The organism is Rhizobium aouanii (genome assembly GCF_037002925.1).
Classification (GTDB): domain Bacteria; phylum Pseudomonadota; class Alphaproteobacteria; order Rhizobiales; family Rhizobiaceae; genus Rhizobium; species Rhizobium aouanii.
In genome coordinates this window covers 170,926-284,099 of record NZ_JBAMYD010000002.1, presented here as the reverse complement: position 1 = coordinate 284,099, position 113,174 = coordinate 170,926, and the positions used below count along the sequence as shown (strand labels likewise).

Genomic DNA, 113,174 nt, shown 5'->3' with positions numbered 1-113,174 from the left:
TTCAGCGAGATCCGCGCATTGCCGGCCAGCGCTTCCAGAATGGCCTGATCGATTTCGTCGAGCGATTGCACATCATTAGCCATGGCGATCTGTTTTCCTCTCACGATTAGGCAATTTCGATCAATTTCCTTTTTATCAGTATATAAAATCGTCGCCCGCCGCAATATTCTTATGCCATCGAAATGGAGGCAATCATGGGCAGCGACATCAAAAGAGGCACCGCGGAAATGACGGCGGCGATGCTGATCTCGGGGACGATCGGCTGGTTCGTCGTCATGTCGGGTCAGCCGGTCAGCGGCGTGGTCTTCTGGCGCTGCCTGTTCGGCGCGCTCACCTTGCTGGTCATCTGCGGCGCTCTCGGGCTGTTGCGGCCCGGCATCATCACGCTGCGCGCCTTCGGCATCGCCATATCAGGCGGCATCGCCATCGTCTTGAACTGGCTGCTGCTCTTTGCTTCCTATTCGCATGCGACGATCTCGATCGCGACGACCGTCTATAACACCCAGCCTTTCATGCTGCTGATGCTCGGCGCGCTCTTTCTCGGCGAGAAGATCACCGCGACCAAGCTGTTCTGGCTGGCGCTCGCCTTCACCGGCATGGTGGCGATCATCCAGGCGAAACCCGGTGCGGGCGGCGCTGCGTTCGACGGCTACGGCCTCGGTATCCTGATGGCGCTCGGTGCTGCCTTCTTCTATGCGCTTGCAGCCCTTGCCGCGAAATGGCTGAAAGGCACGCCGCCGCATCTGATCGCGCTCATCCAGGTCGCAACCGGCATGCTGATGCTGACGCCGATGACCGATTTTTCGCATCCGCCCGGCGATGTCGGGTCCTGGGCGATCTTGGTGACCGTCGGCGTCGTCCATACCGGGCTGATGTATGTGCTGCTCTACGGCGCGATCCAGAGGCTGCCGACGCATCTGACAGGCGCCCTGTCCTTCATCTATCCGATCGCTGCGATCCTCGTCGACCGGCTGGCCTTCGGCCATGCGCTGCAGCCGATGCAGATATTAGGCGCGGCGATCATCCTGCTTGCGGCCGCCGGCATGAATCTCGGCTGGACGCCGCGGTGGCTGCGGCCGCGGGCGCTCGAGAGCTGAGAACCGGGCGGGCGTTGCAAGCATGCCTGGGCATGGCAAGCACGCCTGGGCATGGCAAGCATGCCCGGGGATATGCCGATATTATTTCTGCCCGCGCGTCGTTTCGAACAGGAACCAGGTGCGGCGCTCGGCCTCGTCGATCCAGTTCTCGATCAGGCTGGCGCTTGCGACATCATTATGCTCGTCGCAGAGGTCATGCACCTCGCGCAGCAGCGAAACGAGCTGAGCGTTGTCCTCGCGCAGTTCCGACAACATGTCCTCGGGCGTGACGAAATCCGCGTCATTGTCCGAAATGCGCTGCTGGCGAGCGATCTGGCCGACGGAGCGCAATGTCGTGCCGCCGATCTTACGGGCACGTTCGGCAATGTCGTCGGTCATGTTGAAGATCTGCTCTGCCTGTTCGTCAAGCAGCAGATGATAATCGCGGAAATGCGGGCCGGACATGTGCCAGTGGAAATTCTTGGTCTTGAGATAGAGCGCGAAGACATCGGCGAGCAGCGCCGTCAGTGCTGCCGAAATATCGGTGATGGCATTGGTCGGCAGATCCGAAGGCGTCTTGAGTGGCGAAAGCCTGCGGGTTTCGGCTGGCGTATGGGACATTTAATCTCTCCTTGGTGATGAAAATCTCTAGCGCCACCGGCCGGGAAAACGCGGCGGGCCGCGCTGAACGCGCATTTGCAGAGAGAGAAATAGCAAGGCCGGGTCGCTTTCCAAGTGGATCATGGTCCAGCAGACCTATTCCTTATGGTTATGGACCGATCAGCGCCAAAGCATTGATGAGGAAGCGACGCTTGCCTATAGATGGGCGGTGGAAGCCCTGAGGGTTAAGAAGATGAGCCTTGCCGCCTTGCTGACCTATGCCGGAGCGCTTTTTATCGCCGCAGCCATTCCGGGACCGGGGATCACCGCGATCGTCGCACGCGCGCTCGGCTCGAATTTCCGCGAGACCTTCTTCATGGGCCTCGGCCTGGTGCTCAGCGACATGGCCTATCTGACAGCGGTCATTCTCGGCCTTGCCTTCGTGGCGCAAACCTTCACCGAGGTGTTCATAACAATCAAGATCGCCGGCGTCCTCTATCTCGGCTACATCGCCTGGAAACTCTGGACGGCGGGATTGTTGCCGCAGGATATCGCGGCGCGGAAATCCACCAATATCGGCCTGTCCTTCCTCTCCGGCCTGCTGGTGACGCTTGGTAATCCGAAGACCATGCTCTTCTATGTCGCCCTGGTGCCGACGCTGATCGATATCGGCAATATCGGCCTGCGAGACTATGCGCTCCTGCTGACCACCACCTTCGTGGTGCTGATCGTCGTGCTCGTGCCCTATATGCTGCTTGCCTCGCGGGCCCGCACAATGCTGAAGCAGCCGCGGGCCTTGCAGGCGCTGAACCGGGTTGCGGCCGGCATCTTCGCGGGCACGGCCGCCTTCATCGCCACGCGGGCCGCCTGAAATAAACATTCGGCAAGGACCGGTTTTCAAAGGTTATTTTCTCCGAGGACCGCCTCCCCGGGATGAACACGGGCTGGCCTAGACCAGCCTTTGACCCTATTCTCCTCCTCGATTTCAGAGACAGGATTTCAAAGGGAGGCACCCATGTCGCACAAGCCCGGCCGCGGCCGCATCTATTCCTCGATCACCGAGACCATCGGCGACACGCCGCTCGTGCGCTTCGACAAGCTGGCGCGGGAAAAGGGCGTCGTGGCGAACCTGATCGGCAAGCTCGAATTCTTCAACCCGATCGCCTCGGTGAAGGACCGCATCGGCGTCGCGATGATCGAGGGCCTCGAAGCGCAAGGCAAGATCACTCCCGGCAAGACGGTGCTGATCGAACCGACCTCCGGCAACACAGGCATCGCGCTCGCCTTTGCCGCCGCCGCCAAGGGTTATCGGCTGATCCTCACCATGCCGGAAACAATGTCGGTCGAGCGCCGCAAGATGCTGGCGCTGCTCGGCGCCGAGCTGGTGCTGACGGAGGGACCGAAGGGCATGAAGGGCGCCATCGCCAAGGCAGAGGAACTGGCCTCGTCGCTTGAGGATGCCGTCATTCCGCAGCAGTTCGAAAACCCTGATAATCCCGAGATCCATCGCAAGACGACGGCCGAGGAAATTTGGAACGACACCGACGGCACGGTCGATATCGTCGTCTCCGGCATCGGCACCGGCGGCACGATCACCGGCGTCGGCCAGGTGCTGAAGAGCCGCAAGCCCGAGATCAAGATCATCGCCGTCGAACCGGCCGATTCGCCGATCCTCTCCGGCGGTAATCCCGGCCCGCACAAAATCCAGGGCATCGGCGCCGGCTTCGCGCCGAAGATCCTCGATACCGGCATCTATGACGAGGTCGTCACCGTGACCAATGACGAGGCCTTCGAACAGGCGCGCCTGGTCGCAAGGCTCGAAGGTGTGCCGGTCGGCATCTCCTCGGGTGCGGCACTGACAGCCGCCATCAAGGTCGGCATCCGTCCCGAGAACGCCGGCAAGAACATCGTCATCATCATCCCCTCCTTCGCCGAGCGTTATCTCTCGACGGCGCTGTTTGAAGGGCTGGGGAGCTGAGGCAGGGCATTGGCCGAGGCTTCCCGGTCATTTAATTCCGCAGAGTATCGGGGCGCTTCGGCGCCCCATTCTTTACGTCGCAATGTCAGCAACGGCGGCAACGCGGCAGCGCCAACGACTGGAAGTTCTTTGAGCAATGGGTCCCGTATCTGCTTGAGTAGGGACTTAACTGACTACCAAATGGCTGCCTGCATCGACTTTCGTGAGGTGGGGCCACGAGGGGAAAGCCAGGTCCCTTATATCTGATCCGGCCTTACGAATTTTTCTGCAGATATTTGGGACAAGCGAACTTCCGGCTCGACGGGAAGGTCGCCCACAAACGATATATATGCCTCGACGAAGTCTTCACTCGCAATTTTCGCCAGTTCGGCAATAAGGAGATCACCGAACTCTCCATCAGCACGGTTGGGATCGCGCTCGGTGATGAATGCATACATGCCGATACCATCGCACAGGCTCTTCTCTATCGAGTCCTTTTGACGGTCGAACGCAAAAAGCACCTGCGCGGCGACTGCTCTCACGAACCAAGGGTGGTGTTCTTTGGCCTCTAAGTGCCACCTATCAATTGTAGCTGGACTTGCGCCGCACTGCTTGCTGACACTCTCTTTCGTGTCACCAAGGCGGTAACAGAGAAGATTGATAAGTTTGCTTGAATCGGGCCAGCGGTGTTTGAAGTGCATCGAGAAGTTCGAGTTACATTCCCTACAACGATACCTTTGGGTAGCGCGAACGATGCCGTTCTTTACGCAATCCTGGCTGCCGCATTTGGGGCAAGGGAGGCGTTCGTCGTGTTCAAGCAGTTCCAAATTAGTCATCAACTGACCTCGAACCACCAGCCTCGGGAGCCTTGGAGCGCCACTTCCGCAGTTCTCGTAGAAGGGCGGTAGTCGCAGCTAAAAACCCCGATATCGCCACAAGAATTGTTGTGAAAGAGCCAATATCCAATCATCACTCCATCGATAGGTTGATGGGAATAAAATAAACTGTTCGGATCCATTCAACCAGCAGCAGATCAGGCAGTATTTTTTAGATAGATACTCTGGCGGGTACCTGTACGTGCCTTTTCGTCAAGCCGCAATTTAGGTTGGCGTCACCTTTTTTGTCACTTCGGTTGCTCGAAAGAAACCATACGCAGATGTTCAACGCGACGTTGATGGAATACCGAAGGGGTCGCGTCCGTAGAATGTGCCACGATCACGGTTGGATCGAGTTCCGCTTCCGGTTAACCCGATCTTGCCGGACGGGCATGGCAATGAGGGATCATCCTCCCAAAGCGGAGTTGAGACCGGCTGCAACCATGCACGTCAGCCTAGCAGCGCGGCGATCATCCGTTGTGACCCAGACGGATCCTCGAGCACAGGGGTTAGATCGCTCACCTGGTCCAGGGCGCCGACGACTGGAAGGTCTTTGACCAAGAGGTCCCGTATCCCCTTGACGGTTGCCTCGATCAGGTCGTCGGCATTGATCGTCGTGAAGGGGCGTTCGAAATAGGGACCAATGACCGGCTCGACCTTGCCGCCGATGCCGTCCGCCAGTTGACGACGTGCCAGTGCAAGGTAGGCCGAAGCGAGTGCCTCTCCGCGCTGCTGCCATCTTTCGGCCAGCAAGACCCGCTGCAACAGCGGTGACAGGGTTTCGGCAAGCGGCAGTTTTCCGAACGCACTGCCAAACCACTTCGCGTATGGCGCATAGCGGCGGTCGAGGAGGAAACCCATCCGCATGATGTCACGCACGAGCCGGCTCGCAACCACGCGGGACCCCAGATCGTCGCCAACCTGTCCTGCTCGGCCGACAAAGGCCTGCTCCTCGGCAATACGCCGCCACTGACAGGCGATTTTGTAAAGCCACACGTGGTCAGGGAAATAGGCCAGTGCCGTTCGGGCGCGTGTCAGCCGTTTGTCGTCATCGTGGAAAACGGCCCCTCCCGTGAAGGCGAGGAGCCGTTGTTCGGCGAAGCCCAGCCACTGCAAGGGAGAAAGGTTATCGGCGGACCGAACGGCCAGAAGCCGTTCCAGCGTAGACTCAAGGGTGTGGAATTCGAGGCCGTGCTCAATCGCGCCTGCCGCCTCCGGGCCATTTGCAGGAGGATGCGGGCGGCTCCGCCACCCAATAGGTTCACCAAGATAGCTGGTGGGTGCCACCTGCGTGAACTCAACGACCAACCGTCGGGCATAGTCGCTGAATCTATCTGTGCTCAAGAAGATGTGGACCCGAGGCCCCCAGTTGTGATCCCTGGAAACCTCGTCGTCTAAACCAAGCAGCTCCGATCCAAATCCAATCAACGCCGCTGAATGTGGGAGTTCCGGCGCGACACTGGTCATCCAGGGCCTGACAATGTCCGCGTAGAAGCGACGCGACAACTCAATCCCTTGCATGACCTCTCCTCCGTTCAGGCCGCACATGATCCTTTGCGGACACTGCGAAGTCCAGCATCAAGATCGACGGGCACAAGGATGACTCGTTGTCCATCTTCGCAGGATATCGGGCCGCTTCAGCGCCCCTTTTCTTACGCCGCCGCCGTCAACCTCTCACCCGCGATCCTGTAGGAGATCGCTTCGGCGAGATGGATGCGGCCGACCGTGGGCTTGCCGTCGAGATCGGCCAGCGTGCGGGCGACCTTCAGGACGCGGTGGTAACCGCGGGCGGAGAATTTCATCTTCTCGGCGGCGTCGCGCAGCAGCTGCAGGCCGCTGGCATCGGGCTCGGCCAGTTTCTCGATCATCGCGGTGGAGCAGCGGGCATTGGTGCCGATGCCCCTTGCGCCGGCGCTTTCGAAGCGCTCCTGCTGGATCTCGCGGGCGCGGGCGACACGGCGGGCGACGTCGGCGCTGGTTTCAGCCGCCGTGGGCCGGATGAGATCGGCGGCGGAGACGGCAGGGACGTCGATGCGGATGTCGATGCGGTCCATCAGCGGACCGGAGATGCGGGCCTGGTAATCGCTCATGCAGCGCGGGCCGCGGGCGCAGGTATGGCCCGGCTCGCCGGCCATGCCGCAGCGGCAAGGGTTCATCGCCGCGATCAGCTGGAATTTTGCCGGATAGGAGACGCGGTGATTGGCGCGCGCAATGACGCATTCGCCGCCTTCGAGCGGCTGGCGCAGCGCATCGAGCGCCTGCGGCGTGAACTCGGGAAACTCGTCGAGGAAGAGCACGCCGTGATGGGCAAGCGAGGCTTCGCCGGGACGAGCGCGCAGGCCGCCGCCGACGAGGGCCGCCATGGTGGCGGAATGATGCGGGGTGCGGAAGGGCCGGCGATCGGAAAGCTTACCGCCGGAGAGTTGGCCGGCGATGGAATGGACCATCGACACCTCCAGCAGCTCGGCGGCCGAAAGCGGCGGCAGGATCGACGGCAGCCTGGCCGCCAGCATCGACTTGCCGGAACCCGGAGGACCGACCATCAAGAGGTTATGGCCGCCGGCGGCCGCCACTTCGAGCGCGCGCTTGGCGCTTTCCTGGCCCTTGATCTCGGCAAGGTCCGGCAGGTTTGCGGCATTGGCGCGGATCGACGCTTCCGGCCGGGATAGGACCTGCGTGCCGCGGAAGTGATTGGCAAGGGCAATCAGGCTGCGGGGTGCGAGAATGTCGACCTCGGCGCCCGCCCAGGCGGCTTCGGCGCCGCTTTCGGCCGGGCAGATCAGCCCCTTGCCGAGCGCATTGGCGCCGATCGCAGCCGGCAGCGCGCCTGATATGGCGGCGATCGTTCCGTCGAGATTGAGTTCGCCGACGACGACAAAATCCGACAGTGCATCGGCGGGAATGGCGCCGAGGGCGGCCATCAGGGCAAGCGCGATCGGCAGATCGAAATGCGAGCCTTCCTTCGGCAGATCGGCCGGCGCCAGATTGACCGTCACGCGCTTGGCCGGCAGCGCCAGGCCGGAGGCGTGGAGGGCCGCCTGCACGCGCTCGCGGCTTTCGGCAACCGCCTTGTCGGGCAGACCGACGATCTGCATGCCGACCTTTCCGGGAGCGACCATGACCTGGACCTCGACCGGCACACCTTCGATACCCTGAAATGCCACCGTACTGACACGCGCGACCATATGCCCATCCTTGTCCCGCAAACTCTTATACCGCCCCCGGCCGTTCAGGGCCAGCGGTTGCAATCTGGCATGGAAGCCTGAATAAAACAAGAACAATCACAGAACATAGTCAGGCATCCGCTGTGACCCTGGTTGTGCTCGGTCGCGGGACCAGAACGGTCATTGGCGGCAGGTTCAGCCGCGCTTGCGCTCGATCGCATCCCAGAGCAGGCTGGCGATATCGGCGCCGCCGAATTTCTTCACCTCGCGGATGCCGGTGGGCGATGTGACGTTGATCTCGGTCATGTAATCGCCGATCACATCGATGCCGACGAGCAGGAAGCCGCGCTCCCTCAGCGCCGGGCCGATGCGGGCGCAGATTTCCTGTTCGCGCGACGTCAGTTCGGTCGCCTCGGCGCGGCCGCCGACATGCATGTTGGAGCGGCTGTCGTGTTCAGCCGGAACCCGGTTGATGGCGCCGGCGAATTCGCCGTCGACGAGGATGATGCGTTTATCGCCCTTGCGCACGTCGGGCAGATATTGCTGGGCGATGAAGGGCTCGCGGAAAAGCTGGCCGAACATTTCCAGCAGCGAGGAGAGGTTGCGGTCGTCGCGGGTCGAATGGAAGACGCCGGCGCCGCCATTGCCGTAGAGCGGCTTCAGGATGATGTCGCCCATCTCGTCGCGGAAGCGGCGGATCTCGGCGGCATCCTTGGTGATCAGCGTCTTCGGCATCAGGTCGGAGAATTCGGTGACGAAGATTTTTTCCGGCGAGTTGCGCACCCAGGCCGGATCGTTGACGACGAGCGTCTTCGGGTGGATGCGCTCGAGCAGATGCGTCGAGGTGATATAGGCCATGTCGAAGGGCGGATCCTGGCGCAGCAGCACGACATCCATGGTCGAGAGATCGACGCGCTCGGGCGCGCCAAGTTCAAAGTGATCGCCCTTTACGTCGCGCAGCACCATCGGCTCGACGCTGGCATAAAGCTTGCCGTCGCGAAAGCTCAAGCGGTCGGGGGTATAATGGAAGAGCTTGTAGCCGCGCACTTGGGCTTCCAGGCTCATGGCGAAGGTGGAATCGCCTGCGATATTGATGCCGGCGACATGGTCCATCTGGACCGCTACATTGGTGATCTTGGCCATTTCCATCCCTCGCTGAATGCCGGACAGATGTAGGTCGGCCAGATATCAAACGCAACGGTCAATCAGGGGCTTCCAGCGGGTGCCTGCGGCGAAAATCAGGCGGCGATGCCCTGGTTGCCGTTGTTGCGCAGCATGTTGCGGAGACGGTAGGCGATCGCCAAGGGCTTCGGGAAGGGCTTGCGCAGGAAGGCGACCTTGCGGACGTAATTGTCGACCCGCCAGCTTGCCCAGGTTCCACCGGCGAAAAAGGCGACGTCGCCGGCGCAGAGCGTTCGTTCGGTGCCGTCCTCGGCGGTGATATGGACCTCGCCTTCGAGGATCATCACCGTCTCGTCCCAGCCGAAATACCAGCGGAATTCGCCCGCCGTGCAATCCCAGATCGCCGTCAGCGAGGCCTCGTCATGGCCGCGCGAATGTTCGGCGGTGCGGGCCTGCGGATTGCCGCTGACGATCCAGTCCGGATTGATCGGCGTGGATTTCAGCGGCAGCAGATCGCTCGCATGCGCGACGAAGGACTTTCCGGACGGCTTCGCCACCGCATACGGCACCGAGCGCGCGGCCATGGCGACCGCACTTGCAAACATCAGCTTCCAGGCCATGAAACAACCCCCAATTGTTATCCCTACCGAGTCGATAGCAGAGAGTCGTAAGGACCTGGTTCAAGCGGGGACTAAAAGTTTAACGATCCGGAAATCCGATGGGTCGAAAGGAGGTCAGAAGGCATCAATAAAGTGCCGCGGCAGCCGGCCCGGCATGATCGCCACGATATCATAGCGCTGGGAAAGGCGGGCCTGATCCGCCTGGCGGGCGAGCCAGAGATCGCTTGCTGCCCGTATGCGCTTCTGCGCGGCGACAGAGACGGCATCGACAGCCGCGGCCTCGCCATGGCGGGCCTTGACCTCGACGAAGACGGCGAGATCGCCCTTGCGGGCGATGATGTCGATCTCGCCGAGCCGGGTGCGGTGGCGCAGCGCCAGGATGCGGTAACCCTTCAGCATCAGGAAGGCGGCCGCGACATATTCCGACATGCGGCCCCGGCGCAGCGCCTTCCTTCTGATCGCGGTGAGATCGCTATCGCCCATCGGCGTTCTTGATCTCCAGCAGCCGCTGGTAGAGCACCTTGCGCGGCAGGCCGGTGAGGCGGGCGGCCTCGGTCGCAGCACCGGCCGTCGGCATGGTCTTCGACAGGTCGGCCAGCATGGCTTCGACATCGGCCTCATCGGTCTCGACCGGCTCCGGCGGACCGATGACGAGGACGATCTCGCCCTTGACGTTTTCCACCTGCTGATAATGCGCGGCAAGGTCGGCAAGCGTGCCGCGGCGGAACTCCTCATAGGTCTTGGTCAGCTCGCGGCAGACGGAGGCGGGCCGAGTGGGCCCGAGCACGTCGGCGGCGGCCAGAAGCGTTGCGCCGATGCGATGCGGCGATTCAAAGAAGATCAGCGTCGCGGGTGCTGCGACAAGTTCACCCAATCGGTCGCGACGGGCCTTGTCCTTGGCCGGCAGGAAACCGGCGAAAAGAAAAGCATCGTTCGGCAGGCCGGAGCCGACAAGGGCTGCGAGCGGCGCCGACGCCCCGGGAATGGGAATGACACGGTAACCTGCCGCTATCGCCTGCTGCGCCAGCCGATAACCGGGATCGGAGACCAGCGGCGTGCCGGCATCGGAAACCAGCGCCACCGAGCGCCCGGCTTCAAGCGCCTGCAGCAGCCGTGGGCCAGCCTCGTCGGCATTGTGCTCGTGATAGGCGAAGGGGCGGTTCTGGATGCCGTAGCGGTCGAGCAGCACGCGGGTGACGCGCGTATCCTCGCAGGCGAGCACATCGGCGCCGGCCAGCGTTTCGAGTGCCCGCAGGGTGATGTCGCCGAGATTGCCGATCGGGGTGGCGACGAGATAGAGCGCCGGCTCCAGCGGCCGCGCCGGCACCGCCATATTGTGCAGGCGGAAGCTTCGCCGGCCGGCGGCGTCCGCTGTGGTTTCCTCATTCATGCCATTTGCTTTCGTCCCGCCGGCTCGTCGCCGGCATCGAACCCTTATGGGCGAGCCGCACCGCTTCGGCAAGGGTTCGGATTTCTGTGAGCATTGCTCTGGAAAACCGCAAATGCAGGGGTGCCGGCGTCCATGCCTCTTGCAAAGCGATGCTGAAGTCTGCCATTTTGCCCGTCCACTCCCCCGGCCTCAAGCCGGGACAGCATTCTTCGGGTGCTCGACGCGCCCGGACAGTCACGGTCGAAAGCGGTAGCATCCCATGCGTATTACTATTGAGCGGTCAAACCTGTTGAAATCGCTGAACCACGTCCACCGCGTGGTCGAACGTCGCAACACGATCCCGATCCTGTCCAACGTATTGCTCAAGGCCGACGGCCAGAAGCTCGACATGAAGGCGACCGACCTCGACCTCGAAATCACCGAGGCAACCCCTGCTAGCGTCGAGCAGCCCGGCGCCACCACCGTTCCCGCCCATCTTCTCTACGATATCGTGCGCAAGCTTTCCGACGGCTCGGAAGTGCTGCTTGCCACCAGCACCGATGGCGGCTCAATGACCGTGCAATCCGGCCGCTCGAAATTCTCGCTGCAGTGCCTGCCGGAATCGGACTTTCCGGATCTCACGGCCGGCACCTTCACGCATTCCTTCAAGCTGAAGGCGACCGATCTGAAGATGCTGATCGACCGCACGCAGTTTGCGATCTCGACGGAAGAGACGCGTTATTATCTGAACGGCATTTTCTTCCACACTATCGAGAGCAACGGCCAGCTGAAACTCAGGGCGGTTGCGACCGACGGCCACCGGCTGGCGCGCGCCGATGTCGATGCGCCCTCCGGCTCCGAGGGCATGCCCGGCATCATCATTCCGCGCAAGACGGTCGGCGAGCTGCAGAAGCTGGTCGACAATCCCGAGGTGATGGTGACCGTCGAGGTCTCCGACGCCAAGATCCGCATGACGATCGGCTCGATCGTCATGACCTCGAAACTGATCGACGGCACCTTCCCGGATTATCAGCGCGTCATTCCGACAGGCAACGACAAGGAAATGCGCGTCGACTGCACGAGTTTCGCACAGGCCGTCGACCGCGTCTCGACAATCTCCTCCGAGCGCGGACGCGCCGTAAAGCTGGCACTTTCCGAGGGTCAGCTGATGCTGACCGTCAACAATCCCGACTCCGGCAGTGCGACCGAAGAAGTCGCCGTGGGCTACGACACGGATGCGATGGAAATCGGCTTCAACGCCAAATACTTGCTGGACATCACCGCCCAGCTTTCCGGCGAGGAAGCGGTCTTCCTGCTTGCCGATGCCGGCTCGCCGACGCTGATCCGCGACACGGCGGGCGACGATGCGCTCTACGTGCTGATGCCGATGCGCGTCTGACGGGAACGAAGGCGCCTGCTTTTTGTTTTTCCTCCTGTCAAAACGGAGTATCCCATGACCAAAAAGACGGGAGCGGTGCGCATCGGCATATCCGGCTGGACCTATGCGCCCTGGCGCGGCCAATTCTACCCGAAGGACCTGCCGCAGAAGCAGGAACTTTCCTATGCCGCCCGGCACTTCCGGTCGATCGAGATCAACGGCACCTTCTACGGATTGCAGCGGCCCGAAAGCTTCGGCCGCTGGCGCGACGAGACGCCGGAGGATTTCGTCTTCGCGGTCAAGGGACCGCGCTTCATCACCCATATGCTGCGGCTGCAGGATATCCAGACGGCGCTCGCCAATTTTCTCGCCTCCGGCGTTTTGCGGCTCGGCCCCAAGTTCGGGCCGATCCTCTGGCAATTCCCGCCGAACATGGTCTTCGACCCATCCCTTTTCGAAAGTTTTTTGTCGCTGCTGCCGCACGACCGCGACGCAGCGATAGCGCTTGCCAAGCGGCACGACTGGCACATCAAAGGACTGGCTTGGCTTAAATGCGACGGGCATCAGCCGATCCGGCATGCGCTGGAGATCCGCCACGAGAGCTTCCGCTCACCCGCCTTCATTGAGATGCTGAGGCGCCACAAGGTCGCTCTGGTCTGCGCCGATACGGTGAAATGGCCGCTGCTGATGGATATCACCGCCGATTTCATCTATTGCCGCCTGCATGGCTCCGAAAAGCTCTATGTCAGCGGCTACGAGGACGAAGCGCTCGACATATGGGCGCAACGAATCCGCAGTTGGGCAACGGGCGGAGAACCTGCCGATGCGACACGGGTGCTTGCCCCTGTCCCGGCGCGCGCCAAGGGCCGCGACGTCTATCTCTATTTCGACAATACCGACGTGAAGCTGCGCGCCCCTGTCGACGCCGATCATTTGAGCGAAAGGCTTGCCGATCTCATGCCCCATCCGGCGCCGCAAGCCGCATGAGCTGTTGATGCCGATGTCCTTGTTGCGAAAAACCTTGTCCCTTAAGCGACAAACGGCATATTAAGGCATTCGATCAACATGCGGATGGGTGGAGAATGCGCTTAAGGGTCAAGGTGAAGGAGCGGCTGGGCAAGAGGTTCGACGACGAGATCCGCTTCTTCCGGGGCATGATGCAGGGGCCGAAGACGGTGGGCTCGATCGTGCCGACCTCCTCGATCACCGCCAAGCGCATGGCAAGCGTCGTCGATATCCATTCCGGGCTGCCGGTGCTCGAACTCGGGCCGGGCACGGGCGCCATCACCAAGGCCATCCTCGGCCGCGGCGTCCGCCCGGAAAATCTGGTTGCGATCGAATATTCGACGGATTTCCACGAACATCTCAAGCGGACCTACCCGGGCGTGCACTTCATCAACGGCGATGCTTTCGATCTGCAGAAGACGCTCGGCGATTTCAGCGATCAGATGTTCGATTCCGTCGTCTCGGGCATTCCGCTTTTGAACTTCCCGATGGCGAAGCGCATCTCGCTGCTCGAAAGCCTGCTCGACCGGATGCCGGCCGGCCGGCCGATGGTGCAGATTTCCTATGGCGCGATCTCGCCGATCGCCGCCAATCCCGACCGTTACCATATCCAGCATTTCGACTTCGTCATGCGCAACATTCCGCCGGCGCAGCTCTGGATCTACAAGCGAGGCTGAGATGTTCGGGATCTATATCACCCATCCGCAGGTCAGGATCGATGCGAACGTGCCGGTGCCGAAATGGGGGCTTTCCGATGTCGGGGCGGCGCGCGCCCGCAAAGCGGTCGAGAGCGGCTGGGCGAGGCAATTGCAGCGCATCGTCTCCAGCGACGAGACCAAGGCGATCGAAACGGCCGAAATCCTGGCGGAAGCTTCCGGCGTGACCGTCGAGATCGTGCACGGCATGCATGAGAACGACCGCTCGGCCACCGGCTTCCTGCCGCCGCCGCAATTTGAAGAAGCCGCCAACTGGTTCTTTGCCCATCCGGAGCAGAGCTTCAAGGGTTGGGAGCGCGCCGTCGATGCGCAGGCCCGCATCGTCGAGGCTGTGAACGCCGTTCTTGCCACTCACGATCCGTCGGCACCGATCGCCTTCGTCGGCCATGGCGGCGTCGGCACGCTGCTCAAATGCCATCTGGCGGGCAGCCCGATCGCGCGCGACCGCGACCAGCCGGGCGGTGGCGGCAATCTCTATGCTTTCGGCCTTGCGGATCGCCGCTTATCATGCGACTGGACGCCCATCGAAGACTGGCAGGGGTGACTTCAGATGGACGCACGCGAGCGGTTGATCGTCGGCCTGGATGTTCCAACGATCGGCGAGGCGGAAAGACTGGTTTTCTCGCTCGGCGACGACATTCTCTTCTACAAGATAGGCTATCAGCTGGTCTTTGCCGGCGGTCTGGAATTCGCCCGCGACCTTGCCGCCAGCGGCAAGAAGATCTTTCTCGACATGAAGCTGCTCGACATCGACAACACCGTGGCCTCCGGCGTCGAGAACATCGCCAAGATGGGCATGTCGATGCTGACGCTGCATGCCTATCCGAAAGCGATGAAGGCAGCGGTCGAGGCCGCGGCCGGCTCCGGCCTCTGCCTGCTCGGCGTGACCGTGCTGACCTCGATGGATGCCGACGACCTTGCGGAGGCCGGCTACAGCCAGGATCCGCACAGCCTGGTGCTGCGCCGTGCCGAACAGGCGCGCGCAACCGGCATGGGCGGTATCGTCTGCTCGGCGGAGGAAGCGGCTGCGGTGCGCGAGATCGTCGGACCCGACATGGCGATCGTCACCCCCGGCATTCGCCCTGCTGGTAGCGACAAGGGCGACCAGAAGCGGGTGATGACGCCTTTCGACGCACTGAAGGCGGGAGCGACGCATCTCGTCGTCGGCCGGCCCGTCGTCAAGGCGCCGGATCCCCGAGATGCCGCCCGCGCGATCCTCAGCGAAATGGTGAGCGCACTCTGGCCGGCAAACCGCTAACCAGATTCAACGACAAAAGGGAGAAGACCATGGCCAAGGGATACTGGATCGCCCGCGTCGACGTTCGCGATGCCGAGCGCTACAAGGATTATGTGACAGCGGCCAAGCCGGCCTTCGAAAAATATGGCGCGAATTTCCTGGCGCGCGGCGGCGCCTTTACCGAACTCGAGGGCAAGGCGCGCGTCCGCAATGTGGTGATCGAATTCCCCTCGATGCAACATGCGGTCGACTGCTATAATTCGCCGGAATACCAAATCGCCGCGAAAATCCGCCAGGAAGTGGCGGATGCGGAAATGGTCGTAGTCGAGGGCGTCTAGAGCGCGGTCGCATCCTAAAAAACTGACGGCGTGATGGGCCTTCCCGTCGCGTCGGGATTCGGCTAAGACGAAGCCAATCAAGCATTCCGCAAAGCCTTTCGAGGAGCCTGCCATGACCCTTGCCAACCTGCCGCCGCTCGTCACCGTGTTCGGAGGGTCCGGCTTCGTGGGCAGGCACGTGGTTCGGGCGCTGGCAAAGCGCGGCTATAACATCCGCGTCGCCGTGCGCCGTCCCGATCTCGCCGGCTTCCTGCAGCCGCTCGGCAATGTCGGGCAGATTTCCTTCGTGCAGGCGAACCTGCGCTATCGCAGCTCGATCGATCGCGCCGTCGACGGTGCGAGCCACGTCGTCAACTGCGTCGGCATTCTGCATGAGACCGGACGCAACACTTTCGACGCCGTGCAGGAATTCGGCGGCCGTGCGATTGCCGAGGCGGCGCGCGGCGCGGGTGCGACGCTGACGCATATTTCGGCGATCGGCGCCGACGCGAAATCCGATTCCGACTATGGCCGCACCAAGGGTCGCGCCGAAACGGCCATCCTCTCGGTCAAATCCGATGCGGTGATCTTCCGTCCGTCGATCGTCTTCGGACCGGAGGACAGCTTCTTCAACAAGTTTGCCGAGATGGCGCGCATGTCGCCGATCCTGCCGCTCATCGGCGGCGGCAAAACGAAATTCCAGCCTGTCTATGTCGAAGATATCGCCGAAGCCGTCGCCCGCGCCGTTGACGGCAAGGTTGTCGGCGGCAAAGTCTATGAGCTTGGCGGGCCTGAGGTTTTGAGCTTCCGCGAATGTCTCGAGACGATGCTGAAGGTGACGTGCCGCAAGAACCCGCTGGTATCCCTGCCCTTCGGCATCGCTTCGATGATCGGCAGCATCGCCTCGCTGATCCCCTTTATCACGCCGCCGATCACGCCGGACCAGGTGCGCATGCTGAAGCGCGACAATGTCGTCTCCCCGGAAGCCGAGGCGGAAGGCCGCACGCTGAAGGGCCTCGGCATTGCGCCCACCATGGTGGCATCGGTGCTCGGCTCCTATCTCGTGCACTATCGTCCGCACGGCCAATACACCGGCACCGGCAAGGCCGCCTGAACAATTTTGCGCAATCGCATAACGCCGTTCGCAGATAATGCGGACGGCGTTTTGCCGTCGTCACGTCAAGCAAAGCCGGCGCAAGTTTGAAATGTTTGTTTGCGGGTCACCGTGAGTTGCGTTGCATAAAAGACGCATCGGAAATTTTGTGGAATTAACGCCAAATTTAGCTGGAACGTTTATTGCTATTTATCATTCCACTGACTACCAAACCCGCGCGTCCTCGTACGGACTCAACGCCTGCGAAAAGCGTGCGGCAATCACTGTGAAAGGCATTTCTCGATGGGCAAGTCAATCGCGCTCCTGTTTGCGTGTGCGGCGCTGGTTATCCTTGCAGGCTCTTTCGTTGCGCCCGGTTCGGTCGCTGCGGTAAAGGGCGATTGCTCGCCGGCCTACGGCGTCGATCCTTGCTCTACGGCTTCGATCATCCATTGACGAAAGGCCGGTCCTGCGCCGGCATCCTGCTCCAAGCAAGCAGCCGATCGGAACGCCTGAAACAGCGCGCTCCCATTGAATGCTCAGCCCTGCCTGCTTCAAGCGGCGGCGGGCGTTTATCCTCTCAATTGCCTATCTGAAAGATTGGCGGCTTCTGCCGGCAACAGAGTGTCTGTTCGCGGAGTCCGACGGGGCATTTGCATTCGCGCCGGGAGTTGCGCGAATGCAATGCGGGACGGATGTCTCAGGCAATCAAGCCGGTCGCGGCCATGCCGAGCAGCAAAACACCGAGAATGATGCGGTAGATGGCAAACAGCGTAAACCGGTTGCTTCTGATATAGGCCAGCAGCCACTTGACGGCGATGAAGGCGACGACCGTGGACACGACGAAGGCAATGCCGAGCGCCGTCCAGTCTTCGCCCGCCGCTCCGCCATCCCTGAACGTCTTCAGCAATTCATAGCCGCTTGCGGCGTACATTGTGGGAATGCCGACGAGAAAGGCGAATTCGGTCGCCGCAGCGCGGTTGCCCGTGCCTGCCAGCATGGCGACGAAAATGGTGGCGCCGGAGCGCGAGGTTCCCGGGAAGACGCCGGCAACGATCTGGGCGATGCCCACCAGGATGGCGACAAGCCAGGTGATCTCTTTATGGGGCGGTCTGCGGGCGGCGGCCCACTCGGCAAAGATCATCCAGATACCGCCGATGATGAGCGCCCAGGCGATCGGTGTTGCGGTCTCCGGCAGTTCAAAGCCGAGCCGCTTGACGACCAGCCCGAGAATGGCAGTGATGAGAAAGGCGACGATCAGCTTGGCGGCATAATCGCGATTGACCGGGTCGCGCCAGCCGAGCACCAGATCCACCAAACGACGCCAGTAGATGATGGTGACGGCGAGGATGGCACCCGCCTGGATGACGATGTTGAACATGTCCGACCGGTGGCCGAGCCATTGCTCCGCAATGATGAGATGGCCGGTGCTCGAAATCGGCAGAAACTCGGTGATCCCCTCTATGATACCGAGAATGATAGCACTTATATAATCCATACATTGTCTCCGGTTTAAAGTTCGGCCGGGCCTGAACGCTTGGGTCGATCAGGCCGCCGTTTCCAATCATTCGTTAGACCGTGTTTCGCCATCGTCAGACGGCGTAAAATCCGATTCGCTTGTATTGGCGGGGCCAAGCACCTATAGCTTCAACCAATGAGTCATGACTAGGGCGCTATAATCGAGCTGCCACACAGTCCTGTAACAGCAATCACAACGCCCGAGTATCGATGCCCACGCTTTATCATCATCCCATGTCATCCGCATCTCGCTTCGTCCGGCTGATCCTGGCGGAATACGGCTATCAGGCGGATCTGATCGAAGAGCAGACATGGGAGAAACGCCGGGATTTCCTGGCGCTCAATCCGGCCGGCACGCTGCCTGTTTATGTCGACGACAGCATGCGCGCGCTCTGCGGCGCGAGCGTCATTTCCGAATATCTGGACGAGACGCACGGCGTCTTGAAACGCGACCGGCGGCTGCTCGCCGAAGACCCTTTCCAGCGGGCGGAAATACGCCGGCTGACCGAATGGTTCATGCAGAAGATGGAAAACGACGTCACCAAGCCGCTCGCCCGCGAGCGTGTCTATAAGTTGCAGATGAGCGCCGATCAGGGCGGCGGAGCGCCGGATTCGAAGGTTCTGCGCACGGCCCGCGCGAATATCCGTCAGCATATGCGCTATCTGACCTGGCTTGCCGGCTCGCGTCAGTGGCTGGCCGGCGAGCGGATGAGCTATGCCGACCTTGCCGCTGCGGCCTCGATCTCGATCCTCGATTATCTCGGCGAGATCGAATGGGCGGATTCGCCCGTCGTCAAGGACTGGTACCAGCGGCTGAAGTCGCGCCCGTCCTTCCGGCCGATGCTGACCGAGCGCGTGCGCGGCCTGACACCGGTTTCACACTATGCCGATCTGGATTTCTGACGAGGGCTCTTCATGCCCGAACCTGACAATGACGACAAAGAGCGCCGCCGCGACAATTTGACCGAGTTCGTCCGGGCGGAATCTGCCGCCAAGGGCTTCGATCTCTGCCGCATCACGCGCCCGGATGCGATCCCCGAAGCCAAGGAGCGCCTCGGCCAGTTCATCGATGCCGGGCGCCACGGGACGATGGACTGGATGGCCGAGACGCGCGACCGGCGCGGCGATCCCCGCACGCTCTGGAGCGAGGTGCGCTCCGTCGTCGTCTTCGGCCTCAATTACGCGCCGGATGAAGATCCCCGCGCTATCCTCGACAAGCCGGACAAGGCAGCGATTTCCGTCTATGCCCGCAACCGCGATTATCACGACGTCATCAAGGGCCGGCTGAAGGAGATCGCCACGCGCTTTGCGGCGCGGGCGGGCGCCGATGTGAAGGTCTTCGTCGATACGGCGCCGGTCATGGAGAAACCGCTGGCGGAGGCAGCCGGACTCGGCTGGCAGGGCAAACACACCAATCTCGTCAGCCGCGTTCATGGCTCCTGGCTGTTCCTCGGCACGATGTTCACCACCGCCGATCTTGCCGTCGACGCGCCGGAAGCCGATCATTGCGGCTCCTGCCGTGCCTGTCTCGACATCTGTCCGACGGCTGCCTTCCCGGCGCCTTACCAGATCGACGCGCGGCGCTGCATCTCCTATCTCACCATCGAGCACAAGGGGCCGATCGACGCCGATTTGCGCGTGCTGATCGGCAACCGCATCTATGGCTGCGACGACTGTCTTGCCGCCTGTCCCTGGAACAAGTTCGCAAGCTCCGCCTCCGAGATGAAACTCAAGGCGCGGGAAGATCTGAAGGAGCCGTCGATCGCCTTTCTGCTGACGCTCGACGATGCCGCCTTCCGCACCTTCTTCAGCGGCTCGCCGGTGAAGCGGATCGGCCGCGACCGCTTTATCCGCAATGTGCTGATCGCCGCCGGCAATTCCGGCGACAAGGTGCTCATCGGGCCATGTCGCCGGCTTTCGGAGGATCCCTCGCCCGTGGTGCGCGGCATGGCGGTCTGGGCGCTTTCGCGGCTGATGGAGGCTGGCGAATTTGCGGCCTTTGCCGCACAAAGGGCGGACGAGAGAGATGACGACGTATTGAACGAATGGCGATTGGCGGGAGTGGGCTGATGCATGTGATGATCTTTGGCTGCGGTTATTCCGGCACGGCGATCGCCAAGGCCTTTGCCGGCGACGGCGTGCGGGTTTCCGGCACCACGCGCTCGCCTGAGAAGATGGATGCGCTCCGCGAAAACGGCATCGAAGCATTCCTTTTCGACGGAGAGAGCATGGAAGAGAGGCTCCGCCAGGCTTTGGAAGGCGCCACCTATCTGGTCCAATCGATCGCCCCTGGAAAGGCCGACCCTCTGCTGCGGTTGCTTGAAAAAGACGGCGCACGCCTGCTGCCGAAGCTCGAATGGATTGGCTATCTCTCCACCGTCGGCGTCTATGGCGATCACCAGGGCGCCTGGGTGAGTGAGGAAACGCCGTGCCTGCCGGTTTCCGGGCGCTCGACCGAGCGGCTCGAGGCGGAAGAGGGCTGGCTGGCGATGGGCCGGGAGCGCGGCGTGCCGGCGGCGGTGCTTCGCCTTTCCGGCATCTATGGGCCGGGCCGCAACGCCTTCTGTAATCTGGACAAGGGTACGGCGCGACGGCTGATCAAGAAGGACCAGGTGTTCAACCGCATCCGCGTCGAGGATATTGGTGCTGCGGCACGCTTCCTGTCGGAGCGCGGCCTCGGCGGCATCTATAATGTCACCGACGACCGGCCCGGGCCGCCGCAGGATGTGATCGTCGAGGCAGCCCGCCTGATGGGCGTCGAACCGCCGCCGGAGCAGGCGTTCGAGACCGCCGAACTGACGCCGATGGCGCGCACTTTCTACGGCGAGAACAAGCGGGTTTCGAATGCGAAACTCAAGGCCGCCGGCTTCGAATTCTCCTTCCCGAACTATCCCATGTCGCTTGCGCAATTGTGGCAGGATGGGCGCTGGCGTGGGTAGAGCCTTTCCTGGTCAGATTGCAGCATTCTGCCGGAGCAGGTTTTCGTCAGGGCAGAGGCGATTGGCGAAGGGCATACCCCTTGGTACGTCCGAGCCGATCGCCTTTGATCCTGGCGGAAAGATGCCCGGCCCTTCGGGTTGGCTGAAACGGGCCCCCTGATCGACCGGCCGGCTTGGCCGTAGAATTGGGCTACGACGCGCGCCGGCCGGTCGACCATCCGACTCCGTTTGAGCCAACAGAATGCTGCAATCTGACCAGGAAAGGCTCTCTAGAACTCAGTCCTGTTTGCGACGGATACGCTCACCCAAAATGAGTAGGAAATTCCTACTTTCCCGCTTTGGCCGGACAATTTTCGCCGCATCTTATGATTAACGGCCTTTGAATTTGCCCAAATGTGGCAGCAAATATGGCGAAATCGGAAAAATATTTTCGCGATTTTCGTGAACGCCGTGGCGTTTACTATCCCTTCGGAAAATTCGTTCGGATTTTGGCTGATTTTATTAGCTTTTTTCCACGTTTGGCGACGGCGCGCATTCCTGAAATCTCGTCATCACACTCACGAATGTTGCAGATTGTAATATTCCGTGAATTGCTGCGGCACTTTTTCGCCACTTTTTCACAGATTTAAGCCCCGTCACCCTGCGAGGGCGTGAGTTCAATAGTTGAGGGATACTCTGTTGTGAAGAAAATACGTCGTTCTATTATCGCCGCTGTAACTATTGCAGCCTGTTCTTCCATGCTTCCGGCGGAAGGTTTTGCTGGCAATGGTTGTGGCGGTGCTTCATGGTACGCACTTCGCTCCAAAACTGCTTCCGGGGAACGTATGAATCCTGCCATCTTGACTGCCGCACATCGTTCACTTGCTTTCGGCACCAAGGTGAAGGTCACCAACCGCAACAATGGCCGCACCGTCGTCGTTCGTATCAACGATCGTGGTCCGTTCATCCGTGGTCGTGTGATCGACCTGTCGCGCGCCGCCGCCCAGAATATCGGCATGGTGAGCTCCGGCACTGCGAAGGTCTGCTACCAGGTCGTCAGCTGAGGTCAGCACTGACTGCGCCGGAAGCGGCGCTTGCTCTTGCCGTCAATCGCGGTTACCACCCGGTTGAGACTTGTGAACAATCCGCTGCGTGACACTCGCGTTTGCGCTGGTCGTTCACACGCTACGGCAACAGGAGACATGTGAATGCGTCTGGGCGGCCGCCTCGAAGGGGCGATTTCTGTGCTCGCGGACATCGATGCCCGCAAGCGGCCCGTCGCCGACGCGCTGAAGGACTGGGGCCTCGCGCACCGCTTCGCCGGCTCCGGCGATCGTGCAGCGATCGGCAATATCGTCTATGACGCACTGCGCATGCGGCTTTCCCACGCCTGGCTGATGGATGACGACAGTGCCGCGGCCATTGCCCATGCCGTCATGTTCCGCCAATGGGGTTTTACACCTGACAGTCTTGCCACTGAGCTGGCGGATGACAAGTTTGCGCCGGCGCCGCTTTCGGCCGACGCCGTTGCGGCCTTTCAAAGCCGCTCGCTCGACGATGCGCCGCCGCATATTCGCGGCGATATTCCCGAGTGGATCCAACCCTCCTTCGAACAGGCCTTCGGCGCCGGCTGGCTCGCCGAGGCACAGGCACTCGCCGCCCGCCCGACGCTCGATCTGCGCGCCAACCTGCTCAAAGCCTCCCGCGACAAGGTCGTCAAGGCGCTCGAGAGAGCGAACGCGCATGCTGCGAAGATCGCCCGCTACGGCATCCGGATTGCCGCCGGCGAAGGCGCCTCGCGTCTTCCCAACGTGACAGCCGAGCTTTCGTTCCAGAAAGGCTGGTTCGAAGTTCAGGACGAGGGATCGCAGATCGTCGCCGACCTGGTGCTCGCCCATGATGGCGAACAGGTTCTCGACTATTGCGCCGGCGGCGGCGGCAAGACGCTCGCCATGGCGGCGGCCATGCAGAACAAGGGACAGGTTCACGCCTATGACGCCGACCGCAAACGACTGGCGCCGATCATCGAGCGGCTGAAGCGGGCGGGCACACGCAATGTCCAGGTGCATGACGACGCCAGGGCGCTCTCCGCCCTTGCCGGACGCTGCGACAAGGTGCTGGTCGACGCGCCCTGCACCGGCACCGGCACGTGGCGCCGCCGCCCCGATACGAAGTGGCGGCTGACGGCGAAGAACCTCGACGAGCGCACCGCCCAGCAGCAGGACGCGCTGGCGCAGGCGAGCGGCTTCGTCAAATCAGGCGGTGATCTGATCTATGTGACCTGCTCGGTCCTGCCCCAGGAAAACGAGGAGCAGGCGCGCCGCTTTACGGCCGACAATCCAGATTTTCAGATCGTCAGCGCCCTGCCCGCCTGGGAAGCCCTGTTCGGCAAGGATGCCCCGCGTCCGCATTCGTCCGACGGCCTGACGGTGACGCTGACGCCCGCCTCCACCGATACCGACGGCTTCTTCTTCTGCCGCATACAGCGCAAGGGCTGACGCGGCTTACAGGGGCCTGCGCAGCTGCCGGTTTTTCAAGCAAATGCCGTTCAAAAATGTCCGGTTAGCCGCGCCTGTCTATTCTTAAAATCATTCCAAACTAGAGAATTTGACACCAGTTTGCTTTTGCGCGAAGAGACGAAGGCCGATTACAGCGCCGCGCGTCTTATCAGACGCGCAAAGGACGCTGTAACACTTTGAATCGACGCATCGTGCTTTCCGAAAATCGATTCCGATTTTCGGGCCGATGCGGTAGACGGAAAATCCGTCACAGGAGAGGATCATGAAGCTCAACCGCAAATTCCGCGCAGCCGTGCTGGCGATCGCCCCCGCCGCCCTGCTCGCCCTTCCCGCGCATGCCGAGACCGATGCTGCTAGCGTGGTGAAACACTATGCCGACGTGGCGCATGCGAAATACGAGGACTCGCTGACGACGGCCAAGGCGCTCGACGCCGCGATCGACGCCTTCCTGAAGGCGCCGACCGACGCGACGCTCAAGGCCGCCAGGGACGCCTGGATCAAGGCACGCGTCCCCTACCAGCAGACGGAAGTCTATCGCTTCGGCAATCCGATCGTCGACGACTGGGAAGGCAGGGTCAACGCCTGGCCGCTCGATGAAGGCCTGATCGACTATGTCGATGCCTCCTACGGCACCGAGAGCGATGAAAATTCTCTCTATGTGGCAAATGTCATCGCCAACAAGACGATAAAAATCGACGGCAAGGATGTCGACGCCTCCAAGCTGACGCCGGAATTCCTCTCCGGCACGCTCGCCGAGGCCGGCGGCATCGAAGCCAATGTCGCGACCGGCTATCACGCCATCGAATTCCTGCTGTGGGGTCAGGATCTGAACGGCACGGGGCCTGGCGCCGGCGACCGCCCGGCAACCGATTACGACCTCAAGAACTGCACGCACGGCAATTGCGACCGCCGCGCCGAATATCTGAAGTCCGCCTCGACCCTGCTCGTTTCCGACCTGCAGGAAATGACCGACAACTGGAAGCCGGATGGTGCAGCGACGAAGAACGTCGAAGCCAATCCGAAGGCCGGCCTCGTCGCGATCCTGACGGGCATGGGTTCGCTCTCCTACGGCGAGCTTGCCGGCGAGCGCATGAAGCTCGGCCTGCTGCTGCACGATCCGGAAGAAGAGCATGATTGCTTCTCGGACAATACCTACAACTCGCATCTCAATGACGCGATCGGCATTGCTGCCGCCTATACCGGCAACTATACCCGCGTCGACGGCACCAAACTCAGCGGCCCGTCGCTGCACGATCTGGTGGCCGCCAAGGACAAGGCGCTCGATGCCGAAGTGGAAGGCAAGCTCAACAAGACGCTCGATGCCATGAATGCCATGGCAAAGCGCGGCGAGACGGTCGAAAAGTACGACCAGATGATCGGCGAAGGCAACAAGGACGGCAACGCCGTCGTCCAGGCCGCCATCGACGGGCTGATCGACCAGACGAAATCGGTGCAGCGCGTTATTGCCGCACTTGATCTCGGCACGGTTCAGCTTGAAGGTTCCGACAGCTTGGATAATCCTAACGCCGTCTTCCAATAAGCAAAAAGGCGGGCCGCTTCGAAAGCCGGAGCGGCCCGGACCCTGAAATGTCGCATGCCCCGGCCCGTCGATTTTTTGCCAGCGCAGCGCTCTGCGCCACGCTTGCCGGTTTTTCCGTCAGCATCGCCGCCGGTTTCGACCTGCCGAGGAAACGCACCGACCTCTCCGAAACCGATCTGAAACGTGTCGCCGATGTGACGCGGCCGACGGCGGATTTTTCCAAGGCCGAACAATACGAAGCCATGCAGGCCGGTGCGACGACCTCGATCGATCCCGTCACCGAGGACAGCTTCTCGCATATTTCGGCCAATATTCCCTTCGAGGAAGAGCAGAATTTCAAGCTCGGCAACGCGCTTTTCCGCAAGCTCTGGGTGTCCTCTCCCTCCTCGACGCAGGCTTCCGATGGTCTCGGGCCGCTGTTCAACGCCCGCTCCTGCATGAGCTGCCATGTCAATGACGGCCGCGGCAAACCGCCGGAAGGGGGGCCAAGTGCCACCTCGATGTTCCTGCGGCTTTCGCGCGCCGCCACGACACCGGAGGAAGAAAAGGCGGTTGCGCGTGCCGATGTCGTCAATTTTCCCGATCCGGTCTACGGCCATCAGCTGCAGGACCTCGCCGTTCCCGGGCTTGCTGCCGAGGGGAAGATGGCGATCAGCTACCGCGAAGAGAGGGTGACGCTCGGCGACGGCGAGATCGTGTCGCTGCGCCGGCCGAGTTATGCGGTGACAAACCTTGGTTATGGACCGCTAGATCCCGCGACGACGATTTCGCCGCGTGTCGCCTCGGCGATGATCGGCCTCGGACTGATCGAGGCCATTCCCGAGGCCGATATCCTTGCCCATGCCGATCCTGACGATGCCAACGGCGACGGCATCTCCGGCAAGGCGGCGGTCGTGCGCGACCACCGCAGCGGCAAGATCACGCTCGGTCGCTTCGGCTGGAAGGCGCAGAATGCCACGGTGCGCGACCAGAGTGCGGATGCCTTTGCCAATGATATCGGCATCTCGACGCCCGATCACCCGGATGCGCAGGGCGATTGCACCAAGGCGGAAGAGAAATGCCTTGATATGCCGACCGGGGTGCAGAAACGGCTGGGCGCAGAAGAAGCGCCGGGTCCCATTCTCGACCTCGTCACCTTCTATTCCGGAAATCTTGCCGTTCCGGCACGGCGCAAGGCGAGTTTCCCTGAGACGCTGCAGGGCAAGCGGATCTTCTACGAAAGCGGCTGCATTTCCTGCCACGTACCGAAATTCGTCACCCGGCGGGATACGCAAGAAAAAGCGCAGTCCTTCCAGCTGATTTGGCCCTATTCCGACTTTCTTCTGCACGACATGGGCGACGGGCTTGCCGATGGGCAGCAGGTCGGCCTTGCAAGCGGACGTGAATGGCGCACGCCGCCGCTATGGGGTATAGGACTGACCCGGACTGTCAGCGGACACAGCTTTTTCCTGCATGACGGCCGTGCGCGGAGCCTCACCGAAGCGATCCTCTGGCATGGCGGCGAAGCTGAAACGGCCCGCAACGCTTTCTCCTCCCTGCCGAAAGACGACAGGGCGGCCCTGATTACATTCCTGGAGTCACTTTGATGCGCCTTTGGCACCCCCTGCTCAGCCTTACTCTGATCGGCCTCGCCACATCCGCGGCCGCCCAGACGGCCACTCCCCCGGCAGGGCTGAACGAGGATGCCGTTCCCGCCGTCATGCAGCGCGCCGTCGACGAGGTGATCCGCCCCGGCTATCGCAACATGCAGCAATCGGCCGCCCGGCTGACGACGGCGATGAAGGATCTTTGCGCCGACGGCACGCAGCAGACGCTCGACAAGGCGAAATCCGCCTTCGACGATACGATCCGCTACTGGTCGATCATCGAGATCGTCCAGACCGGACCCGTCATCCAGGACAATCTCTTCGAGCACATCCTGTTTTATCCCGACCGCAAGGGCGTCGGCCTCAAGCAGGTGCAGGCGCTGATCGCCAAGGCCGATCCGAAGGATGCGACGGTCGATGCGATCGCCGGCAAGAGCGTTGCGCTGCAAGGCCTGACGGCGCTGGAATACGTGCTCTACGGCAATGGCTCCAACGATCTCATCGGCCAGAAAGGCAGTTTCCGCTGCCTTTACGGCGAGGCGGTCGCCGGCAATATCCAGCGGGAAGCCGGCGAAGTCGTCGCCGCCTGGGAAAAGCCCGACGGCGTGCAGGCGAGCTGGAAACATCCAGGCCCGCAGAGCAATGATTTCATGGACAACAAGGAAGCGGTGACCGCGCTGCTCGGCATTCTCGTCCATGGCGCCGAGAATGTCCGCGACCAGCGGCTGGAGCAATTCTACAAGGGCAAGGACACCGCGCCACGGCCGCGCATGGCGATCTACTGGCGCTCCAAGAACACCTGGAAATCGATGGCCGCCAATCTGGAGGGCCTGCGCACGCTCTGGCAGAAGGCCGGCATGGCCGAGCTTCTGCCACCGGATAAACAGCCGATCGCCGCCTCGATCGACGAGGATTTCAAATCGCTGCTCGACAGCGTGCCGAAGCTCAATCCCGACATCGACGTCGCCACAAGCGATGCGGAGAAGGCCAAGCTCGATACGCTGCTTGCTGAAAGCCGCGACCTGATCACCCGGATCAGCGACGAATATGGCGCAGCCATCGGCCTTTCGGCCGGCTTTTCCTTTTCGGACGGAGATTGAGACGATGATGCAAAGTGCCGCGATCAACCGACGCAGCTTTGTCAAGGCGGCGGGGCTAGGCTTCCTTGCCACCTTGACGCCAAGGTCGCTGATGGCGCTGGAGCGGACTGATGCGGTCTACGCCTCGGGCATTCGGGCAGCCGACGGCTCCTTTGCCATTGCGACCGTGACCGAGCGCGGCGAGATCATCGATCAGGTGGCGCTTCCCGCCCGCGCCCACGGCATGGCCTTCAGCGCAACCACCGGCAAGTCTGTCGCCTTCGCGCGCCGGCCCGGCACCTATGCGATGATCTTTGATCCCTGGAACAAAAGCGAGCCGACCGTCATCAGCTCCAGGGAGGACCGGCATTTCTACGGCCACGGCGCCTTCTCTCCTGACGGCCGTTTGCTCTACGCCAGCGAGAACGACTTCGACGGCAATCGGGGGATGATCGGCCTCTACGACGCCACGAACCGCTTCACCCGCATCGGCGAATTCGAAACCTACGGCATCGGTCCGCACGACATCACGGTTTCCGAAGACGGACGCCTGCTGATCGTCGCCAATGGCGGCATCGAGACGCATCCGGATTTCGGCCGCACCAAGCTCAATCTCGGAGAGATGCAGCCGTCGCTGGCGCTGATCGATGCAGCAACCGGTGCGCTGGTCGAAAAACATGTGCTGCCGGCGGAATGGGCAGAACTCTCCACCCGCCACGTCGATCTCGACGGCGCCGGCCGCATCTGGTTCGCCTGCCAGTATGAAGGCCACCGCAAGGACTTGCCGCCGCTCGTCGGCCATTTCGCCAAGGGCGAGAATCTCTCCTTCATCGACCTGCCGGAGGCGACGACGCGCAGGCTTGCCAATTACGTCGGGGCGATCGCCGTCAATCGCAGCGAAGGTCTCGTCGGCATCACCTCGCCGAAGGGCGGCGCCTCGGTGACCATCGACGCTAGGACGGGCAAGATGCTGGCCGAGATTTCCGTTCCGGATGCGGCGGGCATCGCGCCGGCAAGAAACGGCTTTGCCGTCTCCTCCTATGATGGCGATTTCCTGTCGACCCGCAGCGACGTCGCCTGGGATCAGCACATCGTGCGGATCTAAATCAGGGAAGGCAGAGTTTTAGCCGGAACGCGCATAGGCTTTCTGCTCAGCGCCGACGCTCGATGCCGCGGCCTTTGCCGCCTCGTGCAGCCAGTCGTTTCCCCGCGCCGCCAAATCCTTCAGGATCGCCGCAACCGCCGCCGCATCGTCGGAATGGCAATTGGCGATCTCAAAGCCCATCAGTTCCAGCATCGTCAGCGAAAGCAGGATCTCGGGATGCCGGTCGATTTCGATCTTGCAGCTGTTCGGTGAGAGCCGGCGCACGAGGATGCGGCCGGAGACCCGATAGTGAGGATCGGCCGAGCGCGCCCGCCCATTGGCGATCTCGCTTGCATGGATCGCCACATCCCGCGGCCTGTGGCGAAGCGACCAGGCGGACGGCACCAGCGCCTTTGCCTCGCGCAGCACCGGCCCACCCTGCCATTCGGCATAGGCGACGAAACGCGGCCGGCCGAGGCTGCCGGTGCCGCCGCTGCGTGGCTTCGCCACGAAGGGTCCTGACCCCAACGGCAGCGCGTCTGCGAGCGCCTTGACATAGGCTGGTGGTGCCGGCTTCTTGCCGGGCTGCAACATTTCATATTTCTCCCAGAATTCCCGGCGTTCGGAATTCGGCAGCAGCAGCGCTTTGCGCAGCCATTTGTGGTCGCGCTCGAGGATGACGGGCAGTGGATTTTCAAGGCCTCTGCGATAGCCGCTCAGGATCAATTCGCCGATCATGCGAACCGAGGGACCGTCGCCGCCGCGGGCCAGCACGGCGCTTGCCGCAAGGCGAACGAGATCAAATGCATAGGGCATCACCGCTGCGTCGTCGAAATCATTGACGCCCCAGACGAGCCGGCCCTCGGTATCGCGCCATGTGCCGAAATTCTCCAGATGCGTGTCGCCGATCGCCAGTACCTGAGGCGCGCCTGTCAGTTGCGGGCAGATATCGAGGATGATCTCGCACCAGCGCCAATAGGTGGCGCGCAGGAAGACGAAATCGTCGCTCCGCATCTTCTCGTGCTTCTCCCGGAGATCGTCCTTGACGAGATCGTCGCCGAGTTCGCCGGCCAGCCAGCTCTCGAAATTCCGCACCGATTGCGATATCGTCGTCATGCCGCCGGCGCTCCATCATTTCGCGACCCGGTGCGGAGAATACGCGCGCCGCGCGAAGCTGCAATCGTCTTCGCATCGGAACGCCACAATCCACCGGTACTGGCCAGCGGTACCGGCCAGCTGTGCCGGCTCGCACGGCGACCGAAAGGTGAAGGGTTGCCGCGGCGACACGGTCCAGGCTTTCCATCGCCGCCCGGACCGATTTCAGCAATGTCCAGCTTGTCGAATGCGGCGCGCCATGCCACTTTCGCGGCTGCAAGAGGGGCAGACATGAGCGAGAGTGACAGGGGCGATTTCCGCGCGCGAATCCGCCGTAATTTTGCGCGGCAGGCGGCGATGGAGACGATCGGCGCGGAGCTGACGCGCGTCGAGCACGGCGTCGTCGAGATCGAGCTTCCCTTCGACGTCAAACTGACACAGCAGCACGGCATCCTGCACGCAGGCATCATTTCCGCAGCGCTCGATTCGGCCTGCGGCTTTGCCGCCTACAGCGTCATCGACCCGGAAGCCTCGATCCTGACGATCGAGTTCAAGGTCAATCTCATGTCGCCGGGGCGTGGCGATCGTTTCCTGTTTCGCGGGGAAATCACCAAACCCGGCTCCACCATTATCGTCGCCGACGGACGAGGCTACGCGATCAGCGACGGGCCGGCGAAACTCATCGCCTCCATGACCGGGACGATGATGGTGATCCGCGGTAGAGAGGGCATTACGGGATGAAGTTCGAACTGAAATCGGTCGCGGGGAAATCCATTCTTTTCGTCATGGCGGCGGAGGCCGAATACGGTCCCTTCCTGCGTTCTCGCATCGAACCTTTGATGACCGGCGTCGGCCCGGTCGAGGCGGCCATTGCGCTGAGCAAGACGTTGGCACGGCTGGATGCCGTCGACGACCTGCCCGATCTCGTCGTCTCCCTCGGCTCGGCCGGCTCGGCGAAACTGGAGCAGACCGAAATCTATCAGGTGACCTCGGTTTCCTACCGCGACATGGACGCCTCGCCGCTCGGCTTCGAAAAGGGCAAGACACCCTTTCTCGACCTGCCGGCAACGCTCGAACTGCCGCTGCGCATTCCAGGCATTGCCGAAGCAAGCCTTTCCACCGGCGGCAACATCATTTCGGGCACCGCTTATGCAGGCATCGACGCCGACATGGTCGATATGGAGACCTATGCGGTGCTGCGCGCCTGCCAGGGCTACAAGCTGCCGCTGATCGGCCTTCGCGGCATTTCCGACGGCGCCGTCGAACTGCAGCACATTTCGGGCTGGACCGAATATCTGCACATCGTCGACCGCAAGCTCTCTTACGGCGTCGACAGCCTGTTCACGGCGCTGGAGGATGGGGTTTTCTGGTTCTGAGCCCCTGAAGCGCCGCGCGCCTTGTCAGACGCGCGGGGACAATCGGAACAATAAAAACCTGATGCCGCCGATTTCCCGGATTGCAAGGCGAGACGCTTTTCATTAAAGCCTCGCCATGACCCAGACAGCACATCCCGACTCCGTTCTCATCGTCGATTTCGGCAGCCAGGTGACCCAGCTCATCGCACGACGCGTGCGCGAGGCCGGCGTCTATTGCGAGATCGTCCCCTTCCAATCGGCCGAAGAAGGCTTCCACCGCCTGCAGCCGAAGGCCGTGATCCTGTCCGGCAGCCCGGCTTCCACGGTGGACGAGGGATCGCCGCGAGCGCCTCAGATCATCTTCGACAGCGGCCTGCCGGTGTTCGGCATCTGCTACGGCCAGCAGACGATGTGCATGCAGCTCGGCGGCAAGGTCGAGAGCGGCCATCATCGCGAATTCGGCCGCGCCTTCCTCGATGTCGACAGGGACTGCCAGCTGTTCGAGGGCCTCTGGTCCTCCGGCTCGCGCCATCAGGTCTGGATGAGCCATGGCGACCGCGTCACCGCGCTGCCGGATGGTTTCGAGGTGGTCGCCACCTCCTCCAACGCGCCCTATGCCTTCATCGCTGACGAGAAGCGCAAATATTACGGCGTGCAGTTCCACCCGGAAGTCGTGCATACGCCTGACGGCGCCAAGCTGATCGGCAATTTCATTCACAACATTGCCGGCATCAAGGGCGACTGGTCGATGTCGGCCTATCGCCAGAAGGCGGTCGAGCAGATCCGTGCGCAGGTGGGCGACAAACGCGTCATCTGCGCGCTTTCGGGCGGCGTCGACAGCTCCGTCGCAGCCCTCCTGATCCACGAAGCCGTCGGCGACCAGCTGACCTGCATCCTCGTCGACCACGGGTTGATGCGCAAGGACGAGGCGGCCGGCGTCGTCGCCATGTTCCGCGAGCACTACAATCTGCATCTGCTGCACGTCGATGCCGCCGATCGTTTCATCGGCGAACTCGAGGGCGTCAGCGACCCGGAAACCAAGCGCAAGATCATCGGCAGGCTGTTCATCGAGACCTTCGAGGAAGAGGCAAAGAAGCTCGGCGGCGCCGACTTCCTCGGCCAGGGCACGCTCTATCCCGACGTGATCGAAAGCGTTTCCTTCACCGGCGGCCCGTCGGTGACGATCAAATCGCACCATAATGTCGGCGGTCTGCCGGAGCGCATGAAGATGCAGCTCGTGGAACCCTTGCGCGAGCTCTTCAAGGACGAAGTGCGCGCGCTTGGCCGCGAGCTCGGCCTGCCCGACAGCTTCATCGGCCGCCACCCCTTCCCCGGCCCGGGCCTTGCGATCCGCTGCCCCGGCGGCATCACCCGCGAAAAGCTGGAGATCCTGCGCGAGGCCGATGCGATCTATCTCGATGAAATCCGCAAGGCCGGCCTCTACGACGCCATCTGGCAGGCCTTCGCCGTGCTGCTGCCCGTCCAGACCGTCGGCGTCATGGGCGACGGGCGCACCTATGAATTCGTCTGCGCACTACGCGCCGTCACCTCCGTAGACGGCATGACGGCCGATTTCTACCACTACGACATGGAATTCCTCGGCCGCGCCGCCACCCGCATCATCAACGAGGTGCGCGGCATCAACCGCGTGGTCTACGATGTTACGTCGAAACCGCCCGGTACGATCGAGTGGGAGTGAAGGGGAGCTAGCAGTCGATAGATTCTAGGCGACCGGCAGATCTGCCGGTCTGTCGGGTGTCTCCCGCCCTCTTCGAACGGCGCCCATACGCCGTCAGCCGCACCCCAACCTTTGCGACTTTGTGGCCTTCAAATATTCGGTCGCGCGCTGCTCGAAGACGTTAGCGCGCGCGACCAGTTCTCGGCGTCGATCACACCGTCGTCGATCGATTACTGTTCCTTCTTGAACAAATCCTGGAAGATGAGCTGGCCCCAAGTGCGGCCGCGTGCGTGCACCAGCGCTCCACCCTCGTTGAGTTTTCCCAGCTTGACGGGTGCGAAGCCGAGTTGTTTGGCCAAGTCCGCCACGGGAGCGATCGCGTCCTCGTCGTCGCTCGACAGAAAGACGACCCGGTGTCCGCCCTCAACGACCGGATCGGCAGCCAGGGTGGCCGCAATCAGGTGATTGAAACCTTTAACGAGCTTGGCGCCGGTGAACGCCTTGGCGACGAAGGCGGAGGACGGGAGGCCGTCCAGCTCTTCAGGGACGGGAAATGCGTTCGTCGCGTCGATGACTGTCTTGCCTTCCCAGCTCGGCAGGGCCTTCGCAACCTCGCCATGCTCTCCGAACGGGACTGCCAGGATGATTGTGTCGGCCTCGAGTGCATCCCGCAGCGACTTGGTGACGACCGTGGGTCCAATCGCCCGAGCCTGCGGCGCCAACGCCTCAGGCGGCCGGCGGCTCGCGACGGTCACCTCGATGTTTTTACGGGCGAAGGCGTGGGCGAGGGCCTGGCCTATCTTGCCGAATCCTACAATTGCGTAGCTCATAATGCTTCTCCGATATTGTGTTGATATTGATTTCCCGGCCCTCAACGGCGCTGGGTTATCTGCCGAGCCCTATGGCGCTCCGAATAATCGAACGGAGCGCCTGGCCGGGTGCAGCGCATCAGAGTTGCGCAAGGCCGCCGTCAACCGCGACCTCGCTGGCGGTCATGAAGCTGCTGTCCGCCGACGCGAGAAAGGCAGCTGCCGCCCCAATCTCTGAAGGGTCGGCCATGCGCTGGAGCGGCGTCATCGCCCCGTAGGCCTTCTGGCCTTCCTCGCCCAGCGCCTCCTTCGCAAGTTCGGTCGCCGTCGCCCCTGGGGACAGCACGTTTACCCGGATGCCGGTGCCCTTCAGGTCCTCAGCCCAACTCCGCGCGAGGTTGCGTACCGCCGCCTTGCTTGCGCTGTAGGCCGTAAATCCCGGTGCGCCGGTGGTGCCGGCGCTCGATCCGGTCAGGATGATCGAACCGCCGTGGCCCATCAGCGGCAGCGCCTTCTGGACCGTGAAGATCGTACCCTTCACATTGGTGTCGAAGGTTTCGTCAATGTGTTCGGCGGTGATCTTGCCGAGCGCAAGCTGGCTTCCCGCCCCGGCATTGGCGAAGACGATGTCGAGGGTTCCGCGCTCGGCCTTCACCGCCGCGTAAAGCCGGTCGAGGTCGTCCAGATCGGAGACCGAGCCCTTCACCGCGCGGGCATTGGGCCCGAGGTCGGCCACAGCGGCGTCGAGCGCTTCCTGGCGGCGGCCGAAGATGAAGACGAAAGCGCCCTCCTCGATGAAGCGCTTGGCTGCGGCGCGGCCGATGCCGGTAGCGCCACCGGTGATCACGGCGGTCTTTCCATTGAGTCTGTTCATGTCACGCATCCTTTGATCGTTCGGGGACGCCCCGAGACCCTCGAAATGGCTCCGCCGGCATCAGTTGTTGAGTGCGGAAATGCGCACATCGGTGGTGCAAAATCGATCCGGTTGGACGACTGACACCAGCCGCGAGGATCCGTGTCCGCCGTTCAGAATTGGGCCGCGCTCGTCGATGTAAGCTATGATGACCGCCCGTACTGCTGTACGATACGTTCGATACGAGCTTTGGAAGGCGCACGGGGCGGTGCCGAATTGCACCATGATCGACTGGGATGACATTCGCTACTTTCTTGCCGTGGCGCGCGGAGGCTCTGTGCGGGCTGCCGCCGAGGGTCTCGGGGTGTATCACTCGACCGTGCTGCGACGCATCGCACAGCTCGAGGAACGCCTCGGGGCGCAGATGTTCGAAAAGCTGCCGTCGGGCTATCGCCTGACGGCAGCGGGCGAGGAGGTCCTCGAGCTCGCGAACCAGATGGAAGCGTCGTCGCACCAGCTGGAGACGCGCGTCTTCGGGCGCGACCAGAGCGTGCGCGGGCTGCTGCGGGTGACGTTGGCTCCGCCCCTCGCTGCACACCTGCTCATGCCGGACTTCGCCGATTTCGCGCGTCTGCATCCTGATATCGAGATGGAAATCGTGTCGTCCGGCGAGCTGGCAAATCTGACCAACCGAGAGGCCGATGTCGCGATCCGCGTCGTCTACGACCGCAAAACCCTGCCGCTCAACCTTCACGGCCTGAAGGGACCGGAGGTGTTCGGCGGCGTCTACATGGCTCGCGATCGACTGGCCGCATGGCGTGCGGGCGCGCCTGATCCGATCCGGTGGATCGTCATAAGCATGCATGGCATTCCGGATTGGGCCAGCGAGGGCGAGGTTCGCACGACAGGGGTTCCGTTCAGGACCACGGACGGCGAGGCGCAGATCGTTGCGGTACGGCAAGGGCTCGGGATGACGACGCTGCCGTGCTTCGTCGGAGATGCCGACCCCCTATTGGTGAGGGTGCCGGGCAGCGACCTGCACATGCATGGAACGCTATGGCTTCTCACACAGGGGGAGACACGCAAGACGAAGCGCGTGCGGCTCTTCACGGAGTTCGTATCCCGCAGGCTCGCCGCATACGCTCCGCTTCTCGCCGGGCTGCCCATATCGCGCGACTGACGCCCGGCAGGTCGCCGGCGACGCTTGCCGTCATCCGGTCGGAAGCCGAGCTGCGATTGCTTGAAGCGACGTCGTTCAATCCGCGAATGTTGCGCCGTTTGCGCTTTAGATCAGGATGATTTAGGCCCGATCGGCCTAAATCATCCTGATCTAAATCAAAGAAGTAGAGCATGATGTCGCCCGAAAACCGCTCACACTTTTCGGCATCATGCTCTAGCGACCGACACCTGCAAAGGGCGGAGCCGGTTCGCAATACTCAATCAGCAATTCGGTGAGGACCCGTATCTTCCGTGCGGGATGCTGACCCGGCGGACGGATGACATATGCACCTGCCGGGGGTGGTGGATAATGCGTCATGACCGGCACAAGCGCGCCGGAGGCTATAAATTCATGGGTAAGGCAATCGGGCAGGTAAGCGATCCCTAATCCTGCTGCCGCGGCGGCGACCAGAGCAGTGCCGTTGTCGGCTTTAAAGCGCCCCTGCGGACGAACCGTGATGATCTTGTCGCCATCCATGAGTTGCCAGGCTTCGGTGCCCTGCATGAGGGCCTCATGAGCGACGAGTTCCTCCGGCGTCTCGGGAGACCCATGCGCCTTGATGTAGTCCGGGCTTGCGACGAACTTCCCATAGATCGGTCCGACGCGTCTTGCGATCAAGTTGGAGTCCTGAAGATAGCCAACCCGGATCGCACAATCATAACCTTCTGTGATGAGATCGACGAAGCGATCACTGTAGCAGGTGTGGATGTGGAGCTGGGGGTGGCGGCGCGCCATTTCCGCGAGGATGGGAGCGAAGTGAGTCTGGCCGAAGGAAAGCGGCACGGCAACTCGCAAGCGGCCGCGAAGGTCACCGGCGGGTAGGATCGTTTCCCTGGCCACGTCGATCTCGGCGCAGACTCTCGCTGCATAATCTCGGAACGTGGTCCCTGCTTCCGTGAGAGCGGCGCCCCGGGTGGTCCGTGCAAGAAGCTGGACGCCAAGTTCCGCTTCAAGTCGGAAAAGCCGCCGACTGACGATTGACTTGGAGACGCCGAGCCGGAGCGCAGCCGACGAAACTCCCCCGGCATCAGCCACTTCCACGAAGGTCTGCAGTTCTTCGATGTCCATTAGCGTTCCCCTTTTCGCGACACAGCTTGCCATAAATGGGTGCTACCGCATCTCGAGTAGGAACGGCAATACTGCTTCCAGGCAACGTCGCCCCTGGCGCATGTCTCCCGCAAAACCAATGCCGCTCATGGGCGGCAGCAAAGGACGTAATAATGACCTTTCGTAATGGCCTTGCTTCGCTTCTTCGTCCCCAAGATTCGGTACTCGTTCTGATCGACCACCAGCCCTACCAGCTCGCGAACCTGAACAGCCACGATCCGCATGCAGTGGTCAACAACTCGACGGCCTTGGCAAAGGCCGCCAAGGCATTCGGTGTTCCGACCATCCTGACGAGCGTGATCGCCGATCGGGGCGGTCTGATTTTCCCGCAAATCACCGACGTATTTCCCGGCCAGGAGGTCATCGACCGGACCTTCATCAATACCTGGGAGGATCGGAAGGTCGTGGACGCGGTCAAGTCGACGGGCCGCAAGCAGCTGATCATCGCCGGCCTGTGGACCGAGGTATGCGTCGCGATGCCGGTGATCCAGGCGCTCGGCGAAGGCTGGGATGTGACTGTTATCACCGACGCGTCGGGCGGCACGTCGGTCGAGGCCCACGAGGTCGCCATCCAGCGCATGATCGCGGCTGGCGCGAACATGATGACCTGGCTGGCGCTGGCGTCCGAATGGCAGCGCGACTGGGCGCGCACCGAGCACGCCGGTGAGCTGACGGAGGTTCTCAAGCAGCATGCCGCTGGCAGCGGCATCGCGTACCTGTGGGAGCAGCAGCTGCTCAACACGCCGGTGCCTAGAGCATGATGCCGAAAAGTGTCAGCGGTTTTCGGACGACATCATGCTCTAACTATCTAATTTAGAACAGGATGATCTGAGCGGGGGTGCAGAGGCTTTCGAGTGACGCGTTGCGAAAAGGCTGATTGCTTATCGAGACTCTTCACCCCCTCTTGATAGGAAGACCGTCCATGCCTGGATGCGCGCGGCCGTCATGATCGACGACCACGAGCCGCACTGCTTTCGTCACGCGCGGAGGTCCGCGGCCAGGCGCGCCAGGCCAACCTACTGACCGACCACACGATGAGGGTGATTGAGTGGGCAAAGGCTGGCCGCTTACGGGCCTCGATACCGGAGAATGTCCAGAAGCAGGCTCAAAACGGGGGAAGGCTGGCGCCGGCTCGGATAGTACAGGTGATATCCGGGAAACGTTGGACACCAGTCCTCGAGCACCCGGATCAGGCGCCCGTCCACTATCGCAGGCATCACCTTGTCTTCTGGCATGTAACCCAGTCCCAGGCCGTCGAGGGCAGACTGATATCTGAGTGCGAGGCTGTTGAACACGAGTTGCCCCTCGGCGCGCACCCTCACTTCACGTCCGTCTTTTTCCAGTCCCCACGTGAATAGACCTCCATAGGTCGGTAGCCGCGCGTTGATGCAGCTGTGGGCCGCCAGATCGTGGGGGGTTTCGGGACGCGGGTTGCGCTCAAAGTAAGCGGGAGATCCAACCAGAGCCATGCGCATATCAGGCCCGATGCGGACTGCAATCATGTCCTTAGCGACCTGTTCGCCCATCCGGACGCCGGCGTCAAAGCCTTCGGCAACAATATCCCTCAAGCCGGCATCAATGATGATCTCAACCCGAATGTCCGGATAGTCCAGCAGGAACCTGTTGAGGGCCGGCTGGAGGATGCTTACGGCCGGGTGTTCACCGGATGTGATCCGGAACGTCCCTGCGGGCTTGTCCCGAAGCTCGCTCAGGGCTGCCAGTTCCGCCTCGATCTCCTCAAAGCGTGGTCCAACGGTACGCAGCAGGCGTTCCCCGGCGTCGGTGGATGATACGCTGCGCGTGGTGCGGGTCAGCAGACGAAGTCCCAGCCTCTCCTCAAGATTGCGGATTGTCTGGCTGAGCGCCGATGGCGACACGCCCAACTGCGCTGCAGCCTTGGTGAAGCTCCGTGCCCGCGCCACCGCGGCGAATGCAGCAAGGTCGTTGAACTCCATGGATTTGTTAGCTCTCCTAAATACCGCATGCGGATTATAGCACATTATCATCCAGTGCTCAGCCGCCTATCTTGACGAGGCCGCTCCTGCTTTACGCGCCGGCACAGGCGGCGGTGACGCATTGCGTCTCCAGGCAATGATGCACAGCGCACTCACTCACGAAGGATCTTTCATGCGGAATGTTGAACGTCCCGGCCCGGAAATCGGGCGTCGATCGCTGCTCGGAGCGGCAGGATTGGTTGCGGCCGCCACCATCGGCGCCGCCGCGATCGGTCCCGCCGCCGCACAACAGGCAACGCCTGTGACGACCACGCTCTCCTCCGGCGCCCGGCGCAAGCTCGGCACTCTGGAGGTCTCCAGCGTCGGCATCGGCATCCAGAACATGCACCGCAACTTTCAGACGACCATCCCGACCCGGTCTGAAATGTACAACATCATCCGGACGGCTTTCGATCGTGGCGTTACCTTCTTCGATTGCGCCGAGGCTTATGGTCCGCATGAGGGTGAGCGCATTCTCGGGGAAGGCATTGCCGCATTCCGTGACCAGGTCGTGATCACCTCCAAGTTTGGCTGGGACGTTGACCTGGTGACCGGCGAACGTCGCCCGGGCCGCATCAGCCGCCCCGATCACATCAAGCTCGCGGTCGACGGTATGCTCAAGCGTCTTCGCACCGACCGCATCGATCTTCTCTACCAGCACCGTGTCGACCCGGAAGTGCCGATCGAGGATGTCGCCGGCGCCATCAAGGATCTGATCGCAGAGGGAAAGGTCTTGCACTGGGGCCTCTCCGAGATGGGTCTGAAAACGCTTCGCCGCGCCCATGCAGAACTAGCTCTCACCGCCGTCCAGAACGAATATTCCATGGTATGGCGCGGGGCCGAGGAAGAAGTCATCCCCACCTGTGAGGAGCTCGGCATTGGCTTCGTGCCGTGGAGCCCTCTGGGTGTCGGGTTCCTCACCGGCGCCATCGACGCGCGGACGCGCTTTGCAGAGGGCGACATCCGCCACGATGAATCCCGCTACTCGCCGGAGAACCTGCCGCACAACCTGACCCTTGTGAACGTGGTCAAGACGTGGGCGGAGCGGAAACAGGCAGCGCCTTCGCAGATCGCGCTGGCGTGGCTCCTGCACCAGAAGCCGTGGATTGTACCGATCCCCGGCGCCACGCAAATGCCGCACATGCTCGAAAACATCGGCGCGCCCGCAATCCAGTTCACCCCGGCCGAACTCGATGAGCTGAATACCTCGGTGCGCGCAATCGAGATCAAGGGACAGCGCCTGCCCGATCGCGTGCTGCAGTTCTCGGGCGTGGAAGCGCGCGAAAAAGCTTAGTCAACCGACGCCTCGGAAACGGAAAGGGTCGTCTATGACCAGGAAACTCGGAAGCCTTGAAGGCCCGGCCCTCGGCCTTGGCTGCATGGGAATGGGCGGCATGTATGGCACTCCCACCGACCGACCTGCGATGCTCGAACTGTTCCGGGGCGCTTACGGTCGTGGTGTCATTGAGGGCTCGATCGGGAGGAGTCGGCCCGGTGATTGCTAAGCCCGTATTCATGGCGCTGTCCTTGGTTCTGGGAACATCCGGGGCTGAGACCGCGCAGCCAAACTGATCGAAGCGGCAGTTGAAGAAGAGATCCCTGGGGATTGGCAAGGCCTATACCGCGAATTCCGGGACCTGATCGAAGGCCTGCCGCGATCGCCGACGACAGCGCAGCTTGAACTGTTGCTGGATGAATTGACGGCCCTGCGCACAAATATTCTTAACCGGCTGGAAATTCGGGTTAAATCGACAAAACAGCGCGGCAATGCCGATTATATCGAGCGTCACATACAGAATTCAAATCCCGAATCCGCCTCTGAACTTGAACCAAGCTTCGAAACGAAGCAGGGCGCGATAGCTGAGCAAGACAACGACCGAGGGGCCGTGGCGCCAGAGAAGGGTAGGGGTGAGGCAGCCTATCCGCACGGGCAGAAGAAGGAGGAAGAGCAAAGTCGACGGCCGGACGTCCTCAATGATGGTGGCGGACTGAAGTCCTTCCCACTCGGCCTGGTTCTGCAGGCCTGCCCGGAAATCCTTGCCTATGGGCCGAATGGCGCAATCCGCAACTGGCGCGATTTGATGGCCGCAGCCGTCATAGTTCGATCGATGCTGGGCGTCAGTCCGTCGGCCTACGAAGAGGCCGCCAATGTGATGGGTCCGGAAAACGCTGCGACCGTGATGGCATGCATCCTGGAGCGCGGCGGCCACATTAATTCGGCCGGTGGCTATCTTCGAGGCCTGACGCGGAGAAGCGAAAAGGGAGAATTCGCGATCGGCCCGATGCTGATGGCGCTTCTGCGGGCAAACGCGCCGGCCGGCCGGAAGGTTGGATAGTGTCCAGCCTCCGTGTGGGCGTGTGGCTAAGCGCGGATAAGCCTTCGCTCCAGAAAACCCTGCATGTCGCGACGTCCGTCTACGACACAGTAGACGACGACATCCGTGCCCAGGATCCGATAGATCATGCGCCACGGCTTATGGTGCAGTTCCCGATATTCGGAAATTCCGATCCCCGCCAACTCCTTCGGAATATTTCCGCGGGCGGGGAATTCTTCAAGCTCGACGCAGGCACTCTCGATGTCCGTCAGGATGCGCTCTGCCGTCTCGGCGCCGTCGCGGCTAGCGATGAAGCGACAGAGATCCTCGATGTCGCGTTCCGCATCCTCAGCGAAAAGAACACGATATGGCATCAGGATCGGCTGTCCGCCAGACGTTTGCGGATGCGCGCGAAGGATTCCGCAGCGGGGCGCAGTTTACCCTCCTCGACCTGCCGGTTGGTGAGCGCCAGCACTTTCAGGAGCGCCAATGTCTCCTGGGTTTCTTCATATTGGCCGACGTCCTGAAGGATGGCTTTCGCCTCGCCGTGAAGCGTAATGACGACCGGCTGCGGGTTATCCTTCAATGTCCGGATGATCTCAGGAGCGTGCGCCTTGAGATAGCTGATCGGCTTGACCTGTTCTGACAGCTTCATGGCAGATAATCCCTTTCGACCAGAATATAGATCATCAAGTGGTCGATTGAAAGAGGCCTTCGATGGGAATCGCCGGATCCGCACTGTGCTTGTTGAATTGCCGGCCGCCGCCAGTTACAGTATCTGGTACGCCATAATACGATTCTTGCATTCGGCTGTCGCGCGTGCAAAGTCAAACACTGAGGTAGACAATGAGCGGTGCTCTGAAGGACGCAATTCGAGTCGAGCGTCCGGCAAAGACCTTGCGGGAACTGGCGCTCGACAAGGTCCGCGAAGCCATCGTCAATGGATATTTCCGTCCCGGAGATCGCCTTGTCGAGCGTGACCTCTGCGCACAGCTCGGCGTCAGCCGAACAGTCGTGCGCGAGGTTCTGAGGCATTTGGAATCGGAAGGGCTTGTCGCCAATCTGCCGAACAAGGGGCCGATCGTCGCGCAACTCGACATCGACGAAGCCAAACAGATCTATGAGATCCGCGGCGCGCTGGAAGGCATGGCGGCACGGCTGTGTGCGGAGCGCCGCAGCCCCGAGATCGTCGCTGCGCTGGAGGAATCTCTGGCCGGGATCCGCAACAGTTACCGCGACAACGACATGGCGGCTGTGCTGACGAACACCTCTTCCTTCTATCACACGTTGTTCACGATGGTTGACAGAAACGTTGCCTGGGGTGTCGTCAATCTCCTCACCGTGCGCATAAACCACCTGCGCTCGATGACGATCAAGACGGAGAGGCGCGGCATCGAAGGGCCGCTGCAGATGTCGAAGATCGTCGACGCCATCCGCCGCGGCGACGGCGAGGGGGCTTACCGGGCGGCGATGGATCACGTCGCCGCCGCGAGCGCTATCGCTGAAGCGGTGCTGTCCGCCAAGAAGCCTGCCGACTAGGCACGAGCGAAGCCCTGACGCTTCCCCGCACGCCCTGGCAAAGCGCTCATCTCAGCTGTCGATATATCACTCCCGCTATTCGCGATGATGTTCCGCGCAATTCAGCGGAAATCCATACTCCCCGCTTGACACCCAACTTTGTCCAATGTGATGGTATGCCATATTAAATAATATATAAGGCGGTACCATGAACTGGGATGACCGTGACTTCTGGACTCCGCCTGCCTCCACGGGGCGCCGCCATGTCGTTTGTCAGCTGACAACGCGCTGAAGGGAAGAAAACGCTGCCCGGAGTCGAGAGTGCGCGCGCGCCAAATTGAAAAACTCCGCCTCGGCCTGAACTGCGTCCTCTCAGGAACTAACTTGACACTCACATATTATGGTATACCATAATACGATATTGAGAAATGAGGTGCTCGATGGCCATTCAAATTCGCAAGACGGGACTGCAGATCGAAACGACGCTGATCGAAGGCGGCAAGGCCGCGGCGGTTCCGCTGAAGCTGTTTACCGCCTTCGCGGTCGTGAAGAACCCATGGGCAGGTCGCGGCTTCGTCGACGATCTTAAGCCCGAGATTCACGCAGGCGCTCCGGTGCTCGGCGAGTTGCTGACCAAGATGATCATCGATGCGGTCGGGTCCGGCGAGGCTATCGAGGGCTATGGAAAGTCCGCCGTCGTCGGCCTGGACGGCGAGATCGAACACGGGTCCGCGCTCATCCACACGCTGCGCTTCGGCAATTTTTATCGCCAGGCCGTCGGCGCGAAGTCCTATCTTGCCTTCTGCAACACACGCGGTCCTGCTAATGCGCCGATTATGATCCCGCTGATGGACAAGAACGATGAAGGCCGCCGTTCACACTACCTGACCATCCAAACCTCGATCCCCGACGCACCCGCTGCCGACGAGATCGTCGTGGCCCTCGGCGCTTCGATAGGCGGGCGCCCACATCACCGCATCGGCGACCGCTACCAGGATCTGAAAGATCTGGGGCAGGACGTTGCCAATCCTGCGGGCGTTTGAGGGAGCGGCTCTGAGATGCTGACAGCCGGATCGACCACACGCACCGCTGCAGCAACAAACGCCGCCGGTGCCTTGCCCCGAAAGACGACGTTAAGCGGAACGGCCTATCACGAGGCCGGCAGCGGTGAGCCGTTGGTTCTCATTCATGGCGTCGGCATGCGGCTCGAGGCCTGGGCTCCGCAGATCGCATTCCTGTCTGCGGGCCACCGCGTCATCGCCGTCGATATGCCGGGACATGGGGAGAGCGCAAAGCTGCCGGTGGGCAGTCGGCTCGAGGAGTTCGTCGCCTGGTTCGGACGCTTTCTCGACGATATGGCAATCGACACGGCAAATGTTGCCGGGCACTCGATGGGCGCACTGGTTTCAGGAGGGGCGGCCGCGACCTTTGGCGAGCGTATCAGCCGTGTCGCTTACCTCAACGGTGTCTACAGGCGTGACCCTGAAGCAAAGGCCGCCGTGCTTTCGCGCGCCGCGGCCATCCCGGTATCGGGCGTCGACAAGGAAGGCCCTCTGGCCCGTTGGTTCGGCGATGATGTGCACAGCGTCACTGCGCGTGAATTGACGCGAAAATGGCTGAACCTCGTCGATCCCCAGGGATATGCCGTCGCTTACGCCGCTTTCGCGGGCGGAGACGAGACCTATGCTGACGGCTGGAAAGACGTGGCTGGCCCGGCCCTGTTTCTGACGGGGTCCGATGATCCGAACTCGACCCCCTTGATGGCGACGCAAATGGCAGAGCTTGCGCCGCGGGGCTACGCCCGCATCGTCGAAGGTCATCGTCATATGGTGAACCTGACCGCGCCTGATATCGTCAATTCGCTACTCGCTGAGTGGCTGTCGTTCGGGGAGGATGAACGATGACAATCCAGACTGTCGACCCAAGAGCACTGCGAGATGCATTCGGGGCTTTTCCGACCGGGGTGACTGTCGTCACCGCCTGCGACGGGGAAGGACATCCGATCGGCTTCACGGCGAACTCCTTCACCTCGGTCTCGCTCAATCCACCACTTCTCCTCGTCTGCCTTGCCAAGACGTCGCGCAATTTCGCCATCATGACCGGAGCGCAGCATTTTGCGATCAACGTGCTTTCGGAAACGCAGAAGGACGTGTCGAACACTTTTGCGCGTCCGGTCGAAGACAGGTTTGCGGCGGTCGAATGGGCAAGAGGATCGGCAGGCTGCCCGATATTCTCGAACGTGGCGGCCTGGTTCGAATGTGCCATGGAGCAGGTTATCGAGGCTGGCGACCACGTCATCTTGATGGGACGCATCGAAGCTTTCGACAATAGTGGCCGCAACGGCCTCGGTTATGCGCGTGGCGGTTACTTCACGCCGACGCTGGCAAGCAAGGCGGTGTCCGCGGCAAGCGAAGGCAATATGGAACTTGCGGCCGTTGTCGAGCGCCGCGGGGAGGTTCTGCTGCTCGGCGAGGATGTGCTTTCCCTGCCAAGTGTCGACGCCCATGACGGCAGCCCGACCGAGGCACTGCAAAAATACCTGGAGACATCGACCGGGCTGAAGGTCAGCATCGGCTTTCTCTATTCGGTTTATCAGGGCAAGAGCGACGGCAAGCAGCACATCGTCTATCACGCCGTTGCCGGAGAGGGCGAGCCTGCCGGCGGCCGGTTCCTGAAGCCTGATGCATTGGTTGCGGCAAAGTTCAAGACCAGTTCGACCGCCGATATTATCAGCCGTTTCGCGATGGAAAGCTCGATCGGCAATTTCGGCGTCTATTTCGGCGACGAGACCGGCGGCACCGTTCACCCAATTCCAGCCAAGGACGCAAAAGCATGAAGTTTTCCCTCTTCGTCCATATGGAACGGCTCGACGCCAGCCAAAGCCATAAGAGCCTCTACGAGGAATTCGTCGCGCTCTGCGAGATCGCCGACAAGGGCGGTATGCACGCGATCTGGACGGGCGAGCATCATGGCATGGATTTCACCATTGCGCCCAATCCGTTTGTGACCATTGCCGATCTGGCGCGCCGCACATCGCGGGCGCGGCTCGGGACGGGGACGGTGATCGCCCCCTTCTGGCATCCGATCAAACTCGCCGGCGAGGCCGCCATGGCCGACATCATCTGCGACGGAAGGCTGGATATCGGTATCGCGCGCGGGGCCTATTCCTTCGAATACGAGCGTCTGCTGCCCGGTCTCGATGCCTGGGGCGCTGGTCAGCGCATGCGCGAGCTCATCCCGGCGGTCAAGGGCGTATGGGCCGGCGACTACGCCCATGACGGGGAATTCTTCAAGTTTCCGTCGACCACCTCGGCGCCGAAACCGCTGCAGCAGCCGAACCCGCCCATCTGGGTTGCCGCGCGCGATCCGAACTCGCATGAATTTGCGGTCGCCAACGGCTGCAACGTTCAGGTCACGCCCCTCTGGCAAGGCGATGACGAGGTTCAGTCGTTGATGGAGCGCTTCAACGACGCCTGCACCAAGAATCCCGAGATCGAGCGGCCCAAGATCATGTTGTTGCGCCATACCTATGTCGGCTCGTCGGAGGACGATGTCGCCCAGGCCGCCCATGAACTGAGCACCTACTATAATTATTTCTTCGCCTGGTTCAAAAATGAGAAGCCGGTTACCCAGGGTCTGATCGAACGGATCCCGGACGAACAGATCAGAGCAAACGCGATGCTGTCGGACCAGGTCATGCGCAGCAACAATGTCGTTGGCGACGCTGAGACCGTCATCGCCCGGCTCAAGGGGTATGAAGCGCTCGGTTATGACGAATATTCCTTCTGGATCGACACCGGCATGAGCTTCGAGCGCAAGAAGGCGTCGCTCGAGCGCTTCATCACCGAGGTCATGCCAGCCTTTCAGGAGTGAGACCATGCGGCGTTTCCAGCACTACATCGACGGCGAATTCTCAGATGGCGAGGCCAGCTATCCGAGCATCGATCCAGCCTCCGGCGCGGTCTGGGCGGAGATGCCGGAAGCGCGCGAGGGCGATGTCGATCGGGCTGTCAACGCGGCCGACAGGGCGCTTTACGAAGGCCCATGGCCGAAAATGATGGCCACGCAACGCGGCAAGCTGCTTTACAAACTGGCCGACCTGGTTGCCGCCAACGCGCAGGTGCTCGCTGAACTGGAGACGCGCGACACCGGCAAGATCATCCGTGAGACATCGGCGCAGATCGCTTATGTCGCCGAATACTATCGCTACTATGCCGGCATCGCCGACAAGATCGAAGGCGCCTACCTGCCGATCGACAAGCCCGACATGGATGTCTGGCTTCGCCGCGAGCCGATCGGCGTCGTTGCGATGGTCGTGCCGTGGAACAGCCAGCTCTTCCTGTCCGCAGTGAAGATCGGCCCGGCGCTGGCGGCCGGCTGCACGATGGTGGTCAAGGCCTCGGAAGACGGGCCGGCGCCGCTTCTCGAATTTGCACGGCTCGTGCACGAGGCCGGCTTTCCCGCAGGCGTCGTCAACATCATCACGGGTTTCGGCGCCTCCTGCGGCGCTGCCCTCGGCCGGCACCCGAAGGTCGCGCATGTCGCTTTTACCGGCGGCCCTGAAACCGCCCGGCACGTCGTTCGCAACTCGGCCGAAAACCTCGCCTCCACCTCGCTTGAACTTGGCGGCAAGTCGCCATTCATCGTCTTTGCCGATGCAGATCTCGAGAGCGCTGCCAATGCCCAGGTAGCGGGCATCTTCGCTGCGACAGGACAGAGCTGCGTTGCCGGATCGCGCCTCATCGTCGAACGCAGTATCAAGGACAAATTCGTCGCCCTGCTGCGGGATAAGGCGGAGGCGATCCGGATCGGTGCTCCGCTCGATATGGCGACCGAAGTCGGCCCGCTTGCCACCAAGCGCCAACAGGACAATATCGGCGCCCTCGTCGCCAAGTCGATCGAAAGCGGTGCCCGCCTCGTCACGGGAGGGCGCAAGATCGACGGCGACGGCTATTATTTCCCGCCGACGATTCTCGACTGCGACGATGTCGCCTCGCCGTCGCTGATCGAGGAGTTCTTCGGGCCGGTCCTGTCCGTCGTGTCGTTCGAGACGGAGGCCGAGGCGCTGCGGCTTGCCAACGATACCCGCTATGGCCTGGCTTCCGGCGTCTTCACCCAGAACCTGACCCGGGCGCACCGGCTGATGAAGGGGCTCCGTGCCGGGATCGTCTGGGTCAACACCTACCGCGTGGTCTCACCGATCGCGCCGTTCGGCGGTTTCGGCCTGTCGGGCCATGGCAGGGAAGGCGGCATGGCCGCAGCTCTCGACTATACCCGCACCAAGACGATCTGGCTCAGGACATCGGACGATCCGATCCCCGACCCCTTCGTGATGAGGTAGCGCCGATGTTTTACGAAATCCGCACCTACCGGCTGAAGAACGGCACCATCCCGCAATATCTCAAGGTCGTCGAGGAAGAGGGGATCGAGATCCAGAAGAGCCATCTCGGCACGCTCGTCGGTTACTTCTTTTCGGAGATCGGAACGATCAACGAGATCGTCCACATCTGGGCCTTTGCGAGCCTGGACGACCGGGAGGCGAGGCGCCAGAGGCTTTTGGCCGATCCCCGGTGGCAGGCCTTTCTGCCCAAGATCCGCGATCTCATCGAAGTAGCGGAAAACAAGATTATGAAGCCAGCTAACTTTTCTCCCAGGAGCGAGGCGCACTGACGGCATAAGGCATACAGGACAAACCAGAACAAGGATAAGGGAACATGAAAACAAGATTTGCTGTCGCGGCGGTTGCCGCATTCGTGGCTGTGTCCGTACCGGCGCACGCCGACAACATGGTCTTTTCGAGCTGGGGAGGAACGACCCAGGACGCGCAGAAGGCTGCATGGGCCAGCCCGTTCACGGAGAAGACCGGTATCACCGTCGTACAGGACGGACCGACGGATTACGGCAAGCTCAAGGCGATGGTCGAGGCTGGCCAGGTCACCTGGGACGTGGTCGACGTCGAAGGCGACTATGCCGCCCAGGCCGGCAAGAATGGCCAGCTGGAGAAACTCGATTTCTCCGTTATCGACAAGTCCAAACTCGATCCGCGCTTCGTGACCGACTATTCGGTCGGCAGTTTCTATTATTCCTTCGTGATCGGCTGCAATGCCGATGCCGTCAGCGCCTGCCCGAAGACCTGGGCGGACCTGTTCGACACGACAAAGTTTCCGGGAAAGCGCACATTCTACAAGTGGTCGGCTCCCGGCGTGATCGAGGCGGCGCTGCTTGCCGACGGCGTGGCCGCCGACAAGCTCTATCCGCTTGATCTTGACCGCGCCTTCAAGAAGCTCGATACGATCAAATCGGATATCGTCTGGTGGTCGGGCGGCGCACAGTCGCAGCAGCTTCTGGCATCCGCCGAGGCTCCCTTCGGCAGCATTTGGAACGGCCGCATGACCGCGCTTGCTGCGAGCGGTATTAAGACCGAGACCTCATGGGAACAGAACATCACCGCTGCGGATTCGCTCGTCGTGCCGAAGGGTTCGCCGAACGTGGAAGCCGCGATGAAGTTCATTGCGATGGCGACCTCGGCCGAACCGCAGGCCGCCCTTGCAAAAGCCACCGGATATGCACCAATCAACGTTGACTCGGCCAAGCTGATGGATCCGGAGACGGCCAAGACCCTGCCGGATCAGCAGACGGCCAGCCAGGTGAATGCCGACATGAACTACTGGGCGGACAATCGCGATGCCATCGGCGAGAAGTGGTACGCCTGGCAGGCGAAATAGCCTGAAACTTGAGATGAAAGGCACGGCGAATGTTCGCCGTGCCTCCCGCAGCGGCGAAGCTCCTTTGTCGGACTTCGGCGCCTGCGGAAATTGACGGGTGGGAAGGACTGTCATGTCGACATATAGCGATGCCTCCGGCGCAATTGCGCCCCTGCCAAAGGTGCGCAGGGCAACAGGGTTCGGCGGGGTCCTTCCGGCTCTCGCTTTCGTGACGATCTTTTTCATCGCGCCGGTAGCGGTGCTCTTGTTGCGAAGCGTTCTGGAACCAGTGCTGGGCTTTGGAAACTATGCGCAGCTGATCGGGTCCGCGACCTATCTCAAGATTTTCGCCAACACCTTCATCGTCTCTGGTCTTGTCACGGTGATTTCGCTGCTGATCGGATTTCCCGTTGCCTGGGCGCTGGCAATCATGCCCGGGCGGCTGACCTCGGTGATCTTTGCAATCCTGCTCCTGTCGATGTGGACCAACCTGCTGGCCCGCACCTATGCCTGGATGGTGCTGCTGCAGCGGACGGGGCTGATCAACAAGATGCTGATCGGAATGGGGCTGATCGACAAACCCTTGGCACTCGTCAACAATCTGACGGGGGTCACGATCGGCATGACCTATATCATGCTGCCCTTCATCATCCTGCCGCTCTATGGCGTGATCAGGAAGATCGACCCGTCGACCCTGCAGGCGGCAGCACTTTGCGGCGCCAACCGGTGGCAGTGCCTGACCCGTGTCCTGCTGCCCTTGGCCATGCCCGGCATGGCGGCTGGTGCCCTCATGGTCTTCGTCATGTCGCTTGGTTATTTCGTCACGCCGTCGCTGCTCGGCGGCACCGCGAACATGATGCTCGCAGAGCTGATTGCGCAATTCGTGCAGTCGCTGGTCAACTGGGGCATGGGAGGTGCTGCGGCGCTAGTTCTCCTCGTGGTGACCCTGTCGCTTTATGCCGTGCAGCTGCGCTTCCTCGGCAACCAGAACCCGGGAGGGCGTTGACATGTTGCTCAATTTCGACCGCCTCGGCTGGTGGAAATATATCCTGCTGGCGATCACGCTTCTGACTGCGGCCTTTCTGCTGCTGCCGATCGTCTTTATCGCGGCGCTGTCGTTCGGCTCCTCGCAGTGGCTGATCTTTCCGCCGCCGGGCTGGACGTTTCAATGGTACAGCGAGCTCTTTGCCGATCCGCGCTGGCTGGAATCGGCCTGGACGAGCTTCAAGATCGCGGTCATCGTGACGATCCTGTCGGTGCTGCTCGGGCTCGTGACGTCCTTCGGGCTGGTGCGCGGTTCGTTCTTGTTCCGCGATGCGCTGAAAGCACTGTTCCTGACGCCGATGATCCTTCCCGTCGTGGTTCTTGCGGTCGCCCTCTATGCCTTTTTTCTGAGGATCGGCTTGGGCGGCACGTTGGCGGGTTTCGTCATTTCGCACCTCGTTCTCGCGCTGCCCTTCTCGATCCTGTCCATATCCAGTGCGCTGGAGGGCTTCGACAAGTCGATCGAGGATGCGGCGGTTCTGTGCGGGGCCTCGCCTCTGGAAGCAAAGATCAGGGTCACCCTGCCGGCGATCAGCCATGGGCTGTTTTCGGCGGCCGTCTTCTCGTTCCTGACATCCTGGGACGAGGTGGTGGTGGCGATCTTCATGTCCAGCCCGACCCTGCAGACGCTGCCCGTCAAGGTGTGGGCGACGCTGCGGCAGGACCTGACGCCGGTTGTCGCCGCGGCGTCGACCCTTCTCATCCTTTTGACGATCCTCTTGATGGCGCTTGTTGCCGTCGTGCGTAAGGTATTGAAACAATGAAAGAACCATTCCTTCAGATCCGCGCAATACGCAAGGAATACGGCCCTGTCGTCGCCGTCCACGACGTCAATCTCGACGTTCGGCGCGGGGAGTTCCTGACCTTTCTTGGACCGTCGGGATCGGGCAAGAGCACGACGCTCTACATCCTGGCCGGCTTTGAAACGCCGACGAAAGGCGACATCACGCTGGAGGGCAAGACCCTGCTCGACACGCCGTCGCACAAGCGCAACATCGGCATGGTGTTCCAGCGCTACACCCTGTTTCCGCACCTGACTGTGGGCGAAAACATCGCATTCCCGCTGAAGGTCAGGCGCAAGTCCAAGGCCGAGGTCGACAGCAAGGTGAAGGAGATGCTGCGCCTCGTCAGGCTCGAAGGCTTCGAGGATCGCAAGCCCGCACAAATGTCCGGCGGCCAGCAGCAGCGTGTCGCCCTTGCCAGAGCCCTTGCCTATGATCCGCCGGTGCTTCTGATGGACGAGCCGCTGTCGGCGCTCGACAAGAAGCTGCGCGAGGAAATCCAGCATGAGATACGCCGGATCCACCAGCAGACCGAAGTGACGATCCTCTATGTCACGCATGACCAGGAGGAGGCGCTGCGGCTCTCCGACCGCATCGCCGTCTTTTCCAAGGGTGTCATCGATCAGATCGGGACAGGCCCGGAACTCTACGCCAATCCGCGGACCCGCTTCGTTGCGGAATTCATCGGCGACAGCGACTTCATTTCATGCGACCTGCTGTCATCTTCCGACGGGCAGGCCACCATTTCGCTTGGCGGCGGGAGCGTCTTCAATCATATTCCGGTGCATGGAAAAGGAACCTCCGGGACGAGGGCAGCCCTGATGCTGAGGCCTGAGCGCATTCGGTTGTCGCGAAACCAGGCAGCAGGAGCGGGTCTTGCCGCAACGGTCAGCGACATTACCTTCCTCGGCAACAATATTCACGTCTCGACCGAGACGGCGACGGGCGAGGCGCTGGCGGTTCGCCTGCCGTTCGGTCACGAGGCTATCGCGGGGCTCAGCCGTGGCGATATAGTCCATCTGAATTTCGATCCCGGTGCTGCTCACGTATTCTGTTGAAAGTTGTCATATGAAGCTCAATGATCCCTCGCTGTTCCGTCAGGCATGCCCCATCGCCGATCGCTGGATCGAAGCGGAAGGCCGCAAGGCGGCGACGGTCCGCAATCCGGCGACGGGCGAGCCGCTGGGGGTGGTCCCTGACCTCGGTGCGGCGGAAACGGAAGATGCCATCCGCGCCGCGGTCATCGCCCAGAAGCTTTGGGCGAAGAAGACCGCCGGGGAGCGCGCCGCCGTTTTGAAGACTTGGCACCGGCTGATGATCGAAAACCGCGACGATCTGGCGATGATCCTGACGCTGGAGCAGGGAAAACCCCTGGCCGAAGCCAAAGGGGAGATCACCTATGGCGCGAGCTTCATCGAATGGTTCGCCGAAGAGGCGAGACGCATCAACGGCGAGGTCGTACCGGGACATCAGCCTGACAAGCGGATCCTCGTCCTGCGACAGCCCGCAGGCGTAGTGGCGGCGGTCACGCCCTGGAACTTTCCGAACGCGATGATCACCCGCAAGATCGGCCCCGCGCTTGCCGCCGGCTGTGCCGTGGTTCTCAAGCCGGCGCTTCAGACGCCATTCTCCGCCATTGCGATCGCCGTTCTCGGTGAGCGTGCCGGCCTGCCGCCGGGGCTTCTCAACATCGTCACGGGTGACGCAGCGGCAATTGGCGGGGTGCTGACGGCAAGCCGTGACGTTCGGGTCCTGACCTTCACCGGCTCCACGCGGACGGGCGAGCTGCTTTACCGGCAATGCGCGCCGACGATCAAAAAGCTCGGCCTCGAGCTTGGCGGCAATGCACCCTTCATCGTCTTCGACGACGCCGATCTCGACGCTGCGGTCGAAGGCGCGCTCATCGCCAAGTTCCGCAACAACGGCCAGACCTGCGTCTGCGCCAATCGGCTTTATGTTCAGGACGGCGTCTACGAAGCGTTTGCCGCCAAGCTCGCCGCGGCCGTTTCGGGCTTGAAGGTCGGCAACGGTCTCGACCATGACGTCGTGCTTGGCCCGCTGATCGACGACAACGCCATCGCCAAGGTCGAAAGCCATATCGGCGATGCCGTTTCAAAGGGTGCCGGGATCGTCTTAGGCGGCAAACGCCACGCGCTCGGCGGCCATTTCTTCGAGCCGACGATCCTGCGTGACGTCGCTGCCGGCATGCAGGTGGCTCGCGAGGAAACCTTCGGGCCGCTTGCACCGCTTTTTCGTTTCCGCGACGAAGAGGACGTCATCGAACAGGCAAATGACACCGAGTTCGGGCTTGCTTCGTATTTTTACGCTCGCGATCTGTCGCGGGTATTTCGTGTGGCCGAAGCGCTCGAATATGGGATGGTCGGCGTCAATACCGGTCTCGTCTCGACGGCTGAGGCTCCGTTCGGTGGTGTGAAAATGTCGGGTCTCGGCCGTGAAGGGTCGCGGCACGGATTGGACGAATATACCGAGCTTAAATATGTCTGCCTGGGCGGTATTGCCTGAGCCGAGAATGTGTCTCGCCAAACGACTTTTGCCGATGCGTTCCGTTCATCGCGAAACGCACCGGCAGCGAAATTCAAACGCTAAACTGCCGAATTTTCTTCCGTTTCGGCGAGACGATGGGCGATGCGATCGGCATTGGCCATGATCGTCATCGTGACATATTTGGAGGACAGATCCGGAAGGGTCGAGCCGTCGACGATATGAAGACCGGGATGGCTATTCAATTCGCCCTCCGAAGAGGTGCCGAACGGACCGGATGCGCCCATAGGCAAGGTGCCGGCAAAATGCGCGTCGATGCCGGGCTCCGCCAGCGACGCGCCCGGGAGCTGAATGAGACCCAACCGTTTCCATTCCCGGCGGAGCGCTTTTTTCAAGGCCTCGGCGCGGATGTCGAAACCTTCCGCGAAGCCGCCGTGGATAGTGAGACCTTTTTTCGCCGTTGCGTCTCGACGGATGTAGCTCCGGCTTTGATTGCCGGGATAATAGATCGTTGCGACGAGGAGACTGCCGCCGATTAGCTCGAACGCTGCGCGCCCGGCCTTTCGACCGAGCGGCATCCTGTTGATGAAGCTCTGCGCCGGCAGGGTACCGACTTCATAGATCGCTCCCGTCACGTAATCGGATGCGCCGTCGCCGTAGCGCAGAGATAAGCCAAGCTGCGCAAGGCTGTGCGTCGCCGTCGGTGAACGCAACAACCTTGCGGGAGAGAGCAGGGGAATGGCCAGCGTGGGACTGTTCAAAAGACGCAGTCCCTGCTCGTCAATCGGCAGGAGGTCCGCCAGCAGGGCGGCCGTTCCAAGGACTCCTGCGGCCAGAATTATCCTCGGTGCGGAAAATGACGATCCGTCTGCCGTTCCGACTGTCCAGCCCGAGCTGCGTGTCAGCGACACGGCTCGCATGTTATCGAGCAAACGAAAATGCGGAGACTTTCGCAACAGAAGCACATCCTGCCTGCTGTTATAGATAGCACCGCTCGGGCAGCCATAGAGACAGTCGCCGCGCAGATCGCATGCCGCCCGCCCGGACCTCGCCTGCGAAAGTATGGCATTGACGGCGGGAAAAAGCCGGAACGATCCATCAGCCGGCCTTGCGGCCTGGTGCCGATGAAGAACATGGGCCGCTGTTGCTCCAAGTGGCAGCACGGGCTCGCCGTTAGCGTCTGTCGTAACATCCGCATTCCTGCTGATGCCGATGCGCTTGGCGACATGCTCGTAGGATCTCTGCAAGGAGCCGATGTCTATCGGCCAATCCGCAATGTCCTCGGCATCGAGATAGCTGATTTGCGCTCCCCAGATGTTGGAGAGGCCGCCGCGGGCGAGACTGCCGATCGGTATGAAGCCGTCGCCGGCGATACCGGATTGGTGTCGAAAAGGTTGGAGAATTTCCCGTGCCGTAGGGGTCTGCAGCTTCGGCGAACCACCGTCGTCCGTTCGCAGCGATTCCAGATTGCTTCCCAGGATGCGGACGCTGCGGCTTTCCTCCTGCGATCCGGCATCATCCCCGCCATCCAGCATCAGAACGCGGCGTCCGGCCGCTATTAGGGGAAACGCAGCGGAGACACCTGCAGGTCCACTGCCGATGATGATGAAGTCGGCGTCCGGACCATTCATCGATATCTCCCGGCTAAAAGCGCGCGGAGCGGAAAGAGCAGGACATCGCTGGAAATCGCCAGCATCGCGCCAAGAAATCCGGCCTTCTTGCCCGGGCGCCTTTCCGGTTCGCTCGCGAGGTCGGCCAAATAAAGGGCCTGCGCGAGGCGATGCCGTGTTCGATTGGCCGGCGGTTCAAAGAGGGCCAGCAAACCAGGATGCCGGATCATTGCCGGGGAGAGGCCGAGCGGCGACAACCCCTCACGCCACAGCCCTTCGCAAAGCCGCTGCAGCTGTATTTCGGTGGGCGCGGTGCCTAGATAACGCAGCAGAGCCTCTGCCTCACTTCGCGATTGCTCTTCGTGTGTCTGGCCGAATTCCCCGGCAAGCGCGGTCGCCGGGTCAGACAGGTTCAACTTCAGGAGCCTGAGGCTCTCGCTGCTCTCCATCGGTGCGGCGCCTGCAAGCCCCAGCACGCGTTCCGGATCGACCGTCGGAATCAACGGAAGAATCTTCGTCATGCGGCAGGCGAGGAGTGCGGCGGTCAGGGGCACCGGTATGAAATGGAGGTTGCCCTTACCCTGGGCACGGCGGAGAATTCTGAGCCAGGCCGCAAAGCTTATGGGCTTTTCCTGCGCCAGCACAAATGTCTGAAGCGGCTGGTTTTCTCCGGTCGCCAGCGCCAGCAGGCCTGCGACAACTTCGTCGAGATGAATGGGCTGAACTTTTCGGCTGAGCCCTATCATCGGCAGGATTGGGCTGAGTGCCGCCAATTTCGCCATCAGGCCGTACATCGCTGTGCGGGGGCCGCCATAAACCAGCCCTATTCGCGCAATTCTGACGATCGGTGCTGCCTTGCTGGCAGCCAAATGCTCTTCGATCCTGAACTTGGTCCGGCCGTAGACATTGAGCGCTTCTTTTCTGGACGAGGTGGAGGAGGCAAAAACGAAGCGCGGCACGCCGGCTGCCTCTGCCGCTTCCGCCAGCTTCAAAGTGCCTGATATATTGACGTTTTCTTCTTCGGTCGCCTCCGGCGGAGTAGCCCAGGAATGCGCGAGATGGACGAGCCCAGCCGCTCCCTCCAGATCGGACGCGGCAGGCTCATCGCCAATGCGCCACTTCGCGCCGGGCCGCCGGCCGAGTTCAACCACGTCGAAGCCGCGCTCACGCGCCATCGCGACAAGTCTTGCACCGATATAGCCGGTCGATCCCGTGATGAGGAGGCGTGGTGCCATTTCCACTCTCTACTGCGCAAAGGCGATGCGCGCGCCGCTCCAGTCAAAACGAAACTCGATTTCCTTGAGCTGCGACAGCGCTTGCCGCACCTTTTCCTGACGATCTCTAGGGCAATAGAGAACGAGGAAGCCCCCTCCGCCTGCACCCGCAAGCTTGCCGCCGATAGCGCCGGCAGCACGGGCTGCCTCGTAAAACTCGTCGATCGCGCTGTTGGTAATCTTCGAGGTCAGCGATCTTTTCATCATCCATCCGCGGTGCAGCGCTTCGCCGAACGCACTGAGATCTCCAGCCATCAGGATGTCGCGCATTTCGTAGCTCAACTGCACCATGCGCTCGACGGTCCGGAATTTTTCTTCGTCCGCCTCCATGGCTTGCACCTGCGTCGACAGCACTGAGCGCGTGTCGCGCTGGCTTCCTGTGAAAAACAACAGGATGTTGCTCTCAAGTTCCGCCATCTTTTCGGAACCGAGCACGACAGGCTGAACGTTGACGCCGCCGTTGGGATTGAATTCGATGAAGTTCAGGCCGCCATGCGCGGCCGCATATTGATCCTGTTTGCCGATCGGCTCTTTGAGGATATCGATTTCGAGCCTGCAGGCTTCTTCCGCCAACTGATCCTTGGAGGCAAAGCGCGACCTGTGGGCATAGAGCGCATTGATCAGCGCCACGGAAAAGGAGCTGGATGACCCGAGACCGGTTCCGGAGGGGATGTCGGCGACGGAAGCAACTTCGATGCCGGGCTCGATCCGATGCATCCGCAGGGCCTCGCGCAGCAGCGGATGGGCGATCTCTTCAAGCGTCTCGGCGAGCTCGGTGCGCGTATATTTGAGATGGTATTTGTTTTCGTTGAAGTAGTTGTGCACGATGACGAAGCTGTACTTGGCGATCGCACAGGACAAGACCGCGCCGGCCTGACGGCGGTAATAGGAGGCTATGTCCGAGCCGCCGCCGGCGAAGCTGACCCGAAAAGGTGCGGATGAAACGATCAAAGGATTGCCTCCTCGAGATTGATGACGATATCGGCCGATGTCCGTTGTAGATCGATCCTCGGCCACTCCTCCTGAATTCGCGACGCCCAGAGCCCTTCGGCGTCCGCCGGCGTCAGGCCTTTCCAGGCGTAAAAATTGTGAAAGCGGTTCAACAGCGTCTGCTGCGACGCTTCGACGAAGGCAGCCATGTCGACATCTTCACGGATCGACGCATGTCCGGCAAAAATGCCGTCCAGGAGAATGACCTCGGCATCACGCGCATCATAGATGGTCGTACCCTTCTGCTGGCCACGGCTTGCCGCGTCGTAGCAGGGCGCCTCGACCTGTCCGGATTGACGCAGCATTCTGACGATCTCAGGATAGAGCTCGACCCTGTTGCGTTCTTCCGCGTTCATAGCAGGCCGGCGATGTTCGAGCGGCAGAATCCAACGGTCGAGCTCCAGCCTCAGCACCCTGCGCCCTGCTTCCGAGAGCAGGCGCTGAACGGCATGCGCAAACGTACTTTTGCCGGAGCGGGAACGACCGCATATGCTGACGAGCAAAGGACCTGCCGCATTTGAAAGACGTGCATCGATCGCGCTGAAGAGAGCTTGCCCGATATCCTGGTAGCTGCACTGAAAGCGAACGGCGTCATAGACCGTGTCGAAGACAAGATCGGCACGCGGGATCTCTGTTTGCGCGGCAGGATAGCTCTTTTCATCCCGCAGGCCATAACCGGTCCGGACGCCATAGGCCCAGATGCCCGCCTTGCGGCCGGCACCTATGTCGCGCAGACTGTCTCCGATGATGATGGATTTGGTTTTTTCGATCGGCAATTCCGCCATGGCCTGGCGGATCATCAGATCTCCTGGTTTGCGGCAAGCGCAATCGATCTTCAGTGCCGGAACCTCGTTGGCGAAGCCTTTGTTCGGATGATGCGGACAGAAATAGATACGGTCCAGGACGCCGCCATCTTCGGCAAGCTCGGCCTCCAGGCGACCAAGAACATGATCCAGGCCGGATTCATCGAGCAGGCCTTTGGCGAGCTGCGGCCGGTTGGTGACGGCAACCGCCAGGAAGCCGGCTTCGCGGGCGAGCCGTACCGCTTCGCCGGCTCGGCTGATCAGCTTCACCTGGTCAGGATGAACGACGCCATGGCCGCCGACGTCTTCGTTGAGGACGCCATCGCAATCGAAAAACACCGCCGGTCTTCTGACTGACAGATGGACCGCATGAACCCGGTCCTGCCGGAGGTCCTTCTCCGCGGCAGCATGGCGGTTCGGCGAGCCGGCATCCTTGATGTATTCTGGAGTGTCGTAAATCGCGATCGGAATCGAACGCTCGAGGAGATCGGGAATAACGTCGTGAATCATGTCGGCCGTATGGCCCGGCACGAGTGCCTCAAAAAATCGGTCTGAGGCCACGTACAAACCGGCCGGCACCAGATTGCGCCAATCCGCATCGCGCGGCGTTTTGCGAGGCAACAGGCGCTGCAGATAACCGCTCTTCTGGACGACGAGATCGGATGTGCGGGGATGATCGTTGGGGTGAGCGATGATGGTCAGAGCGGCTGGAAATTGCTGACGATGACGTGCCAGCGCCGCCAGATCGATGTCAAAAAGCATGTCGCCGTAGACGATCAGGACATCGCCGGCGATCGTGTCCAAAGTCGTCAGGCAGCCTGCCGTGCCGAGCGGGGACGTCTCGACGAAGACGTCGATCGTAATGCCGAGTTTTTCAGCTTCCGGGCCAAGAGCAGGCTCGAGCTGGCCGCCGAGGTGGCCGCCGAGCACGCGCACGTGCTGAACGCCTTCGCGGGCGAGAACATGAATCTGCCTGAGAATGATCGGCACGCCGTCGAGAGGCAGAAGAGCCTTTGGAATGGCATCGCCCGTCATGCTGCGCGCGCGCGTCCCGAGGCCTCCGGCAATAATAATCGCCTCGCGGATAGCGTTTTCAGAACCCATTCGCCAGGATCCGCTCGACGGCAAGTTCAACGGCCTCGGTCGACTTTCGCTTCGGCGACCAGCCCAGCGCTACGAGCCGGCTGATATCGTAGCTGAAGCGCGGCACATCGCCCAGCCAGCCGCGGTCCTCGCTGCCGTATTCGATGGCGGCTCCGGCTGCCACCTTCGAGACCACGATCTCGGCGATATCCCGGACGGACGTTTCGCCGATGCCGCTGGCATGAAATACTTCATAGGCGCCGGGTGCCTTGTCCCAGGCAAGGAGGATCGCATCCACCAGGTCGCCGACATAGAGATAAGGCTTCGTCTGCATCCCGTTGCCGAGCACCTGGAGCCTCGTCGGATCAGCCTTCAACCTGTTGATGAAATCGTAGATCGCTCCATGCGTGGAGCGCTCCCCAACGACATTCGGAAAGCGCAGCACCAGTGTCTTGATGCCGAATGACAGCGCATAGACGGACAGGTAGGCTTCGGCGGCAAGCTTGCTGGCGCCATAGAGCGAGATCGGCCGCAAGGGCCCGTGATTTTCATGAATATTGCCTTCGGCTTCGCCGAACACAGCAGACGTGCTGGCGAAGAAAAGCCTGTCGATCCCATGTTTGCGCATGATGGCAAGCAGCGTCGTCGTCGTCAGCTGATTGAGCTGCAGGTCCAGTTCCGAATTGGCATTGCCTGCGGCAATATCGGAATTGGCGGCGAGATGAAAAACAGCGTCGGGACGGTCCGCCGCAACGAGCTGATCCATGCCTTCCCGATCGAGCATATCCAGCTCACGGAAGCGAAAATTCGATCGCTCCAGCAGATGATCTATGTTCCGCATGCGGCCAAGATGAAGATTGTCGATCGCGGTTACCCGATAGCCCTTTTCCAAAAGGCGATCGCAGAGATGGCTGCCGATAAATCCGGCCCCTCCTGTTACCAAGGCATGCATGTCGGCAGCTCCATATGATCTGCTAAGGCTCATCAGAGCGCTTTGATCTTTCCCGAATGAGGACGCGAAAGGACGAATACACCACCGGCTAACCCGACCACAAGCTGCAGCAGGCCGAAAACCACGGAGAGCGTTGCCGCATCCGTCGTGCCGATGCCGAACACGGCAAGTGAAATAATCATGCCGCCTTCCCGGAGGCCCCATCCTCCAACGGAAATGGGAACCATCGCGATCAAGAGCACCGGCGGGAAAGCGGCTGCGGCCTGGCCCCAATCGAGCGGGAGACCAAGGCCGAGAACGAGGATCTCGAGGCAGACGACGCTCAATCCGTGAATGGCGAGGGTCAATAGAAATACGCCGACCATTCTTTGGTGGGTGATCAAAGCCCGCAACGCGTCGGTCAACGCGTGCAGCTTTGCCGGAAAGAACCGGACGAATAAGTGGCGGCGCCAACTGAACACCAGGGCTGATGCGATAGTTCCCACAACGCCCAGCGCGGTGAGCTCTGTCAGATAGGGGATGGGAAAGTCGTGCCCGTAAACAGCGCGCAGGATGATCAGTCCGATCAGCGCAACGACCGCCAGTCCGAAAAGAGTGAGGATGCGGTCCATGACGACGCCCAGCGTGGCTTCTCCGATCGTCAGGCCATATTTGACCGCGCCAAATATGCGAGCGGCATCGCCTGGAATGGGACTCGGAAGAGCTTGATTGTAAAACAGGCTTTGCATGAAGAGTTTCATGGCGACTGATATCTTGAGCCTTTGCCCGATCATGTCCGATAGGAGGCACCACCGCCACGCCGAAAGCAGGGCCTGCAGGAGCAGAAGGAAGATGCTGACCGAAATGGTCGTTGCCGACAGGGTCTGGACCGCAGCCCACCCTTCCGAAAAATCTACCTTGCGCGCGATCCATATGACCAAGCCGAGCGCGACAGCCACTTTCAAAACCGGTATGCCGATGCGAAGCAACGCTGGGGAGGACGCAGTAGTCACGGTGTCCGACCCGCGTCAAAACGGTAAAGCTTCCAGCCGAACCGATCCGTCAATATCACCGAGGAGCGAGGCATCATGTGCGCTACGACGCTGTTGGCCATCACCATTTTGTCTTCTCCAAGGCGTTCGGCGAGGAACGCACTACCGGCATCGGCGGGGACGATGAAGTAGCCTATATGATTGTCCCTGATGAAAGCATCGATATCCGAACCCGGTGCAGGCAGCACGTAGCGCGGCAATTGCCAGCCGCCATCGCGGCCGCCATTGTAAGCCGCGGACAATAACGTGTTGGCGGTGTCGAAAGGTTGAAAAACGGTTCGCAGGTCGTGATCTGCGATATAGCGGTACATGAAATAAGCTTCGCGGTGGCTCGCCATATATTCGTCGACGCTTATCATCCCAAGCACGACGTCGAGTTGTTTCGCCTTGACGGGATCTATGTCGCCGCCGCCCGCTCGATACCAGTAGGAAATCCAGAGGCCCCCGGCCAGCAAGCTGACGACAACCGGACTGGCGACCATGCATGCTGGCGAAGAGACGATTTTCGCAAGTGGGGCTATCTGCGGCAGGACTCGCCGGTCGAGCCATTTATCCAGCCGTTCGCGAACCAGGGAGGCGCCGATGAACCCGGTCGAAAAGAAAAGCAGATAGGCTGGCGTTGCCCACCGTATGTGATTGAACATGACGGTGTACCAAATCACAAACATGGCAGCGACAATCGCTGCCAGAAATGCGATGCGCCGGAAAGCCACTGCCAGACCGGCCAGTATCAAAGCAAGAGCGACGAACGTGTTCGGCTTGCGAGCGAGGAACCAGTCGTAAAGAATATAAAGGAAGTCGTGCCAACCTTGCAGAGTTGCGAGGTTCGTCACGAAGTGTCGGTTGGCGGGATCGAAAGCCCGGCCCAATTCGAGCGTGTAATCCGCCATCCAAGCATCGGTGAGGCCCGGATGCCCGAATAGGAAGGGATAGATCGGATTGCCGAGAATGATGAAATTTTTCGCGTACCAGTAGCCCGCGACGGCGAGAAATGCGCAGAGGCATGACAGAAAGAGCGGCAGCGATACTCTTCCCTTGAGAAGCGTCGGCATCAATGCCAGCCCTATAAGGCCAACCATTTGCAGTTCCGTATATTTTCCTCCGACCGCTCCCCCTAAGACGAGCGCACAATGAAAAAGCTCCGCCGGACGCCGGGTTTCCAAATAGCGCCATAGAAAAAGCACGGCTGCGACTGAGAAACACGACCGGGCGAGATCCGTCATCGGTTCGCCGACACTCCCCCTGAAGAAGGGGATGCTGAGGATTAGAGCCGCCACCAGGAAAAAACCGCATGCCCGCCAACGACTGGCGCAGCTTGAAAGCAGGAGCAGAAATCCGAAGAAAATTGCGATATTCATGGTCGCCGCGCCGGTCCAATGACCGGTGACCATCATGACGAGCGCAAACAGCAGATTGAAGAAGAGTGGAATATTGCCATAGAAGGGATGGTCGATCTGCGGCGACACAAAGCCGGCGTGCTCGATGATGCTGTTCGCGAGCGGGACGTGGAACACCCACACGTCGGCAATGCCCGGCGGAAATAGAGCCAGAACGCTCCACACATAGCAAAGCACGACGCATGTGAGTGCAGCAAGCACCGGAAACGGGTTTCCGATTTTCGTTTCAACGGCGATTTTACGAAACAGCGAACCCAGGTCACAAAGAACGGCAACGAGATCGCGCCGTCGCCAGATCATCGAAACAGCCACGATAGGAAGAACGATTTCCCATCGCAGCCCATGAAATGCGCCAAGGACGGTAGCCGCGCCGCCTGATATCGCCAGAGCCGGCAAAATACCGCTGAACAGAAAATCGATGCCATCTCGAAATGGCTGATCGCAACGTCGGTTGAGCCAAGCAACGAGGCCCCTGTCGATCACGAGGCCCCATAATATTATGGAGAGAACCGTGCACCAGCCTAGGATCATTATCGCCCTTTCGTGGCTCTTATCCCGCGAGAGGCGGAGCAGGCTTCTTGATTGGCAACATGACCCCAAGCGCTCGGATCATGAGGCCTGAAATAAAGATCTGAAATGCTGTTGTGATAAGCCAGAGCCCAAAGACCGCCCAGTTCGTTTCGACGCCGATCTCAGGCAGCACGTATCCACTCTCGACATAGGAATCGAAGAGCGGAAACGCCAACAAAACGCCTGCAAGGACGGCCACGACCGTTCCCCAAATCGTTGCGTTATAAGGCAGGAGCCGCTCGAAACGAGGCTGCACGCGTCCTGAATAGTCGAAAATAACCCGACCGATCGCGGCCGAAACCAGCATTGATTGACCAAGCACGGCCAGGGCCATGGCAAAAAGCATGGCATTGGACGAGAACCGCACACCGGCAATGGACATAGGTCCAGCAAGCAGCGGCAGCATGATGATCAAGCCGAGGGCCAGAAGCAGGAAGCCCGGCCAGATGAGAAAGAAATCGAACCCGTAGACAAACATCGCCTGAAGATTACGCCAGCCTGCGCGCCACGGCTCCATCCAACCCCGCCGCTTCATGTGGCTGAGCCGTCCATCCGGGTCTTTCAGGAAGTGGATCGGTACTTCGGTGGTCGGAAGCTCCATATGCACGGACTTCAACACCATTTCCGACGCATATTCCCAACCTTGCGACCGAAGATCCATGCGCAGCAATGCATCGACGCTGATGCCTCGCATGCCGCAATGGATGTCGGAAAAGCGGCTGGCGAACATCCGATTGAGAATCCACGTCGTCAGTGGCGTTCCGAAATAGCGATGCAGGGGCGGCATCGCATTGTCTTCGATCGAGCCCTTGAACCGCGAGCCCATCACGAAGTCGGCCCCCTCCCGGAAGGCCTCAATAAACGGCGCTATCTGGCGAAAATCATAGGTGCAGTCCGCATCGCCCATGATGATGAACTTGCCGCGGACGAATGGAATGGCATCGATGTAAGCCCTGCCCAAACCGCGCTTCGGCGTCCGCAACACGCGGGCCCCCCTATCGCGCGCGATTTCGGGTGTGCGATCGGTTGAACTGTCGACGATCAGGATCTCCACCGCCGCACCGCTTGCCGCAATACCCTCGCGGCACCAGTCGACGAAGGTTCCGATCGTCAACTCCTCGTTAAGAGACGGAACGAGGATCGTCACTTCGGGGTCGGCGACGTCGTCGTCGGGTGTAAGGAGCGTCAATTCCGGATCGTGGATGCTAGGAAAATTCATGCGCGTGAAACGGCTCGTTAGGAAAGAGTGGGCGGGACAAGTCCGCAGGAAAAATCCAATACCGCATGGCAAATCGCCAGATGGGCGATCTCCACATAGCCATATTGGTCGGAAGCCACATAAAAGTTCAGGTCACCCAGATCACGCAGCGGATTGCCCGGCGCAAATCCACTCAAAGTCATGACGGCGCAGCCTTTGTCCCGGGCCGTGCGGACGGCCTTGGTAATGCTTTCGGATCTCCCCGAACTGCTGATTGCCACCAACAGGTCACCTTCGTTCGCGTGCATGGCGATTTGCGTCGAAAACACATTCTCATATCCGAGATCGTTCGAGAGGCAGGTCAGCGTCGCGCCGTCGTTCATCGCCATGGCGCGCAGCCCGCCGTTTTTCGAGTAGTCCGTTGCCATATGGCTGGCGATTGCCGCGCTGCCGCCGTTGCCGATGAACATGATCTTCCGTCCGGCATCATGCGTGGCACGGGCCAGCTGCATGGACTCCGTCACCGCTGCTGAATAATCCAGGCTCTCTCCGGCTGACCGCGTAGCGGTTGTATTCACGAGAACATGGCGGAGAAATGTGAAGTAGCGATCCAGGTCGCCGGCTGTTACGCCAAGCCCTGAAGATCTGTTCTCGTTCTGTGACATGCGCGTTCAGTCCCTACGCCTTGGAAATTGGGGCGTCCTTAAAGATTAAATGGGGCGAAGGCAAGTTGCTCGCCCGCTCTTTTGAGGGTTGTCGGCGGGTGTCGCGGCTTTGCAACTAAAGGTCTTCCGTGCCGTAAGGCTCGGCGGGCACGCCGCTCGCTTGAGCATCGGCGCTCATTCTTCGGCTGGAAGTGAGCCACGCGCGAGCAAGGCAGGTGTGAAGGCAAAGTCCGTTTCACGCAAGCCTTGAATGTAAGGAAAAATTCCATTACTTTTGTATTGACCTGAGATAGGAGATTTCCATGGCTTCCCTTGCCGTCACAATGAAAGGGCAAATCACGCTGAGACGGGATTTGCTGACGCACCTTGGGGTCAAGCCGGGGGAGCGGATCGAATTCGACAAGCTGCCTGGGGGCGAGCTGCGGGTAAAGGCTGCTCGTCCAACGGGGACGATCGACGATTTTATCGGTCGGCATGCCGGCAAGATGAAAAAGCCGTTGACCATCGAAGAGATGAACGAAATCGCGGCTTCGGGCTGGGCCGGCGAGGAATGAAAGTTTCGGTCGATACCAACATTCTTGCTCGAGCCGTCCTGCAGGATGATGCCGAGCAGGGGAAGGCAGCGGCAAAGCTCCTGAAGGAGGCATCGCTGATCGCGGTTTCCCTGCCGAGCTTATGTGAACTGGTCTGGATACTGCGTCGAGGAGCCGGGCTATCGAAGGAAGAAGTTTCACAGACGATTCACGACCTGCTCAACGCCGGCAATGTGGCGATGAACCGTCCTGCGGTCGAAGCAGGACTGGCGATGCTGGAGGCGGGTGGCGACTTCGCAGACGGCGTGATTGCCCATGAAGGAGCGTGGCTTGGCGGCGAGAGCTTCGTATCTTTCGACAAGCAGGCGGTCGAACTGGTCATCCGCCAAGGCCAACCCGCGCATCTTCTCGCCTGAAATTCCGCAGGGCGGGCGTTGACTTCAGAACCGATGTTCCGCTCCCTCGACCGGATTGGCCCAGACCGTCATGCCAGGCGCAAACGGCGTCTCGCCTTCGGCGCGCACCACCATCTCGCCGAGTTCGGGGACGTCGAGGTAGAGGATCGCGTCGGCGCCAAGCCGCTCGAGATGCCGGATTCTGCCCTGCCATTGTCCGGCACCTTCCGAAATCCTGATATGTTCGGGGCGGATGCCGTAGGTGGTGCAGTTGAACTGCTCAGCCGTTTTGCCGCCATAGAGGTTCATTTTCGGGCTGCCGATGAAGCCGGCGACGAAGGGTGTCGCGGGATTGCGGTAGAGTTCCATCGGACTGCCGATCTGCTCGACCGCCCCGCCATTCAGCACGACGATCTTGTCCGCCATCGTCATGGCTTCGACCTGGTCGTGGGTGACATAGATCATCGTCGACTTCAGACGGCTGTGGAGATCTGATATCTCGAGGCGCATCTGGGCTCTGAGCGAAGCGTCGAGATTGGAGAGCGGCTCGTCGAACAGGAAGACTTTGGGGTCGCGGATGATCGCGCGGCCGATAGCGACGCGCTGCCTCTGGCCGCCGGAGAGCGCTTTCGGCTTTCTCTCCAGCAGCTGGGTGAGCTGCAGCGTTTCGGCCGTCGCCGCGACCTTTTCGGCGATTTCCGCCTTTGGGCGGCGGGCGAGTGAAAGGCCGAAGCCGATATTTTCGGCAACAGTCATATGCGGGTAGAGCGCGTAGCTCTGGAACACCATGGCAATGCCGCGCTCGGAAGGTTCGGCATAGGTCACGTCCTTGCCGCCGATGGTCAGCGCGCCTGACGTCGTTTCCTCCAGACCGGCGATGATACGCAGCAGCGTCGACTTTCCGCATCCAGATGGGCCGACGAAAACGACGAACTCGCCGGAGGCAACCTCCAGATCGATCCCCTTGATGACTTCGAGAGCGCCAAAGCTCTTGCGAACCTGTTTGAGAGTGAGCTCAGCCATTCTGCTACCCTTTGACTGCGCCTGATGTCATGCCCGCGACGATCTGACGGTTGAAGAAGATGAAGACGATCAGCGGCGGGATCGTCACGAGGAGGATGTTCATGAAGAGCAGATTGTACTGGCTCGCATACATGCTCTGAAAATTATAGAGCGTCAGCTGCACGGTCACGTTTTCCCTGCCGGGAAGATAGTAGAGCGGATTGGTGAAATCGTTGAAGATCGCGATCGACTGGACGACGATGTTGGTGACGGTCACCGGTTTCAGAAGCGGCAGGATCACCCTGAAGAAGATCTGCCGGGGCTTGGCGCCGTCGATCAGCGCCGCCTCGTCGAGGTCGCGCGGTATGGTCGAAATGAATGACCGGTAGAGCAATGTGGAGAAAGAGAGATTATAGGCGACCTGGATCAGGATCATCCCGGTCATGGTTTTGAAGAGACCGATCTCCTGCAAAAGGCCGATGGTGGGCACGACGGCCGGCGGCATCATCAGACCCATGAACAGGGCAATAGAGGCCACCGTATTCCATGACGTCTTGCGGCGCTGCATCACATAGCCGACCATCGCCGAAAGCAGGATGAGGATCGTGACGGAGGCGACGGTGATCAGGGTGGAGTTGAAATAGGCGAGCACGAGCTGGTAGTCGCGTGCCTTGAAAACCGCCACCAGATTATCCCAGAACAGCCACTGTTCGGGCAGTTCGAAATCGAGGCGGGACGCTTCGGATTTCGATTTGACCGCCTGCAGGGCGACGAAAACGAACGGCATCACGAAGATGACGGCCGCCACCGCAAGGGCTATCGCACCGGTGACGTAAGGGCGGATGCTTCTCATTCTTCGACCCCGCGCCGGTTGAACCAAAGGGTGAGTGGCAGGATGATCACTGCAATCAGCGCAAACAGGATGACGTTTCCAGCGGTCGACAGCCCGTAGAAGCCCGCCTGATACTGCTTGTAGATGACCGAGGCGATCACATCGGAGGAGAAACCAGGCCCGCCGCGGGTCATTGCCCATATCAGGTCGAACGATCGAAGTCCGCCGATCAGCGACAATGTCACCACAGTGATGGTGGCGGGACGTACGAGCGGCAGGGTGATCCGGAAAAATTGCTGAAGACGTGTGGCGCCGTCAATTCTCGCCGCCTCATAATAATCGGGGCTGATCGCGGCAAGACCGGCGATGAAGATCAGGGTCGCGAGGCCGACACCCTTCCACAGATCGACGAGGGCCACGGAAAAAAGCGCGAGTGCCGGATTGGTCAGCCATCCCGGCCCGGGAATGCCGATCGTCTCGAGCGCGACATTGATGATGCCCTTGGTCGGATGCATCATCACCGCAAAAGTAATGCCGATGCCGATCGTCGAGACCAGGACGGGGAAGAAGACCAGCGTTCGCAGGAAACCGCGGGCGAAAATATTGCTGGTCAGCAGCACGGCGAGCAGCAACCCGCAGACCGTCTTCAGGCCGGATGTCGTCACGGCATAGATCAGCGTGTTGATGAGCCCTTTGATCAGAAACGGCTCTGAAAAGAACTGCTGGAAGTTCTCGAGCCCGATGAATTCGGCCGTCGAAAGATCCCAGCGCGTCAGGCTGAACCAGAGAGAGGATACCGTGGGAACCAGAAACAGCACGCCATAGATGATTGCGGCCGGAATGAAAAACCACAGCGGGTAGGGCGATTTGCGCGAGCGGGGGCGTGTCTCTGTCATGACGACCTCTTCGATCGGGTGGAACCTCGCCCCTTTAGGAGCGATGTTAATTGACCCGAAAGACCGCTACCAGTTGGGTAGACCGAGCTGCTTGGCCTGCTTGCGCACGTCGTCGTCATAGAGCTTTGCCGCGTCGGCAGGCTGGCGAATACCGGAGCCGACTTCGACGGTGATCTGCTCGAGTGACGGTCCCTTGATCGGCGAAACGAATTCCAGTGCCGGTGTCGTCATGCCCTTGGTCTCGAAATAGGGGAGCATGTCCTTGACGACAGGCGGAACATCGGCCGGCAGATCGCAGCCATCGACGAGTGAAGGTCCCTGAACGGTGTTGATTTCCATCATGATCTTGTAGCCCTCGACGCTGCCGGCGAAATCCACGAATTTCTTCGCTTCTTCTATATGCGGGCTGGCAGCGGGAATGTAGAGGGCCGGCGGCATCCAGACCGTCAGGCCGTTGGCTGCAGCGTCGTCGCTCGGCTGCGCGAAGAAGCCGACATCGCCGAGATTTTCGGGATAATTCTGCTTGAGGACGCCGACTGCGAAGCTCAGCATCGGATAGTGCGCTGCCTCGCCTGTCGAAACCATTCTCAGGCCATCGTCATAACTTGCTGCGCCGAAGTCTTCATTCATCAGGCCGGCGTCATGGACATCCTTCAGTCGTTCGAAGCCTTTCATGGCCGCAGGCGTCTCGGCATATTTCGCCTTGTTGGCGGTATAGTCGGCGGCAAAGTTCGGCACAGCGGCATGCAGGTTGTAATAGTCAGCCAGAACGAACAGCTGCGAGGTCCAGGTATCGCGATAGGTCTGCACCACGGCGACCTTGCCCGCAGCCTTGACCTTTTCGCTGTTCGCCATGAAATCCGCCCATGTCTTCGGAACGGAGAGGCCGAGATCTTGGTAGATTTTCCTGTTATAGAGGATCCCGCCCGCCATCGCCGTGCCGAAGGGGACGCCGTAAAGTTTGTCATCGGCGCGGACGACTGACTTGAAGCCGTCGTCGACCTTCGCCTGCGACGACAAGCCGCTCAGATCGACAAGCGTCTTTGCCGGCTTCAGTGCCTGCAGCAGCGAACCGGAATTATAGAGGAACACATCGGGCATTTCACCCGTCGCCAGCCGCGTCTTGACGATGTTGTCGCCTTCGCCGCCGCCGGGCCGCTGCTCGATTTCGATCGTCACGTCGGGCGCCTTGGCCTGATAGGCGGCAACCAGTGCCTCGGCGGCCGCGACTGTGTCAGGGCTGTTGTCGATCAGGAATGACAGGGTGGTTTCTGCATGCGACGGGCTGGCCGCAACCAAAGCCAAAAGCGCGGATGCGCCCGCAAGAACGAGTTTTATACGATGTGCCATGACGTTCCTCCTCTGAACGGTGTGACGTGTATTCTCCTCAAGAATTGGGTAGGGAAAAGACCAGTCGGTGCGTCCCCGGCGGAAGGACGGCTTCCTTGGTGACCGGCTTTCCGTTGAGCGACGGGTTTTGATGCCGTTTTCCGGGCCGGAACCGGCCGATGCAGCCTTCCGGAAGCGTCAGCACATAGGTGACCTTGTTGCCGTCGCACTGCCAGCCGGCCTCGATGCGCCCGTGGCTGATATCATGGTGGGCTGAAACCGGCGAAAGGGACGGAATCGGCGCTGGATTGATAATTATCTCGGCAAATCCGGGTGCGCTCGGGCTCGGCGAAATGCCGGCGACGCTTTCGAACAGCCATTGGCAGACAGCACCATAGGCATAATGGTTGTAGCTGTTCATGTCGGGTTCGTAGATGGTGCCGTCAGGCGCCATGGAATCCCAACGCTCCCAGATCGTCGTCGCCCCCTTCGACACCTGGTAGAGCCAGCCCGGCACATCCTCCTGCAGGAAGACTTTTTCGGCAAGGTCGTCCATTCCGAGTTTCGTCAGAGCCGGCAGCAGGGCAGGCGTGCCGATGAAGCCGGTGCCGATCTTATAGTCGGCATCGACGATCACCTGCCTGAAATGCTGCTGTGCGGTCTCCTGATGCTCATCCGGTATCAGGTCGTGGAGGAAGGCCAGCGCATAGGACGTCTGGTCGTTATGCGCGAGCCGTCCCGAGGGAGCGATGAACTCGTTAGCGAATGTCAGCCGGATCTCGCTGGCGCGCTGCTTCATTTGCGCTTCAAGCGTATGATCGCCGAGAACGGCTGCGATCTTTGCCAGAAGGTCGGTCGAGATAAAGTGGTAGAGTGTGGCCGCGCAGTCGTCGGCGATCGTCGGGCGAGGCTTCCGGTTGTCGCCGACCGGCTGCAGCCAATCGCCGAAGGTGAAGCCGCGGTCGCCCCAACGCGACGGCGGGCGCACGAGCGGGCCATCCGAGATCGACCAGACGAAATCGACCCAGCGCACCATGGAATCCAGGCACTCCGACAAAACGGCCCGATCGCCGTAATGGGTGTAGAGAACCCAGGGGATGACGACAATTGCATCGCCCCAGCCGGTCGAACCGGCAAAGCCCGGGAAATTGGCCGGATGCAAACGTGTCGGATCCGGCGAGAAATGCGAGACGGCGCCGTCCTCGCGCTGATCGGCCATCACATCGCGCAGATATTTCCTGAGGAACGACTGGCTGTCGCTCAGCCAGCACGCCGTCGCGGCAAACACCTGGGCATCGCCCGTCCAGCCCAAGCGCTCATCGCGCTGCGGGCAATCGGTCGGCACTTCGACAAAATTGGCACGCTGCGACCAGATGGTATTCTGGACGAGGCGATTGACCAGCGCATTGCCCGAGGTGAAGCCGCCGGCGGGCTCGGGTACCGACGAGATCGGGATAGACGCGATTGCGAGGATCTTCGCATCGCCCTCGATCGTCACTCTGGCATAACGGAAGCCGTGGAAGGTGAAATGCGGCGCGTAGGTCTCGTCGCCGTCTCCCCGCAGGGTGTAGACGGTATGTGCGGCGGCCGTGCGATAGTTGCGATTGTCGAAATGACGATCGGGACCGAGAACTTCCGAATGCTCCACCCGGACTTCGGCGCCGGCAGCGCCTCGGACGGTATATCTAACATAGCCGCCGGCATTCTGGCCGAAATCATAGACCGTCCTGCCGCCATCGTCGGTCCAGCTTTCGACCGCAGCAAGCGGCCGCAACTCCCGCACCGCCGTAGTTTCATGCGCGACGAGCAGTGCCCTGTCGAACGGCAGTTTCTCGGTGCCGTGGGTCTCGGCATAGTTTTCCTGGCGGGCATCATAGACTTCGCCAAAGTAGATCCCCGACTGCAGGATCGGCAGAACACCGCTTCGCCATGTCGTGTCGGTGGAAAGAACGGTGCCATCAGCTCCGATCAGATCCGCAATGGCGCCAATCCTGTCGCCCCAGCAGTTCGGGATCGCCTTGGCGCCCCACATCAAGGGCGATCGGTACCATCCGTCGGCAAGCCAGATTTCAATGCGGTTCGGCCCCGGCTTGAGCAGGTTCGAGACATCGTATCGCTGATAGGCAAGGCGATCGTCGTAGTTCGTCCAGCCGGGTGTCAACAGGTCGCTGCCGACGCGAACGCCGTTGATGAAGCAGCGGTAGAGGCCAAGTGCGGAGATAAAGAGCTCGACGGGAAGCTTAGCGCCATCATGTTCGAAAGACTTGGAGACGAAGCTTGCGGCCGTTCCCTGGCCGCCATCCGATAGCGGCGCGATCATATCCCCGGACCAGGCACGCGAAATGAGGTTGCCGCTGATGGCTGCCGGCTGAAAGTTCATCAAGTCCTCCCGACGAGTTGTAGAACGTTCTCCATATAACGTTCTACATTTTCTTCGAAAGCGCAATAGAAATTTGGTTGCCAGTCTGCCATGGTGGTTCTGCGGGCGCTTGTTGACGACTCGCAGCAGCAAGCCAGAGATTTCATGTCAATCGAAGACAAACAAAGGCCGCAACGAACCGATCGCGTGACGATCCGGACCGTGGCAGCTCACGCAGGCGTATCGGTCGCAGCGGTTTCCAAGGTGATGCGAAACGCCTATGGCGTCAGTGATGCGCTGCGCGCAAGGGTGACGGATGCCATCGAAGCACTCGCATATCGCCCCTCGCGGGCAGCTAGAGGGCTGCGTGGCCGGAGTTTTACCATCGGCGTGCTGCTGATCGATATCCGCAATCCCTTCCTTCCGGAGGTGATTGCCGGCGTGAACGGCGTGCTGGCGCCTTCGCACTACCAGGCGATGATCGGCGTCAGCGATGCGCGCGTGCAGCTGGAGACGTCGTTGATCGAGTCGATGATCGACTACAAGATGGACGGCCTGATCCTTGTTGCGCCGCGTTTGCCCTCGGAGATCCTCGCAAAGTTCGCAGTCCAGATACCGATCGTCGCCGTCGGTTACCACGATGCCAGCGCTACTGCCTTCGATACCGTCAATGCCGACGATCAGCGCGGCGCGGAGATCGCCGTAGAAGCGCTTCTTGCCTGCGGCTATCGCGACATCGAAATGCTCAGCCTCGGCGAGCGCCAGGGGCACGCGGTTTCCGTCGTCCGCCAACGTGAGATCGGGTTCCGCCGGGCGATGCAGCGTGGCGGGCTTGGCTCCTCGCCAGCGATCAGCAAAATTCCCATTGCTTCGCCAAAGCGGGAAGAGGCGATGCGAAAATTCCTATCGAGGAAGGACAGGCCGCGCGCCGTATTCTGCTGGAGCGATCTCGACGCGATCACCCTTCTGAGCCTGGCTATGGAGATGGGTGTGCGCGTGCCCGACGATCTCGCCGTCATCGGATACGACAATTCGCCGACCGCAGCACTCGGCCTCGTCAATCTCGCAAGCATCGATCAGTCGGGCAGGGAACTCGGTCAGGTCGCAACCCGAGCTCTCATTTCCAGAATAGAAGGCCGCACCGCTTCCGAGCATATTTTCCAGATACCGTCGCTGGTCAGCCGCAACAGCCTGACCCGTTCCGGCAGCGGCACGGACATGAAGCAGGGCTGATGGCCGGAGTGTCTGCCGCGATCGGGCAGTGGCCGGCTCTCACCTGAAAGCGGCGAGAGATGGAAAGGCCGGCAGCCGCTGTCCGCGTTTGCCAGCCCCGTTGTCTCAGGCAGCCTGGCGGATCTTTGAGGGACGCGTGGCGGCGGCCTTCTCGACCATGGCGGTGACTTCGGCGCGGCGGGCGCCCGAAAGCGGCAGGCGCGGCATGCGAACGCGCTCGGAGCCGCGGCCCATGATCTGCTCGGCAAGCTTGATCGACTGCACGAGATCGTGCTCGGCATCGAGGTGCAGAAGCGGCATGAACCAGCGATAGATCTTGCGGGCCTCTTCCCAATCGCCGCGTTCGGCGGCGGCAACGAGCTGCACGGATTCCTCCGGGAAGGCGCTGGTCAAGCCCGAGACCCAGCCCTTGGCGCCGAGCATCAGCCCTTCAAGCGCGACGTCGTCGAGACCTGCGAAGATATCGAAACGATCGCCGAATTCATTGATGAGATCGGTGAAGCGGCGCGGATCCGGCGCACTTTCCTTGACCGCCTTGATGTTCGGCACGTCGGCAAGCACCTTCAGCACATCGGCGCCGATGTTGACGCGGTAGGCCGGCGGATTGTTGTACAGCATGATCGGCAGCGAGGTCGCTTCGGCGACGGTGCGGAAATGCGCAATCAGCTCTTCGGGCTTCGGCACATAAACCATGGCCGGCAGCAGCATCAGGCCGTCGGCGCCGAGTTTTTCGGCGTCGCGAGCATAGGCGACGGCACGGCGCGTGTCGAATTCGGAGACGCCGGTGACGACGGGGACGCGGCCGTTGACGACCTCGACGGCAGCTTTCAAGATCGTGCGCTTCTCATCGGGATCCAGCGAATTGTTCTCGCCGCATGTGCCCATGACGATCAGTCCGTTGACGCCATCGTTTACAAGCGCGTCCTGGACGCGCTGGGTCGAGGGCAAATCGACGGAAAGATCGTCGTTGAACTGTGTCGTTACGGCGGGAAATACGCCCTTCCATCCTGTGGTCATTGATCGAGCCTCGTTGAAATTAGTTGCCTTATATACAAACTGTCGACAAGATTCAATGATGTGAACTTACAAATTTGAGGCCCCGAAGACCGACATTGCGAGAATCGGCCGAAACGAAATACAAGGCTCTAACGAAAGAGGGCGGACGAATGCGGAACGACGCGGAAAATGTGCGGGTGCGCGGCTCTGGCACGCAGAGCGTCTATGTGACGCTCAGGCGGGAAATCCTGTCGATGGCGCTGGAACCCGGCAGTCCGCTCGACGAGGTACGCCTGTCGGAGCGCTTCCGGATGTCGAGGACTCCCATTCGCGAGGCGCTGTTGCGGCTCGCTGCCGACGGGCTCGTCACGACGCTGCCGAACAGGAATACCATTGTCGCGACCATCGATTTCGCAAGCCTGCCCACCTATTTCGAAGCGCTTACGCTGATGTACCGGGTGACGACGCGCGGCGCGGCGCAACGGCGAAACGGCGAGATTATGAAGACCGTCCGCCGGCATCAGAAGGACTTCGCCGAAGCCGTTGCCGCGCGCGATGCCTATGCGATGATCGAGGCGAACCGCGAATTTCACGTCGCGATCGCCGAACTTGCCGGCAATTCCTATTACACGGCCTTCTTCGCCAGGCTGCTCGACGAGGGCCGCCGCATCCTGCGCCTTTACTACTCGACATTCGACGACCGCCTGCCGCGCCAGTATGTCGACGAACACGAGGAAATGATCGCCGCAATCGAAGCCGGCGACGTCGAACGGGCCGACCAACTGGCGATCGCTCACGCCGCCCAGATCGTCCGCCAGATCCAGGAATATATCGCCCGTGACCTCGACCGGCCGGTGGCGATCAGCATGTCCTGACCCGGGCGCAAGGCGAGGGCTTCATCGATCTGGAAGCGTAGGAAAGCAGGAAAACAACATGTCGTGGCAGCACCCCGTACCTCCTATCACTGAGGACGAACGGCAGACCCGCCTCGCCAGGCTTCGCAAAAGGATCGGAGCCGAAGGATTGGCTGCCGTGCTTCTTGGGCCGACCGAAAGCCTGCATTACTTCACGGGGCTGGTCTGGCATCCGAGCGAGAGGTTCCTCGGCGCGCTCGTCACGCCCGCGACCATTTCCTACATCGTTCCGGGGTTCGAGCGCAGCCGTGTCGAAACGCTGCCGCATCTGCCGGGGGAAATCCTGATCTGGGAAGAGGAGGAGAGCAGCGCTGCTCTCATCGCCCGCCTTGTTGCCCAGGGCGGCAGACTTGCCCTCGACGATGGTTTGCCACTTTTCTTCTATCATGCATTGGCGGCGGAGATGGGCGCGGCGAGGCTTGCCGATGGCGGGCGGCTGATCCGCGACCTGCGTTGCATCAAATCGGCCGCAGAGATTGCCCTCATTCAGTATGCGATGGACCTGACGCTTGACGTCCACAGGCAAGTGCATGGGCTCTTGAAGCCGGGCATCAAATCATCCGAGGTGGTCGATTTCATCGACCGGCAGCATCGCCAGGCCGGCGCCGATGCCGGCTCGACATTCTGCATCGTCTCCTTCGGCGCGGCGACCTCGCTTCCGCATGGCGCCGACGGCGATCAGGTCCTTGGTCGCGACGACGTCATTCTCATCGATACCGGCTGCCGGATCGACGGTTATCATTCCGATATCACCAGGACCTATATGCTGGAGGGCGGCGAAAGCGCGTTCGAACGGGCCTGGTGGATCGAGCGCGAGGCGCAACAGGCCGTCTTCGACGCAGCCCGGATCGGCGCCGCCTGCTCGAGCCTCGACGATGCGGCCCGCAAGGTGCTTGCCAAACACTCGCTCGGCCCCGACTATCGCCTACCGGGTTTACCGCATCGCGCCGGTCATGGCCTCGGGCTCGAGATCCACGAGGAACCCTACATCGTTCGCGGCAACGACGCGCCGCTCGCCGCCGGCATGTGTTTTTCCAACGAACCGATGATCGTCTTCCCCGGGAAATTCGGGATCCGGCTGGAAGACCATATGTACATGACCGCCGATGGACCACGCTGGCTGACCAATCCGGCGGCGGGCCCGACCGAGCCATTCTCTTGAGAGGCCCCATCTCGTGCCCGCTCAGGCAGCGCCGGTTTTCAAGTGACTGTCAGGCCGGACGAGCGTGAGGAGATCATCGCCGCGATTAAGGCTGGCGACGCCGAGCAGGCCGACCGGCTGACGATCGTTCACGCCGCGCAGATCGTCCGACAGATCCGGGAATATGTTATCCGCGATCTCGACCGGCCGCTGGCGATCAGCATAGCCTGAAGCGACCGGATTGAAGAGGCGTAGGCTGCCCCGGCCCGCACGTTGGCGAGGGTTGTCGTCAATTCGATGCGTAAAGTATTACCTCACAAACGTTACTTGCTTTCTGGCGTGGTAAAAGGTTGACTATGGTTAACCCTATAGTCTCGAGGATAGGATGATGGATTTGTTTAGAAAGGAGGGGGATGACCGCGCTCAACTGCAGAAAATGACATTGACCGGCAGATATAGAAATATAGCAGCGATGCTTTCGATAGCAGTGGTTGGCCTGTCTATATTCTTGATATCGATTGGTGCTTTAATTGAATTTTTTCAACCTGAGTTTTTGTCAAACGTCATTCTCGACGACGTCCCCTTGCACTACATCGCCTGGTTCATGATTACCTTTGGGATCACTATCGCCGTCATCAACGTGATTTTGGCGGCAAGGCGGGAGATCGAGCAAGAGACGGCCGAAAGCATGCTTCCATCGGACGCAGCCGAGATCAAAAGGCAGGCTTTGCGTGACCTTCGAACACATCGAAACGGCTATGCGCGCTCTTCCAAGGTCAATCAATATCTCTGGAATTTTCTCACATTGGGGATCATCGTTTTGAGCGGTCTCTCATCGTTGTTTTCCGCCTATGGCCCGGTTGTCCCCAATTGGCTGCCAATGACCGCTTCCGCGCTCGTGGCACTTTTCGGCGTGATAATGGTTCAATTTCGCGTCAGGGATGTCTGGCAATTGAGAGAGCAGGGAAGGATTGAAGCGGAGGTACTCGTCGCCGATGCTCACCTCATCGAGACAACAGACAATCTTGCAGCGCTCAAACAGGTAGCCGCCCTCAGAAAGCGCGCCCATGCGCTCGAGATGAAACAGCTCAACCAGCTCTTCGTGGAAACCACCGAAGCCAATCCGTAAGCCACTGCCGGCATTTGCCGGGGGCCGACCGAGCCGTTTATCTGAGCGGGCATATGCCCCGCCCGCTCAGGCAATCTATCTCAGCTGCGCGATCATCCGCCGCCCTTTAATCCTGAATGCCGGAGGTGCTCCCCGCCTTGAGCTTGACCTCGATGACCGGGACGACGATCTGAGGTCGGCGCACCGGCAGGACGAATGTCATTTGATCCTCACTGACGGGGAACTGGGTGTTCGCCCATAGCGTATTGGCCGACGGGCGCAGCCAGGTAACTTCGCTGCCATCATGCAGGAATTGCGCATATTCGACTTTCCCCGCCAGCGCATCGAAATGCAGATGGCGATAAGGCCAGTTGAAGAGATGGATGTAGAGACGATCGCCATTCTGGGTCAGGCGGCAGTCGGCGGGCGCGGTGAAATCGGACTGGGTGCAGCCGACGATGCTGCGCTCGTGCAGCGCCATCCACTCCTCATAAGCGGCAAGGGCTGCAATCGCGCGGTCGTCGAGCGTGCCGCGCGCCGTCGGCCCGACATTCATCAGCAGATTGCCGCCCATGGCAACGGTGCCGACCAGCATCTGCACCAGTTGTTCCGTGCTTTTCCAAGTGTCCTCGTCGCGGTGATAGCCCCAGGAACCGCTGAGCGTGTGGCAAGCTTCCCAGACGACCTGCCTGCCATCGCGGAGCGGCCGCGCGCGCGGCATATATTGCTCCGGTGTGACGATGTCGGGCTGCAGGCCAGCGAGATCGAGCCGGTTGTTGATGATGATATCGGGGGCGAGTTCGCGCACCAGGCGCACGAGTTTCTCGCTTTCCCAATCCTGATGGCCCTTTCCCACAAGTTCTCCAAGCTTCCACTGCGGATAGCTGAAATCGAACCACATGATGTCGATCTGGCCGAACTCGGTCAGCAGCTCGCGGACCTGCTCGCGCATGAAGGCGGCATAGCGGTGCATATCCCGGCCTTCGTTGATTTTCAGCGCATCGGGATGATTGCGCTGCGGGTGGCGCGGATCGACCGTGAAGTCGGGATGATGCCAGTCGATCAGCGAATAGTAGAATCCGATCCTCAGGCCTTCTGCACGGAAGGCGTCGACGAACGGACCCAGGAGATCCCGCCCATAAGGCGTGTTGGTCACCTTGAAGTCGGTCGCCTTGGTATCCCAGAGGCAGAAGCCTTCATGGTGCTTGGTGGTCAGCACGACATATTTCATGCCGGCCGCCTTTGCGCGTCTGGCCCATTCGCTGGGGTCGTAGAGATCAGGATCGAAATGATCGAAATATTTCTGGTAGTCGGCATCATCAAGCTCTTCGCGGCTCTTGACCCATTCATGGCGTGCCGGCAGCGCATAGAGCCCCCAATGCACGAACATGCCGAACCGGTCGTGAACGAACCAGGCCTTTTTCTCCTCAGGCAGGGCCAGTGACTGCAGATTGCTGATATCCATCGGATATTCCTCCTGTTCCAAACTTCAAGAATTGGAGCATGATGTCGTCCGAAAACCGCACACACTTTTCGGCATCATGCTCCGGAGCGTTCAAGTCGTTTCGCGGACGATGAGCTCGGGCACGATGATGATCCCGTGCTGGCGGTTTCTGGTGGCGATGCGGCTGAGCAGCAATCGCACGGCTTCCTCCCCCATTTCGCGTTTTTGCACCCGCAAGGTGGTGAGCGCCGGAGACAGCAGTTCGGCAGTCGGAATATCGTCGAAACCGATCAGAGCAATTTGCCCGGGGATCGAAATGCCGACGGCCCGGCAGGCCTTCATGGCGCCGATCGCATTAAGGTCGTTGTAGCAGACAAGGGCATCGATGCCGGGCGTCTCCGCCAGAAATTGCGCGGCCGCCGTTTGCCCGCCTGCGGCGGTGGGATCGCAATAAACGATGCCTTGTGCCTTGAGCCCGTGGGCCGCCAGCGTCTTGCGAAAGCCGACAAGCCGGCTCTTGCCGCCAAACGAACTGCGCGGCCCAGCGATGATCGCGATGCTGCGGCGCCCGCGCTCGACCAGATGGTCGATGGCACGCGACGCTCCCGTCTCATAGTCGGTGACGATCGTCCCGGCGACCTCGTTGGGCGCCTCGCGGTTGATGAGCACCACGGCACGGTGGGGCGCAAGCGCCTTATGCAGCGCGGCATCGGGCAGTCGCGCGCTGCAAACGATGATCCCGTCGACCCGGTGCCGCAGCAGGGTTTCGATGAGTTCTTCCTCCCGCTTGCTGTTTTCGACGACATTCGACAGAAGCAGGTTGTAGCCGGCAGCGCTTGCGGCATCCTCGGCTCCCCTGATGACTTCGGGAAAGAACGGATTGGTGATGTCGGGAACGAGAAGGCCGATGGCCTTCGATCGATCGGACCGCAATCCGCGCGCAAAGGGATTCGGTCGGTAATTGAGTTCGCTCGCCGCTAAAATAATGCGTTGACTTGTCTCCGCGCTGGCGCCGCCGCGCTCATTGAGCACGCGCGATACCGTCATCGGCGACACCCCAGCAGCACGGGCGACATCGGCGATGGTTATTTTGGATTCTGGCTCTTTGGGGCGGCTCAACTGGATCGTCTCATCAAGAGGGGCAGGAATTTACGATAACGATAACTAACATAATTTCCAGGAAAGCCAAGTCTGGCTCGGGCTAGTATAAGGCGACGAGAATCTCTTTGACAAGATTTAACGGTAACGATAACGTTAGAGAAAGAGGAGAATACGTTAACGATAACCTAGAGCAGAATATCGGGAGGAAGGAATGCAACACGTCAGAATCTTAAGACGGCAGGTTGTCTCGACCGTTGCCGCGGTGATCCTCATAGGTGCCGGCTGGGCCGGTGTCGCATTCGGCTTTGAGGAGTCGCCGGAACTGAAGGCGCTGGTCGACGCCGGCAAGCTGCCGCCGGTCGAAAAGCGGCTGCCCAAGGAGCCGCTGGTACTCACGCCGCTTGAATCGGTCGGTACCTATGGCGGCACCTGGCGCACGGCCACCTTTGGCGGTGGCGACAGCGAGATCGAACGTTCGATCGGCTATACAAGACTGGTCCGCTGGAATCCGGAATGGACCGAGGTGATCCCCGATCTCGCCAAGAGCGTCGAGGTCAATGCCAATGCCACCGAATATACGTTCACCTTGCGGGAAGGCACACGCTGGTCGGACGGCGAGCCGTTTACCGCGGACGATCTTGTGTGGTGGAACGAGAACGTGCTTCGCAACACCAAGATCACCCCTGCCGCACCCAACTGGCTGACCGCGGGCGGAGAGACCGTCAAGGTCGAAAAGCTCGCCGACGACAAAGTCGTCTTCAAGTTCGCCGCGCCGAACGGCCTGTTCCTGATGAACATGGCCACCGTTCGCGGCTCCGATATTCTAGCGGCCGCACCGGCTCACTACCTCAAGCAATTCCACAAGGATTTCAATCCCGACGGCATCGACGCGCTGGTGAAGGCGGCCGGCGCAACCGACTGGGTCCAGCTCTTCAACAACAAGATCGGATTTCCCGGCCGCTGGCGCGATCTCGGCCGTCCAACGCTCGATGCCTGGGTGTTGACCGCGCCCTATAACGGCACCACCCAGGTCGTCGGCGAACGCAATCCATACTATGCCAAGGTGGACACCGCGGGAAATCAGCTGCCTTACTTCGATCGGATCACCATCGATGTGATGCAGGATACCCAGGCGATCATCCTGAAGGCGATCAGCGGCGAAATCGACATGCAGAACCGCTTCATCGAGACGACGGACGCCCGTACGGTGATCGTGCAGAACCAGGAGAAAGGCGGCTACGGCCTGTTCATCGCCCGGCCGGCGTGGTCGAACGCCCTGCTGATCACACTCAACCAGACCCACAAGAATCCCGCCTTGCGCGCTGTCTTTTCCAACAAGGATTTCCGCATCGGCCTCAGCTACGCCATCAACCGCGAAGAGCTCAACCAGTTGATCTATGCCGGACAGGCCAAGCCTTATCAGGCAGCGCCGCGTGAAGGCACTGCGCTCTTCGACGAGAAGATGGCGACGCAGTATCTGGAGTATAATGTCGGTCTCGCCAATCAGTATCTCGACAAGGCCGGTCTCACCAAACATGACGCCGAAGGCTATCGCCTCGGCCAGGATGGCAAGCGGATTACTTTTGCGATCGACGCCTTGACCGGAAGCCCGATCCAGGTGGACGCCCTCGAGATGATCCAGCGCTACTGGCGGGCGGTCGGCATCGACATGCAGCCGCGCCCGGCCGAACGTTCGCTGATCTTCTCCCGCCTGCAGAACAATGAGAATGACGGCCTTGGATGGGTCGGGGGCGGTGGATATGACTTCCTCGGCCTGCTCGACCCAAAGTGGTATTTCCCGCACGAATATGAATCAAGCTTCGCGACAGCCTGGGGCCTCTATTACCAGAATCCTAAAGATCCGAACGCGCAAGAACCGAGCCCCGCTGCCAAGAAGCAGATGGATTTCTACCGGCAGGTGAAGGAAGCGCCGACGCTCGAAAAGCAGTTGGCGGCGATGAAGGAACTGCTGGCGATCACCCGTGACGAATTCTACGTCATCGGCACAAACCTGGAGCCGGACCGCGTCGGAATCGTCAAGACCAATATGCGCAATGTCCCGAAGGTCATTCCCAGCACATCGTTCTACATGACGCCGGGACCGGCAAAGCCCGAGACCTTCTACTACCAGCAATAACGGAAGGCGACCGACAGGGGCGGCGCCCGCGGGCGCCACCCCATCGACACCAGCCCAGTCCCAATCATCCAATCCGATCGGCGATCGCCGATTGAAGGAGCTTGACCATGGCCGGCTTCATCATCAGACGCCTGCTTTATATGATCCCGATGATGTTTGCGATCTCTGTCGTGACTTTCATCATCATCCAGTTGCCGCCCGGCGACTTCCTGACCGCGATGACCGCGCGTCTTGCCTCCCAGAACGAAACGATCGATCCTAGCGTCATCGCCGGCCTGCGTGAGCGTTATGGCCTCGATCAGCCCTGGGCGGTGCAATACTGGAAATGGATCAGCGGCATCCTGCTGCGCGGCGATTTCGGCCAGTCCCTCGATTGGAACAAGCCGGTCAGCGAGCTGATCTGGGCCCGCATGGGCCTGACGATGGTGGTCTCGGTCACCACGCTGCTCTTCGTATGGGCGGTGGCCTTTCCGATCGGCATCTATTCGGCCGTGCGGCAATATTCGGTTGGAGATTACGTCGCCACCTTCTTTGGCTTTCTCGGCCTTGCCATCCCGAACTTCCTGCTGGCGCTGGTGCTGATGTATGTTTCGGCACAGTATTTCGGCCAAAGCACCGGCGGGCTGTTTTCACCCGCCTATATCAACGCCGTCTGGAGCTGGGCCAAGCTCGGCGATCTCATTTCGCATATGTGGATACCGGTCGTCGTGCTGGGCACCGGCGCCACCGCGGCGCTGATCCGGATCATGCGCGCCAACCTGCTCGACGAACTCAACAAGCCCTATGTCGATATGGCCCGCGCCCGGGGTTTAAGCGAAATCCGGCTGCTGTTGAAATACCCGGTGCGGGTGGCGCTCAACCCGTTCATCTCGACCGTCGGCTGGGTGCTGCCGCACCTGGTCTCCGGCTCGGTGGTGGTCTCCATCGTTCTCAGCCTGCCGATCACCGGGCCACTGCTGCTCAACGCTCTCTTTGCCCAGGACATGTATCTGGCCGGCACGTTCATTCTGCTGATGAGTATGCTGACGCTGATCGGCACGCTGATCTCAGACCTGCTGCTCGCCTGGCTCGATCCACGCATTCGCAACGGCTGAAGGGACGATACCATGATCGATCAAGCCATCGCGCTATCCCCTGAACTGATCCAGAATTCCGACGCGGTCGCCGGGCAGTGGAAGCTCATCTGGCGGCGCTTCCGTCGCCATCGGCTGGCGCTGGCGGCAGGCGTCGTCATCTTTTTGATCTACCTGGTCGCCCTGTTTGCCGAGGCTCTCGCCCCGGTTTCGTCGCAGACCTACGATTCCCGCTACACCTATGCGCCGCCCCAGCAGATCAAGTTCGCCGGCTACGACGCGGCCGGGCAGTTTCATCCGCTTTACGTCAACGGTTATTCGATGAAGGTTGACCCGATCGCGCTTAGCCGCAATTATGTGGCCGATCCGGCCGTCGTCATCCCCCTCGGCTTCTTCGTCAAGGGCGAACCCTATCGGCTCTGGGGGCTGTTTAATTTCGACCGGCACCTGATCGGCCCGATCGAGATGGGCAAACCATTCTACCTGTTCGGCGCCGACCGGCTCGGTCGCGACGTCTTCAGCCGGACGGTCCACGGCACGCGTGTTTCGATGTCCGTCGGGCTGATCGGGGTCGCAATCAGCCTCATCCTCGGCATCGTCCTGGGCGGCATTTCGGGGCTCTACGGCGGCTGGGTGGACGATGTGATCCAGCGTTCCATCGAACTCATCAACTCTATCCCGACCATCCCGCTGTGGATGGGCCTTGCGGCTGCCGTTCCGATCAGCGCCGATCCGATCCTGGTCTATCTCTGGATCACCGTCATCCTGTCGCTGATCGGCTGGACCGACCTGGCGCGGGTGGTGCGCGGGCGCTTCCTGTCGCTCAAGACGGAAGACTTCGTGATCGCCGCCCGTCTCGACGGCTGCTCGCAGATGCGCATCATCTGGCGGCACATGGTGCCGTCCTTCATGAGCCACATCATCGCCTCGGTGACGCTCGCCATCCCGACGATGATCCTCGCAGAAACGGCGCTCTCCTTCCTCGGCATCGGCCTGCGCCCGCCGGTGGTGAGTTGGGGCGTGCTGCTTCAGGAGGCGCAGAATATTCTCGCCGTCTCGAGCGCACCCTGGCTGTTTCTTCCGGGTCTGGCGGTGATCGTCACCGTCCTCGCCCTCAATTTCCTCGGTGATGGATTACGCGATGCTGCAGATCCCTATGAATACTGATCCCAATTTTGCCGCAGCCGGCGGCCGGCACGGGGATCGCGACCCGCTGATCGAGGTCGTTGAACTCAGGACGCATTTCTTCGGTGGTGCGGGCACCATCAAGGCGGTCGACGGCGTCTCCTTTTCCATCCCGCGCGGCAAGACGGTCTGCGTCGTCGGCGAATCCGGTTCGGGCAAGAGCATCACCGGCCGGTCGATCCTCAACCAGGTTCCCAGGGGAGGACGGATCGTCTCGGGGGCCATCCGCTACCGGCCGAATCCCGCAGCACCCTCCGTCGACTTGGCGGCGCTCGATCCGCGCGGCCGCGACATGCGGGCGATCCGCGGTGCCCAGATCGGCCTGATCAGCCAGGAGCCGATGGCCGCACTTTCCCCCGTGCATACGATCGGCAACCAGATGATCGAGGTGATCCGCCTGCATCTGAAGATGGGAAAGAAGGAGGCGCGCGAACATGCCATCGAGACATTGGCTCTGGTCGGCATCCCGCGGCCGGCCGAGCGTATGGAAAGCTATGCCTTCGAGTTTTCCGGCGGCATGCGCCAGCGCGTCTGCATCGCGCTCGCGCTCGCCTGCCGCCCCAGACTGCTGATCGCCGACGAGCCGACCACGGCGCTCGATGTGACCACCCAGGCCAATATCCTCGATCTGCTCGCCTCGCTGCAGGCCGAATTCGGGCTCTCGGTGCTGTTCGTGACCCATGATCTCGGTGTGGTGGCCGAAATCGCCGACGAAGTTGTCGTCATGTATGTCGGCCGGGTCGTGGAGGCAGGCAATGTCGACACGATCTTCCACGCGCCTGTTCATCCCTACACCAAGGCGCTGCTGCAATCGGTGCCGCGCATGCATGGGCAACCCACCGAACGGCTCGCGATCATCGATGGCATGGTGCCGTCGCGCTTCAACCGACCCCAGGGCTGCAGTTTTCATCCCCGGTGCAAAGAGGCGAGGGCCGGCCTGTGCGACCAGAGGGATCCGCAGCCGGTCACCATCGGCGACGGGCATGTCGCCAGCTGCCTGCTTTACGAAGGAAGACGATGATGGCCGATCCCATGACACAACCAAGCCCGCTGCTCGAACTGAACGATCTCAGGATGCATTTCCCCATTCGCAAGGGCGCATTCCGGCGTGTGGTCGGACACGTCAAGGCGGTCGACGGCGTCTCGCTTCGCGTCCAGGATGGCGAAACACTCGGCATTGTCGGGGAGTCCGGTTGCGGCAAATCCACGCTCGCCCGCACGGTGCTGCGCATCTATCAGCCGACGAGCGGCGAAATCCGTTATCGCAATCGCAGCGGCGGCACGGTCGATCTCGCGGCTTTGTCGGGTTCTGCCCTCGACGAAATCCATCGCGACCTGCGCATCGTGTTTCAGGATCCGCAATCCTCGCTCAATCCGCGCCTTTCCGTCATCGACATCATCGGCGAGGTGCTTGGTGTCAACGGCATCGCCAAGGGCCGGGAGCTTGAGCACCGGGTCGCCGAGCTGATGCAGAGCGTCGGCCTGCGGCCCGAATACATGCACCGCTATCCGCACGCGTTTTCCGGCGGCGAGCGGCAGCGCATCGGCATCGCGCGGGCGCTGGCCTCCAATCCGCGACTGGTGATCGCCGATGAGGCCGTTTCGGCGCTCGATGTCAGCGTGCAGGCACAAACCATCAACCTCTTGCAGGACCTGCAGGAGCAGTTCGGTCTGACCTATCTCTTCGTCGCCCACGATCTCTCGGTCGTCCGGCACATCTCGGACAATATCGCCGTCATGTATGTGGGCCGGGTGGTCGAAAAGGCGCCGACGGAGCAGATCTTCTCGCGCCCGCTCCACCCCTACACCGAAGCGCTGCTCTCGGCGGTGCCGATTGCCGATCCGAGGATGCGCCGCCATGGCCAGCGCATTCGGCTGGCGGGCGAGGTCGCCGATCCCGCTCATCCGCCTCCCGGCTGCGCATTTCATCCGCGCTGCCGCTACGCCACCGAGCTTTGCAAGCAAGAGGTGCCGGGCTTACGCACCGTCACCGCCGATGGGCACGCAGTGGCCTGCCATTACGCCGAATCCCTGACGCTTAATCCCTTTGCCGACCGTATCGTTCCGGAGTTCAATTGATGCCCGAATTCATTCCACGCTCCGAGCAGCGTCCGATTGTGGATACCTCCTCCACGACGCTCGATCTCATCTACTTCGATCTCGTCACGCTCGCCTCCAACGAGCAGGACATCCGGCGGCTGCCCGCGCACGAAAGCCTCTACGTCGTGCTGTCGGGTCAGGTGGATATCGAAGTGGATGGCATCATGTTCGAAGCGGTGGGCCGTCGAGCCGATATCTGGGGAGGCGATGCGGACTCGGTTTACGCGCCCGTCGGCGCCAATGTCCGGATATCGGCTCGTGGCGCGGCGGCGGAAGTCGCCATCGCCGGCGGCCTCTGCGACACGCGCTACGCCCCGTTTCGCATCACGCCGGATGAGGTCGACGCGGTCAATGTCGGCTCGTCGGACACGCACAGCCAGCGGCGGATCGTCCACCTGCTTGGCCAACGGCAGAACGGGCGCTGCGGCAACCTGCTGGTGAGCGAACTCTATGCCGGCGAAGGCTGCTGGTCCGGCTATCCCCCTCACAAGCACGATACTGAAGACGGCGATGTCGAGACCCGGCACGAAGAACTCTATCACTACCGCTTCCAGCCCGAGACCGGTTTCGGCAGCCAGATCACCTATGACGAAGACGGTCCGGTCAAGATCCTCATGACCCGCAACGGCGACACTGTCCTGGTCGACCGGGGTTACCACCCGACGGTCACCTCGCCGGGGCACCGGGGCTATATCTTTACCATTCTCGTCGGCAAGCATCGCCGGGGGCTGATCCAGCGCTTCGATCCCGCCCATCAGCATCTGACCAAAACCATCCCCGGCATCGATGCGATGCGCGACAAGTTCAAATAATCCGGCTCCTGGCCTCGTGCGCCGGCATTGCGGCGCACTGCCAACTTCCGCCCAAGGAGAGACGACCATGCGTGAACGTACGCGAATAAACGTTGATGCCGGTGAGGCGGTGCGCCCGTTCAACCGGTTCTGGCGCGGCACCGGCTTTTCGCCGGCCGAGCTGCTGCTCGAGCCCGAGATGCGCCAGATGCTTGCCTATATTGGCGGCCTGCCGAATGAGGGTATCAAGTTCCTGCGGGTGCATTATCTCTACAATCTGCTGAGCGCAAAGGGCGGAGCCGGCTACGACTGGTCCCTGCTCGATCGCGCGCTCGACGTGATGATCGAACACCGGCTGAAGCCGTTCTTCGAGCTGATGGGCAACCCGTCGGGCCTGTTCACCAACTATGAGGACATGGATCAGGTCAAGCGCTGGCGGGATCTCGTAACAGCGACGGTCGACCGCTATGGCGCGCGTTACGGCATGGACGAATTGCGTACATGGTATTTCGAAACGACGAACGAGGCCGACTCCGGCTGGTGGACCTACGGGATCAAGGGTTACACCAACTACTACGACGCCTGCGTCGCCGGGCTCCACGCCATCGATCCCAGCCTGCCGATGGGCGGGCCTGGCACCGCCCGCACGCTGTCACCGATCTTTCGCGCCCTCATGACCCATTGCGACAGCGGCACGAGTTGCCTGACCGGCGATGGCCCGCCGCGCATCGACTACATTTCGATCCACGAAAAGGGCGTCAACGGCAGCAAGGAAGACCTCACCCCGAAAACCAACGGTATCGTCGACCGCACGCTTCTCGTCGTCGACTACCTCCAGGAGCATCACCCGCGCCTCGCGGGCCTGCCCATCATCAACGATGAATGCGATCCGCAGCTTGGCTGGAGCGATCATCATAGCTGGCACGGCAAGGCCTATTACGCCGGGATCATCGCCCGCATCATCGAACAGCACGACCGGCGCATCATCGCCCCGAAAGCGGCGAATTTCACCTTCCTCAGCAATGACCACGCCTTTATCGGCGGCTGGAGCCAGCGTACGATCTTTGCCTATTTCGGTTCGCGCAATTTCACCAAGGCGCAGTGGGAGCACAAGGCCAACCTGGACATGCTGGTCACGGATGTCGACACGGCGCCGCCCTTCGACATCATCAAGAAGCCCGGCCTCACATCGATGGAACTGCTGGCAACGCTTGGCGATACCGTTTGCAAGGTGACCGCCGACCCACCGCTTGCTCCCGACCAGGATGGCCTGGCGATCCTGCCGACGCGGCTGCCGAGCGGCGGCGTTTCCATCACCCTCATCCATAGCGTCGATGCCATCAACCGCTCGGGCCGGACTACCGTCCGTCTCGAGGTGAGCGGTTTGGTTCCCGGCCGCCACGCGCTTTGCCTGCTGCGCATCGACGAGGAATTCACCAATCCGATGGAGGTCTGGGAAGCCCAGCGCGACGAAAGCAACCCGCGTGGGCTCTTCGAGCCGGTCGGCGCACCGACCGCACCGACCGAGGCGCAGTTTGCCGAAATGCGCCGCGCGCAGGAGCCCGCCCTGCTGCATCCGATCAGCGTCGTCGCGTGCGATGACGGCCGGATCAGTGTCGACCTGGATGTGCCACTGCCGTCGCTGACGCAGGTGCTTGTCGTCCCCGATATCGGCGCGCCCCCGGCGGCACCTGCCGGCCTTGTCGTCGAACGCTACCTTGGTCTTGGCGGTCGGGAGGAGCGCATGTTGTTCTGGGCTGCCGGCGATGCCGGGCCGGCCATCTTCTATGATGTCCTGGTCAGCACCGATGGGGGGACTTTTGAAAAGGTCAGTCCGGCGCCGCTGATCTCGACGGCATTCCTGCACATGTCGCCGCCGCAGGGCGTGCGTTATGCGGTGTGCGCCCGCGATGCATTCGGTCGCCGCAGCGAGCTTTGTCTCTCCAGCTCATGAACGACGCTTTCCTCTTTTGGATATGATCCATGGATATCGCCTATTTCACCAAGACCCTGGAAGGCCTGCCGCTCGCGAAGGCGGCCGAGATCACGGCCGGTTTGGGGTTCGATTGCGCCGATCTCCTTATTCGCGATGGCCACGCCGTTTCCCCAGACAGGTCGGAGGAGATCGTCAATGCCGTAAAGCTCTTTGCCGCGGCCGGCCTGCGCACCCCGATGGCGACTATCGATTCGACACAGCCCGACGATGCAGCATCCCGGCTTCTCGCTTGTTGCGGCGAGGCTGGCATCGGGCAGGTCCGGCTTGGCTTCTGGCGCTACGACCCGCTGCGGCGCTGGCAGGTCCAGGTCGATGAGGCGCGGCGTGATCTCGACGGCTTCGAGCGCCTGGCCGAACGCTTCGGCATCAAGCTGACCATCCAGCTTCACGGCGGGACCCTGCACAGCTCGGGCGCGCTGGCGGTGCAATTGCTGGCCGGGCGCAATCCGATCCGGATCGGCGCCTATCCCGATCCGGCCAATCAGATCATTCGCGAGGGGAGCGAGGACTGGCGTCTGACCCTCGATATCCTCGATCCGTGGTTCTGCTGCATGGGCGTCAAGAACAGCGGTTGGTCGCCAGGCGCTTACGGATCCCACGGCCAGCGCGCCTGGCATTCGGACTGGTACGGGCTCGACGAAGGCATGGTGCCCTGGAACGAAATCGTCCCGCATCTGGTGGCCAGCGGATTTGCCGGTGTGCTCTCGATGCATTCTCAATACCGGGTTCCGCGAGAGCAGGCACTCGACAAGGCCCGCGCCGATCTTGCCCATCTCAGGCGTCTGATCGCCGCAGCGAAAGAGTAGAACCATGAACGAACAGGCTCCCGTTATCGCCGTATTGCTGACCGAAAAGACCCGCCGAATGATGCTGGACGACGCGGCGATTGCCCAGTTAAACGCCCTTGGCGAGGTGCGTTGGCCGACCGGTGCCGCAATCGACGCTGCCGATGTCGATCAGCTGCTGCAGGGCGCCACGGCATGCCTCACCGGATGGGGCACGCCGCCCTTCAATCCCGCCGCGCGCCAGCGCCATCCAGACCTCGCCCTTGTCGCCCATTCGGCAGGCAGCGTCCGCACACTCATTCCCGCACGTCTGTTCGACGATGGCATTCGCGTCACCCATGCCGCCTCGAAAATTGCCGCCTCGGTTGCCGAGTTCGTCGTCGCCGAAGCGCTGCTCGCCATGCGCGGCATTCATCGGCTGCATCATCAATTGCGCAACGGCGGCGAATGGCTCGACGTTCGCGCAGCCGTGCCGCAGAGATTGCTGGGCGCCAGAACGGTCGGCATCGTCGGCGCCGGCTATGTCGGCCGGGCGGTCATGCGGCTGCTCGTTCCATTCGGCTGCCGCGTGCTGGTCGTCGATCCGTTTCTGAGTGATAGCGAGGCCACGGCACTCGGCGTTGTCAGAGCCGGGCTGGACGATATGCTGGCTCAAAGCGACGTGATCTCGCTGCATGCGCCTGTCCTGCCCGAAACGCGCCGCATGATCGGCGCCCGCGAACTGGCGCTATTGCGTCCCGGCACGCTGTTCATCAACACGGCGCGCTCGCAGCTGGTCGACGAGGCTGCGCTGCTCGCCGAGATCCGCTCCGGCCGCATCGAGGCGGCTCTCGACGTCTTTGACGACGAGCCGCTGCCTCCGGATAGCCCGTTTCGCGACCCCGCACTGGCCAATGTCACCATTTCGCCGCATGCCGCCGGTCACACTGAGGAGGCGCATTTCGCTCAAGGCCAAGCCATGGTGGACGAGATCGGCAGGCTGCTTCGCCGGGAACCGCTCCATCACGAAGTGTCGCGCGCCATGCTCGACCGGATGGCATGATCGTGGACAGAAACATTGGAGGTTCCGTGACGGCGCCGCGAATCAGAGTGACCGAGATCGACGCCTTCGAGCGCGATGTCAGGCTGCGCCTGCCGTTCCGCTTTGGTGCGGCAACCCTCGAAAAGGCGCCGCAAGCCTTCCTCAGGGTCCGTGTCGAGGATGAAGAGGGACGAACCGCCCTTGGCGCGGCCGCCGAGATGATGGTGCCGAAATGGTTCGACAAGAACCCGGCCTTCACTCCGGCGCAGAATGTCGATCAGTTGCGCACCTCGATCCGTGCCGCTGCGGCTGCTGCGCTAGAACAGTCGGCGCCGACGACATTGTTTGCCGCTGCCCGCCTGAACGAGATGGAGACCGTGCGGCGCCTGCCTGGAAATCCATTGGCCGCCGGTTTCGGTCCGTCGCTCATCGCCCGCGCCGCGCTCGATGCCTATTGCCGCCTTGCCGGTATTTCCTTCTTCGAGGCGGTGCGGGGCAATCTCGTCGGCATCGGCGGTCCCGTGCTGCCCGGCGATATCGACGCGGACGCTGCCTCGGCGATGCTCACCGGCCTTCGCCCTGCCGGTGCGATCTCGGCCCGGCATACGATCGGGCTTGTCGATCCGATCAGCGACAGCGATATCGTCCATCCCGTCGGTGACGGCCTGCCGGAAAGCCTCGAGGCGGTGATAACACGCTATGGCAACCGCTGGTTCAAGATCAAGCTTTCGGGCGCGATCGATGCCGATATCGATCGCCTGACGCGGATCGCCGCCGTGCTGGATCGCCTGCCGGATTACCGGGTGACGGTCGACGGCAACGAACAGTTCGGCAGCGCCGAACAGCTTGCCGCCTTGCTGGCGCAAATCGAGGCGACGCCTCGGCTGGCGCGGTTGCGCGCAGCCATTGCCTTTGTCGAACAGCCGTTCGCGCGCGCGATCACCATGGAGACGCCGCTGGGGGATTTGGCGGCGCAATTGCCCTTCCTGATCGATGAGAGCGACGACGACGACGGCGCCTTCGCCGCTGCCAGGCGGCTCGGTTATACCGGTGTCTCCTCGAAAACCTGCAAGGGCATCTACCGTTCGATCATGAAGGCGATCCGCATCAGAACCGGAACCGTGCCGGGGCTGTTCCTCTCGGGCGAGGATCTGACCTGCCAGGCGGGACTTGCCGTGCAGCAGGATCTGGCGCTGGTCTCGCTGCTCGGCCTCTCCCATGTCGAGCGCAACGGCCATCACTATGTGGCCGGCATGCAGGGTGCGCCGCAGGCGGAGAAGGCGCGCTTTGCCGCGGCCCATCCCGATCTCTACGAGCAGGGTGGCGACGGACCGCTGCTGTCGATCCGCCACGGCCGGATCGCCATCGCTTCGCTCGGGGCGGTCGGCTACGCGAGCGGCGCCTTGCCCGATTTCGAAGCGATGACGCCAATGTCATGACACCAGGCAATGTTCAGCATGAGATAGGGCGTGCTGCCCTGTTGAACTGTTCGATCTGTCCGGCAAACATGCCCCGATCACCCGGAGCATCGATCACCCCGTTCCTCCAATTGAAATGTCTTCCAGTAGAGCGTGACGCTTTATTCGAACGTTTTCTGCGCGGCCTGATAGGATCCCGGGACTTAAGCAAGCAGCAATTGAGATATAATTCTTTGAATCAAGCTTCAGCAACCACCGCCAAATCTCGGCAAATATGACTTTCCGCTCCGCGAAGCGGCAATGCAGAATATTTCGATGTGCCTTGGACACACGACACTCCGGATTGAACTGAGGTCGAACTCTAATAGCTGTGTGGATGTTAAGCGCGGTTAAGGAAGTGTAAAGTTTGGTAAAGGTCTTTCTGCGACCCGGGCGAGGTACGCTGTTGGCAGAGAAGATGCAGGACGCGCAGGCGGCGCGAGGCCGCCTGCGGGGGAACACGTCCCGCGGTCTCGTTCCGGGGGAGGGAATTCGACCGAAGAGGTTGCCATGAAAGTCGCCAGCGTCGCCCGTATCGGGTCCGGAACCATCTGGCCAATGGCGTAGAGGTCATCTTTGCCCTTGCCCTCTCTTCGAAAGCTCGGGCTTGAAGGCGATTGCTGCGTGATCGTTGGAGGCATGCGGTTCCTCGCCGGCTTCCTGGGCTGGCCCGCGCCGGCGCACGAGGCGCTTGAGCCCCTCATCCAGGTCGTCGACGAAGGTGAAGATGACGGGGATGACGATGAGGCTGAGCAGCGTCGACATCATCACGCCGCCGATCACCACGATCGCCATCGGCTGCCGGAAGCTCGAATCGCCACCCGTCAGGCTGAGAGCGACGGGAAGCATGCCGGCTGCCATGGCGATGGTGGTCATGACGATCGGCCGGGCGCGCTTGTGGCAGGCGTCCACGAGGGCATCGAATCGCGACATGCCCTGGCGGCGCGACATGATCGCATATTCGATGAGAAGGATGGAATTCTTCGTCACCACGCCCATCAGCATGAGCAGCCCGATGACGGCCGCCATCGAGAAGCTGGTTCCGGTCACCACCAGTGGAACGAGCGCACCGCCGAGCGAGAGCGGCAGAGCCATCAGAAGGGTGAGCGGCTGCAGGAAGTCGTGGAAGAGCAGGACGAGAACGGCATAGATGCAGAACACGCCGATCGCCATGGCGAGGCCGAAGCTCTGGAACAGTTCCGAACTGCGCTGAAGCTCGCCCTGTTCGACGAGAGTGACGCCCGACGGCAGGTGCTGGAGCGCCGGCAGAGCCTGCGCTTCGCGGTTGACGTCGCCGAGGATGCGGCCGTTGAGTTCGACGGAAAGGGTGATATTGCGCATGCGATCGATGCGGTCGATCTCCGACGGGCTGCCGCCGATCCGGATATCGGCGATCGATCCGAGGTCGACATTGCCGTTCGTTCCCGCCACCCGCATATTCTTGATGTCGTCCAGACTGGTGCGGGCCTCTGGGCTGAAGCGCACGACGATCGGAACCTGGCGCTGAGGCAGGTTGAGCTTCGGCAGATCGGCGGAATATTCTCCGTCGGTTGCCACGCGCACGGCCTCGGCGACGGAACTCGACGTCACTCCGAGCGCTGCTGCGCGTGCGAAGTCGGGCGTGATCTGGATCTCGGGCGCCTGTCTGGATGCGGTCGATGTCACCGCTCCGATGCCTTGCAGCGTGCGCAGTTGCTCCTCAAGCGCCGTGCTTGCGCTGTTGAGGACGTTCGCATCGTCGCTCGCCAGCGTGATATCGAGCTTCGTGCCATTACCACCGCTGCCGACCTCCACACGCATGCCGGGGAGCACGGAGAGCGCTTGGCGAATGTCGTTTTCGATTTCCGACTGCTTGCGATTGCGCTCGCCGATGGGGGACAATACGGCGACGATCGTGGCGGATCCGACATCGCTCGTCGTGCTCGAGTCGGGGCCGCCGCCCGAAGATACTGAACCGACCGAGGAAAAGGCACGCGTCACGTCGGTGAGCTTGCCGACGATTTCGGCGGCTTTCCTGGTGGCGGCGTCCGTCTGCTCGATGGTGGCGCCCGGCTGCAGGGTGAGCGTGATCTGGGCTCGCGCGTCGTCGGAAGCGGGCAGGAAGCCCGATTTCAAAAAGGGGATGGTGGAAAGCGAGAGTGCCACGACGATGGCGGTGACGGCGACCGTGGTCTTCCTGCGGTTCATGGCGGCTTTCACGATCGCCATATAGGCGCGCATGATGCGGCCGTCCTTTTGCTCTGCCGGATGGGCCTTCATGAAATAGGCGGCCATCATCGGCGTCAGCAGGCGTGCGACGACGAGCGAGACGAGGACGGCGACGGCGGCGGTAATCCCGAACTGGCGGAACAGAAGTCCCGGAATGCCGCTCATGAAAGCAGTCGGCAGGAAGACGGCGACCAGCGTGAAGGTGGTTGCGATGACGGCAAGCCCGATCTCGTCGGCGGCCTCGAGAGCGGCGTCGATCGGCCGCTTGCCCATCTGCAGGTGGCGGGCGATGTTCTCGACCTCGACGATGGCGTCGTCGACGAGGATGCCGACCACGAGCGACAGCGCCAGCAGCGTGATCATGTTCAGGCTGAAGCCGCAGAGGTACATGACAAGGAAGGTTGGTATGACGGACAAGGGCAGCGCCACGGCCGACAGGATCGTCGCGCGCCAGTCGCGAAGGAAGAGCCAGACGACGACGATCGCCAGGAACGCGCCCTCGTACAGCATGTGCATCGAACCGTTGTAATTTTCGATGATCGGCCCGATCGTGCTGTAGGCGTCTTCGATCTGCACGTTGGAATGCTTGGAGGCGAACTGCTTGATCGCCTTGTCGACGTCATCAGCGACACCGCTGTCCGAAAATCCGTTCGAGCGCTTGATCTCGACCGCAATCACCGGTTTGCCGTCGAGATAGGCCATCGAGGACCGCTCGGCGAAACTGTCGGTGACGGATGCGACGTCGTCGAGGCGAACCTGCTGGCCGTTGGCCAGCGGGATTCGGAGCGCCTTCAAGGCTTCGACCGACGGCAGGGCGCCGAGCGTGCGCAAGGTCTGACGGGTGCCGCCGATTTCGCCAAGCCCGCCTGACGTATCCGCCTGTACCGCCTTCAGCTGTGATGAGACGGTTGTCGCGGTAACGCCAAGCGACGCCATCGTTGCGGGATCGAGGTCCACATGAACCTCGCGGTCGATTCCGCCTATGCGGTTGACTTGCCCGACGCCGGGCACCGAAAGCAGCGCCTTGGTCAGGTCGTTGTCGACAAACCAGGAAAGTTCGGTCTCGTTGAGTGCGGTCGAGCGGATGGCATAGGCGACCAGCGCCGAACTCTGCACCGTGACCTTGGTGACAGTGGGAGTCTCCATCTGCGCCGGCAGATCGCCCTTGACGCTGTCGACCGCATTGCGGACTTCGTTCAGGGCTGCTTCGCTGTCTTTTTCCAGCTCGAACGAAATCTTGATCGAGACGGTGCCGTCGGTGATGGTCGTGGTGATATGGTCGAGATAGCTCAGCGCAGCGAAACTATCCTCGATGGTGCGGGCAACTTCGGTTTCGAGCTGGGTCGGCGCCGCGCCGTCGAGTGTCGCTGTGACGGTGATGGTCGGGAGATCCATATCGGGGAAGTTCTGGACCGCAAGCTGCTTGAAGGCCAGGAGCCCGCCGACGGCAAGCATCACGAACAGCAATATTGCCGGTACGGGGTTTCGGATCGACCATGCTGAGAAGTTCATCAGTTTTTCTCCGCAATCTTCACGAGGTCATTGTCCGACAGGAACGCACCGCCCGAGGTCACCACCTTCGATGAACGATCTATGCCGGAGACGATTTCCACCTCGCCATTGTTGCGGCGGCCCGTTTCCACCCGGACCCTTTGCACCCGCTGGCCCTCGCCGGCGGTGAAGACGTAGCTGATCCCGTCCCTGAACACGATCGCCGTTTCGGGAACGGTCAGCGCCGGGGACGTCTGCAGTTCGATATTGCCGGTCACATAAAGGCCGCTGCGTGGGCGGACGTCAGCCGGAAGCACGACATAGACGATGGCCCGGCTGGTGTCGGTGCTGACCGACGGCCCGACAAGTCTCACTCTGCCTTCGATGTCGTGGTCGTCCGCGCCGCTGATCTTGACGTTCAAACCTTCCGAAATGCGTGAAAGGTAGCGCGCCGAAACTTCGGCTTGCCATTCGATCCGCTGCTGGCGAACCATGCGGAACAGCTCGGTGCCCGCAGAGACGACAGCGCCGAGGTCGGCGGAACGCGACGTTATGATGCCGTCGTCGACGGCCGTGATCGTCGTCTGCGCAAGCTTGATCTTTTCGCTGTCGAGCGCCGCCTGTTCGGATGCAAGGCTGGCCGTTGCCGTCTGCTCGTCGGCCAGATATTCGACGATCTTCTCGTCGGAAAGGGCGCCCGAGGGACGGAGCTGCCGTGCGCGGTCGGCGTTGGCCTTGGCCTTCGAAAGATTTGCCTTGGCGGTCTCGATAGCCGCCTCCTGCTTGCGGAGGTCGGCCAGCACACTCTCCTGGGAAAGCCGGACGAGCGTCTGCCCCTTCGTGACCACGGAGCCGACATCGACCAGGACATCGGTAATGCGCAGACCGCTCGTTTCCGAGGCGATGATCGCTTCCTGCCATGGTTTAAGCCATCCGCTTGCGGGAACGGTCTCAGGCCAATTCCGCTGCGCCGGTGTCACCATAGAGACGGTGAGAGCGGTTGCAGCGGCCTGTTCCGCCAAGGCGTTGCGCAGAGGCAAGAGAAGCGCAGCCGCAACGAAAGCGGCGGCGATTGGTCTGGACGGTTTTCTCAATGATACACTCCTTGTGGTCCAAGGCATTGATGCCTTTTCCCGATCCGCGCCAACTCGACGAGGGATGCGGCTCATGTGGCGGCAACCCGATACTGGCTCGCGACAATGTCATGGCAGGATAAGTAACGAGGCGAACGTTAAGTGCCGTCAAGTTAGTGTTAAGTTAGGTAAAACTTGGCCGCGCGAGCGTAGTTGTGATGTATGGCTTGCCCGGATTGATATCGGATAATGTGAATGAACAAGGTTCTCCTCATCGACGACGATGCCGAGCTGACGACGCTTCTGCAGGAATATCTGGTCGAAGAAGGATATGAGGTCGTCACGGACACCGACGGGCGCGCCGCCATAGCCGCGGCTGCCGGCAATACGGTCGATATCATCGTGCTCGACATCATGATGCCTCGGATGAACGGGATCGAGGTTCTACAGAGGATCAGGAAGCTCAGCCAGGTTCCTGTGCTGATGCTGACCGCAAGGGGCGATGACGTCGACAGGATATCGGGTCTCAATCTGGGCGCCGACGACTATGTGCCGAAGCCATGTTCACCGGGCGAACTTGCGGCGAGACTGCGCGCCATTCTCCGCCGGGCAGGCCAGCCGGCGGCCGGTACTTCGACCGACACGATAAGGGCGGGAAAACTCGTGATCCATCCGGGCAGCAGGATCGCCGAATGGCGCGGCGAAACTTTGGAACTGACCGGCACCGAATTCAGCCTGCTCGAGGTCCTCGCCCGCAGCGCCGGCCAGCTCGTGTCGAAGCAGGATATTTCGAAGCGGGCCTTCGGCAAGCCGCTGACTCCGTTCGATCGGCGGATCGACGTCCATATCAGCAGCGTTCGCCAGAAGCTCGGACTGAGGGAGGACGGACAATCCTGGATCCAGTCCGTCCGCGGCCAGGGCTATCAACTTCTCGTGGACTGACCATGCCCCGGCTTTTCTGGAAATTCTTCACGACGATCTGGCTGACGATGGCGGCGACAGTCGGCGTGATCTTCCTGCTCGTCAATTTTCTCCAGGGGGTTCCTTTCGCGCGCGAACTGGAGGAAGACCGGCGAGCGATCGCCCTGAATCTCACCGCAATCGTGCTCGCCAGAGATGGCGAAGATGCCGCCACGCATTTCGTGCGCACAAGCGAAGAGACGCTACCGTCTGGTCTGACGATCTCCAAAACTGCGAAAGCCGATGCCTGTGCGGTTCCAAAGACCGGCGATACAAGATCCGTCCAGAAGGACGGGGTTTGCTATCAGATTTCCCTGCCGGTCCAGGCGACGTTCACCTTCGACAACATTGGTCCCTTCATACCGTGGCTCGCGATCCTGATTTCGAGCACGATCTCGGCAGGTGCACTCGCCCGGTACCTCATTCGTCCCGTCGTGCATCTGCGTGATGGCTTGAGCGCGCTCGCCCATGGCCGCTTCGACTTCCGCATCGGTGACAAGATGGCCGGCCGAAAGGACGAGGTTACCGCGCTTGCACATGACTTCGATTCCAGCGCCGCCCGGCTTCAGGAGCTGCAGGATGCGCAGCAGAGGCTGTTCCATGACGTCTCCCACGAGCTGCGCTCACCCTTGTCCCGCCTGCAGGCCGCCGTCGGCGTCCTCCGGCAGAGCCCGGCGAAACTCGGCGCCATGCTGGACCGCATGGACCGGGAGGTCGAACGGCTGGATGCGCTGGTCGGCGAAGTTCTGACGCTTGCCAGATTGACTGCGGGATCCAGCCGGCCGCTGAAAACGCACACTCTCGATGTCATCGAGCTGCTGAACGAAATTCTCGGCGATGCGGCATTCGAAGCCCAGGCGCGGGAGGTCTCGATCACAACCAGTGTCGAGGGTGTCTTCCGCGCAGAAGTCGAAGGCGAACTGATCTACAGGGCGCTCGAAAACGTCGTACGCAACGCCGTCAAGTACACGGCCGAGCATTCGCGCATATCAGTATCTTGCGAGACGACGGACGAGCGCCTCAAAATCTGTGTCATCGATCAAGGGCCAGGTGTCAGGCGGGACGAACTCGAACGGATCTTCCAGCCGTTCTCACGCGGAAACGAGGCTGTACCGAGAGGCGGATATGGCCTGGGTCTTGCAATCACCAGGCAGGCCATCGAGCGCCATGGCGGGCGTGTGCATGCGTCGTTGCCGGATACGGGTGGCCTGGCAATCACCCTGGAGCTTCCCAGAGAGCCGACGCCCTATGGTTCGGCTGACGACCAAGCCTGATCCGGCTCCCCGCGATTTTACCTAACTTTACAGTGTCTTTACCGCCATTAACGTTGGCGCCGCTAAGCCTGAACCTACGATCCCGGTTCAGAAAGCTCGCCCGTGAGTCCGTCGCTCTGCACAAGAATATCATCCCTCCGCTACGCTGTATCGGCATTCACGCTTCTGCTGGCGGGCTGCGTCAGCGGCCCGGATCACGTTCCCCCCGAGATGCCGCTTCCTGCCAAATTCAAAGAGGGCGGTGCCAAGAGCAACGGCGATGCCGTGGCGGCGCATTGGTGGACGGCCTATCGTGACAAGCAGCTCGACGGCCTGGTGGCTCATGGCCTCAGCGAGAACCTCGATGTGCTGCAGGCGATCGAGCGCATCAATTCGGCTTCCGCCAATGTCACTGTCGCCGGTGCCGGTGGTCTGCCGAGCCTCGATGTCGGCGCATCGCACACGGTATCCGGCGAGAAGGGTTCTGAGCGTACGACGATCGGCACCACGAATACGACAGGCGGCGAGGCCAGCCTTTCCTGGCTGCTCGACATCTTCGGCCAGTACCGTCGCTCGAAGGAAAGTGCCATCGCCTCGCTTGAGGCAGCCTATGCGACGGCCGACGATGCCAAGCTCTCCTTTCTGAAGGATCTCGTTTCGAGCTATGTCGACGCCCGCTATTATCAGCAGCGCATCGCGCTTTCGCGGGCGAATTTGAAATCCCGCCAACAGACTTACGAACTCACGCAGCTGCAGCTCAAGGCAGGTGCGGCCTCCCGCCTCGACGTCGTTCAGGCCGAGGGCCTGGTACAGTCGACAAAGTCCGACATTCCTGGCCTCGAACAGAGTTTCACCGAATCGGCCCATCACATTGCCACTCTGCTCGGGATGCCGGCGGCCTCGCTGATGGGCGAACTGCAGAAAAGCGCCGGCCAACCGGTTTTCCGCGGCGACATTCGCGCCGGCATTCCGGCCGACCTCATCCGCAACCGTCCCGATATCCGCGAGGCCGAACGCGAGCTGGCGGCGGCTGTTGCCGATATCGGCGCCGCGGAAGCCCAGCTCTACCCGTCGATCTCGCTCTCGGGTTCGATTTCGCCGAGTTGGGTCAAATCATCCGGTGCCAGCGGCGGAACCCTGACCAACTGGTCCTTCGGACCGACGCTCAACCTGCCGATCTTCGATGGCGGGAAATTGCGGGCGAATGTCGATATCGAGAAATCCGATGCCAGGACCCAATATCTCGCCTGGAAAGCGGCGGTGTTGAACGGGGTCGAAGAGGTAGAAAACGCGCTGTCGGCCGTTCGCCGCGACACGCAGACGCTCGAACCGTTGCGCAGACAGGTGCAGACGGCGCAGCAAGCGCTTGCGCTTTCGACCACGAGCTACAAGGATGGCGCCTCGTCATTGCTCGATGTCCTGGACGCGCAGCGGTCGGTTTCCGATGCCCAGGAAAGCCTTGCGGCCACCGTTCAACAGGTTGCCAAGGACTATGTGGATCTCTACGTCGCCATCGGTGCCGGCTACCTCGGTCGAGAGAACGCCGCCTCCAAGCAAACCGCAAAGGCGGGCTAATTGGCGGCGCATTTGCTCTATCGCCCGGCCACATCCAGGATGCGCATCGCGAGCTTGAGATGCGGCAAATCCAGCATGCGCCCATCAAGCTGGACGACGCCTGCGTCGGGCTTGGCGGCGAAGGCGGCGGCGACTTTCTCGGCCCAGGCGATTTCGGATGCATCCGGCGTGAAGGCGTGATTGATCACTTCGACCTGGCTCGGATGGATGGCCATCTGGCCTGAAAAGCCATCGCGCCGGGCGCGGCCGACATAGGCCTTGAGGCCGCCCAAATCGCGGAAATCGGGATAGACGGTGTCGATCGCCGGAACGGCGGCGGCATGAGCTGCGAACAGCGTGAGCGAGCGGGCAAGCTCGTAAGGCGGGGTATAACGGCCATCCGTCCGCCGCGCGGTCGCAGCCCCCATCGCGGCCGTCAGATCCTCAGCACCCCAGGTCAGGCCGCAGAGGCTGGTTGAGACGTCCCGGTAGCTGCCGATCTCGAAGATCGCGGACGGCGTTTCGGTTGCGATCGGCAAGATGGGAATTGCAGATGCAAGAGAGCCTGCGAGCTTCAGCACCGAGGCGGCGCCCTCGGCCTTCGGCAGCATGATCGCGAAAGGATGAAGGCCGCTCAAAGCGGCAAGGTCGTCTTCGAATTCTGGCGAGGCGAGGGGATTGATGCGGATCAGGAGAGGGGTCTTGCCGGCATGATGCAAGACGAACTCGTGCACGCTCTCGCGTGCTCTCGGCTTGTTTGCGGGCGCAACCGAATCTTCCAGGTCGAGAATGACGGCATCGGCGCCCGAGGCAAGCGCCTTCTCGAACCGCTCCGGCCGGTCGCCGGGCGCAAAGAGCAGCGAGCGCAGCCTCATGACGGTTTCACCTTCAGCATTGCCGTACGCAGGCATTGGCAGACGATCTCGCCGCGCTGGTTCAGGGTGATATGCCGGAAGGTGACGATGCCGGCATCGGGGCGGGAGTTCGAGCGACGCAGCTCCATCACCTCCGTTTCCACCCGCAGCGTATCGCCGATGAAGACCGGCTTTGGCATCGTTACCTTGTCATAGCCGAGATTGGCGACGAGCGTACCGAGCGTGGTGTCGCCGACCGAAAGGCCGACGGTGAGGGCAAAGGTGAAAGTGCCGTTGACGACGATCCGGCCGAATTCGGTGCCGGCCGCATAGTCGGCATCGAGATGCAGCGGCTGCGGATTGTGGGAAAGCGTCGTGAAGAGCAGATTGTCGGTCTCGGTGACCGTGCGGCGGATGTCGTGGGCGATGCGGTCGCCGACCGTCCATTCGTCGAAATAACGGCCGGCCATCAAACCTCCTCCTTCACAATGCTGACGACCAGCTGGTTTTCCGAGACCCTGATCCCCGAGGAAACCTGCAGTTTTTCGACGATGCCGTCGAAGGGCGCACGCAGAGAATGTTCCATCTTCATCGCTTCGACTGTCAGCAGGCGGTCCCCCTTGGCGACACGATCGCCCTCAGTGACATCCACCGAAATGACGAGGCCGGGCATGGGCGAAAGGATCGCGCCGTCGCCGGCACCCTGACTTGCCTCGACTTCGCTGGCGACCGGCAGGCTGATCGGCCAGGCGTTGCCGGCGTCGAAAAGCACCGTGGTTTCACCGATCGTGACGGTATTTGCCTCAAGCTCCGGACGTGATTGCCCCCAACGCAGGTGATCGCCGATACGGATGCGCACCCTCTTGTCGTCCGTGCCGGCGATGCGGAACCCGGTCAGCGCGGTCCAGGGATCACTATCGGTGTTCTTTAAAAGCGCCGTCGCCGCGCTATCGATTGCGGTTTCGTTCGGCTCCGTCGCCACAAGCCTGTCGTCGTGACGGTCGAGAAAGCCGGTATCGATCCGAGCTGCGCGAAAATCCGGATCGACAGCGATGCGGGCGAGAAGGCCGGCATTGGATCTGACCGGCCAGACCTCGATGCCGGCGCAGGCGGCTGCGAGCTTCGAAAGTGCCGCCTCGCGGTGCGGCCCGTGGGCGACGATCTTGGCAATCATCGGGTCATAGAAGGCGGTGATTTCGTCCCCTTGCTCGACGCCGCTATCGACGCGGATTGTGTCAGGCAGGCGCAGATGTTCGAGCCGGCCTGTCGACGGCAGATAGCCGGCGGCGGGATTTTCGGCATAGAGCCGGGCTTCGAAGGCCCAGCCGTTCATGGCGATCTCATCCTGCATTTTCGGCAGCGGTTCGCCGCTAGCGACCTTCAACTGCCAGAGCACCAGATCCTCGCCAGTAATTGCCTCGGTGACCGGGTGTTCCACCTGCAGGCGGGTGTTCATCTCCATGAACCAGATGCGATCTTCGCGAAGGCCTTCCGAGGCATCGGCGATGAATTCGATGGTGCCGGCGCCGACATAGTTGACCGCTCTTGCGGCTTTCACCGCCGCATCGCAGATCGCGGTGCGAGTGGCGGCATCGAGGCCAGGGGCAGGGGCCTCCTCGATGACCTTCTGGTGACGGCGCTGCAGCGAACAATCACGTTCGAACAGATGAACGCAATTTCCGAGCTTGTCGGCGAAAACCTGCACCTCGATATGGCACGGATTGGCGATATAGCGTTCGATCAGAACGCGGTCGTCGCCGAAGGCGGCCGCCGCCTCACGCCGGCAGGAGGCGAGAAGTTCGGCGAAATCCTGTGGGCGATCGACGCGGCGCATGCCTTTGCCGCCGCCGCCGGCGACCGCCTTGATGAGCACGGGATAACCGATGTTTTCCGCCTCGGCTGCCAGCCTCTCTTCGCTCTGGTCCGCGCCCATATAGCCGGGGGTCACGGGCACGCCTGATGCCTGCATCAATTCCTTCGCCGCGTCCTTGAGCCCCATTGCCCGGATGGCGGCCGGGGGGGCGCCGACCCAGATGATGCCGGCCTTTTCCACCGCTTCGGCAAATCCGGCATTTTCCGAAAGGAAACCGTAGCCGGGATGGATCGCCGTAGCACCGGTTTTCCGGGCGGCCTCGAGGATGCGTTCCTGCGAGAGATAACTTTCATGGGCCGGCGAGGGGCCGATGGCGATCGCCTCGTCCGCCTCCCTTACGAAGGGCAGGCCGGCATCGGCTTCGGAATAGACAGCGATGGTGCGGATGCCGAGCATCTTGGCCGAGCGGATGATGCGGCGAGCGATTTCGCCCCTGTTGGCAATGAGAAGGCTTTCCATCATACCGCGCCTCACATCCTGAACAGGCCGAAGCGCGGCCCTTTGGGGATCGGCGCATTCAGGCAGGCGGAAAAGGCAAGGCCCAGCACATCCCGGGTCTGCCGCGGATCGATGATGCCGTCGTCCCATAGGCGGGCGGTGGCATAATAGGGATTGCCCTCGGCCTCGTAGCCGGCGCGGATCGGCGCCTTGAAGGCTTCCTCCTCTTCAACAGGCCAATTCTCACCGCGCGCCTCCATGGAGTCTCGGCGGATGGTAGCAAGCACCGAGGCCGCCTGTTCGCCGCCCATCACGCTGATGCGGCTGTTCGGCCAGGTGAAGAGGAAGCGCGGGCGATAGGCGCGGCCGCACATGCCGTAATTGCCGGCGCCGAAGCTGCCGCCGATGATGACCGTGACCTTCGGCACGCTCGCGGTCGCAACCGCCGTCACCAGCTTTGCCCCATCCTTGGCGATGCCGCCGGCCTCATAGCGGCCGCCGACCATGAAGCCGGAGATATTTTGCAGAAAGAGCAAAGGTATGCGGCGCTGGCAGGCGAGCTCGATGAAATGCGCGCCCTTCAGCGCGCTTTCGGAAAACAGCACGCCGTTATTGGCGATGACGGCGACGGGCATGCCCCAGATGCGGGCGAAGCCGCAGACCAGCGTGGTGCCGTAGAGCGGCTTGAACTCGTGCAGTTCCGAGCCATCGACGATCCGGCCGATGACCTCGCGCACATCATAGGGCGAGCGCACATCCTCCGGGATGAGGCCGCAGAGATCCTCGGGATCGAGTTTCGGCGGCCGTGGCTGCTGCAGGTCGATATCGACTGATTTCACGCTGTTGAGAGTGGCTGCGATATCGCGAACGAGCAGCAGCGCATGTTCGTCGTTCTCGGCCACATGATCGACGACGCCGGAGCGGCGGCCATGGGTCTCGGCGCCGCCGAGCTCTTCGGCCGAAATGATCTCACCGGTCGCCGCCTTCACCAGCGGCGGGCCGGCGAGGAAGATCGTGCCCTGATTGCGCACGATGACCGTTTCGTCGGACATGGCGGGCACATAGGCGCCACCGGCGGTGCAGCTTCCCATGACGCAGGCGATCTGTGGAATTCCCTCGGCCGACATCTGCGCCTGGTTGTAGAAGATCGCGCCGAAATGGTCACGGTCGGGAAAGACTTCGGCCTGATGCGGAAGATTGGCGCCGCCGCTATCGACCAGATAGAGACAGGGCAGCCGGTTCTGCAGGGCGATCTCCTGCGCCCGCAGATGTTTCTTTACCGTCATCGGGAAATAGGCGCCGCCCTTCACCGTCGCATCATTGGCGACGATCATCACCTCGCGGCCGGCAACGCGGCCGATGCCTGATATGATGCCGGCGCCCGGTGCCTCACCATCATACATATCGTTGGCCGCCAGCGTGCCGATCTCCAGGAACGGGCTGCCGGCATCGATGAGCAGCTGGATACGATCGCGCGGCAGGAGCTTGCCCTTGTCGGTATGGCGCTCGCGCGCTGTTTGCGATCCGCCCTCGCGCGCTTTCGCCGAACGATTGTGGAGCTCGTCGATCAGGGCTTTGTTATTGCTGACATTGGCCTTGAAGCTGTCGCTATCGCGGTCGATCGCAGTCGAAATCACCGTCATGACGCAATGAGCTCCCGGCCAATCAGGTAGCGGCGGATCTCATTGGTACCGGCGCCGATATCATAGAGCTTGGCGTCGCGCAAAAAGCGCTCGACCGGCCATTCTTTGGTATAGCCGGCGCCGCCGAGCGCCTGGATCGCTTCCAGCGAGACCTTCACGGCATTTTCGCTGGCAAAGAGGATCGCCGCCGCTGCATCGGTGCGCGTCGCCCGGCCGGCATCGCAGGCGCGAGCGACGGAATAGACATAGGCGCGCGCCGAATTCAGCGCGACATACATGTCGGCGATCTTGCCCTGCATCAGCTGGAAATCGCCGATCGCTTTGCCGAACTGTTTGCGATCGCGCACATAGGGCAGCACGACATCGAGGCAGGCCTGCATGATGCCGAGCGGCCCGGCGGCAAGCACGGCGCGCTCATAGTCGAGGCCGGACATCAGGATCTTCACGCCTTCTCCCTCCCGGCCCATCAGCGCCTCGGCCGGCACCGCGCAATCCTCGAAGACCAGTTCGGCCGTGTCGCTGCCGCGCATGCCGAGTTTGGAAAGCTTCTTGGAGACGCTGAAGCCGGGCAGGCCTTTCTCGATGATCAAGGCGGAAATGCCTTTCGGGCCGGCTGCGGGATCGGTCTTGGCATAAATAACAAGCACGTCGGCATGCGGCGCGTTGGTGATCCAGAACTTGGTGCCGTTCAGAATATAGTGATCGCCTTTTTTCTCGGCACGCAACCGCATGGAGACGACATCAGAACCGGCGCCGACCTCCGACATGGCGAGCGAGCCGACATGTTCGCCGGAGATCAGCTTCGGCAGATAGCGGCGCTTTTGTTCCGGCGAGGCCCAGCGGCGGATCTGGTTGACGCAGAGATTGGAATGGGCGCCGTAACTGAGCCCCACGGAGGCCGAGGCGCGAGACACCTCTTCCATGGCGACGACATGATCGAGATAACCGAGACCGGCGCCGCCGAATTCTTCCTCGACGGTGATCCCATGCAGGCCGAGCGCACCCATCTCGGGCCAGAGCTGGCGTGGAAACGTGTTGCTTTCGTCGATCTCCGCGGCCAGCGGAGCAATATGATCGGCGGCAAACCGCGCCGTCGTTTCACGGATCGCGTCCGCGGTTTCGCCGAGCGAAAAATCAAACATGGCACTCCTCCCGCTGGAATATGTAGCGCGGGTTGCGGCGGGGTCAAAGTGCCCTTGATTGCGATGGCTCATCCAATTGCGAGAGAGCTTCCTCCCGCCGAAAGACCTCGGGGCTCTTGCCCATCCATTTCCGGAAGGCCCGGAAGAAGGCGCTCGGCTCGGAATAGCCGAGCTGCACGGCAATCTCGCCGATGGTCTTCGGCGTGTTCAGCAGCAGTTCGACGGCGAGGTCGCGGCGGATGTCGTCCTTGATGGCGGCATAGCTTTGTCCCTCGTCGCGCAGGCGGTGGCGGAGCGTGGAGGGCGGCATGCGCATATCGGCGGCAAGCGTGGCGAAGCTCGACCAGGCAGCCGGCGTGGCCAGATTCAGTCGGCGGCGGACGGCGGCGGCGATACCGGCATCATAGCGATAGCGCACCAGAATATTGGCGGGCGCGCCGCGCAGGAACTGTTTGAGCGCCTGTTCGCTGCGCGCCACCGGCAGGTCGAGCAAGGCGCTGTCGAAGCCGAGCCGGCTGATGGCTTGCGAGAAACGCACCGGGGCGCCGAAGAAGAGCCGGTAGTCGGCCCCTTGTTTGGGTTCCGCGCAGCGGAAATCGACGAGGCGGATCGGAATGCGCCGGCCGACCAGCCAGCAGATGATGCCGTGCAGGATGATCCAGTAGGTGCGGTAGGCGAAGGCCGAACGCGGGCCGCCGGCGTCGCTGAGTTCGATCTCGGCCAGACCGTCGCGGATGACGAGCCGTCCCCGGGGGTCGTCGAGCACGACATCGAGGAAGCGTAGCGCCCGGCGGAGCGCATGACCCAGCGTCGGCGCATGCAGCACAGAGTGGCAGAGCAGCGTGAAGCTGCCGCTGCGCATCGGCCGTGCGCCCATGCCGAAGAATTCATCGTCGAGCTCGGCAGCGATCGCCAGCCAGAGCGCGCCATAGGTCTCTGCCGAAACCGGCTGATCGACCGGGGATGCCAGGCCGACGCGGGCAAGGATCGGCGCCGTCGGCTTGCCGAGCCGCCGCAGGCTGTCGAGTGCCTCTTCCACGAAGCCCAGCGCGATCATGCGTCGCTCGATCTCGGCCATATTCTATCCTCGCTATGGCAAAACTGGCCGAAATAATGGAGCAGTTCTGTCATCGCTTGCAATAGGTGGAGCGAATAGAATCGTATCCGTCGGTTGCGCCTGGAGGGGGCGCGGGCGGCAGGGAGGAAGAGATTCATGTTGATCCGTGGAGCAAGTTTCATCGTGACCGGCGGCGGCTCCGGCTTGGGCGCGGCAACAGTGCGTGCGCTTGTGGAAGCCGGCGGGCGCGTGACGATCGCCGATCTCAATAGGCAGGCGGGCGAAGAGATTGCCCGGGAATTCGGAAGCGATGCCTGCTTCGTCAAGGCCGATGTGACCGATGGCGAGGAGGGGGCGGCGGTGGTTGCCGCCGCCGTCGAAGCCTTTGGCAGCCTGCGCGGATTGGTGAATTGCGCGGGCGTGGCGCCGGCCGAGAAGGTGATCGGTCGCGACGGACCGCACCGGCTGGAGAGTTTTGCGCGCACGGTCGGCATCAATCTCATCGGCACGTTCAACATGATCCGGCTGGCCGCCGCAGCGATCCAGACGACCGAGGCGGATGCGGAAGGCGAACGTGGCGTCATCGTCAATACGGCCTCGGTTGCCGCCTTCGATGGCCAGATCGGCCAGGCAGCCTATGCCGCCTCCAAGGGCGGGGTGGCGGCGATGACCTTGCCGATCGCCCGCGAGCTTGCACGTCACGGCATTCGCGTCGTCGCGATCGCGCCCGGCATTTTCGAGACGCCGATGATGGCTGATATGCCGGCCGAAGTTCAGGCAGCGCTCGGCAAGAACGTGCCCTTTCCGCCGCGGCTCGGCCGTCCGGCGGAATTTGCCGGGCTAGTGCGTCATATCTTTGAAAACAGCATGCTGAACGGTGAGGTCATCCGCCTCGACGGCGCATTGCGGATGGGCGCGCGCTGAGCGTGTTGCCCAGAGGAGGAAACATGACCTTGCAGGATCCCATCGTTATCGCCGGTGCGGCGCGCACCCCGATCGGCAGCTTTCAGGGAGAGCTGAAGGAGGCGACTGCGCCGGAACTCGGAGCAACCGCGATCCGGGCGGCACTGCAGCGGAGCCGCGTCGAGGCCGAGGCGATCGAGGAGGTCGTCTTCGGCTGTGTGCTGCCGGCGGGGCAGGGGCAGGCGCCGGCGCGCCAGGCGGCGATCCATGCCGGCCTGCCCTTCGCTACCGCGGCCAGCACCGTCAACAAGATGTGCGGCTCGGGCATGAAGGCGGTCATGATGGCGCATGACCTGATCGCCGCCGGCAGCGCCTCCGTGGCGGTTGCAGGCGGCATGGAAAGCATGACGAATGCGCCCTATCTTCTTGACAAGGCCCGTGGCGGTTACAGGCTCGGCCATGGGCGTGTCGTGGATCACATGTTCCTCGACGGGCTGGAGGATGCTTATGACAAGGGGCGTTTGATGGGCAGCTTCGCGGAGGATTGCGCCGAAGCCTATCAGTTCACGCGCGAGGCGCAGGACAACTACGCGATCGCCTCGCTGACGCGGGCGCAGACGGCGATTGCCGAAGGCTGTTTCGACAGCGAGATCGCGCCGGTTACGGTGAAATCGGGCAAAGCCGAGCAGGTGGCGAGCCGAGATGAACAACCCGGCAAGGCGAAGCTTGACAAGATCCCGACGCTGAAGCCTGCCTTCCGCGACGGCGGCACGGTGACCGCCGCCAATTCCAGCTCGATCTCCGATGGTGCGGCAGCCCTGGTGCTGATGCGCCGTTCCGAGGCGGAGCGCCGCGGCCTCAAGCCGCTCGCGACAATCCTCGGCCATGCCACGCATTCGCAGGCCCCCAATCTTTTCGCCACCGCACCGATCGGCGCGCTGCAGAAGCTGTCCGATCGCACCGGCTTGCCGCTGTCGGAGGTTGATCTATTCGAAATCAACGAGGCTTTCGCCGTCGTCGCCATGGCGGCGATGCGCGAACTTAATCTGCCGCATGAAAAAGTAAACGTGCATGGCGGCGCCTGCGCGCTGGGGCATCCGATCGGCGCATCGGGGGCTCGCATCCTGGTGACGCTGCTTGCAGCACTGGAGCGATACGACCTGAAGCGCGGCATGGCCGCGCTCTGCATCGGTGGCGGCGAGGCGACGGCTGTCGCCATCGAGCGGTACGAGCGGGGAGGGCGGGATAGATGATCCTTTCCGACCTCCAGCAGCAGATCTCAGACCTCGCCCGCGACTTTGCCCGCGACCGGCTGGCGCCGGGGGCGGCCAAACGCGACCGGGAGCATCTCTTCCCGCGCGAGGAACTGAAGGAAATGGGCGAACTCGGGCTGCTCGGCATGCTGGTGCCGGAGGCCTATGGCGGGTCGGATACGGGTGTGGTCGCCTATGCCGCCGCGCTGGAGGAGATTGCCGCCGGCGACGGGCCGTGTTCGACGATCATGAGCGTGCACAGCTCCGTCGGTTGTGTGCCGATCCTGAAATTCGGCACCGAGGAGCAGCGGCAGCGCTTCCTGCCGAAACTGGCCAGCGGGGAATGGATTGGCGGCTTTGCGCTGACCGAGCCGCAGGCCGGTTCCGATGCCTCCAACCTGAAGACGCGGGCGCGGCGTAACAGTGACCACTATGTGCTCGACGGCTCCAAGCAATTCATCACCTCGGGAAAGAACGGCGATATCATCATCGTCTTTGCCGTCACCGATCCCGATGTCGGCAAGAAGGGCATCACCGCCTTTATCGTGCCGACGGATACGCCGGGCTACGAGGTGATCCGTGTTGAGGAAAAGCTTGGGCTGCATTCCTCCGATACCTGCCAGATCGCCTTCAACAGCATGCGCATCCCGGCAGAACTCAGGCTCGGTGCGGAAGGCGAGGGCTATCGCATCGCGCTCGCCAATCTCGAGGGCGGGCGGATCGGCATCGCGGCACAGGCCGTCGGCATGGCGCGGGCGGCCTTTGAAGCAGCGCGCGACTACGCCAAGGAGCGCACGGCCTTCGGCAAGCCGATCGTCGAGCATCAGGCCGTTGCCTTCCGCCTTGCCGATATGGCGGTGCGGATCGAGGCGGCGCGGCAGCTTGTCTTTCATGCCGCCTCGCTCAGGGAGGCCGGAATGCCCTGCCTGTCGGAAGCCTCGATGGCGAAACTCTTTGCCTCCGAGATGGCCGAGCGCGTCTGCTCAGACGCGATCCAGATCCATGGCGGTTATGGCTACATGGCTGATTATCCGGTCGAGCGCATCTACCGCGATGTGCGCATCTGCCAGATCTATGAAGGAACAAGCGACGTGCAGCGCATGGTGATTGCCCGCAATCTATAAGAACCACATCCGGCCCTGCTTCCGGAGGAGGGAGCAAGGCCGGCAAAGGGAGGAAAGAAATAGCATGGTGGATTCCGCTCGTTTGAGCCTGCATGTCCCCGAACCCGCCGTTCGCCCGGGCGGTCAGCCCGATTTTTCCAACGTCAAGATTGCCAAGGCCGGTTCGGTGCCGCGGCCGGAGGTGGATGTTGCATCCGAAGATATCCGTGACCTCGCCTATTCCATCATCCGCGTTTTGAACCGCGAGGGTGAGGCGGTCGGTCCCTGGGCAGGGTTGCTTTCCGATGAGGCGTTGCTGACCGGACTTCGCGACATGATGAAGCTGCGCGCCTTCGACGCCCGCATGCTGATGGCGCAGCGGCAGGGCAAGACCTCCTTCTACATGCAGCATCTCGGCGAAGAAGCCGTCAGCTGTGCCTTCCGCAAGGCGATCGAGACGGGCGATATGAATTTCCCGACCTATCGCCAGGCAGGCCTGCTGATTGCCGACGACTATCCGATGGTCGAGATGATGAACCAGATCTACTCGAACGAGAGCGATCCCCTGCGCGGCCGGCAACTGCCGATCATGTATTCCTCCAAGGAGCATGGCTTCTTCACCGTCTCGGGCAATCTCGCCACCCAATATGTGCAGGCTGTCGGCTGGGCGATGGCCTCGGCGATCAAGAATGACAGCCGCATTGCCGCGGCCTGGATCGGCGACGGATCGACGGCGGAATCGGATTTCCACTCGGCGCTCGTTTTCGCCTCGACCTATAAGGCGCCTGTTATTCTCAACATCGTCAACAATCAGTGGGCGATCTCCACCTTCCAGGGCATTGCCCGCGGCGGTTCCGGCACCTTCGCGGCGCGCGGCCTTGGCTTCGGCATTCCGGCGCTGCGTGTCGACGGAAACGACTATCTCGCCGTCCATGCCGTCGCTTACTGGGCGGCCGAGCGCGCGCGGCGCAATCTCGGGCCGACGCTGATCGAATATGTGACCTACCGCGTCGGTGCGCATTCGACCTCCGACGATCCAAGCGCCTATCGGCCCAAGACGGAATCGGAGGCCTGGCCGCTCGGCGATCCCGTGCTGCGGCTGAAGAAACATCTGATCGTCAAGGGCGCATGGTCGGAGGAACGGCATGTGCAGGCGGAAGCCGAAATCATGGACGAGGTGATCGAGGCGCAGCGCCAGGCAGAGGCGCATGGCACGCTGC

The 113,174-nt window shown here is 61.6% G+C and carries 103 protein-coding genes and 2 pseudogenes (2 of these 105 only partly in view); 63 read left to right on the top strand and 42 right to left on the bottom strand.

What is annotated here, in order from left to right; translation table 11 throughout:
* Positions 1-83, bottom strand: the 5' end (the start) of a protein-coding gene (locus V8P77_RS04735) for an Lrp/AsnC family transcriptional regulator (protein WP_017990051.1). 382 nt of this gene lie to the left of the window's left edge; only the first 83 of its 465 coding nucleotides appear in the window; the start codon lies at positions 81-83; its stop codon lies beyond the left edge, outside the window.
* A 99-nt stretch (positions 84-182) separates the two neighbouring features.
* On the opposite strand from V8P77_RS04735, the gene V8P77_RS04730 reads away from it, so the two are divergent.
* Positions 183-1,097 carry a DMT family transporter gene (locus tag V8P77_RS04730; RefSeq protein WP_335910997.1) on the top strand — a complete coding sequence of 305 codons (915 nt, stop codon included), beginning with the start codon at positions 183-185 and terminating at the stop codon, positions 1,095-1,097.
* Between the two features lie 81 nt (positions 1,098-1,178).
* On the opposite strand, the gene V8P77_RS04725 is transcribed toward V8P77_RS04730, so the two are convergent.
* Complete coding sequence (locus V8P77_RS04725; RefSeq protein WP_335910996.1) at positions 1,179-1,697, bottom strand: Dps family protein; 519 nt, start codon at positions 1,695-1,697, stop codon at positions 1,179-1,181.
* Between the two features lie 232 nt (positions 1,698-1,929).
* Between V8P77_RS04725 and V8P77_RS04720 the strand changes: the two genes are divergently transcribed.
* Together V8P77_RS04720 and cysK are read left to right on the top strand one after the other, a co-directional pair.
* Positions 1,930-2,547, top strand: a complete 618-nt coding sequence (locus V8P77_RS04720; protein ID WP_335911197.1) for a LysE family translocator — start codon at positions 1,930-1,932, stop codon at positions 2,545-2,547.
* Between the two features lie 144 nt (positions 2,548-2,691).
* Entirely contained in the window at positions 2,692-3,654 is a 963-nt protein-coding gene (gene cysK / locus V8P77_RS04715) for a cysteine synthase A (RefSeq protein WP_335910994.1), read from the top strand.
* 236 nt (positions 3,655-3,890) lie between these two features.
* Here cysK and V8P77_RS04710 read toward each other — a convergent pair whose 3' ends face one another.
* The 7 genes from V8P77_RS04710 to rsmI all read right to left on the bottom strand — a co-directional run bounded on the left by V8P77_RS04710 (position 3,891) and on the right by rsmI (position 10,804).
* Positions 3,891-4,469: a transposase-like zinc-binding domain-containing protein gene (locus tag V8P77_RS04710; RefSeq protein ID WP_335910992.1), complete on the bottom strand. Its 579-nt coding sequence runs from the start codon at positions 4,467-4,469 to the stop codon at positions 3,891-3,893.
* A gap of 489 nt (positions 4,470-4,958) precedes the next feature.
* Complete coding sequence (locus V8P77_RS04705) at positions 4,959-6,029, bottom strand: DUF4037 domain-containing protein (RefSeq protein ID WP_335910990.1); 1,071 nt, start codon at positions 6,027-6,029, stop codon at positions 4,959-4,961.
* Positions 6,030-6,160: 131 nt separating this feature from the next.
* Entirely contained in the window at positions 6,161-7,693 is a 1,533-nt protein-coding gene (locus V8P77_RS04700) for a YifB family Mg chelatase-like AAA ATPase (protein ID WP_335910988.1), read from the bottom strand.
* 174 nt (positions 7,694-7,867) lie between these two features.
* Complete coding sequence (gene gshB, locus V8P77_RS04695) at positions 7,868-8,815, bottom strand: glutathione synthase (protein WP_335910987.1); 948 nt, start codon at positions 8,813-8,815, stop codon at positions 7,868-7,870.
* A gap of 95 nt (positions 8,816-8,910) precedes the next feature.
* Positions 8,911-9,414 carry a cupin domain-containing protein gene (locus V8P77_RS04690; protein ID WP_335910985.1) on the bottom strand — a complete coding sequence of 168 codons (504 nt, stop codon included), beginning with the start codon at positions 9,412-9,414 and terminating at the stop codon, positions 8,911-8,913.
* A 114-nt stretch (positions 9,415-9,528) separates the two neighbouring features.
* Positions 9,529-9,897 (bottom strand): YraN family protein, encoded by a 369-nt coding sequence (locus V8P77_RS04685; RefSeq protein ID WP_130787914.1) that lies wholly within the window; start codon positions 9,895-9,897, stop codon positions 9,529-9,531.
* The gene (gene rsmI, locus V8P77_RS04680) at positions 9,887-10,804 is read right to left on the bottom strand and encodes a 16S rRNA (cytidine(1402)-2'-O)-methyltransferase (RefSeq protein WP_335910981.1); all 918 of its coding nucleotides are present in this window, start codon (positions 10,802-10,804) and stop codon (positions 9,887-9,889) included. The genes V8P77_RS04685 and rsmI overlap by 11 nt, the downstream gene beginning before the upstream one ends.
* 259 nt (positions 10,805-11,063) lie before the next feature.
* Here rsmI and dnaN point away from each other — a divergent pair, with 259 nt between their 5' ends.
* The 7 genes from dnaN (at position 11,064) to V8P77_RS04645 (ending at position 16,550) form a co-directional block, all read left to right on the top strand.
* Positions 11,064-12,182 carry a DNA polymerase III subunit beta gene (dnaN, locus tag V8P77_RS04675; RefSeq protein ID WP_335910979.1) on the top strand — a complete coding sequence of 373 codons (1,119 nt, stop codon included), beginning with the start codon at positions 11,064-11,066 and terminating at the stop codon, positions 12,180-12,182.
* 54 nt (positions 12,183-12,236) lie between these two features.
* The gene (locus tag V8P77_RS04670) at positions 12,237-13,148 is read left to right on the top strand and encodes a DUF72 domain-containing protein (RefSeq protein WP_335910978.1); all 912 of its coding nucleotides are present in this window, start codon (positions 12,237-12,239) and stop codon (positions 13,146-13,148) included.
* A 95-nt stretch (positions 13,149-13,243) separates the two neighbouring features.
* Positions 13,244-13,843, top strand: a complete 600-nt coding sequence (gene pmtA, locus V8P77_RS04665; RefSeq protein WP_335910977.1) for a phospholipid N-methyltransferase PmtA — start codon at positions 13,244-13,246, stop codon at positions 13,841-13,843.
* Between the two features lies 1 nt (position 13,844).
* Entirely contained in the window at positions 13,845-14,426 is a 582-nt protein-coding gene (locus tag V8P77_RS04660) for a histidine phosphatase family protein (protein ID WP_335910975.1), read from the top strand.
* A gap of 6 nt (positions 14,427-14,432) precedes the next feature.
* Complete coding sequence (gene pyrF, locus V8P77_RS04655) at positions 14,433-15,140, top strand: orotidine-5'-phosphate decarboxylase (protein WP_335910973.1); 708 nt, start codon at positions 14,433-14,435, stop codon at positions 15,138-15,140.
* A gap of 29 nt (positions 15,141-15,169) precedes the next feature.
* Positions 15,170-15,457: a DUF1330 domain-containing protein gene (locus V8P77_RS04650; protein WP_017990037.1), complete on the top strand. Its 288-nt coding sequence runs from the start codon at positions 15,170-15,172 to the stop codon at positions 15,455-15,457.
* Between the two features lie 112 nt (positions 15,458-15,569).
* Entirely contained in the window at positions 15,570-16,550 is a 981-nt protein-coding gene (locus V8P77_RS04645; RefSeq protein ID WP_335910971.1) for a complex I NDUFA9 subunit family protein, read from the top strand.
* Between the two features lie 679 nt (positions 16,551-17,229).
* Here the strand turns inward: V8P77_RS04645 and V8P77_RS04640 are convergent.
* Positions 17,230-18,027: an undecaprenyl-diphosphate phosphatase gene (locus V8P77_RS04640; protein ID WP_131621190.1), complete on the bottom strand. Its 798-nt coding sequence runs from the start codon at positions 18,025-18,027 to the stop codon at positions 17,230-17,232.
* Between the two features lie 230 nt (positions 18,028-18,257).
* Between V8P77_RS04640 and V8P77_RS04635 the strand changes: the two genes are divergently transcribed.
* The 10 genes from V8P77_RS04635 (at position 18,258) to V8P77_RS04590 (ending at position 28,794) form a co-directional block, all read left to right on the top strand.
* Positions 18,258-18,950: a glutathione S-transferase family protein gene (locus V8P77_RS04635; RefSeq protein WP_020052564.1), complete on the top strand. Its 693-nt coding sequence runs from the start codon at positions 18,258-18,260 to the stop codon at positions 18,948-18,950.
* Between the two features lie 12 nt (positions 18,951-18,962).
* The gene (gene queG / locus V8P77_RS04630) at positions 18,963-20,117 is read left to right on the top strand and encodes a tRNA epoxyqueuosine(34) reductase QueG (protein WP_335910969.1); all 1,155 of its coding nucleotides are present in this window, start codon (positions 18,963-18,965) and stop codon (positions 20,115-20,117) included.
* Positions 20,117-20,986, top strand: coding sequence for an SDR family oxidoreductase (locus V8P77_RS04625; RefSeq protein WP_335910968.1), 870 nt, complete (start codon positions 20,117-20,119; stop codon positions 20,984-20,986). Before queG ends, V8P77_RS04625 begins: the two co-directional genes overlap by 1 nt.
* A gap of 407 nt (positions 20,987-21,393) precedes the next feature.
* Complete coding sequence (locus V8P77_RS04620; protein ID WP_335910967.1) at positions 21,394-21,615, top strand: hypothetical protein; 222 nt, start codon at positions 21,394-21,396, stop codon at positions 21,613-21,615.
* Between the two features lie 51 nt (positions 21,616-21,666).
* Positions 21,667-22,029 carry a septal ring lytic transglycosylase RlpA family protein gene (locus V8P77_RS04615; protein WP_018069989.1) on the top strand — a complete coding sequence of 121 codons (363 nt, stop codon included), beginning with the start codon at positions 21,667-21,669 and terminating at the stop codon, positions 22,027-22,029.
* Positions 22,030-22,173: 144 nt separating this feature from the next.
* Positions 22,174-23,463, top strand: a complete 1,290-nt coding sequence (locus V8P77_RS04610) for an RsmB/NOP family class I SAM-dependent RNA methyltransferase (protein WP_335910964.1) — start codon at positions 22,174-22,176, stop codon at positions 23,461-23,463.
* Positions 23,464-23,746: 283 nt separating this feature from the next.
* Complete coding sequence (locus V8P77_RS04605) at positions 23,747-25,024, top strand: imelysin family protein (protein WP_335910963.1); 1,278 nt, start codon at positions 23,747-23,749, stop codon at positions 25,022-25,024.
* A 47-nt stretch (positions 25,025-25,071) separates the two neighbouring features.
* Entirely contained in the window at positions 25,072-26,610 is a 1,539-nt protein-coding gene (locus V8P77_RS04600; RefSeq protein WP_335910962.1) for a di-heme oxidoreductase family protein, read from the top strand.
* Positions 26,610-27,710, top strand: a complete 1,101-nt coding sequence (locus V8P77_RS04595) for an imelysin family protein (protein ID WP_335910961.1) — start codon at positions 26,610-26,612, stop codon at positions 27,708-27,710. Before V8P77_RS04600 ends, V8P77_RS04595 begins: the two co-directional genes overlap by 1 nt.
* A 4-nt stretch (positions 27,711-27,714) precedes the next feature.
* A complete protein-coding gene (locus tag V8P77_RS04590) occupies positions 27,715-28,794 on the top strand; it encodes a DUF1513 domain-containing protein (protein WP_335910959.1) in 1,080 nt (359 codons plus the stop codon).
* 18 nt (positions 28,795-28,812) lie between these two features.
* On the opposite strand, the gene V8P77_RS04585 is transcribed toward V8P77_RS04590, so the two are convergent.
* The gene (locus tag V8P77_RS04585; RefSeq protein WP_335910958.1) at positions 28,813-29,889 is read right to left on the bottom strand and encodes a DUF2252 family protein; all 1,077 of its coding nucleotides are present in this window, start codon (positions 29,887-29,889) and stop codon (positions 28,813-28,815) included.
* Positions 29,890-30,159: 270 nt separating this feature from the next.
* On the opposite strand from V8P77_RS04585, the gene V8P77_RS04580 reads away from it, so the two are divergent.
* From V8P77_RS04580 to guaA, 3 genes are all read left to right on the top strand, one after another.
* Positions 30,160-30,609, top strand: a complete 450-nt coding sequence (locus V8P77_RS04580) for a PaaI family thioesterase (protein WP_335910957.1) — start codon at positions 30,160-30,162, stop codon at positions 30,607-30,609.
* Entirely contained in the window at positions 30,606-31,244 is a 639-nt protein-coding gene (locus V8P77_RS04575; RefSeq protein ID WP_335910956.1) for a 5'-methylthioadenosine/S-adenosylhomocysteine nucleosidase, read from the top strand. The genes V8P77_RS04580 and V8P77_RS04575 overlap by 4 nt, the downstream gene beginning before the upstream one ends.
* Positions 31,245-31,359: 115 nt before the next feature.
* Positions 31,360-32,922, top strand: a complete 1,563-nt coding sequence (gene guaA / locus V8P77_RS04570; RefSeq protein WP_020052549.1) for a glutamine-hydrolyzing GMP synthase — start codon at positions 31,360-31,362, stop codon at positions 32,920-32,922.
* 209 nt (positions 32,923-33,131) lie between these two features.
* Here guaA and V8P77_RS04565 read toward each other — a convergent pair whose 3' ends face one another.
* Both V8P77_RS04565 and V8P77_RS04560 read right to left on the bottom strand, forming a co-directional pair.
* On the bottom strand, positions 33,132-33,731 hold the full coding sequence (locus V8P77_RS04565) for an NADPH-dependent F420 reductase (RefSeq protein ID WP_335910955.1): 600 nt from the start codon (positions 33,729-33,731) through the stop codon (positions 33,132-33,134).
* 118 nt (positions 33,732-33,849) lie between these two features.
* Complete coding sequence (locus V8P77_RS04560) at positions 33,850-34,584, bottom strand: SDR family NAD(P)-dependent oxidoreductase (RefSeq protein WP_335910954.1); 735 nt, start codon at positions 34,582-34,584, stop codon at positions 33,850-33,852.
* Positions 34,585-34,846: 262 nt separating this feature from the next.
* On the opposite strand from V8P77_RS04560, the gene V8P77_RS04555 reads away from it, so the two are divergent.
* Positions 34,847-35,743: a LysR family transcriptional regulator gene (locus V8P77_RS04555; RefSeq protein ID WP_335910953.1), complete on the top strand. Its 897-nt coding sequence runs from the start codon at positions 34,847-34,849 to the stop codon at positions 35,741-35,743.
* A 213-nt stretch (positions 35,744-35,956) separates the two neighbouring features.
* Here the strand turns inward: V8P77_RS04555 and V8P77_RS04550 are convergent, their stop codons facing one another.
* Positions 35,957-36,850 (bottom strand): LysR family transcriptional regulator, encoded by an 894-nt coding sequence (locus tag V8P77_RS04550; RefSeq protein WP_335910952.1) that lies wholly within the window; start codon positions 36,848-36,850, stop codon positions 35,957-35,959.
* A 152-nt stretch (positions 36,851-37,002) separates the two neighbouring features.
* Here V8P77_RS04550 and V8P77_RS04545 point away from each other — a divergent pair, with 152 nt between their 5' ends.
* Positions 37,003-37,650 (top strand): hydrolase, encoded by a 648-nt coding sequence (locus tag V8P77_RS04545; RefSeq protein WP_335910951.1) that lies wholly within the window; start codon positions 37,003-37,005, stop codon positions 37,648-37,650.
* 306 nt (positions 37,651-37,956) lie between these two features.
* Here V8P77_RS04545 and V8P77_RS04540 read toward each other — a convergent pair whose 3' ends face one another.
* The gene (locus V8P77_RS04540) at positions 37,957-38,844 is read right to left on the bottom strand and encodes a LysR family transcriptional regulator (protein WP_335910950.1); all 888 of its coding nucleotides are present in this window, start codon (positions 38,842-38,844) and stop codon (positions 37,957-37,959) included.
* A gap of 172 nt (positions 38,845-39,016) precedes the next feature.
* On the opposite strand from V8P77_RS04540, the gene V8P77_RS04535 reads away from it, so the two are divergent.
* Together V8P77_RS04535 and repC are read left to right on the top strand one after the other, a co-directional pair.
* Positions 39,017-40,177 carry an aldo/keto reductase gene (locus V8P77_RS04535; RefSeq protein WP_335910949.1) on the top strand — a complete coding sequence of 387 codons (1,161 nt, stop codon included), beginning with the start codon at positions 39,017-39,019 and terminating at the stop codon, positions 40,175-40,177.
* 268 nt (positions 40,178-40,445) lie between these two features.
* Positions 40,446-41,219 (top strand): annotated as a pseudogene (gene repC / locus V8P77_RS04530) (plasmid replication protein RepC); the annotation flags it as partial.
* A gap of 26 nt (positions 41,220-41,245) precedes the next feature.
* Here the strand turns inward: repC and V8P77_RS04525 are convergent.
* Together V8P77_RS04525 and V8P77_RS04520 are read right to left on the bottom strand one after the other, a co-directional pair.
* Positions 41,246-41,572 (bottom strand): type II toxin-antitoxin system RelE/ParE family toxin, encoded by a 327-nt coding sequence (locus tag V8P77_RS04525; RefSeq protein ID WP_335910948.1) that lies wholly within the window; start codon positions 41,570-41,572, stop codon positions 41,246-41,248.
* Positions 41,572-41,853, bottom strand: a complete 282-nt coding sequence (locus V8P77_RS04520) for a type II toxin-antitoxin system Phd/YefM family antitoxin (protein ID WP_027667297.1) — start codon at positions 41,851-41,853, stop codon at positions 41,572-41,574. The genes V8P77_RS04525 and V8P77_RS04520 overlap by 1 nt, the downstream gene beginning before the upstream one ends.
* Before the next feature lie 191 nt (positions 41,854-42,044).
* On the opposite strand from V8P77_RS04520, the gene V8P77_RS04515 reads away from it, so the two are divergent.
* The 12 genes from V8P77_RS04515 (at position 42,045) to V8P77_RS04460 (ending at position 53,769) form a co-directional block, all read left to right on the top strand.
* Complete coding sequence (locus V8P77_RS04515; RefSeq protein ID WP_011654275.1) at positions 42,045-42,737, top strand: GntR family transcriptional regulator; 693 nt, start codon at positions 42,045-42,047, stop codon at positions 42,735-42,737.
* A 419-nt stretch (positions 42,738-43,156) separates the two neighbouring features.
* Positions 43,157-43,759, top strand: a complete 603-nt coding sequence (locus tag V8P77_RS04510; RefSeq protein ID WP_335910946.1) for an amino acid synthesis family protein — start codon at positions 43,157-43,159, stop codon at positions 43,757-43,759.
* Positions 43,760-43,774: 15 nt separating this feature from the next.
* The gene (locus V8P77_RS04505) at positions 43,775-44,620 is read left to right on the top strand and encodes an alpha/beta fold hydrolase (protein WP_335910945.1); all 846 of its coding nucleotides are present in this window, start codon (positions 43,775-43,777) and stop codon (positions 44,618-44,620) included.
* On the top strand, positions 44,617-45,552 hold the full coding sequence (locus V8P77_RS04500; protein ID WP_335910944.1) for a flavin reductase family protein: 936 nt from the start codon (positions 44,617-44,619) through the stop codon (positions 45,550-45,552). The genes V8P77_RS04505 and V8P77_RS04500 overlap by 4 nt, the downstream gene beginning before the upstream one ends.
* A complete protein-coding gene (locus tag V8P77_RS04495; RefSeq protein ID WP_335910943.1) occupies positions 45,549-46,589 on the top strand; it encodes an LLM class flavin-dependent oxidoreductase in 1,041 nt (346 codons plus the stop codon). The genes V8P77_RS04500 and V8P77_RS04495 overlap by 4 nt, the downstream gene beginning before the upstream one ends.
* A 4-nt stretch (positions 46,590-46,593) precedes the next feature.
* A complete protein-coding gene (locus V8P77_RS04490) occupies positions 46,594-48,057 on the top strand; it encodes an aldehyde dehydrogenase (RefSeq protein ID WP_335910942.1) in 1,464 nt (487 codons plus the stop codon).
* A 5-nt stretch (positions 48,058-48,062) separates the two neighbouring features.
* Complete coding sequence (locus tag V8P77_RS04485) at positions 48,063-48,386, top strand: NIPSNAP family protein (RefSeq protein ID WP_003538302.1); 324 nt, start codon at positions 48,063-48,065, stop codon at positions 48,384-48,386.
* Positions 48,387-48,430: 44 nt separating this feature from the next.
* The gene (locus V8P77_RS04480) at positions 48,431-49,441 is read left to right on the top strand and encodes a polyamine ABC transporter substrate-binding protein (protein WP_335910934.1); all 1,011 of its coding nucleotides are present in this window, start codon (positions 48,431-48,433) and stop codon (positions 49,439-49,441) included.
* Positions 49,442-49,553: 112 nt separating this feature from the next.
* Positions 49,554-50,426 carry an ABC transporter permease gene (locus V8P77_RS04475; RefSeq protein WP_335910933.1) on the top strand — a complete coding sequence of 291 codons (873 nt, stop codon included), beginning with the start codon at positions 49,554-49,556 and terminating at the stop codon, positions 50,424-50,426.
* Between the two features lies 1 nt (position 50,427).
* Complete coding sequence (locus V8P77_RS04470) at positions 50,428-51,228, top strand: ABC transporter permease (protein WP_025398202.1); 801 nt, start codon at positions 50,428-50,430, stop codon at positions 51,226-51,228.
* Entirely contained in the window at positions 51,225-52,304 is a 1,080-nt protein-coding gene (locus V8P77_RS04465; protein ID WP_335910931.1) for an ABC transporter ATP-binding protein, read from the top strand. The genes V8P77_RS04470 and V8P77_RS04465 overlap by 4 nt, the downstream gene beginning before the upstream one ends.
* Positions 52,305-52,314: 10 nt before the next feature.
* On the top strand, positions 52,315-53,769 hold the full coding sequence (locus V8P77_RS04460; protein WP_335910929.1) for an NAD-dependent succinate-semialdehyde dehydrogenase: 1,455 nt from the start codon (positions 52,315-52,317) through the stop codon (positions 53,767-53,769).
* An 80-nt stretch (positions 53,770-53,849) separates the two neighbouring features.
* On the opposite strand, the gene V8P77_RS04455 is transcribed toward V8P77_RS04460, so the two are convergent.
* The 9 genes from V8P77_RS04455 to V8P77_RS04415 are packed head-to-tail and all read right to left on the bottom strand — an operon-like array spanning position 53,850 to position 65,321.
* The gene (locus V8P77_RS04455) at positions 53,850-55,379 is read right to left on the bottom strand and encodes an FAD-dependent oxidoreductase (RefSeq protein WP_335910928.1); all 1,530 of its coding nucleotides are present in this window, start codon (positions 55,377-55,379) and stop codon (positions 53,850-53,852) included.
* Positions 55,376-56,593 (bottom strand): NAD-dependent epimerase/dehydratase family protein, encoded by a 1,218-nt coding sequence (locus V8P77_RS04450; RefSeq protein ID WP_335910927.1) that lies wholly within the window; start codon positions 56,591-56,593, stop codon positions 55,376-55,378. The genes V8P77_RS04455 and V8P77_RS04450 overlap by 4 nt, the downstream gene beginning before the upstream one ends.
* Positions 56,594-56,602: 9 nt before the next feature.
* Positions 56,603-57,583, bottom strand: a complete 981-nt coding sequence (locus V8P77_RS04445) for a GHMP family kinase ATP-binding protein (protein ID WP_335910925.1) — start codon at positions 57,581-57,583, stop codon at positions 56,603-56,605.
* Positions 57,580-59,529: an HAD-IIIA family hydrolase gene (locus V8P77_RS04440; protein ID WP_335910924.1), complete on the bottom strand. Its 1,950-nt coding sequence runs from the start codon at positions 59,527-59,529 to the stop codon at positions 57,580-57,582. The genes V8P77_RS04445 and V8P77_RS04440 overlap by 4 nt, the downstream gene beginning before the upstream one ends.
* Entirely contained in the window at positions 59,519-60,460 is a 942-nt protein-coding gene (locus V8P77_RS04435) for an SDR family NAD(P)-dependent oxidoreductase (RefSeq protein WP_335910923.1), read from the bottom strand. The genes V8P77_RS04440 and V8P77_RS04435 overlap by 11 nt, the downstream gene beginning before the upstream one ends.
* A gap of 32 nt (positions 60,461-60,492) precedes the next feature.
* Complete coding sequence (locus tag V8P77_RS04430; RefSeq protein ID WP_335910922.1) at positions 60,493-61,452, bottom strand: lysylphosphatidylglycerol synthase transmembrane domain-containing protein; 960 nt, start codon at positions 61,450-61,452, stop codon at positions 60,493-60,495.
* On the bottom strand, positions 61,449-63,419 hold the full coding sequence (locus V8P77_RS04425) for a glycosyltransferase family protein (RefSeq protein ID WP_335910921.1): 1,971 nt from the start codon (positions 63,417-63,419) through the stop codon (positions 61,449-61,451). Before V8P77_RS04425 ends, V8P77_RS04430 begins: the two co-directional genes overlap by 4 nt.
* 19 nt (positions 63,420-63,438) lie before the next feature.
* Positions 63,439-64,677, bottom strand: coding sequence for a glycosyltransferase family 2 protein (locus V8P77_RS04420; RefSeq protein ID WP_335910920.1), 1,239 nt, complete (start codon positions 64,675-64,677; stop codon positions 63,439-63,441).
* A gap of 17 nt (positions 64,678-64,694) precedes the next feature.
* Positions 64,695-65,321: an SIS domain-containing protein gene (locus tag V8P77_RS04415; RefSeq protein WP_335910919.1), complete on the bottom strand. Its 627-nt coding sequence runs from the start codon at positions 65,319-65,321 to the stop codon at positions 64,695-64,697.
* A 302-nt stretch (positions 65,322-65,623) separates the two neighbouring features.
* On the opposite strand from V8P77_RS04415, the gene V8P77_RS04410 reads away from it, so the two are divergent.
* Positions 65,624-65,875 carry an AbrB/MazE/SpoVT family DNA-binding domain-containing protein gene (locus V8P77_RS04410; RefSeq protein ID WP_003538685.1) on the top strand — a complete coding sequence of 84 codons (252 nt, stop codon included), beginning with the start codon at positions 65,624-65,626 and terminating at the stop codon, positions 65,873-65,875.
* Positions 65,872-66,270, top strand: a complete 399-nt coding sequence (locus V8P77_RS04405) for a type II toxin-antitoxin system VapC family toxin (protein ID WP_335910914.1) — start codon at positions 65,872-65,874, stop codon at positions 66,268-66,270. Before V8P77_RS04410 ends, V8P77_RS04405 begins: the two co-directional genes overlap by 4 nt.
* Positions 66,271-66,294: 24 nt before the next feature.
* On the opposite strand, the gene V8P77_RS04400 is transcribed toward V8P77_RS04405, so the two are convergent.
* The 5 genes from V8P77_RS04400 to V8P77_RS04380 all read right to left on the bottom strand — a co-directional run bounded on the left by V8P77_RS04400 (position 66,295) and on the right by V8P77_RS04380 (position 72,688).
* Positions 66,295-67,272 carry an ABC transporter ATP-binding protein gene (locus V8P77_RS04400; protein ID WP_335910913.1) on the bottom strand — a complete coding sequence of 326 codons (978 nt, stop codon included), beginning with the start codon at positions 67,270-67,272 and terminating at the stop codon, positions 66,295-66,297.
* 4 nt (positions 67,273-67,276) lie between these two features.
* The gene (locus tag V8P77_RS04395; RefSeq protein ID WP_335910912.1) at positions 67,277-68,104 is read right to left on the bottom strand and encodes a carbohydrate ABC transporter permease; all 828 of its coding nucleotides are present in this window, start codon (positions 68,102-68,104) and stop codon (positions 67,277-67,279) included.
* Positions 68,101-68,979 carry a carbohydrate ABC transporter permease gene (locus V8P77_RS04390; RefSeq protein ID WP_335910911.1) on the bottom strand — a complete coding sequence of 293 codons (879 nt, stop codon included), beginning with the start codon at positions 68,977-68,979 and terminating at the stop codon, positions 68,101-68,103. Before V8P77_RS04390 ends, V8P77_RS04395 begins: the two co-directional genes overlap by 4 nt.
* Before the next feature lie 66 nt (positions 68,980-69,045).
* On the bottom strand, positions 69,046-70,329 hold the full coding sequence (locus V8P77_RS04385; RefSeq protein ID WP_335910910.1) for an ABC transporter substrate-binding protein: 1,284 nt from the start codon (positions 70,327-70,329) through the stop codon (positions 69,046-69,048).
* Between the two features lie 37 nt (positions 70,330-70,366).
* Positions 70,367-72,688 (bottom strand): family 78 glycoside hydrolase catalytic domain, encoded by a 2,322-nt coding sequence (locus V8P77_RS04380; protein ID WP_335910909.1) that lies wholly within the window; start codon positions 72,686-72,688, stop codon positions 70,367-70,369.
* A gap of 144 nt (positions 72,689-72,832) precedes the next feature.
* On the opposite strand from V8P77_RS04380, the gene V8P77_RS04375 reads away from it, so the two are divergent.
* Positions 72,833-73,900 (top strand): LacI family DNA-binding transcriptional regulator, encoded by a 1,068-nt coding sequence (locus V8P77_RS04375; RefSeq protein ID WP_335910908.1) that lies wholly within the window; start codon positions 72,833-72,835, stop codon positions 73,898-73,900.
* A gap of 105 nt (positions 73,901-74,005) precedes the next feature.
* On the opposite strand, the gene V8P77_RS04370 is transcribed toward V8P77_RS04375, so the two are convergent.
* Positions 74,006-74,917, bottom strand: a complete 912-nt coding sequence (locus tag V8P77_RS04370; RefSeq protein WP_222414352.1) for a dihydrodipicolinate synthase family protein — start codon at positions 74,915-74,917, stop codon at positions 74,006-74,008.
* 149 nt (positions 74,918-75,066) lie between these two features.
* Here V8P77_RS04370 and V8P77_RS04365 point away from each other — a divergent pair, with 149 nt between their 5' ends.
* The 4 genes from V8P77_RS04365 (at position 75,067) to V8P77_RS04350 (ending at position 78,080) form a co-directional block, all read left to right on the top strand.
* Entirely contained in the window at positions 75,067-75,771 is a 705-nt protein-coding gene (locus tag V8P77_RS04365) for a GntR family transcriptional regulator (RefSeq protein WP_335910907.1), read from the top strand.
* Between the two features lie 58 nt (positions 75,772-75,829).
* Positions 75,830-76,972, top strand: coding sequence for a M24 family metallopeptidase (locus tag V8P77_RS04360; protein ID WP_335910906.1), 1,143 nt, complete (start codon positions 75,830-75,832; stop codon positions 76,970-76,972).
* A gap of 42 nt (positions 76,973-77,014) precedes the next feature.
* Entirely contained in the window at positions 77,015-77,182 is a 168-nt protein-coding gene (locus V8P77_RS04355) for a hypothetical protein (protein ID WP_335911202.1), read from the top strand.
* A 157-nt stretch (positions 77,183-77,339) separates the two neighbouring features.
* Positions 77,340-78,080 carry a hypothetical protein gene (locus tag V8P77_RS04350; RefSeq protein WP_335910905.1) on the top strand — a complete coding sequence of 247 codons (741 nt, stop codon included), beginning with the start codon at positions 77,340-77,342 and terminating at the stop codon, positions 78,078-78,080.
* Between the two features lie 106 nt (positions 78,081-78,186).
* Here V8P77_RS04350 and V8P77_RS04345 read toward each other — a convergent pair whose 3' ends face one another.
* Both V8P77_RS04345 and V8P77_RS04340 read right to left on the bottom strand, forming a co-directional pair.
* Positions 78,187-79,524 carry an alpha-L-fucosidase gene (locus V8P77_RS04345; protein ID WP_335910904.1) on the bottom strand — a complete coding sequence of 446 codons (1,338 nt, stop codon included), beginning with the start codon at positions 79,522-79,524 and terminating at the stop codon, positions 78,187-78,189.
* Positions 79,525-79,614: 90 nt separating this feature from the next.
* Positions 79,615-80,622: a LacI family DNA-binding transcriptional regulator gene (locus tag V8P77_RS04340; protein ID WP_335910903.1), complete on the bottom strand. Its 1,008-nt coding sequence runs from the start codon at positions 80,620-80,622 to the stop codon at positions 79,615-79,617.
* A 193-nt stretch (positions 80,623-80,815) separates the two neighbouring features.
* On the opposite strand from V8P77_RS04340, the gene V8P77_RS04335 reads away from it, so the two are divergent.
* From V8P77_RS04335 to V8P77_RS04290, 10 genes are all read left to right on the top strand, one after another.
* Entirely contained in the window at positions 80,816-82,741 is a 1,926-nt protein-coding gene (locus V8P77_RS04335) for an ABC transporter substrate-binding protein (RefSeq protein WP_335910902.1), read from the top strand.
* 107 nt (positions 82,742-82,848) lie between these two features.
* Complete coding sequence (locus tag V8P77_RS04330) at positions 82,849-83,835, top strand: ABC transporter permease (RefSeq protein ID WP_020047960.1); 987 nt, start codon at positions 82,849-82,851, stop codon at positions 83,833-83,835.
* Positions 83,836-83,847: 12 nt separating this feature from the next.
* On the top strand, positions 83,848-84,981 hold the full coding sequence (locus V8P77_RS04325; RefSeq protein ID WP_335910901.1) for an ABC transporter permease: 1,134 nt from the start codon (positions 83,848-83,850) through the stop codon (positions 84,979-84,981).
* Positions 84,971-86,020, top strand: a complete 1,050-nt coding sequence (locus V8P77_RS04320; RefSeq protein ID WP_335910900.1) for an ABC transporter ATP-binding protein — start codon at positions 84,971-84,973, stop codon at positions 86,018-86,020. The genes V8P77_RS04325 and V8P77_RS04320 overlap by 11 nt, the downstream gene beginning before the upstream one ends.
* On the top strand, positions 86,020-87,078 hold the full coding sequence (locus tag V8P77_RS04315) for an ABC transporter ATP-binding protein (RefSeq protein WP_335910899.1): 1,059 nt from the start codon (positions 86,020-86,022) through the stop codon (positions 87,076-87,078). Before V8P77_RS04320 ends, V8P77_RS04315 begins: the two co-directional genes overlap by 1 nt.
* Positions 87,078-87,911 (top strand): 5-deoxy-glucuronate isomerase, encoded by an 834-nt coding sequence (locus V8P77_RS04310; RefSeq protein WP_027688889.1) that lies wholly within the window; start codon positions 87,078-87,080, stop codon positions 87,909-87,911. The genes V8P77_RS04315 and V8P77_RS04310 overlap by 1 nt, the downstream gene beginning before the upstream one ends.
* 67 nt (positions 87,912-87,978) lie before the next feature.
* Positions 87,979-89,844 (top strand): GH39 family glycosyl hydrolase, encoded by a 1,866-nt coding sequence (locus V8P77_RS04305; protein WP_335910894.1) that lies wholly within the window; start codon positions 87,979-87,981, stop codon positions 89,842-89,844.
* Positions 89,845-89,873: 29 nt separating this feature from the next.
* Positions 89,874-90,692 (top strand): sugar phosphate isomerase/epimerase family protein, encoded by an 819-nt coding sequence (locus tag V8P77_RS04300; protein WP_131642027.1) that lies wholly within the window; start codon positions 89,874-89,876, stop codon positions 90,690-90,692.
* Between the two features lie 4 nt (positions 90,693-90,696).
* Positions 90,697-91,713: a hydroxyacid dehydrogenase gene (locus tag V8P77_RS04295; RefSeq protein WP_168256798.1), complete on the top strand. Its 1,017-nt coding sequence runs from the start codon at positions 90,697-90,699 to the stop codon at positions 91,711-91,713.
* A complete protein-coding gene (locus V8P77_RS04290; RefSeq protein ID WP_335910889.1) occupies positions 91,710-93,131 on the top strand; it encodes a mandelate racemase in 1,422 nt (473 codons plus the stop codon). The genes V8P77_RS04295 and V8P77_RS04290 overlap by 4 nt, the downstream gene beginning before the upstream one ends.
* Positions 93,132-93,719: 588 nt before the next feature.
* On the opposite strand, the gene V8P77_RS04285 is transcribed toward V8P77_RS04290, so the two are convergent.
* Both V8P77_RS04285 and V8P77_RS04280 read right to left on the bottom strand, forming a co-directional pair.
* Positions 93,720-96,869, bottom strand: coding sequence for an efflux RND transporter permease subunit (locus V8P77_RS04285; protein ID WP_335910888.1), 3,150 nt, complete (start codon positions 96,867-96,869; stop codon positions 93,720-93,722).
* Positions 96,869-97,969 (bottom strand): efflux RND transporter periplasmic adaptor subunit, encoded by a 1,101-nt coding sequence (locus V8P77_RS04280; RefSeq protein WP_335910887.1) that lies wholly within the window; start codon positions 97,967-97,969, stop codon positions 96,869-96,871. The genes V8P77_RS04285 and V8P77_RS04280 overlap by 1 nt, the downstream gene beginning before the upstream one ends.
* Positions 97,970-98,176: 207 nt before the next feature.
* Here V8P77_RS04280 and V8P77_RS04275 point away from each other — a divergent pair, with 207 nt between their 5' ends.
* The 3 genes from V8P77_RS04275 to V8P77_RS04265 all read left to right on the top strand — a co-directional run bounded on the left by V8P77_RS04275 (position 98,177) and on the right by V8P77_RS04265 (position 101,709).
* Positions 98,177-98,863: a response regulator gene (locus V8P77_RS04275; RefSeq protein ID WP_335910885.1), complete on the top strand. Its 687-nt coding sequence runs from the start codon at positions 98,177-98,179 to the stop codon at positions 98,861-98,863.
* A gap of 2 nt (positions 98,864-98,865) precedes the next feature.
* The gene (locus V8P77_RS04270) at positions 98,866-100,155 is read left to right on the top strand and encodes a HAMP domain-containing sensor histidine kinase (RefSeq protein WP_335910884.1); all 1,290 of its coding nucleotides are present in this window, start codon (positions 98,866-98,868) and stop codon (positions 100,153-100,155) included.
* A gap of 102 nt (positions 100,156-100,257) precedes the next feature.
* Positions 100,258-101,709, top strand: a complete 1,452-nt coding sequence (locus V8P77_RS04265) for an efflux transporter outer membrane subunit (protein ID WP_335910882.1) — start codon at positions 100,258-100,260, stop codon at positions 101,707-101,709.
* 17 nt (positions 101,710-101,726) lie between these two features.
* On the opposite strand, the gene V8P77_RS04260 is transcribed toward V8P77_RS04265, so the two are convergent.
* The 6 genes and pseudogenes from V8P77_RS04260 to V8P77_RS04235 all read right to left on the bottom strand — a co-directional run bounded on the left by V8P77_RS04260 (position 101,727) and on the right by V8P77_RS04235 (position 108,769).
* Entirely contained in the window at positions 101,727-102,563 is an 837-nt protein-coding gene (locus V8P77_RS04260; protein WP_335910881.1) for an HpcH/HpaI aldolase/citrate lyase family protein, read from the bottom strand.
* Complete coding sequence (locus V8P77_RS04255; protein ID WP_011654322.1) at positions 102,560-103,012, bottom strand: MaoC family dehydratase; 453 nt, start codon at positions 103,010-103,012, stop codon at positions 102,560-102,562. The genes V8P77_RS04260 and V8P77_RS04255 overlap by 4 nt, the downstream gene beginning before the upstream one ends.
* Entirely contained in the window at positions 103,012-104,877 is a 1,866-nt protein-coding gene (locus V8P77_RS04250) for an acetyl/propionyl/methylcrotonyl-CoA carboxylase subunit alpha (protein ID WP_335910876.1), read from the bottom strand. Before V8P77_RS04250 ends, V8P77_RS04255 begins: the two co-directional genes overlap by 1 nt.
* A gap of 8 nt (positions 104,878-104,885) precedes the next feature.
* Positions 104,886-106,496, bottom strand: coding sequence for a carboxyl transferase domain-containing protein (locus V8P77_RS04245; RefSeq protein WP_335910875.1), 1,611 nt, complete (start codon positions 106,494-106,496; stop codon positions 104,886-104,888).
* The gene (locus V8P77_RS04240; protein WP_335910874.1) at positions 106,493-107,638 is read right to left on the bottom strand and encodes an isovaleryl-CoA dehydrogenase; all 1,146 of its coding nucleotides are present in this window, start codon (positions 107,636-107,638) and stop codon (positions 106,493-106,495) included. Before V8P77_RS04240 ends, V8P77_RS04245 begins: the two co-directional genes overlap by 4 nt.
* A 43-nt stretch (positions 107,639-107,681) precedes the next feature.
* Positions 107,682-108,769: pseudogene (locus V8P77_RS04235) on the bottom strand (AraC family transcriptional regulator).
* A gap of 82 nt (positions 108,770-108,851) precedes the next feature.
* Between V8P77_RS04235 and V8P77_RS04230 the strand changes: the two are divergent.
* From V8P77_RS04230 to V8P77_RS04215, 4 genes are all read left to right on the top strand, one after another.
* Positions 108,852-109,619 carry a 3-hydroxyacyl-CoA dehydrogenase gene (locus tag V8P77_RS04230; protein WP_335910872.1) on the top strand — a complete coding sequence of 256 codons (768 nt, stop codon included), beginning with the start codon at positions 108,852-108,854 and terminating at the stop codon, positions 109,617-109,619.
* A gap of 23 nt (positions 109,620-109,642) precedes the next feature.
* The gene (locus V8P77_RS04225; RefSeq protein ID WP_335910871.1) at positions 109,643-110,851 is read left to right on the top strand and encodes an acetyl-CoA C-acyltransferase; all 1,209 of its coding nucleotides are present in this window, start codon (positions 109,643-109,645) and stop codon (positions 110,849-110,851) included.
* Positions 110,848-111,975, top strand: coding sequence for an acyl-CoA dehydrogenase family protein (locus tag V8P77_RS04220; protein ID WP_335910870.1), 1,128 nt, complete (start codon positions 110,848-110,850; stop codon positions 111,973-111,975). The genes V8P77_RS04225 and V8P77_RS04220 overlap by 4 nt, the downstream gene beginning before the upstream one ends.
* A gap of 64 nt (positions 111,976-112,039) precedes the next feature.
* On the top strand, positions 112,040-113,174 hold the 5' portion of the coding sequence (locus tag V8P77_RS04215) for a thiamine pyrophosphate-dependent enzyme (RefSeq protein WP_335910869.1). It continues 98 nt past the right edge of the window; 1,135 of the gene's 1,233 nt are visible here — the first part of the coding sequence; its start codon is at positions 112,040-112,042; the stop codon falls past the right edge of the window.

What these genes read in the sequence shown, in the direction of transcription:
- V8P77_RS04315 (WP_335910899.1), top strand. Translation starts at nt 86,020, where the DNA reads ATGGCCGATCCCATGACACAACCAAGCCCGCTGCTCGAACTGAACGAT.
- V8P77_RS04555 (WP_335910953.1), top strand. Translation starts at nt 34,847, where the DNA reads ATGATCGACTGGGATGACATTCGCTACTTTCTTGCCGTGGCGCGCGGA.
- V8P77_RS04710 (WP_335910992.1), bottom strand. Translation starts at nt 4,469, where the DNA reads ATGACTAATTTGGAACTGCTTGAACACGACGAACGCCTCCCTTGCCCC.
- V8P77_RS04465 (WP_335910931.1), top strand. Translation starts at nt 51,225, where the DNA reads ATGAAAGAACCATTCCTTCAGATCCGCGCAATACGCAAGGAATACGGC.
- V8P77_RS04515 (WP_011654275.1), top strand. Translation starts at nt 42,045, where the DNA reads ATGAGCGGTGCTCTGAAGGACGCAATTCGAGTCGAGCGTCCGGCAAAG.
- V8P77_RS04405 (WP_335910914.1), top strand. Translation starts at nt 65,872, where the DNA reads ATGAAAGTTTCGGTCGATACCAACATTCTTGCTCGAGCCGTCCTGCAG.
- V8P77_RS04395 (WP_335910912.1), bottom strand. Translation starts at nt 68,104, where the DNA reads ATGAGAAGCATCCGCCCTTACGTCACCGGTGCGATAGCCCTTGCGGTG.
- V8P77_RS04520 (WP_027667297.1), bottom strand. Translation starts at nt 41,853, where the DNA reads ATGAAGCTGTCAGAACAGGTCAAGCCGATCAGCTATCTCAAGGCGCAC.
- V8P77_RS04550 (WP_335910952.1), bottom strand. Translation starts at nt 36,850, where the DNA reads ATGGACATCGAAGAACTGCAGACCTTCGTGGAAGTGGCTGATGCCGGG.
- guaA (WP_020052549.1), top strand. Translation starts at nt 31,360, where the DNA reads ATGACCCAGACAGCACATCCCGACTCCGTTCTCATCGTCGATTTCGGC.
- V8P77_RS04295 (WP_168256798.1), top strand. Translation starts at nt 90,697, where the DNA reads ATGAACGAACAGGCTCCCGTTATCGCCGTATTGCTGACCGAAAAGACC.
- V8P77_RS04220 (WP_335910870.1), top strand. Translation starts at nt 110,848, where the DNA reads ATGATCCTTTCCGACCTCCAGCAGCAGATCTCAGACCTCGCCCGCGAC.
- V8P77_RS04365 (WP_335910907.1), top strand. Translation starts at nt 75,067, where the DNA reads ATGCGGAACGACGCGGAAAATGTGCGGGTGCGCGGCTCTGGCACGCAG.
- V8P77_RS04495 (WP_335910943.1), top strand. Translation starts at nt 45,549, where the DNA reads ATGAAGTTTTCCCTCTTCGTCCATATGGAACGGCTCGACGCCAGCCAA.
- V8P77_RS04320 (WP_335910900.1), top strand. Translation starts at nt 84,971, where the DNA reads ATGAATACTGATCCCAATTTTGCCGCAGCCGGCGGCCGGCACGGGGAT.
- V8P77_RS04640 (WP_131621190.1), bottom strand. Translation starts at nt 18,027, where the DNA reads ATGGATTATATAAGTGCTATCATTCTCGGTATCATAGAGGGGATCACC.
- V8P77_RS04420 (WP_335910920.1), bottom strand. Translation starts at nt 64,677, where the DNA reads ATGAATTTTCCTAGCATCCACGATCCGGAATTGACGCTCCTTACACCC.
- V8P77_RS04375 (WP_335910908.1), top strand. Translation starts at nt 72,833, where the DNA reads ATGTCAATCGAAGACAAACAAAGGCCGCAACGAACCGATCGCGTGACG.
- V8P77_RS04460 (WP_335910929.1), top strand. Translation starts at nt 52,315, where the DNA reads ATGAAGCTCAATGATCCCTCGCTGTTCCGTCAGGCATGCCCCATCGCC.
- V8P77_RS04590 (WP_335910959.1), top strand. Translation starts at nt 27,715, where the DNA reads ATGATGCAAAGTGCCGCGATCAACCGACGCAGCTTTGTCAAGGCGGCG.
- V8P77_RS04580 (WP_335910957.1), top strand. Translation starts at nt 30,160, where the DNA reads ATGAGCGAGAGTGACAGGGGCGATTTCCGCGCGCGAATCCGCCGTAAT.
- V8P77_RS04240 (WP_335910874.1), bottom strand. Translation starts at nt 107,638, where the DNA reads ATGTTTGATTTTTCGCTCGGCGAAACCGCGGACGCGATCCGTGAAACG.
- V8P77_RS04390 (WP_335910911.1), bottom strand. Translation starts at nt 68,979, where the DNA reads ATGACAGAGACACGCCCCCGCTCGCGCAAATCGCCCTACCCGCTGTGG.
- V8P77_RS04270 (WP_335910884.1), top strand. Translation starts at nt 98,866, where the DNA reads ATGCCCCGGCTTTTCTGGAAATTCTTCACGACGATCTGGCTGACGATG.
- V8P77_RS04605 (WP_335910963.1), top strand. Translation starts at nt 23,747, where the DNA reads ATGAAGCTCAACCGCAAATTCCGCGCAGCCGTGCTGGCGATCGCCCCC.
- V8P77_RS04250 (WP_335910876.1), bottom strand. Translation starts at nt 104,877, where the DNA reads ATGATGGAAAGCCTTCTCATTGCCAACAGGGGCGAAATCGCTCGCCGC.
- V8P77_RS04370 (WP_222414352.1), bottom strand. Translation starts at nt 74,917, where the DNA reads ATGACCACAGGATGGAAGGGCGTATTTCCCGCCGTAACGACACAGTTC.
- V8P77_RS04575 (WP_335910956.1), top strand. Translation starts at nt 30,606, where the DNA reads ATGAAGTTCGAACTGAAATCGGTCGCGGGGAAATCCATTCTTTTCGTC.
- V8P77_RS04360 (WP_335910906.1), top strand. Translation starts at nt 75,830, where the DNA reads ATGTCGTGGCAGCACCCCGTACCTCCTATCACTGAGGACGAACGGCAG.
- V8P77_RS04300 (WP_131642027.1), top strand. Translation starts at nt 89,874, where the DNA reads ATGGATATCGCCTATTTCACCAAGACCCTGGAAGGCCTGCCGCTCGCG.
- V8P77_RS04260 (WP_335910881.1), bottom strand. Translation starts at nt 102,563, where the DNA reads ATGAGGCTGCGCTCGCTGCTCTTTGCGCCCGGCGACCGGCCGGAGCGG.
- V8P77_RS04645 (WP_335910971.1), top strand. Translation starts at nt 15,570, where the DNA reads ATGACCCTTGCCAACCTGCCGCCGCTCGTCACCGTGTTCGGAGGGTCC.
- V8P77_RS04540 (WP_335910950.1), bottom strand. Translation starts at nt 38,844, where the DNA reads ATGGAGTTCAACGACCTTGCTGCATTCGCCGCGGTGGCGCGGGCACGG.
- V8P77_RS04725 (WP_335910996.1), bottom strand. Translation starts at nt 1,697, where the DNA reads ATGTCCCATACGCCAGCCGAAACCCGCAGGCTTTCGCCACTCAAGACG.
- V8P77_RS04470 (WP_025398202.1), top strand. Translation starts at nt 50,428, where the DNA reads ATGTTGCTCAATTTCGACCGCCTCGGCTGGTGGAAATATATCCTGCTG.
- V8P77_RS04565 (WP_335910955.1), bottom strand. Translation starts at nt 33,731, where the DNA reads ATGAGCTACGCAATTGTAGGATTCGGCAAGATAGGCCAGGCCCTCGCC.
- V8P77_RS04625 (WP_335910968.1), top strand. Translation starts at nt 20,117, where the DNA reads ATGCATGTGATGATCTTTGGCTGCGGTTATTCCGGCACGGCGATCGCC.
- V8P77_RS04720 (WP_335911197.1), top strand. Translation starts at nt 1,930, where the DNA reads ATGAGCCTTGCCGCCTTGCTGACCTATGCCGGAGCGCTTTTTATCGCC.
- queG (WP_335910969.1), top strand. Translation starts at nt 18,963, where the DNA reads ATGCCCGAACCTGACAATGACGACAAAGAGCGCCGCCGCGACAATTTG.
- V8P77_RS04535 (WP_335910949.1), top strand. Translation starts at nt 39,017, where the DNA reads ATGCGGAATGTTGAACGTCCCGGCCCGGAAATCGGGCGTCGATCGCTG.
- V8P77_RS04350 (WP_335910905.1), top strand. Translation starts at nt 77,340, where the DNA reads ATGGATTTGTTTAGAAAGGAGGGGGATGACCGCGCTCAACTGCAGAAA.
- V8P77_RS04330 (WP_020047960.1), top strand. Translation starts at nt 82,849, where the DNA reads ATGGCCGGCTTCATCATCAGACGCCTGCTTTATATGATCCCGATGATG.
- V8P77_RS04620 (WP_335910967.1), top strand. Translation starts at nt 21,394, where the DNA reads ATGGCGAAATCGGAAAAATATTTTCGCGATTTTCGTGAACGCCGTGGC.
- V8P77_RS04275 (WP_335910885.1), top strand. Translation starts at nt 98,177, where the DNA reads ATGAACAAGGTTCTCCTCATCGACGACGATGCCGAGCTGACGACGCTT.
- V8P77_RS04280 (WP_335910887.1), bottom strand. Translation starts at nt 97,969, where the DNA reads ATGCCTTGGACCACAAGGAGTGTATCATTGAGAAAACCGTCCAGACCA.
- dnaN (WP_335910979.1), top strand. Translation starts at nt 11,064, where the DNA reads ATGCGTATTACTATTGAGCGGTCAAACCTGTTGAAATCGCTGAACCAC.
- V8P77_RS04290 (WP_335910889.1), top strand. Translation starts at nt 91,710, where the DNA reads ATGATCGTGGACAGAAACATTGGAGGTTCCGTGACGGCGCCGCGAATC.
- V8P77_RS04650 (WP_017990037.1), top strand. Translation starts at nt 15,170, where the DNA reads ATGGCCAAGGGATACTGGATCGCCCGCGTCGACGTTCGCGATGCCGAG.
- V8P77_RS04595 (WP_335910961.1), top strand. Translation starts at nt 26,610, where the DNA reads ATGCGCCTTTGGCACCCCCTGCTCAGCCTTACTCTGATCGGCCTCGCC.
- V8P77_RS04400 (WP_335910913.1), bottom strand. Translation starts at nt 67,272, where the DNA reads ATGGCTGAGCTCACTCTCAAACAGGTTCGCAAGAGCTTTGGCGCTCTC.
- cysK (WP_335910994.1), top strand. Translation starts at nt 2,692, where the DNA reads ATGTCGCACAAGCCCGGCCGCGGCCGCATCTATTCCTCGATCACCGAG.
- V8P77_RS04255 (WP_011654322.1), bottom strand. Translation starts at nt 103,012, where the DNA reads ATGGCCGGCCGTTATTTCGACGAATGGACGGTCGGCGACCGCATCGCC.
- V8P77_RS04705 (WP_335910990.1), bottom strand. Translation starts at nt 6,029, where the DNA reads ATGCAAGGGATTGAGTTGTCGCGTCGCTTCTACGCGGACATTGTCAGG.
- V8P77_RS04345 (WP_335910904.1), bottom strand. Translation starts at nt 79,524, where the DNA reads ATGGATATCAGCAATCTGCAGTCACTGGCCCTGCCTGAGGAGAAAAAG.
- V8P77_RS04685 (WP_130787914.1), bottom strand. Translation starts at nt 9,897, where the DNA reads ATGGGCGATAGCGATCTCACCGCGATCAGAAGGAAGGCGCTGCGCCGG.
- V8P77_RS04670 (WP_335910978.1), top strand. Translation starts at nt 12,237, where the DNA reads ATGACCAAAAAGACGGGAGCGGTGCGCATCGGCATATCCGGCTGGACC.
- V8P77_RS04585 (WP_335910958.1), bottom strand. Translation starts at nt 29,889, where the DNA reads ATGACGACGATATCGCAATCGGTGCGGAATTTCGAGAGCTGGCTGGCC.
- V8P77_RS04560 (WP_335910954.1), bottom strand. Translation starts at nt 34,584, where the DNA reads ATGAACAGACTCAATGGAAAGACCGCCGTGATCACCGGTGGCGCTACC.
- V8P77_RS04385 (WP_335910910.1), bottom strand. Translation starts at nt 70,329, where the DNA reads ATGGCACATCGTATAAAACTCGTTCTTGCGGGCGCATCCGCGCTTTTG.
- V8P77_RS04730 (WP_335910997.1), top strand. Translation starts at nt 183, where the DNA reads ATGGAGGCAATCATGGGCAGCGACATCAAAAGAGGCACCGCGGAAATG.
- rsmI (WP_335910981.1), bottom strand. Translation starts at nt 10,804, where the DNA reads ATGAATGAGGAAACCACAGCGGACGCCGCCGGCCGGCGAAGCTTCCGC.
- V8P77_RS04225 (WP_335910871.1), top strand. Translation starts at nt 109,643, where the DNA reads ATGACCTTGCAGGATCCCATCGTTATCGCCGGTGCGGCGCGCACCCCG.
- V8P77_RS04455 (WP_335910928.1), bottom strand. Translation starts at nt 55,379, where the DNA reads ATGAATGGTCCGGACGCCGACTTCATCATCATCGGCAGTGGACCTGCA.
- V8P77_RS04500 (WP_335910944.1), top strand. Translation starts at nt 44,617, where the DNA reads ATGACAATCCAGACTGTCGACCCAAGAGCACTGCGAGATGCATTCGGG.
- pmtA (WP_335910977.1), top strand. Translation starts at nt 13,244, where the DNA reads ATGCGCTTAAGGGTCAAGGTGAAGGAGCGGCTGGGCAAGAGGTTCGAC.
- V8P77_RS04305 (WP_335910894.1), top strand. Translation starts at nt 87,979, where the DNA reads ATGCGTGAACGTACGCGAATAAACGTTGATGCCGGTGAGGCGGTGCGC.
- V8P77_RS04635 (WP_020052564.1), top strand. Translation starts at nt 18,258, where the DNA reads ATGCCCACGCTTTATCATCATCCCATGTCATCCGCATCTCGCTTCGTC.
- V8P77_RS04485 (WP_003538302.1), top strand. Translation starts at nt 48,063, where the DNA reads ATGTTTTACGAAATCCGCACCTACCGGCTGAAGAACGGCACCATCCCG.
- V8P77_RS04510 (WP_335910946.1), top strand. Translation starts at nt 43,157, where the DNA reads ATGGCCATTCAAATTCGCAAGACGGGACTGCAGATCGAAACGACGCTG.
- V8P77_RS04380 (WP_335910909.1), bottom strand. Translation starts at nt 72,688, where the DNA reads ATGAACTTTCAGCCGGCAGCCATCAGCGGCAACCTCATTTCGCGTGCC.
- V8P77_RS04415 (WP_335910919.1), bottom strand. Translation starts at nt 65,321, where the DNA reads ATGTCACAGAACGAGAACAGATCTTCAGGGCTTGGCGTAACAGCCGGC.
- V8P77_RS04545 (WP_335910951.1), top strand. Translation starts at nt 37,003, where the DNA reads ATGACCTTTCGTAATGGCCTTGCTTCGCTTCTTCGTCCCCAAGATTCG.
- V8P77_RS04525 (WP_335910948.1), bottom strand. Translation starts at nt 41,572, where the DNA reads ATGCCATATCGTGTTCTTTTCGCTGAGGATGCGGAACGCGACATCGAG.
- V8P77_RS04310 (WP_027688889.1), top strand. Translation starts at nt 87,078, where the DNA reads ATGCCCGAATTCATTCCACGCTCCGAGCAGCGTCCGATTGTGGATACC.
- gshB (WP_335910987.1), bottom strand. Translation starts at nt 8,815, where the DNA reads ATGGCCAAGATCACCAATGTAGCGGTCCAGATGGACCATGTCGCCGGC.
- V8P77_RS04600 (WP_335910962.1), top strand. Translation starts at nt 25,072, where the DNA reads ATGTCGCATGCCCCGGCCCGTCGATTTTTTGCCAGCGCAGCGCTCTGC.
- V8P77_RS04505 (WP_335910945.1), top strand. Translation starts at nt 43,775, where the DNA reads ATGCTGACAGCCGGATCGACCACACGCACCGCTGCAGCAACAAACGCC.
- V8P77_RS04690 (WP_335910985.1), bottom strand. Translation starts at nt 9,414, where the DNA reads ATGGCCTGGAAGCTGATGTTTGCAAGTGCGGTCGCCATGGCCGCGCGC.
- V8P77_RS04325 (WP_335910901.1), top strand. Translation starts at nt 83,848, where the DNA reads ATGATCGATCAAGCCATCGCGCTATCCCCTGAACTGATCCAGAATTCC.
- V8P77_RS04480 (WP_335910934.1), top strand. Translation starts at nt 48,431, where the DNA reads ATGAAAACAAGATTTGCTGTCGCGGCGGTTGCCGCATTCGTGGCTGTG.
- V8P77_RS04435 (WP_335910923.1), bottom strand. Translation starts at nt 60,460, where the DNA reads ATGCATGCCTTGGTAACAGGAGGGGCCGGATTTATCGGCAGCCATCTC.
- V8P77_RS04610 (WP_335910964.1), top strand. Translation starts at nt 22,174, where the DNA reads ATGCGTCTGGGCGGCCGCCTCGAAGGGGCGATTTCTGTGCTCGCGGAC.
- V8P77_RS04450 (WP_335910927.1), bottom strand. Translation starts at nt 56,593, where the DNA reads ATGGCACCACGCCTCCTCATCACGGGATCGACCGGCTATATCGGTGCA.
- V8P77_RS04475 (WP_335910933.1), top strand. Translation starts at nt 49,554, where the DNA reads ATGTCGACATATAGCGATGCCTCCGGCGCAATTGCGCCCCTGCCAAAG.
- V8P77_RS04285 (WP_335910888.1), bottom strand. Translation starts at nt 96,869, where the DNA reads ATGAACTTCTCAGCATGGTCGATCCGAAACCCCGTACCGGCAATATTG.
- V8P77_RS04335 (WP_335910902.1), top strand. Translation starts at nt 80,816, where the DNA reads ATGCAACACGTCAGAATCTTAAGACGGCAGGTTGTCTCGACCGTTGCC.
- V8P77_RS04245 (WP_335910875.1), bottom strand. Translation starts at nt 106,496, where the DNA reads ATGACGGTGATTTCGACTGCGATCGACCGCGATAGCGACAGCTTCAAG.
- V8P77_RS04440 (WP_335910924.1), bottom strand. Translation starts at nt 59,529, where the DNA reads ATGGGTTCTGAAAACGCTATCCGCGAGGCGATTATTATTGCCGGAGGC.
- V8P77_RS04425 (WP_335910921.1), bottom strand. Translation starts at nt 63,419, where the DNA reads ATGATCCTAGGCTGGTGCACGGTTCTCTCCATAATATTATGGGGCCTC.
- V8P77_RS04230 (WP_335910872.1), top strand. Translation starts at nt 108,852, where the DNA reads ATGTTGATCCGTGGAGCAAGTTTCATCGTGACCGGCGGCGGCTCCGGC.
- V8P77_RS04700 (WP_335910988.1), bottom strand. Translation starts at nt 7,693, where the DNA reads ATGGTCGCGCGTGTCAGTACGGTGGCATTTCAGGGTATCGAAGGTGTG.
- V8P77_RS04490 (WP_335910942.1), top strand. Translation starts at nt 46,594, where the DNA reads ATGCGGCGTTTCCAGCACTACATCGACGGCGAATTCTCAGATGGCGAG.
- pyrF (WP_335910973.1), top strand. Translation starts at nt 14,433, where the DNA reads ATGGACGCACGCGAGCGGTTGATCGTCGGCCTGGATGTTCCAACGATC.
- V8P77_RS04410 (WP_003538685.1), top strand. Translation starts at nt 65,624, where the DNA reads ATGGCTTCCCTTGCCGTCACAATGAAAGGGCAAATCACGCTGAGACGG.
- V8P77_RS04660 (WP_335910975.1), top strand. Translation starts at nt 13,845, where the DNA reads ATGTTCGGGATCTATATCACCCATCCGCAGGTCAGGATCGATGCGAAC.